The organism is Saccharopolyspora phatthalungensis (genome assembly GCF_014203395.1).
GTDB classification, from domain to species: Bacteria; Actinomycetota; Actinomycetes; order Mycobacteriales; family Pseudonocardiaceae; genus Saccharopolyspora; species Saccharopolyspora phatthalungensis.
In genome coordinates this window covers 57,202-170,793 of sequence record NZ_JACHIW010000002.1, presented here as the reverse complement: position 1 = coordinate 170,793, position 113,592 = coordinate 57,202, and the positions used below count along the sequence as shown (strand labels likewise).

General features: G+C 68.4%; 109 protein-coding genes (1 of these 109 only partly in view). 45 read left to right on the top strand and 64 right to left on the bottom strand.

Annotated features, from left to right (window positions below):
• Positions 1–83: 83 nt before the first annotated feature.
• The 3 genes from BJ970_RS27685 to BJ970_RS27675 all read right to left on the bottom strand — a co-directional run bounded on the left by BJ970_RS27685 (position 84) and on the right by BJ970_RS27675 (position 2,414).
• The gene (locus BJ970_RS27685; RefSeq protein ID WP_184729724.1) at positions 84–527 is read right to left on the bottom strand and encodes an SRPBCC family protein; all 444 of its coding nucleotides are present in this window, start codon (positions 525–527) and stop codon (positions 84–86) included.
• Positions 528–635: 108 nt separating this feature from the next.
• The gene (locus tag BJ970_RS27680) at positions 636–2,024 is read right to left on the bottom strand and encodes an NAD(P)/FAD-dependent oxidoreductase (protein ID WP_184729722.1); all 1,389 of its coding nucleotides are present in this window, start codon (positions 2,022–2,024) and stop codon (positions 636–638) included.
• A 6-nt stretch (positions 2,025–2,030) separates the two neighbouring features.
• Positions 2,031–2,414 (bottom strand): DUF5313 family protein, encoded by a 384-nt coding sequence (locus tag BJ970_RS27675; RefSeq protein WP_184729720.1) that lies wholly within the window; start codon positions 2,412–2,414, stop codon positions 2,031–2,033.
• Between the two features lie 190 nt (positions 2,415–2,604).
• On the opposite strand from BJ970_RS27675, the gene BJ970_RS27670 reads away from it, so the two are divergent.
• The 5 genes from BJ970_RS27670 to BJ970_RS27650 all read left to right on the top strand — a co-directional run bounded on the left by BJ970_RS27670 (position 2,605) and on the right by BJ970_RS27650 (position 6,557).
• Complete coding sequence (locus BJ970_RS27670) at positions 2,605–2,760, top strand: hypothetical protein (RefSeq protein ID WP_184729718.1); 156 nt, start codon at positions 2,605–2,607, stop codon at positions 2,758–2,760.
• Between the two features lie 332 nt (positions 2,761–3,092).
• Complete coding sequence (locus BJ970_RS27665) at positions 3,093–4,061, top strand: formylglycine-generating enzyme family protein (protein WP_376775138.1); 969 nt, start codon at positions 3,093–3,095, stop codon at positions 4,059–4,061.
• Positions 4,062–4,225: 164 nt separating this feature from the next.
• Positions 4,226–4,873 carry a hypothetical protein gene (locus tag BJ970_RS27660; RefSeq protein ID WP_184729716.1) on the top strand — a complete coding sequence of 216 codons (648 nt, stop codon included), beginning with the start codon at positions 4,226–4,228 and terminating at the stop codon, positions 4,871–4,873.
• A 51-nt stretch (positions 4,874–4,924) separates the two neighbouring features.
• Positions 4,925–5,725, top strand: a complete 801-nt coding sequence (locus tag BJ970_RS27655) for an SDR family oxidoreductase (protein WP_184729714.1) — start codon at positions 4,925–4,927, stop codon at positions 5,723–5,725.
• A gap of 67 nt (positions 5,726–5,792) precedes the next feature.
• Positions 5,793–6,557, top strand: a complete 765-nt coding sequence (locus BJ970_RS27650) for a TetR/AcrR family transcriptional regulator (protein ID WP_184729713.1) — start codon at positions 5,793–5,795, stop codon at positions 6,555–6,557.
• Positions 6,558–6,561: 4 nt separating this feature from the next.
• Here the strand turns inward: BJ970_RS27650 and BJ970_RS27645 are convergent, their stop codons facing one another.
• On the bottom strand, positions 6,562–7,566 hold the full coding sequence (locus BJ970_RS27645) for an NADP-dependent oxidoreductase (protein ID WP_184729711.1): 1,005 nt from the start codon (positions 7,564–7,566) through the stop codon (positions 6,562–6,564).
• Between the two features lie 104 nt (positions 7,567–7,670).
• On the opposite strand from BJ970_RS27645, the gene BJ970_RS27640 reads away from it, so the two are divergent.
• Positions 7,671–8,315, top strand: a complete 645-nt coding sequence (locus BJ970_RS27640) for a TetR family transcriptional regulator (RefSeq protein ID WP_246471867.1) — start codon at positions 7,671–7,673, stop codon at positions 8,313–8,315.
• 104 nt (positions 8,316–8,419) lie between these two features.
• Positions 8,420–9,370 carry a threo-3-hydroxy-L-aspartate ammonia-lyase gene (locus BJ970_RS27635; protein WP_446689107.1) on the top strand — a complete coding sequence of 317 codons (951 nt, stop codon included), beginning with the start codon at positions 8,420–8,422 and terminating at the stop codon, positions 9,368–9,370.
• Positions 9,371–9,536: 166 nt separating this feature from the next.
• Here BJ970_RS27635 and BJ970_RS27630 read toward each other — a convergent pair whose 3' ends face one another.
• The 10 genes from BJ970_RS27630 to BJ970_RS27585 form a co-directional block, all read right to left on the bottom strand.
• Entirely contained in the window at positions 9,537–10,922 is a 1,386-nt protein-coding gene (locus tag BJ970_RS27630) for an amidase (protein WP_184729705.1), read from the bottom strand.
• Between the two features lie 131 nt (positions 10,923–11,053).
• On the bottom strand, positions 11,054–12,247 hold the full coding sequence (locus BJ970_RS27625) for a type III PLP-dependent enzyme (RefSeq protein WP_184729702.1): 1,194 nt from the start codon (positions 12,245–12,247) through the stop codon (positions 11,054–11,056).
• Positions 12,240–13,013 carry an HpcH/HpaI aldolase family protein gene (locus tag BJ970_RS27620; RefSeq protein ID WP_184729700.1) on the bottom strand — a complete coding sequence of 258 codons (774 nt, stop codon included), beginning with the start codon at positions 13,011–13,013 and terminating at the stop codon, positions 12,240–12,242. Before BJ970_RS27620 ends, BJ970_RS27625 begins: the two co-directional genes overlap by 8 nt.
• Positions 13,013–14,770 carry an IucA/IucC family protein gene (locus tag BJ970_RS27615; RefSeq protein ID WP_184729698.1) on the bottom strand — a complete coding sequence of 586 codons (1,758 nt, stop codon included), beginning with the start codon at positions 14,768–14,770 and terminating at the stop codon, positions 13,013–13,015. Before BJ970_RS27615 ends, BJ970_RS27620 begins: the two co-directional genes overlap by 1 nt.
• A complete protein-coding gene (locus BJ970_RS27610; RefSeq protein WP_184729696.1) occupies positions 14,767–16,401 on the bottom strand; it encodes an IucA/IucC family protein in 1,635 nt (544 codons plus the stop codon). The genes BJ970_RS27615 and BJ970_RS27610 overlap by 4 nt, the downstream gene beginning before the upstream one ends.
• Positions 16,398–17,603, bottom strand: coding sequence for an MFS transporter (locus tag BJ970_RS27605; RefSeq protein WP_184729694.1), 1,206 nt, complete (start codon positions 17,601–17,603; stop codon positions 16,398–16,400). The genes BJ970_RS27610 and BJ970_RS27605 overlap by 4 nt, the downstream gene beginning before the upstream one ends.
• Positions 17,603–19,324 (bottom strand): IucA/IucC family protein, encoded by a 1,722-nt coding sequence (locus tag BJ970_RS27600; RefSeq protein WP_184729691.1) that lies wholly within the window; start codon positions 19,322–19,324, stop codon positions 17,603–17,605. The genes BJ970_RS27605 and BJ970_RS27600 overlap by 1 nt, the downstream gene beginning before the upstream one ends.
• Positions 19,324–20,343: a 2,3-diaminopropionate biosynthesis protein SbnB gene (sbnB, locus tag BJ970_RS27595; protein WP_312864496.1), complete on the bottom strand. Its 1,020-nt coding sequence runs from the start codon at positions 20,341–20,343 to the stop codon at positions 19,324–19,326. The genes BJ970_RS27600 and sbnB overlap by 1 nt, the downstream gene beginning before the upstream one ends.
• Positions 20,344–20,358: 15 nt before the next feature.
• The gene (sbnA, locus tag BJ970_RS27590; RefSeq protein ID WP_184729688.1) at positions 20,359–21,342 is read right to left on the bottom strand and encodes a 2,3-diaminopropionate biosynthesis protein SbnA; all 984 of its coding nucleotides are present in this window, start codon (positions 21,340–21,342) and stop codon (positions 20,359–20,361) included.
• 489 nt (positions 21,343–21,831) lie between these two features.
• The gene (locus BJ970_RS27585; RefSeq protein WP_312864495.1) at positions 21,832–22,830 is read right to left on the bottom strand and encodes a pirin family protein; all 999 of its coding nucleotides are present in this window, start codon (positions 22,828–22,830) and stop codon (positions 21,832–21,834) included.
• Between BJ970_RS27585 and BJ970_RS27580 the strand changes: the two genes are divergently transcribed.
• The gene (locus BJ970_RS27580; protein ID WP_376775137.1) at positions 22,739–23,224 is read left to right on the top strand and encodes a GNAT family N-acetyltransferase; all 486 of its coding nucleotides are present in this window, start codon (positions 22,739–22,741) and stop codon (positions 23,222–23,224) included. The two genes, BJ970_RS27585 and BJ970_RS27580, sit on opposite strands and share 92 nt — an antisense overlap.
• 121 nt (positions 23,225–23,345) lie before the next feature.
• On the opposite strand, the gene BJ970_RS27575 is transcribed toward BJ970_RS27580, so the two are convergent.
• The 3 genes from BJ970_RS27575 to BJ970_RS27565 form a co-directional block, all read right to left on the bottom strand.
• Positions 23,346–24,386, bottom strand: a complete 1,041-nt coding sequence (locus BJ970_RS27575; protein ID WP_312864494.1) for a VIT1/CCC1 transporter family protein — start codon at positions 24,384–24,386, stop codon at positions 23,346–23,348.
• Between the two features lie 289 nt (positions 24,387–24,675).
• Positions 24,676–25,584: a nitroreductase family protein gene (locus BJ970_RS27570; protein WP_184729680.1), complete on the bottom strand. Its 909-nt coding sequence runs from the start codon at positions 25,582–25,584 to the stop codon at positions 24,676–24,678.
• A gap of 300 nt (positions 25,585–25,884) precedes the next feature.
• Positions 25,885–26,664 carry an enoyl-CoA hydratase-related protein gene (locus tag BJ970_RS27565; protein WP_184729678.1) on the bottom strand — a complete coding sequence of 260 codons (780 nt, stop codon included), beginning with the start codon at positions 26,662–26,664 and terminating at the stop codon, positions 25,885–25,887.
• Between the two features lie 382 nt (positions 26,665–27,046).
• Between BJ970_RS27565 and BJ970_RS27560 the strand changes: the two genes are divergently transcribed.
• Positions 27,047–27,232 (top strand): hypothetical protein, encoded by a 186-nt coding sequence (locus BJ970_RS27560; protein WP_184729676.1) that lies wholly within the window; start codon positions 27,047–27,049, stop codon positions 27,230–27,232.
• Between the two features lie 140 nt (positions 27,233–27,372).
• Here the strand turns inward: BJ970_RS27560 and BJ970_RS27555 are convergent, their stop codons facing one another.
• Entirely contained in the window at positions 27,373–27,816 is a 444-nt protein-coding gene (locus tag BJ970_RS27555; RefSeq protein WP_184729674.1) for a hypothetical protein, read from the bottom strand.
• Positions 27,817–27,850: 34 nt separating this feature from the next.
• Here BJ970_RS27555 and BJ970_RS27550 point away from each other — a divergent pair, with 34 nt between their 5' ends.
• A complete protein-coding gene (locus BJ970_RS27550; RefSeq protein WP_184729671.1) occupies positions 27,851–28,018 on the top strand; it encodes a hypothetical protein in 168 nt (55 codons plus the stop codon).
• A 97-nt stretch (positions 28,019–28,115) separates the two neighbouring features.
• On the top strand, positions 28,116–29,966 hold the full coding sequence (locus tag BJ970_RS27545; RefSeq protein ID WP_312864493.1) for an ABC transporter ATP-binding protein: 1,851 nt from the start codon (positions 28,116–28,118) through the stop codon (positions 29,964–29,966).
• On the opposite strand, the gene BJ970_RS27540 is transcribed toward BJ970_RS27545, so the two are convergent.
• The gene (locus BJ970_RS27540; RefSeq protein WP_184729667.1) at positions 29,963–31,156 is read right to left on the bottom strand and encodes an FAD-dependent monooxygenase; all 1,194 of its coding nucleotides are present in this window, start codon (positions 31,154–31,156) and stop codon (positions 29,963–29,965) included. The genes BJ970_RS27545 and BJ970_RS27540 overlap by 4 nt on opposite strands.
• A gap of 209 nt (positions 31,157–31,365) precedes the next feature.
• On the opposite strand from BJ970_RS27540, the gene BJ970_RS27535 reads away from it, so the two are divergent.
• Genes BJ970_RS27535 through BJ970_RS27505 form a run of 7 tightly spaced genes read left to right on the top strand, consistent with a single transcriptional unit; the run spans position 31,366 to position 38,788 of the window.
• Positions 31,366–32,226, top strand: a complete 861-nt coding sequence (locus BJ970_RS27535; protein ID WP_184729665.1) for an IclR family transcriptional regulator — start codon at positions 31,366–31,368, stop codon at positions 32,224–32,226.
• 2 nt (positions 32,227–32,228) lie between these two features.
• The gene (locus tag BJ970_RS27530; protein ID WP_184729664.1) at positions 32,229–33,407 is read left to right on the top strand and encodes an acetyl-CoA acetyltransferase; all 1,179 of its coding nucleotides are present in this window, start codon (positions 32,229–32,231) and stop codon (positions 33,405–33,407) included.
• Positions 33,404–34,990, top strand: coding sequence for an acyl-CoA synthetase (locus tag BJ970_RS27525; protein WP_312864492.1), 1,587 nt, complete (start codon positions 33,404–33,406; stop codon positions 34,988–34,990). Before BJ970_RS27530 ends, BJ970_RS27525 begins: the two co-directional genes overlap by 4 nt.
• Positions 34,987–35,904 (top strand): PCC domain-containing protein, encoded by a 918-nt coding sequence (locus BJ970_RS27520; protein ID WP_184729662.1) that lies wholly within the window; start codon positions 34,987–34,989, stop codon positions 35,902–35,904. Before BJ970_RS27525 ends, BJ970_RS27520 begins: the two co-directional genes overlap by 4 nt.
• Positions 35,905–35,908: 4 nt before the next feature.
• Positions 35,909–36,715 (top strand): SDR family NAD(P)-dependent oxidoreductase, encoded by an 807-nt coding sequence (locus BJ970_RS27515; protein WP_184729660.1) that lies wholly within the window; start codon positions 35,909–35,911, stop codon positions 36,713–36,715.
• A gap of 55 nt (positions 36,716–36,770) precedes the next feature.
• Positions 36,771–38,057, top strand: a complete 1,287-nt coding sequence (locus tag BJ970_RS27510) for an MFS transporter (RefSeq protein ID WP_184729658.1) — start codon at positions 36,771–36,773, stop codon at positions 38,055–38,057.
• Positions 38,057–38,788 carry an SDR family NAD(P)-dependent oxidoreductase gene (locus tag BJ970_RS27505; RefSeq protein ID WP_184729656.1) on the top strand — a complete coding sequence of 244 codons (732 nt, stop codon included), beginning with the start codon at positions 38,057–38,059 and terminating at the stop codon, positions 38,786–38,788. The genes BJ970_RS27510 and BJ970_RS27505 overlap by 1 nt, the downstream gene beginning before the upstream one ends.
• 331 nt (positions 38,789–39,119) lie before the next feature.
• Here BJ970_RS27505 and BJ970_RS27500 read toward each other — a convergent pair whose 3' ends face one another.
• Together BJ970_RS27500 and BJ970_RS27495 are read right to left on the bottom strand one after the other, a co-directional pair.
• Positions 39,120–39,674, bottom strand: coding sequence for an NUDIX hydrolase (locus BJ970_RS27500; protein WP_184729654.1), 555 nt, complete (start codon positions 39,672–39,674; stop codon positions 39,120–39,122).
• A gap of 3 nt (positions 39,675–39,677) precedes the next feature.
• A complete protein-coding gene (locus BJ970_RS27495) occupies positions 39,678–40,805 on the bottom strand; it encodes an adenosylhomocysteinase (protein WP_221468283.1) in 1,128 nt (375 codons plus the stop codon).
• Between the two features lie 1,647 nt (positions 40,806–42,452).
• Between BJ970_RS27495 and BJ970_RS38260 the strand changes: the two genes are divergently transcribed.
• Positions 42,453–43,826 (top strand): NsdA family TPR-like regulatory protein, encoded by a 1,374-nt coding sequence (locus BJ970_RS38260; RefSeq protein WP_246471865.1) that lies wholly within the window; start codon positions 42,453–42,455, stop codon positions 43,824–43,826.
• Here BJ970_RS38260 and cutA read toward each other — a convergent pair.
• Positions 43,817–44,134 (bottom strand): divalent-cation tolerance protein CutA, encoded by a 318-nt coding sequence (cutA, locus tag BJ970_RS27485; RefSeq protein WP_184729652.1) that lies wholly within the window; start codon positions 44,132–44,134, stop codon positions 43,817–43,819. The genes BJ970_RS38260 and cutA overlap by 10 nt on opposite strands.
• Before the next feature lie 155 nt (positions 44,135–44,289).
• On the opposite strand from cutA, the gene BJ970_RS27480 reads away from it, so the two are divergent.
• The 3 genes from BJ970_RS27480 (at position 44,290) to BJ970_RS27470 (ending at position 47,094) form a co-directional block, all read left to right on the top strand.
• Positions 44,290–45,180 (top strand): PfkB family carbohydrate kinase, encoded by an 891-nt coding sequence (locus BJ970_RS27480; protein ID WP_184729650.1) that lies wholly within the window; start codon positions 44,290–44,292, stop codon positions 45,178–45,180.
• Positions 45,181–45,343: 163 nt separating this feature from the next.
• Positions 45,344–46,444 carry a sensor histidine kinase gene (locus BJ970_RS27475; protein WP_246471864.1) on the top strand — a complete coding sequence of 367 codons (1,101 nt, stop codon included), beginning with the start codon at positions 45,344–45,346 and terminating at the stop codon, positions 46,442–46,444.
• The gene (locus tag BJ970_RS27470; RefSeq protein ID WP_184729646.1) at positions 46,441–47,094 is read left to right on the top strand and encodes a response regulator; all 654 of its coding nucleotides are present in this window, start codon (positions 46,441–46,443) and stop codon (positions 47,092–47,094) included. Before BJ970_RS27475 ends, BJ970_RS27470 begins: the two co-directional genes overlap by 4 nt.
• Here the strand turns inward: BJ970_RS27470 and BJ970_RS27465 are convergent.
• Positions 47,070–47,684 carry a DUF2269 domain-containing protein gene (locus tag BJ970_RS27465; protein WP_184729644.1) on the bottom strand — a complete coding sequence of 205 codons (615 nt, stop codon included), beginning with the start codon at positions 47,682–47,684 and terminating at the stop codon, positions 47,070–47,072. The two genes, BJ970_RS27470 and BJ970_RS27465, sit on opposite strands and share 25 nt — an antisense overlap.
• Before the next feature lie 279 nt (positions 47,685–47,963).
• Positions 47,964–49,451, bottom strand: a complete 1,488-nt coding sequence (locus BJ970_RS27460) for a serine/threonine-protein kinase (protein ID WP_184729642.1) — start codon at positions 49,449–49,451, stop codon at positions 47,964–47,966.
• Between the two features lie 245 nt (positions 49,452–49,696).
• Here BJ970_RS27460 and BJ970_RS27455 point away from each other — a divergent pair, with 245 nt between their 5' ends.
• Positions 49,697–50,890, top strand: coding sequence for a cytochrome P450 (locus BJ970_RS27455; protein WP_184729640.1), 1,194 nt, complete (start codon positions 49,697–49,699; stop codon positions 50,888–50,890).
• Positions 50,891–50,947: 57 nt separating this feature from the next.
• Here BJ970_RS27455 and BJ970_RS27450 read toward each other — a convergent pair whose 3' ends face one another.
• Entirely contained in the window at positions 50,948–52,120 is a 1,173-nt protein-coding gene (locus BJ970_RS27450) for a helix-turn-helix domain-containing protein (RefSeq protein ID WP_184732302.1), read from the bottom strand.
• Positions 52,121–52,225: 105 nt separating this feature from the next.
• Positions 52,226–53,398 carry a helix-turn-helix domain-containing protein gene (locus BJ970_RS27445; RefSeq protein ID WP_184732300.1) on the bottom strand — a complete coding sequence of 391 codons (1,173 nt, stop codon included), beginning with the start codon at positions 53,396–53,398 and terminating at the stop codon, positions 52,226–52,228.
• Between the two features lie 269 nt (positions 53,399–53,667).
• On the opposite strand from BJ970_RS27445, the gene BJ970_RS27440 reads away from it, so the two are divergent.
• Both BJ970_RS27440 and BJ970_RS27435 read left to right on the top strand, forming a co-directional pair.
• On the top strand, positions 53,668–54,105 hold the full coding sequence (locus tag BJ970_RS27440) for a hypothetical protein (RefSeq protein WP_184729638.1): 438 nt from the start codon (positions 53,668–53,670) through the stop codon (positions 54,103–54,105).
• Entirely contained in the window at positions 54,105–54,536 is a 432-nt protein-coding gene (locus tag BJ970_RS27435; RefSeq protein ID WP_184729636.1) for a hypothetical protein, read from the top strand. The genes BJ970_RS27440 and BJ970_RS27435 overlap by 1 nt, the downstream gene beginning before the upstream one ends.
• Positions 54,537–55,254: 718 nt before the next feature.
• On the opposite strand, the gene BJ970_RS27430 is transcribed toward BJ970_RS27435, so the two are convergent.
• From BJ970_RS27430 to BJ970_RS27420, 3 genes are all read right to left on the bottom strand, one after another.
• A complete protein-coding gene (locus BJ970_RS27430; protein ID WP_312864491.1) occupies positions 55,255–55,659 on the bottom strand; it encodes an arsenate reductase ArsC in 405 nt (134 codons plus the stop codon).
• A gap of 70 nt (positions 55,660–55,729) precedes the next feature.
• Positions 55,730–56,827, bottom strand: a complete 1,098-nt coding sequence (arsB, locus tag BJ970_RS27425) for an ACR3 family arsenite efflux transporter (protein ID WP_312864490.1) — start codon at positions 56,825–56,827, stop codon at positions 55,730–55,732.
• Positions 56,824–57,186, bottom strand: a complete 363-nt coding sequence (locus BJ970_RS27420; RefSeq protein WP_184729632.1) for an ArsR/SmtB family transcription factor — start codon at positions 57,184–57,186, stop codon at positions 56,824–56,826. The genes arsB and BJ970_RS27420 overlap by 4 nt, the downstream gene beginning before the upstream one ends.
• A gap of 80 nt (positions 57,187–57,266) precedes the next feature.
• Here BJ970_RS27420 and BJ970_RS27415 point away from each other — a divergent pair, with 80 nt between their 5' ends.
• Positions 57,267–57,701, top strand: coding sequence for an ArsI/CadI family heavy metal resistance metalloenzyme (locus BJ970_RS27415; RefSeq protein ID WP_184729630.1), 435 nt, complete (start codon positions 57,267–57,269; stop codon positions 57,699–57,701).
• 124 nt (positions 57,702–57,825) lie between these two features.
• On the opposite strand, the gene BJ970_RS27410 is transcribed toward BJ970_RS27415, so the two are convergent.
• From BJ970_RS27410 to BJ970_RS27380, 7 genes are all read right to left on the bottom strand, one after another.
• Positions 57,826–59,262: a glycoside hydrolase family 30 protein gene (locus tag BJ970_RS27410; RefSeq protein ID WP_221468281.1), complete on the bottom strand. Its 1,437-nt coding sequence runs from the start codon at positions 59,260–59,262 to the stop codon at positions 57,826–57,828.
• Between the two features lie 178 nt (positions 59,263–59,440).
• Positions 59,441–59,692 (bottom strand): hypothetical protein, encoded by a 252-nt coding sequence (locus BJ970_RS27405; protein ID WP_184729628.1) that lies wholly within the window; start codon positions 59,690–59,692, stop codon positions 59,441–59,443.
• A gap of 12 nt (positions 59,693–59,704) precedes the next feature.
• Positions 59,705–61,378, bottom strand: a complete 1,674-nt coding sequence (locus BJ970_RS27400; RefSeq protein WP_184729091.1) for a sodium:solute symporter family protein — start codon at positions 61,376–61,378, stop codon at positions 59,705–59,707.
• Between the two features lie 243 nt (positions 61,379–61,621).
• A complete protein-coding gene (locus BJ970_RS27395) occupies positions 61,622–62,836 on the bottom strand; it encodes an ROK family transcriptional regulator (RefSeq protein ID WP_246471862.1) in 1,215 nt (404 codons plus the stop codon).
• Between the two features lie 54 nt (positions 62,837–62,890).
• Positions 62,891–64,315 carry a sugar ABC transporter permease gene (locus BJ970_RS27390; RefSeq protein WP_184729626.1) on the bottom strand — a complete coding sequence of 475 codons (1,425 nt, stop codon included), beginning with the start codon at positions 64,313–64,315 and terminating at the stop codon, positions 62,891–62,893.
• 16 nt (positions 64,316–64,331) lie between these two features.
• Positions 64,332–65,099: an ATP-binding cassette domain-containing protein gene (locus BJ970_RS27385; protein WP_184729624.1), complete on the bottom strand. Its 768-nt coding sequence runs from the start codon at positions 65,097–65,099 to the stop codon at positions 64,332–64,334.
• A gap of 27 nt (positions 65,100–65,126) precedes the next feature.
• Positions 65,127–66,245: a sugar ABC transporter substrate-binding protein gene (locus tag BJ970_RS27380; RefSeq protein ID WP_184729622.1), complete on the bottom strand. Its 1,119-nt coding sequence runs from the start codon at positions 66,243–66,245 to the stop codon at positions 65,127–65,129.
• Between the two features lie 305 nt (positions 66,246–66,550).
• On the opposite strand from BJ970_RS27380, the gene BJ970_RS27375 reads away from it, so the two are divergent.
• Positions 66,551–68,389 (top strand): glycoside hydrolase family 3 protein, encoded by a 1,839-nt coding sequence (locus BJ970_RS27375; protein ID WP_184729620.1) that lies wholly within the window; start codon positions 66,551–66,553, stop codon positions 68,387–68,389.
• 69 nt (positions 68,390–68,458) lie between these two features.
• Here BJ970_RS27375 and BJ970_RS27370 read toward each other — a convergent pair whose 3' ends face one another.
• Entirely contained in the window at positions 68,459–69,208 is a 750-nt protein-coding gene (locus BJ970_RS27370) for a DUF899 domain-containing protein (RefSeq protein ID WP_184732292.1), read from the bottom strand.
• 311 nt (positions 69,209–69,519) lie between these two features.
• Here BJ970_RS27370 and BJ970_RS27365 point away from each other — a divergent pair, with 311 nt between their 5' ends.
• Entirely contained in the window at positions 69,520–70,953 is a 1,434-nt protein-coding gene (locus BJ970_RS27365; protein WP_312864619.1) for an NF041680 family putative transposase, read from the top strand.
• A gap of 9 nt (positions 70,954–70,962) precedes the next feature.
• Here BJ970_RS27365 and fahA read toward each other — a convergent pair whose 3' ends face one another.
• The 4 genes from fahA to BJ970_RS27345 all read right to left on the bottom strand — a co-directional run bounded on the left by fahA (position 70,963) and on the right by BJ970_RS27345 (position 74,906).
• Positions 70,963–72,138, bottom strand: a complete 1,176-nt coding sequence (gene fahA, locus BJ970_RS27360) for a fumarylacetoacetase (protein WP_184729616.1) — start codon at positions 72,136–72,138, stop codon at positions 70,963–70,965.
• Between the two features lie 98 nt (positions 72,139–72,236).
• Positions 72,237–73,088: a hypothetical protein gene (locus tag BJ970_RS27355; RefSeq protein ID WP_312864489.1), complete on the bottom strand. Its 852-nt coding sequence runs from the start codon at positions 73,086–73,088 to the stop codon at positions 72,237–72,239.
• Complete coding sequence (locus tag BJ970_RS27350) at positions 73,085–74,284, bottom strand: homogentisate 1,2-dioxygenase (protein ID WP_184729614.1); 1,200 nt, start codon at positions 74,282–74,284, stop codon at positions 73,085–73,087. The genes BJ970_RS27355 and BJ970_RS27350 overlap by 4 nt, the downstream gene beginning before the upstream one ends.
• A gap of 97 nt (positions 74,285–74,381) precedes the next feature.
• Positions 74,382–74,906 carry a MarR family winged helix-turn-helix transcriptional regulator gene (locus BJ970_RS27345; RefSeq protein WP_184729612.1) on the bottom strand — a complete coding sequence of 175 codons (525 nt, stop codon included), beginning with the start codon at positions 74,904–74,906 and terminating at the stop codon, positions 74,382–74,384.
• A gap of 158 nt (positions 74,907–75,064) precedes the next feature.
• Between BJ970_RS27345 and BJ970_RS27340 the strand changes: the two genes are divergently transcribed.
• The 5 genes from BJ970_RS27340 to BJ970_RS27320 all read left to right on the top strand — a co-directional run bounded on the left by BJ970_RS27340 (position 75,065) and on the right by BJ970_RS27320 (position 80,699).
• Positions 75,065–76,111 carry a LolA family protein gene (locus BJ970_RS27340; RefSeq protein ID WP_184729610.1) on the top strand — a complete coding sequence of 349 codons (1,047 nt, stop codon included), beginning with the start codon at positions 75,065–75,067 and terminating at the stop codon, positions 76,109–76,111.
• The gene (locus tag BJ970_RS27335; protein WP_184729608.1) at positions 76,111–77,076 is read left to right on the top strand and encodes an ABC transporter ATP-binding protein; all 966 of its coding nucleotides are present in this window, start codon (positions 76,111–76,113) and stop codon (positions 77,074–77,076) included. The genes BJ970_RS27340 and BJ970_RS27335 overlap by 1 nt, the downstream gene beginning before the upstream one ends.
• Positions 77,073–77,933, top strand: a complete 861-nt coding sequence (locus BJ970_RS27330; protein WP_312864488.1) for an ABC transporter permease — start codon at positions 77,073–77,075, stop codon at positions 77,931–77,933. Before BJ970_RS27335 ends, BJ970_RS27330 begins: the two co-directional genes overlap by 4 nt.
• Positions 77,934–78,696: 763 nt before the next feature.
• Positions 78,697–79,701, top strand: a complete 1,005-nt coding sequence (locus BJ970_RS27325; RefSeq protein ID WP_184729606.1) for an aldo/keto reductase family protein — start codon at positions 78,697–78,699, stop codon at positions 79,699–79,701.
• A gap of 278 nt (positions 79,702–79,979) precedes the next feature.
• A complete protein-coding gene (locus BJ970_RS27320; protein WP_184729604.1) occupies positions 79,980–80,699 on the top strand; it encodes a flavodoxin family protein in 720 nt (239 codons plus the stop codon).
• A gap of 210 nt (positions 80,700–80,909) precedes the next feature.
• Here the strand turns inward: BJ970_RS27320 and BJ970_RS27315 are convergent, their stop codons facing one another.
• Genes BJ970_RS27315 through BJ970_RS27305 form a run of 3 tightly spaced genes read right to left on the bottom strand, consistent with a single transcriptional unit; the run spans position 80,910 to position 82,500 of the window.
• Positions 80,910–81,758 (bottom strand): helix-turn-helix domain-containing protein, encoded by an 849-nt coding sequence (locus BJ970_RS27315; protein ID WP_184729602.1) that lies wholly within the window; start codon positions 81,756–81,758, stop codon positions 80,910–80,912.
• Positions 81,755–82,294: a DUF6879 family protein gene (locus BJ970_RS27310; RefSeq protein ID WP_184729599.1), complete on the bottom strand. Its 540-nt coding sequence runs from the start codon at positions 82,292–82,294 to the stop codon at positions 81,755–81,757. The genes BJ970_RS27315 and BJ970_RS27310 overlap by 4 nt, the downstream gene beginning before the upstream one ends.
• Positions 82,291–82,500, bottom strand: a complete 210-nt coding sequence (locus tag BJ970_RS27305; RefSeq protein ID WP_312864487.1) for a hypothetical protein — start codon at positions 82,498–82,500, stop codon at positions 82,291–82,293. Before BJ970_RS27305 ends, BJ970_RS27310 begins: the two co-directional genes overlap by 4 nt.
• Positions 82,501–82,817: 317 nt before the next feature.
• On the opposite strand from BJ970_RS27305, the gene BJ970_RS27300 reads away from it, so the two are divergent.
• From BJ970_RS27300 to BJ970_RS27260, 9 genes are all read left to right on the top strand, one after another.
• Entirely contained in the window at positions 82,818–83,054 is a 237-nt protein-coding gene (locus tag BJ970_RS27300; RefSeq protein ID WP_312864486.1) for a hypothetical protein, read from the top strand.
• A 307-nt stretch (positions 83,055–83,361) separates the two neighbouring features.
• A complete protein-coding gene (locus BJ970_RS27295; RefSeq protein ID WP_184729596.1) occupies positions 83,362–84,498 on the top strand; it encodes a carboxylate-amine ligase in 1,137 nt (378 codons plus the stop codon).
• A 134-nt stretch (positions 84,499–84,632) separates the two neighbouring features.
• Complete coding sequence (locus tag BJ970_RS27290; RefSeq protein WP_184729594.1) at positions 84,633–85,391, top strand: haloacid dehalogenase type II; 759 nt, start codon at positions 84,633–84,635, stop codon at positions 85,389–85,391.
• Between the two features lie 188 nt (positions 85,392–85,579).
• Positions 85,580–86,905, top strand: coding sequence for an MFS transporter (locus tag BJ970_RS27285; RefSeq protein ID WP_184729591.1), 1,326 nt, complete (start codon positions 85,580–85,582; stop codon positions 86,903–86,905).
• On the top strand, positions 86,902–87,693 hold the full coding sequence (locus BJ970_RS27280) for an SDR family NAD(P)-dependent oxidoreductase (protein ID WP_184729589.1): 792 nt from the start codon (positions 86,902–86,904) through the stop codon (positions 87,691–87,693). Before BJ970_RS27285 ends, BJ970_RS27280 begins: the two co-directional genes overlap by 4 nt.
• Entirely contained in the window at positions 87,690–88,091 is a 402-nt protein-coding gene (locus tag BJ970_RS27275) for a nuclear transport factor 2 family protein (protein ID WP_184729587.1), read from the top strand. The genes BJ970_RS27280 and BJ970_RS27275 overlap by 4 nt, the downstream gene beginning before the upstream one ends.
• A gap of 37 nt (positions 88,092–88,128) precedes the next feature.
• On the top strand, positions 88,129–88,953 hold the full coding sequence (locus BJ970_RS27270) for an SDR family NAD(P)-dependent oxidoreductase (protein WP_184729585.1): 825 nt from the start codon (positions 88,129–88,131) through the stop codon (positions 88,951–88,953).
• A 9-nt stretch (positions 88,954–88,962) separates the two neighbouring features.
• Entirely contained in the window at positions 88,963–90,396 is a 1,434-nt protein-coding gene (locus BJ970_RS27265) for an FAD-dependent oxidoreductase (RefSeq protein WP_184729583.1), read from the top strand.
• Entirely contained in the window at positions 90,393–90,881 is a 489-nt protein-coding gene (locus BJ970_RS27260; RefSeq protein WP_184729581.1) for a nuclear transport factor 2 family protein, read from the top strand. Before BJ970_RS27265 ends, BJ970_RS27260 begins: the two co-directional genes overlap by 4 nt.
• 3 nt (positions 90,882–90,884) lie before the next feature.
• Here the strand turns inward: BJ970_RS27260 and BJ970_RS27255 are convergent, their stop codons facing one another.
• The 13 genes from BJ970_RS27255 to BJ970_RS27195 all read right to left on the bottom strand — a co-directional run bounded on the left by BJ970_RS27255 (position 90,885) and on the right by BJ970_RS27195 (position 104,019).
• Positions 90,885–91,628 (bottom strand): IclR family transcriptional regulator, encoded by a 744-nt coding sequence (locus tag BJ970_RS27255; protein ID WP_184729579.1) that lies wholly within the window; start codon positions 91,626–91,628, stop codon positions 90,885–90,887.
• Between the two features lie 36 nt (positions 91,629–91,664).
• Complete coding sequence (locus tag BJ970_RS27250) at positions 91,665–92,513, bottom strand: NAD(P)H-binding protein (protein ID WP_184729577.1); 849 nt, start codon at positions 92,511–92,513, stop codon at positions 91,665–91,667.
• A gap of 28 nt (positions 92,514–92,541) precedes the next feature.
• The gene (locus tag BJ970_RS27245) at positions 92,542–93,564 is read right to left on the bottom strand and encodes a methyltransferase (protein ID WP_184729574.1); all 1,023 of its coding nucleotides are present in this window, start codon (positions 93,562–93,564) and stop codon (positions 92,542–92,544) included.
• A 15-nt stretch (positions 93,565–93,579) separates the two neighbouring features.
• On the bottom strand, positions 93,580–94,554 hold the full coding sequence (locus BJ970_RS27240; RefSeq protein ID WP_184729572.1) for an aldo/keto reductase: 975 nt from the start codon (positions 94,552–94,554) through the stop codon (positions 93,580–93,582).
• A gap of 124 nt (positions 94,555–94,678) precedes the next feature.
• The gene (locus BJ970_RS27235) at positions 94,679–95,764 is read right to left on the bottom strand and encodes an alkene reductase (RefSeq protein WP_184729570.1); all 1,086 of its coding nucleotides are present in this window, start codon (positions 95,762–95,764) and stop codon (positions 94,679–94,681) included.
• A gap of 253 nt (positions 95,765–96,017) precedes the next feature.
• Positions 96,018–96,473: a cupin domain-containing protein gene (locus BJ970_RS27230; protein WP_184729568.1), complete on the bottom strand. Its 456-nt coding sequence runs from the start codon at positions 96,471–96,473 to the stop codon at positions 96,018–96,020.
• Positions 96,474–96,582: 109 nt separating this feature from the next.
• Positions 96,583–97,356, bottom strand: a complete 774-nt coding sequence (locus BJ970_RS27225; RefSeq protein WP_184729566.1) for a cyclase family protein — start codon at positions 97,354–97,356, stop codon at positions 96,583–96,585.
• Between the two features lie 31 nt (positions 97,357–97,387).
• Complete coding sequence (locus BJ970_RS27220) at positions 97,388–98,608, bottom strand: FAD-dependent monooxygenase (protein WP_184729564.1); 1,221 nt, start codon at positions 98,606–98,608, stop codon at positions 97,388–97,390.
• Between the two features lie 85 nt (positions 98,609–98,693).
• Complete coding sequence (locus tag BJ970_RS27215) at positions 98,694–99,452, bottom strand: SDR family oxidoreductase (RefSeq protein ID WP_184729562.1); 759 nt, start codon at positions 99,450–99,452, stop codon at positions 98,694–98,696.
• Positions 99,453–99,485: 33 nt separating this feature from the next.
• The gene (locus tag BJ970_RS27210; RefSeq protein WP_184729560.1) at positions 99,486–100,226 is read right to left on the bottom strand and encodes an SDR family oxidoreductase; all 741 of its coding nucleotides are present in this window, start codon (positions 100,224–100,226) and stop codon (positions 99,486–99,488) included.
• Positions 100,213–102,030, bottom strand: a complete 1,818-nt coding sequence (locus tag BJ970_RS27205) for an AMP-binding protein (RefSeq protein WP_184729558.1) — start codon at positions 102,028–102,030, stop codon at positions 100,213–100,215. The genes BJ970_RS27210 and BJ970_RS27205 overlap by 14 nt, the downstream gene beginning before the upstream one ends.
• Before the next feature lie 13 nt (positions 102,031–102,043).
• Positions 102,044–103,000, bottom strand: coding sequence for an aromatase/cyclase (locus BJ970_RS27200; RefSeq protein ID WP_312864485.1), 957 nt, complete (start codon positions 102,998–103,000; stop codon positions 102,044–102,046).
• Between the two features lie 239 nt (positions 103,001–103,239).
• Positions 103,240–104,019 carry an SDR family NAD(P)-dependent oxidoreductase gene (locus BJ970_RS27195; protein WP_184729554.1) on the bottom strand — a complete coding sequence of 260 codons (780 nt, stop codon included), beginning with the start codon at positions 104,017–104,019 and terminating at the stop codon, positions 103,240–103,242.
• Between the two features lie 202 nt (positions 104,020–104,221).
• On the opposite strand from BJ970_RS27195, the gene BJ970_RS27190 reads away from it, so the two are divergent.
• Positions 104,222–104,668, top strand: a complete 447-nt coding sequence (locus BJ970_RS27190) for a nuclear transport factor 2 family protein (RefSeq protein ID WP_184729552.1) — start codon at positions 104,222–104,224, stop codon at positions 104,666–104,668.
• A 2-nt stretch (positions 104,669–104,670) separates the two neighbouring features.
• On the opposite strand, the gene BJ970_RS27185 is transcribed toward BJ970_RS27190, so the two are convergent.
• The 5 genes from BJ970_RS27185 to BJ970_RS27165 form a co-directional block, all read right to left on the bottom strand.
• Positions 104,671–105,651, bottom strand: a complete 981-nt coding sequence (locus BJ970_RS27185; RefSeq protein WP_184729550.1) for an amidohydrolase family protein — start codon at positions 105,649–105,651, stop codon at positions 104,671–104,673.
• Complete coding sequence (locus BJ970_RS27180; RefSeq protein ID WP_184729548.1) at positions 105,652–105,909, bottom strand: acyl carrier protein; 258 nt, start codon at positions 105,907–105,909, stop codon at positions 105,652–105,654.
• A 27-nt stretch (positions 105,910–105,936) separates the two neighbouring features.
• On the bottom strand, positions 105,937–107,166 hold the full coding sequence (locus BJ970_RS27175) for a ketosynthase chain-length factor (RefSeq protein WP_184729546.1): 1,230 nt from the start codon (positions 107,164–107,166) through the stop codon (positions 105,937–105,939).
• Positions 107,163–108,449, bottom strand: coding sequence for a beta-ketoacyl-[acyl-carrier-protein] synthase family protein (locus BJ970_RS27170; protein ID WP_184729544.1), 1,287 nt, complete (start codon positions 108,447–108,449; stop codon positions 107,163–107,165). The genes BJ970_RS27175 and BJ970_RS27170 overlap by 4 nt, the downstream gene beginning before the upstream one ends.
• A gap of 183 nt (positions 108,450–108,632) precedes the next feature.
• Entirely contained in the window at positions 108,633–109,076 is a 444-nt protein-coding gene (locus BJ970_RS27165) for a MarR family winged helix-turn-helix transcriptional regulator (RefSeq protein WP_184729542.1), read from the bottom strand.
• Positions 109,077–109,202: 126 nt separating this feature from the next.
• Between BJ970_RS27165 and BJ970_RS27160 the strand changes: the two genes are divergently transcribed.
• Positions 109,203–110,054, top strand: a complete 852-nt coding sequence (locus tag BJ970_RS27160; RefSeq protein WP_184729540.1) for an NAD-dependent epimerase/dehydratase family protein — start codon at positions 109,203–109,205, stop codon at positions 110,052–110,054.
• Positions 110,055–110,075: 21 nt separating this feature from the next.
• Positions 110,076–110,834 (top strand): class I SAM-dependent methyltransferase, encoded by a 759-nt coding sequence (locus BJ970_RS27155; protein WP_184729538.1) that lies wholly within the window; start codon positions 110,076–110,078, stop codon positions 110,832–110,834.
• A 62-nt stretch (positions 110,835–110,896) separates the two neighbouring features.
• On the opposite strand, the gene BJ970_RS27150 is transcribed toward BJ970_RS27155, so the two are convergent.
• Positions 110,897–111,742 carry an AfsR/SARP family transcriptional regulator gene (locus tag BJ970_RS27150; protein ID WP_184729536.1) on the bottom strand — a complete coding sequence of 282 codons (846 nt, stop codon included), beginning with the start codon at positions 111,740–111,742 and terminating at the stop codon, positions 110,897–110,899.
• 478 nt (positions 111,743–112,220) lie between these two features.
• Positions 112,221–113,592: the 3' portion of an FAD-binding oxidoreductase gene (locus tag BJ970_RS27145; protein ID WP_184729534.1), read on the bottom strand. 314 nt of this gene lie beyond the right edge of the window; only the last 1,372 of its 1,686 coding nucleotides appear in the window; its start codon lies off the right edge, out of view; its stop codon occupies positions 112,221–112,223.

The window sequence follows — 113,592 nt, the reverse complement described above, 5'->3', positions numbered from 1 at the left end:
CAGCGCGTTCGCTGACCTGAACCGCGCCTGTGGGTCGTGAGTGGTTAATCTCGTACGAACCGGAATAACCACTCACGAGATCGTCACGACTGCTTGACGAGCGCGTCCAAATTGTCCAGAACCCCCAAGTAGATGCGCTTGAGGCCGCCCGGGGCGAAGGTCCGCTCGAAGAACCCGCCGATTCCGGTCGCGCCGTCCCAAATCGTCTCGATCCGCACGATGGAGCCGCCGTTGGCCTCGCGCACCGTCCAGGTCGTCACCATGCTGGAGTTCGCATCGGTCTCGACGAACGTGCCCGGCTCCGGCTCGGTCACGACCGCCCTGACGTCGCGCACCCGCTTGGACGTCGCCTGGAGCTTCCAGGTCGCCGTTGTGCCCGCCCCGGTGCCGCCTTCGACGACTGCGTAGTCTCGGTAGTGCTCGGTGAAGATCTTCGGCCTGCTCTCCGCGTAGTCGGCGACGATCGTCCGCACCTTCTCCGCGGATGCGTCGATCCGGCGTTCCGCCCTGGCCGTTACCTTGCCCATGCCATCCCTCCAAAAACCGACAGGTCCACTGCACCACCCATCTCACCAGCACGACAGGCCCCATCCGGAACCAGCGCCACCCTTTCGAGGGCCAAGCAGTTGCCCGCGTCAGCTGCCGAGGCCGATTCCGCGACCGTCGAGGTAGCAAAGCCAACGGCCCCGGCGGCCCTGGTTCGCATCGGCGTGCGCGAGGGCTCGGCGGGTGAACTGCACCAGCGGCCAGCGCAGGGGTTCCGGCGGGAACGGCATCGGCTTGTCCCGCACCATGCGCAGCCGGGTTCGTTCGGTGTCCTCGCCCCACAACAGGTCCAGCGCGGTCTGGGCGCCGAAGCGGGATGCCGCCACGCCGAGCCCCGTGTAGCCGACCGCGTAGGCGATCGCCCGGTCGCAACCGAACACCGGCGTGAACCGGGTCGTGGAGTCGATCGGACCACCCCAGCGATAGGCGAAGCGCAGCCCCTCCAACTGGGGAAACGTGCGGAAGAAGTTTCGCGCCAGTCCGTGGTGCGCGGCGTCATTGCGGGCCAGTGCCGGATCGGTGCGCCCGCCAAAGTAGTACACCGCGTCGTAGCCACCCCACAGGATTCGGCCGTCCGGTGTCGGCCGGTAGTAGTGGAAGCGGTTGGCGCCGTCGGTGATGCCCTGCCGGTCCCGCCACCCCAGCGAGCGCCACTGCTGCGCCGACAGCGGCTCGGTGACCAGGACGTAGTCCCAGATCGGCAGCACACGTCGCCGAATCGAGCGCAGCGGCGCCGGGAACGCGTTGGTCCCCAGCACCACCCCGTCGGCCCGCACCGTCCCTTGTGGTGTCTTGAGCAGCACCCCGGAACCGCGGTGCAGCCCGCGTACCGGACTGCCCTCGTGGATGCGCACGCCGAGGCGCTGCGCCGTCGCGGCGAGTCCCCAGGTAAGCCGCGCCGGGTCGACGAGGCCCCCCGCGTCCGGTAGCCGCAAGCCCGCCCGGTACGTCGGCGAATTCAGGTCCGACCGAACGCCGCCTGCGCCCAGGAAGCGCGCCGCCATCCCGTGTCCGCGATACAGCGCGGCTTCGTCGCTGAGCTCGCCGACCTCGTGCGGCTCGGTGGCGACGCTGGTCCTGCCGCACAACCGGAAGTCCGCCTCGATGCCCTCCGCGAGCACGAACTTCTCGATCGCCCGCAGGTTCTCCCGCCCCAACCGCACCAACTGGTCGATCTCCCGCGGCCACGACAACGCGCCGTGGGCGAGGCCGTGCGTCAGGGATTCCGACACGAAACCGCCGTTGCGCCCGCTGCCGCCGTACCCCAACCGGTTCGCTTCGAGCAGCAGCACGTCGTGGTCCGGGCGCTGCTGCTTGGCCAGGAGCGCCGCCCACAGCCCGGTGAAACCGCCACCGACCACCACGAGATCCGCGCGGTCGGCACCGGACAGCGGTTCTCGTGGCGGCGGTCGGTCGGCACGATCCAACCAGTACACGGAGACTTCGGCATCGGCCAGCGACACGTCGACCTGGCTCATCCGGCGCTACTCCCACCACGGCCGATAGCCGACGCCGTGCTTGGCGGCGCGCTGGACGTCGCGGCGCAGTTCTCGCGTGTCTCGCGCGACACCGGGCGGGAAGCCGTGCTTGATGGCGCGGTGCTCGGCGGTCTCGCCCATGTAGCAGACCGAGTAGAACACCCCGACGAACAGGCCCAGCAGGATCGAGGACACCCGGATCCACAGCGGCCCGGGCAACAGCACGAGTGCACAGAACGGCGCCAACTGGGTCAGCGCGCGGGCCAGGTGGCGCAGCACCCAGGTGGGGCAGGTGACGTCGTGCAGGACCCACTCCGCGCACCGGTCCGGCAGCTTGCCCCCGAAGGCGTACCAGACCCATTGCGCCGGATTGGGTCGGTTGGTCGCCATCTCTCCAGGCTAGTCTTCGCGGGTTTCGGTCGGAGCCGCCCATTCGGCCGGACCTCGACGACAACATCATCCTAGGCGCCCGGCGCTGCACCCGTTCCCGACTGAAACATGCGTCACACACCGCACCTGAACGACACCGGTAACGAACGCCGCCGTTGATCGATGTTCTGGACAGAAGGGGTGAGTTAACGTGTTCGTCGTCGTTGTTGCTTTGTTGTTGGTACTGATCCTGGGTGCGGTCATGTTCACCGATGTGCTGGACGGCAAGGATTCGCTGAGTCGCCGCAGCCTGAAGAATGTCGTGGTGCAGTTGCGGCAGGACATCCGCCTGCTCGGTCATCGCTGATCGTCCAGAGTGGACTTCGGCCTCGCCCGCGGGCGAGGCCGTTGCTGTTTCCGGACGACAGGCAGGGGCGAGTTCACTGTCCGTCAGCGTCGGGCGGTGCGGCCGGTCGGCAGCACCCGGCGGCCAGAACGTCCACTTCGGACTGCGCCGCCGGATCGGGCCGTCTGATACTGGCGGCCGAACGCGGCCGGCCGCGCCTCGCCGTGGTACGGGCGGGCCCGACCTCGTCAGGGCGGTCAACCCACCCGGCCAACGTGATGCGGTCGAAGCGGACGCACCGGCTCGGCCGACAGGCCGCACCGGCGCTACCCCGCGCGGTCTACGGTGGTGACGTGACAGTTTTCGAACACTCCGGTTGCTGCGGCGCAAGCCGGGCCGATCTAGGTCCGGCCGATTCCGGCGAATCCGCGCAACCCGCACCGATCGCATCCGGAACCGCACGAACGGCCACCTCGGCCGAGTTCGTGCCATTGCCCGGCGGGGTGTTCGAGATGGGCACCGACGACGCGGACGGCTTCGTCGACGACGGCGAGGGGCCGATCCGGCAGGTCGAGCTGGCACCGTTTCGGGTCGCCGTGCACGCGGTGACCAACTCCGGGTTCGCCGAGTTCGTCGATGCGACCGGATACGTCACCGAGGCGGAGCGGTTCGGTTGGTCCTACGTCTTCGCCGGGTTCTTGCCCGGCAGGGTGCGCAAGATCTCTCCCCGCCCACAGCAGACGCCGTGGTGGTGCGGGGTCGAGGGGGCGTTCTGGCGTGCCCCGGAAGGCCCCGGTTCCACCGTGGCGGACCGGTTGGATCACCCCGCGGTGCACATCTCCTGGCACGACGCGCTGGCCTACTGCCAGTGGTCCGGCACGCGGCTGCCGACCGAGGCCGAGTGGGAGTACGCCGCGCGCGGCGGGCTGGCGCGCAGCCGCTACCCATGGGGCGACGAACTCACGCCGGATGGCCAGCACATGTGCAACATCTGGCAGGGTCAGTTCCCGGTGAAGAACACCGCCGAGGACGGCCATCGCGGCACGGCGCCGGTTGACGCCTTCGAACCCAACGGTTATGGGCTCTACAACGTCGCCGGGAACGTCTGGGAATGGTGCGCCGACTGGTGGACAGCCGAGCACGATCCGGCCCCGGCCGCCAACCCGACCGGCCCCGCCGACGGCAGTGCGAAAGTGATGCGCGGCGGCTCGTACCTGTGCCACCACTCCTACTGCAACCGGTACCGCGTCGGCGCCCGCACCAGCAACACTCCCGACAGCTCCAGCGGCAACCTCGGCTTCCGCATCGTCACCGACGGCTGATCGACTCACCCCCGCTGACCTGTGATGATCTCGCGAGAGGCGACCTCGGGGGGCTGGCGGCCCGAATCGGCCATGGCGTATGGTTCGACCTGCTTCCGTCACTCGTTCGAGTGACGGCGGTGTGTGTTTACGGACCCGAGGGCCAACAGGTGGGGTGAGAAGAAGTGGGCAAGTCGTCGTTGCCGGGAACCCGCACGCGGGGCCGCCACCGGCGGGTGGAACCCAAGACCTGGCAGCACGCCACTCCCCCACGCGTGATCGGCTACGCGGTCGCGATGTTCCTCACCGTCATCGCGGTCAGCAGTGCCTCCCACGGCACCGACACGCTGCCTTCGGCCCCTGGACCGGCCCCACAGGCGGCTGCGCAGCCGGCCGCACAGTTCCTCGCGCCGCAGGTCACGGCGACCGTACCGAACCTGGACGTGCCGGCGTCGGGACCGCGCCTGGTTGCGATCGAAACCCCGGCCCCGACCACCTCCCACGCCAAGCCGACCACCGAACGTCCGGCGGCGACCCAGGCCCCGGAAACCACGAAAGCGTCCAAGCCGACCGAGCGGACCTCGGCTCTTCCGGAACCCTCGCAACCGAAGCCGACCCCGACAGCGCAGCCGACCGAGACGCAGCAGCCTGCCGAACCCGCGCAGCCGACCGAGACACCGCAGCCGTCCGACAAGCCCAGCGACTCCGCTCCCCCGTCGGCGTCCGAGCCGGAGCCCACTGCGCCCAGGAACCCCGGGCCGACGCGTCCGGGCCTGCTGCCCGGGGTCGGCGGTGTCCTCGGCGGCCTCACCGGACCGCTTCTGGAGCAGTAATCATCGCAGTCCCGGCACCCCGGTGGGACAGTTGATCCGGGGGGTGCCGATATGGACACAGTCGCGATCACCGGCGGGACCGGACACCTCGGGCGCGAACTGGTGCGCCTGCTCAAACCCACGCACCGGGTGCGAATCCTGGCGCGCCGCCCCGGCACCGATCCCGGACTGGAATGGGTGCGGGGCGACCTGACCACCGGCGAAGGAGTCGCCGAAACCGTGGCCGACGCACACACCGTGGTGCACGCGGCCACTTACTCCCCGACCGCGCAGCGCGGCTTCATGCATCCGGTCGACTTCTGGCGCAGCCCGCCGGACGTCGACGTCGACGGCACCAGCCGGTTGCTCGAAGCCGCCGCAGCGGCCCGGGTCCGCCACTTCCTGTACGTCTCCATCGTGGGCGTGGACCGGCCGGCCATGCCTTACCTGCGCCTCAAGCACACGGCCGAAGAACTCGTCAGCGTCGCCGACGTGCCGTGGTCCATCGCGCGCGCAACCCAGTTCCACTGGCTGCTCGACCGGATGTTCAACCGGGCCACCCGTCTGCCCGTGCTGCCGCTGCCGGGAGCGCTGCCCACCCAGCCCGTCGACACCCGCGATTTCGCCGAATACCTCGTCGAATGCATCGGCAACGGTGCCGGGCACCGGCGGGAGGACTTCGGCGGCCCGGAGGTGCTGACCCTCCGCGACGCGTTGCGGACCTGGCAGCGCGTCCGTGGTCGCGATCGCCCGGTGCTCAATGTTCCCGCGCCCAAGCGGCTTCGCCGGATCGTCACCGACATGACGTGTCCCGGCGCCAGGCGCGGCAAGACCACCTGGGCGGAGTGGCTGGGTTCCCATCCCGCCGAATGACCGCCGTCCGCTCGTCGCCGACCGCCCTCCTACGATCTAGGGCGTACGGGGTACGGAGGCAGGTGCGATGGCGACCGAGTACAGCGGCGGCGGTGATCCGGCGCGCAGCCTGGCGCTGCTGTGGCGGACCAAGGACGGGCCGAGCAGCGGCCGCAAGGGGCGGTCGGACCTCGGCGTGGACCGCATCGTGCGGGCCGGGATCGAGATCGCCGATGCCGACGGACTGGGTGCGCTGTCGATGCGGCGGGTCGCCGACCACCTGGGCGTCGGCACGATGTCGCTGTACACCTACGTGCCGGGCAAGGCCGAGCTGATCGACGTCATGCTCGACACCGTCTACGGCGAGACCAACCGCGCCGAACCCGCGACCGACTGGCGGACCAGGCTGGCGCAGGTCGCGCACGAGAACTGGGCGCTGTACCACCGGCATCCGTGGATGTTGCAGGTGGCCGCCGGACGAGCGGTGCTCGGTCCGAACGCGATCGCCAAGTACGACTACGAACTGGGCGCGGTCGCGGGCCTGGGGCTCGCCGACGTCGAGATGGACTCGCTGTTGAGCCTGGTGCTGGGCCATGCCGAGGCCACCGCCCGCCGGTCGGTGGAGATGGCGCAGGTCGAGCAGCGCAGCGGGATGACCGACGAGCAGTGGTGGCGCGCGCACGCCCCGCTGCTCGGCCGGCTCCTCGACCCGCAGCGCTTCCCGACCGCCGCCCGCGTCGGCTCCGCCGCCGGCCAGGCCCACGGCTCAGCGCACAACCCCGAGCACGCCTTCGAATTCGGCCTCCAGCGGATCCTGGACGGCATCGAAGCCTTTGTCGCACACCGCCGCTGAGCCGTCAGGCGATTTTCACCAGCATCTTGCCGATGTTGTCGCCGCGCATGAGCCCGAGGAAGGCTTCCGGGGCGTTGCGCAATCCGTCGACAACCGTCTCCCGATAATTGATCTTGCCTTCGCGCAGCCAGCCGCCGACCTCGGCGACGAACTGGTCCTTGAGGTGTGCGCGGTCGCCGACGATGAAGCCCTCCAGCCTCAGGCGCTTGGCGACCAGCATGAACATGTTTCTCGGACCGGGCTCCGGCTCGGCGATGTTGTACTGCGAGATCATGCCGCACTCGGCGACCCGGCCGAAGTCGTTGAGCGCGTCGATCGCGGCCTCCAGGTGCTCGCCGCCGACGTTGTCGAAGTAGACGTCGATGCCATCCGGCGCGGCGGCGTTGAGCTGCTCGGCGACCGGGCCGTCGTGGTAGTTGAACGCGGCGTCGAAGCCCACCTCGTCGAGGAGGTAGCGGACCTTCTCAGCGGATCCGGCGCTGCCGATCACCCTGGACGCCCCGCGCAGCTTGGCGATCTGCCCGGCCAGCGAGCCCACCGCTCCGGCCGCGCCGGAGATGAACACCACGTCGCCCTCCTTCTGCTCGGCGACATCGACCAGTCCGACATAGGCCGTCATGCCGGGCATGCCGAGCACGTAGAGGTAGGTGCTCAGCGGCGCCGCCTGCGGGTCGACCTTGGTGGCCTGTTTCGCGCCGACCACCGCGTAGTCGCGCCAGCCCCGAAGGTGCCGCACGATGTCGCCGGGCTGGAAACCCTCGGCGTTGGAGGCGACCACCTCGCCGACCGCGCCGCCCTCCATCGCCTTGCCGATCTCGTAGGGCGGGGTGTAGGACTTGGCCGCGCTCATTCGGCCCCGCATGTAGGGGTCGACACTCATCAGCAGGTTGCGGACCAGCAGTTCCCCGTCGCCGGGCTGCGGTGCCTCGACCTCGACGATGTCGAAGTTCTCCAGCGTCGGCCAGCCCTTCGGGCGCGACGCGAGCCGGATTTCCAGGCCCTTGCTCATTTTTGCTCCTTCGCAGGTGCGGTCGACGCCGACGATACACAAAGTGTCAGTCACTGCCAAATGACGTTCTGTGACTTATGTCGTTGTCTGGCACAATGGTCGACATGAGTGTCCCCACCGACCACGGTGGCCTACGCGCCCGCAAAAAGCAGCGCACCCGGGCCGCCCTGATCGACGCGGGCCTGGACCTGTTCCTGGCCAAGGGCTACGACGCGACGACCATCGACGAGATCGCGGCCGAGGTGGAGATCTCGCCGCGCACGTTCTTCCGCTACTTCGCCGGTAAGGAGGACGTCGCGCTGGCCAAGGGCGCCGAGCTTGACGACCTGGTGCTCAACGCCCTCGCCGCGCGGCCCGCCGACGAACCACCGCTGGTCGCCCTGCGGGCGGCGGTGCTGGACATGATCCGCAAGTCGGCCTCCGGCGACGGCGTCCGGCGATTCCTCCGCATCCAGCATCTGATCAACAAGACTCCCGCGCTGCTGGCCGGGAACCTGCGGCGGGCGGCGGGCAACGAGGAGCGGCTGACCGTCGAGATCGCCGCCCGGCAGGGGGTCGATCCCGCGCGGGACATGCGGCCCCGCGTGCTGGTCGGGATGATCTGCGCCGCGCTGCGCATCGGCCTGGAGACGATGTGCGCCGACCGGCACCGCGACTTGTCGCGGCTGGTCGAGCTCGTCGAAGAGGCGATCGACCTGGCCACCGCCGGGATTCCGCGGCGCTGGGGCGACGAGCCGCACCAGTGGTGAGATCATCCGATGTGGACGGTCCAGGGAACGCCCCTCCCGTCGCCGGGATCCGCGCAATACCATCGGCATCGACCACCGACCGGAAAGGGATGCCCGTGAGCGAGATCGTGACGGTAGACGATGTGCGGGACGCCGCGAAACGCCTGGACGGCATCGCGCACCGCACCCCGGTGGTCACCTCCAGCACGCTGAACGAGCTTGTCGGCGCCGAAGTCTTCATCAAGTGCGAGAACTTCCAGCGGATGGGGGCGTTCAAGTTCCGCGGCGCCTACAACGCGATTTCCCGGCTGAGCCCGGAACAGTTGCGCCGCGGCGTGGCCGCTTATTCCTCGGGGAACCACGCCCAAGCCGTCGCGCTGGCCTGCCGACTGCTCGGCGCCACCGCCGTGATCCTGATGCCGGCGGACGCTCCGGCGGCGAAGCTGGCCGCGACCCGCGGCTACGGCGCCGAGGTCGTCACCTACGACCGGTACACCGAGAACCGCGAGGAACTTGGCCGGCAGCTGGCCACCGAGCGGGGTCTGACGCTGATCCCGCCGTTCGAGCACCCGCATGTGATGGCCGGACAGGGCACGACGGCGCTGGAACTGCTGGAGGAGACTGGGCCCCTGGACGCGCTGGTCGTCCCGGTCGGCGGCGGCGGGTTGATCGCCGGATGCTCAACGGCGGCCAAGGCCGTCTCCCCGGAGATCCGCGTCGTCGGTGTCGAACCGGAAGCCGCCGACGACACCAGGCGATCGCTCGATGCGGGCGAGCGGGTGAAGATCCCGGTCCCGCGCACCATCGCCGATGGCCTCGCCGCGGACATCCCCGGAGAACTCACCTTCTCGGTCAACCGGCGGCTCGTCGACGACATCGTGCTGGTCAGCGACGACGAGATCCGCTCGGCGATGCGGCTGGCGTTCGAACGCTTGAAGATCGTGGTCGAACCCAGCGGCGCGGTCGGCATCGCAGCGTTGCTTTCCGGCCGTCTCGCCCCGCCGCCGCGTGTCGGCGTGGTGATCTCCGGCGGAAACGTCGGCCTCCAACGCTTCACCGAACTGCTCGCCTACTAAAGAGCGTTTCAAACGTGGTTTGCGTAGCGGTGCGGGTAGCGGAACCTCAGACGCCGCCTGGACTCCGGGATCCCCGACTTATGTATGCCCAGTACGGCGACGGTAACTCCTGCAGGGGGGCGCTACCCACACCGCTACTCGAATTACCTTTGAAACACTCTCCAGGTCACAGAGTCGGCCAGGGGCGTTGTGGGGGGCGGAGCTGCTCGTAGGCTCGGGCCAGGCGGAGGACACCCAGATCGTCGAAGCGCTTGCCCGCGATTTGCAGGCCGATGGGCAGTCCCTCCGGGGTCCAGCCGCAGTTGACCGACACCGCAGGTTGGCCGGACATGTTGTAGGGCAACGTGAACGCGATGTGCTCCATCGGACGCATCGGGTCATTGGTGGGATAGGCCTGCTCGGCGGGGAAGGCCGGGATCGGCGCCACCGGGGACAGCACGTAGTCGAAGTCGCGGGCCACCCGGTTGGCGGCCACCGAGATCGCGTCCATCTGGCTGAAGCCGTGGAAGACCTCGGCGGCCGAGATGTCCTTGGCGTTGGTCGCCCACTGCGCGATGCCCGGCAGGACCTTGGCGCGGCGCTCGGCGGGCAGCGCCGAGATGTCGGTCCAGGAGCGGAACCGCCAGAACCGGTCCATGCCGTCGAGCATCTCGCGGGACAGGAACGGGTCGATCGGCTCCACCACCGCCCCGGCGGATTCGAGCAGTTGCGCCGCGGCGGTCACGGCGGCGATCGTCACGGGCTCGACGGGCAGGCCCACCCGGTGGTCGAGCAGCAGTGCGATGCGCAGGCCGCGAACCTCGCCGTCCAACCGCATCCAGTCGTGGTCGACCGGGGGAAGCGAGGTGTGGTCGCGCTCGTCCGGCGCGGACAGCACAGATGTCAGCAGCGCGGTGTCGGCGACCGTGCGGGTCAGCGGGCCGATGACCCGGCCGGTATACGGCGGGGCGACGGGGATCCGGCCGAAGCTGGGCTTGAGCCCGACCACCCCGCACCACCCGGCGGGCAGCCGCACCGATCCGCCGATATCGGTCCCGACGTGCAGTGGGCCGTACCCGGCCGCGGCGGCCGCGCCCGCTCCGGCGCTGGATCCGCCGGGGGTGCGGGTCAGGTCCCACGGGTTGCGGGCCAGGTGGTGGAAGCTCGACACCCCCGAGGAGAGCATGCCGTAGTCGGGCATGGTCGTCTTGGCGAAGATCACCGCACCGCTCTCGCGCAGCCGTGCGGGTGCGGGAGCGTCCTGCCGGACCGGGACCAGCTCGGTGGCCGCGGTGCCTTGCGGAACCGGCGTTCCCCTGGTGGCGATGTTCTCCTTGACGGTTACCGGCACCCCGTCCACCGGCCCGGCCGGGGCGCCGGCGAGCCAGCGGCGTTCCGAGGAACGGGCAGCGGCCCGGGCCGCTGCGGGATCCAGCGCGTAAAGGGCGCACACCTTGGGCTCGCAGGAATCGACGCGCGCCAGCACGGCATCGATGACCTCGACCGGCGAGGTCTCGCCCGCCCGGTACGCCGCCACCAGATCCACCGCCGAGAGATCAGCCAGCTCCGTCATGCCACGTTCTCCTCGCTCGCGCCCGAAACCCGAGTCTCGACCACACCCCGCCGCAGGAAAAGTTGGCAATGTGTCCGCGCCGGCCGCCCGAACCGAGCACACCGTCCATTGACTTTTCGACGCCGCCCGGTTCAGGCGGCGTCGCCGTAGAAGAGATGCTCCGGATGCGGGTGGCTGAGGAAGTCGTGGTGCGAGATCTCCCAGCCGTAGGCCCCGGCGTGGCTGAAGACCAGCACGTCCCCGGCCCGCACCCGTGCCACGACCGCGTCGCGCGCGAGCACGTCCTTGGGGGTGCACAGCTCGCCGACCACGGTGATCCGGGCATCGCGCAGCTCCGGACGCGTTGCGCTCAACGACCACTGCTCCACCGGAAGCACCGTGAACGGGTGGCTGTGCTGCCAAGACACCGGCAGCCGGAACTGGTGCGTGCCGCCGCGCACCAGGGCGTAGTCCACGCCGTGGTTGCGCTTGACGTCGAGGACCTCGACCGCGTACTGCCCGCACTCGGCGACCAGGTAGCGGCCGCACTCGAAGTCGATTTCCGCCCAGTGGCCGGGGAATTCATCGATCACGGCGGGCAGTTCGCGGGCGAAGTGCACCCAGTCGAACTGGTCGGCCAGGTCCGCGTAGTTCACCCCGATGCCGCCGCCGACGTTAAGCACCTCGCAGCGCACGCCGAATTCCTGCTCCCACGCCGAGACGGTTCGCCGGTAGTGGTCCAGCAGTTCCAGGTGCGCGGTTGCGGAAAGGTTGTTCGACAGCGAGTGCAGGTGGAAACCCACCAACCGCACACCGGGCAACGTCGCCACGGCCGCGACCGCCTCGGGCAGGGCCGCTTCGGAAATCCCGAACTGGGTCGGGCGCCCGGCCATCGCCAGGGTCGCGCTGGGGAACGGACCGGCGAGGTTGACGCGCAGCAACACCTCCGCAGTCCGCCCGATCCGGGTGGCGATCTCGGAGATCCGGTGCAGTTCCAGCACGCTCTCGACGTGCAGCCGCGTGACGTTCTGCGTCAATGCCTGCTCGATCTCCGCCGGTGTCTTGGCCGGGCCGCCGAAGATCACCGGCGTCGTCTCCCCGATGGCCCGCGCCTTGTCCAGCTCGCCGCCCGAAGCGACCTCGAACCCGGCGACCAGCGGTGCCAGCGCCCGCAGCAACCGATCGGCGCTGTTGGCCTTCATCGCATAGAACATCCGGCACCGCGGCGGCAACGATTCCACCACGGTGCGGACGTGTTCGGTGAGCAGATCCAGGTCGTAGGCGAACAGGCAGACCGGCTCGCCACCGGCCCGGTCCTGCACGAGTTTGGCCAGCTGGTCACGCATGGTTCCCCCGGTGGTCGTCGAGATGGGCGCGCAAGGCGCGGGCCGCCAGGCCCCGTTCTTCGCCGAGGACGAACGTGCGCACCCCTGCGGCCTGCCACCGCTCGTGATCCTCGCGGGTCCGCGGAATCGCGCAGAACGGCACCTGCTGCGTCGTGCATTCGGCGTGCACCCGGTCCAGGGCGTCGCGGACCTGCGGGTGCCGGGTCTGCCACGGCACGCCGTAGGACTGCGACAGGTCCGCGGCGCCTTCCAGCACCAGGTCCACTCCCCCGCCCGCGAGGATGGACGGCAGTTCGTCGACGCCCTCGGCATCCTCGATCATCGCGATCACCATGACTTCCTCGTTGGCGCGGCGGATGTAGTCCGCCAGATCGATGCGCCCGAAGCCGGGCACCCGCCCGCCGTTGAGGCTGCGCATGCCTTCCGGTGCATAGCGCGCGGCCCGGACCGCCGATTCGATGTCGGCCCTGGTCCGCACGTGCGGCACGACCACACCCAGCGCACCCGCATCGAGCGCGCGCAGAATCGCACCCGGATCGGCCTCCGGCACGCGGACGAACGCGACGAGGTCGACGGCCTCGGCGGCGCGGATGAGGTTCTCCAGCTGCTGCGGATCGACGAGGGTGTGCTCGGTGTCCAGGATGACGAAGTCGTACCCGGCGCAGCCGATCATCTCCACCAGCGTCGGCGACGGGATGGAGCAGAACAAACCGTAGCTCTCGCCGCCCCGGGCGAGCCGGGCCTTGACGGTGTTGGGACGCAGCATCAGTCCACCTCCGCGAGTGGGTTCGGCACCGTGTGCAGCCGGAGTTCGGTGTCGGGTACCAGGCGGCGAGTGGTCAGCTTCTCCACCTCGATGGTCGGCGTGAACACGTCGAACAGTGCGAAACGATCCGCCAGCTCCGGAAAAGACTGCCGGTAGGCGCGGATCTCGTCGCGCACCAACCGCCAGAACCGCCGCTCGGCGAACGCGTAGCGGTCGGCCAGGAACATGGCGAACTCGCCCAGGTTGATGAAGCAGAACGCGTCCAGCAGGAAATCCGTGACCAGGTCGAGCCGGTCGGTCTCCAGGAACGAATTCCGGTTCTGGTGGTGCGCCGGGGTTCCGGCCAGTTCCGGGCACAGCTCCGGCACCGCCAAGTGCTCGCGGGAGAACCGCACACCGTCGTGGAAGTCCTTCAAGACCACCCGGGTCGGGATGCCGTTGTCGTGCACCAGCGCCATGTTCTGCGCGTGCGACTCCAGCGCGATGCCGTGCTTGCAGAGCAGGTGCACCAGCGGCAGCGCGCTGACCCGCACCAGACGCCGCACCCATTCCTCCACACCCAGGTCGCGCACCCACGGGTCGATCAACGGCGTGCCGTCGACCTGGCACGCGGTCAAGCCGGTGAAGGGCACGGCCTGCTCCCCCGGGGCGAGGTACTGGTGCAGGCTTTCGCGCCAGATGCAGGCCAGCGCGTCGTAGGTGTCGGCTTGCAGGAGCCCGGATTCCGGGGTCACCGCGGTACCGAGCACCTCCCCGAGCAGAATCGGGCGAAGGTCAACGCGCAGAAACTCGTCGCCGGCGACCACTTCTTGCAGCCAGTCGGTGATTCGCGGCGCGTTGCGCACGGTGTGCGCGGCCAAGCCGCGGCCGGTCGAGGTGTTCACGATCGACATGGACAGCTTCAGGTACGGGCGCAGCAGGTCGTCCCGGCAGGTCATGGTGCGGATCGATTGCTGCGGGATGAACTCGTGGGGATCCGCACCGAGCAGGATCAGTTCGCCGCGGCTGAGCTGCTCGGCGAACGCGCGGGCGATCCGCTCCCGCCATTGCCACGGGTGCACGGGAACCAGCGCGTAGTCCTGCGGGTTGCCACCGTTCTGCTCGATCCGTCGACGGAAGGCTTCCGCGGACGCACCGAGTTGGGTGGCCACATACCGCTCGCCGATCGTCGTGGACCGCGAGACTTCGGTGATGCTGCGGTGCGCGGCGAGCCAGAGCGGCCGTACCGGGCTGGCGAACTCGGGGCCGTAGGCGATGTTGTCGGCGGCGTCGAAGCCGATCCGCGACTTGTACGTCGGGTGGTAGCGATGTCCGTCGGTGATCGCCGATTCCAGGGTGTCATAGTCCGCTGTGGACAGATCGGTGCGCCGCTCGGCACGGACGTATTCCGCCAGCGCGTCCTTGAACAGCGTTTCCTCCAACTCCCGGGCGAAGCCGACCAGGTGGTCGGGGTCGGCGTCCAGCGAGCCCCGGACCTCGGCGAGGAATCCGCTGACCGATTCCGCTTCCCGGTCGCCCCGGCGAACCTCCGAGGTGAGACTCACCCGATTGAAGCCGAACCGGCGCACCGCGCGGAATGAGTAGCGGACCTGCCCGCCGGCCGCGTCCACGCCGTCGACGACGTGCTCGTCGCCGTCCTGCCGGGTCTTCAGCGCGTCTTCGTACACCAGCGACGACACCAGTTGGCGGAACACCCGGCGCCGCACGGTTCGGAAGGTCGGCGCGGTCAGCGCGGCCTGCACCAGCTGCGCGGTCATGGGTTCACCTCACACATCGGGTTGCGGACGTCGACATACAGCGGGCGCTCACCACGCTCGGCGAAGCGACTGATCAGGTTCGCCTTCGCGGGCAGCACCGGGGATTCGACCAGCTCGGCGGCGTACCGGCCGGGGCAGGCCCGGAGGAATTTCCGGACCACCGCCCACAGCCGCCGCTCGCCGGCCGGTGTGTACCGGCCCAGCACGTGCACCAGGTGACCGAGGTGGTTGGTGACGAAGTGGTAGCGCAGCCGCATCCAGGCTTCCGCGTCGTCGTAGCGCACCGGGCTGTCCAGCGGCACGCCGGCGAGCCTGGCTCGCTCTCGACTCACGCTGGTGCCCTCCATATCGCGGACGAAGAAGCGCTTCGGCCAACCGTTTTCCGTGTGCAGCAGGGAGTTCTGCACATGGGCCTCGAAGCTGATGCCGTCGTCGGTGAACACCGCGAGCAGCGGACCCAAGGAGATGCCCAGGTAAGCCCGCAGCCACTCGGCGACGTGCTCGAAGGTCAGCGGGCCCGCCTGCGCCACCAGCTCCACCAACGCCGGAGGGCCGCCGTCCAGCCGATCTTCCAGGAGCCCGGCCAGCACCTGCGGGGCCGCGGTGGACTCGACGAACGGATGGCGGCGGAAGAGCACCGAGAAATCCGCTGCCAGCGGGCCGACGACCGCCGGGTCGACGGTGCGGTACCCGGTCTCCAGCAGTACCTCGAACCCGTCGTGCCGCCACCGGCTGGCGGCGCCGGCGACCAGCCGGCTCGCGTCCACGGCCCGGCGTGCGTGCTCCACCGGGTTGTTGCGGACGAAGTTGGTGATGCGGACGTGCAGCGGCAGTTTCCACGCCGTTGCGAAGCCGGGATCGCACACGGTACGCACCGACGACGTCGCATACACCGCCTTCCCGAGTGGCCCCAGCGGTACCAGCCGCCCGGAGTCGATCAGCGCCTCGACTTCGGGCTGCCGCTCGAGGTGGGCGGCCTGCCAGGGGTGCACCGGCAGCAGGACGTGGTCTGCCTGATCGGTGCGCAACGCCGTGCGGGCCTTCTCCTCGACTTCGGCCGGAATCCAGGGTTCGTCGGTGACTCGGTCCTCGACGACCAGGTCGGCGGCGAGCGCCAGGTAGTGCAGCTGGAACCACGCGCCGAGCTCCGGGGCGTAGCAGTCCAGCTCGTGGTCGCTGAACCCCTCGGCGCTCTTCGGCGTCGGGTGGAACGGGTGCCCCAACAGCAACGACTGCTCGGCGAACCGAGTGATGCCAGGCGAGTCGGTCGGCCGGGGGCCGGGGTCGCGGGCGAGGTACCGCGCCGCCCGCTCGACGCTGTTGGCCACCTGTCCCAGGAAGGCCGCCGTTCCGCCCGTGCCGCACCGCTGCGCAAGTTCGTCCGCGATGAGCTTCACGAACTCGTCGTGGCCGACCGGAACGCGGTCGCCGTCGGCGAGTTCCCGGAAAAGTTCGTCGCCGTAGGCGTGATGACCGAACTCGGAGCGGTAGCGCACCCGGACCACCAGCGCGCCATCCGCCGCGTGCAGCGGGATACGCAGCCAGTCGTCGGCGAGCGCCCCGCCGGTTTCCCGCACCAGCGCGTTCAGCAGACGCTGCCGCGCCGCCGCTCGAGCCAGAACCTCATTCACCGGAACACCTTCTCGGAAGTCGCACCCACTCGGAAAGAATGCACATCGGACCTCGTGCGGCTCGCCGCGGCCAGCAAGGCCGCCACGACCAGCAGGGCGCCGATCAGGAAGAACACCGCCGTCGGCGGCAGCAGGACCGCCATCGCCGCGCCCAGCAGTGGGCCCAGCACCTGGCCGAGGTCGAGCAGCCCGGTGCTGAAGCCGAAAGCGGCGCCGCAGCCCCGATCCGGAACCTGCCGGGCGGTCACGTGCAGCACCGACTGCACCAGGGCGGCAAAGCAGAATCCCTGCACGATGCGCAGCGGCAGCAGCATTTCCACGCTCACCAGGGCCTGTAGTGCCACCGCGATGCCACACAGTGCGGCGGCCACGGCGAAGCCCCGTTGGGCCGGGCGGACGTCGTTGCGGCGGCCCCACCACGGGCTGCCCAGCCAGGACGCCGCCCAGGTCGTGGCCTGCAAGGCACCCACCCAGGCCGTCGCGCTGGCCATCGAGCCAGTGAGCCGGTCGACCTGCGGCGCGAAAACCACCACCAGCGCGAAGATCGCGGCCTGCGCGGCGAGCCCGGCGAGCAACATCATGCGGCTTTCCCCGACCCGCCACAGCGTCGCTGCCACGGCCTGCATCGAGTACCGTTCCGGGCCGCAACCCGTCGGCTCGACCAGCAGCGTCGCGGCGAGCACGCTCGACAGCAACAGCAAGCCGGCGACCGCCGCGAACAGCGGAGCGAACCCAAAGCGCCCGGCGAGCAGGCCACCGACCAGCGGGCCGAGCAACGATCCCGCGGCCGTGGCCCCGAACAGGCCGCCCAGCGCACGGCCGCGCCGGTCGGGACCTGCCGCGGAGCTGGTGTAGGTCGCGGTGGCGCTCACCACGCCGCCGAATGCGCCTTGCAACAGCCGACAGGCCAGGAACTGGCCGGGCGTGTCCGCCAGCGCCATCAGCGCGATCGCCAGCCCTAGCCCCGCGAGCGCCCGCACGACCATGGGCTTGCGGCCGAAGCGGTCGCCGATCAGCCCCCACACCGGCCCGCTGATCAGTTGCGTCACCGCCGGCGCGGCCAGCGAAACACCCGTCCACCAAGGTATTTCCGCCGCCGGTGTACCGAGCTGGGCGAGGTAGAACGGCAGCAGGGGAACGACGATGGTGAGCCCGGCGGTCGCGGCGAACTGGCCGAGGCACAGCACGGCGAACGTGCGCATCAGACCACCGATCCGCGCAACAGGGGGTTCGGGACCGCGCCCACCCCGGCGGGCATGCTCACCCCGCCGGAGGGCCCCTGCCGCAACAGCGGCCCGAGCACTGACCGGCTCGGCCACATCTCGGCATGCAGCAACCGGTCCCGCAGGACCTTCGCCACGGCGTTGGGCAGCGGCGCCAGACCGTCGAGCACCGCGGCCCGCAACTCGGCCCACAGCACGCCTTCGTCCAGGCCGAAGTGTCGGCACAGCGCGTCGGCGATGCCGTAGAGGTTGACCTGAAAACCGAGCGTCTGAAGGTAGCCGACGAGCGCTTCGGCCGATTCGAGGTGCAGCGACTGCGGCGCGCCAGGCTTGATCACGTATTCCGGATCCGGCGTTCCGGCGGCACGCATCCACTGCGGATAGAGCCGAAGCGTGTCGTGATCCCGGAGCACGAACCGGTCCACCACCCCATCCCGCAACACGACGACGACGTTCTGGCCGTGCAGTTCCGGCAGCACTCCGTAGCGCAGGAAACCGAACCCGACCTCGCAGAACGCCGCCGCCAGCGCCCGGAAGAAGGTCACCGCATCGAATTGGCCGGATAGCGCGGGCGCCAGCACATCCCACTCATGTGCCGCCAGCGCGGCCATCGGCAGCGCCAGGCCGTCCAGCTCGGGATACACCCTGACCTGTGCGGCGAGCTGGCCGGGCCGGTTGCCGAACTCGTCGGCGGGATCATGCCAGCCGCACCAGATTCGCTCGTCGCACAACGCAATCCGTCGCCGCAGCAACGGATCCCGGTCGATCAGGTCCTGCATGGTCTCCTGCGCGCGCTCGGCGTTGGCCAGGTAGCGCGGCGGCAGCAACCGCGTCGCGCCCAAAGTGGCCACGCCGAGCGGAAGTTTGACGTGCTTCGGCGTTTCCGGCGCCGTGGTGAGCGTGCGGATCGACGCCGTCGGGTGGAACCGGCCGACGCCCCGCACCAGCGGCACCAGCGCGCCGCTGGCGAGTTCCTCGGCGAACTGGGACGGCAGCACGCGGTCGAATTGCCACGGATGAACCGGAACCGGCAGGAAATCTTCGGTGACGGCGCCCGTGCGCTGCTGCGCCTCGGCGAGCTCTTCCCGGTCCGTGGGATCGAGGATCAGCTCGGGTATCCGGTGTGAATCCGCGTCGCCGCCGAAGCGAAGACGCTCCCGGCGCACCGCGACCCAGTCCAGGCCGAGCGGCTGCGCTCGCATCGGCCCGTAGCGCACCAGTTCCGTCGCGGACCAGCCCGCCGCGGCCCGCGCGGTGGGATGGAACGGACGGTTCCGGGTCGCGGCCAGCCGCTCGCCGGACAACAGCTCGCCCGCCTGCGGCTTGAGGACGAGATCCGCCCGCTGGCCGAGCAGTGCAGCGGCATGCGCCCTAGAGGCCCGCACGTCGTCGGCCACCCCGGCGGCACCCGCGAAGTCACCGCACACCAGCAAGACGAGCTCCTCCGGCGTGATCGGTCTCTGCTGCGCGCCCTCGCCGTGGCGGACCGGGCCGCCGGCGTATCGGTAGCGCTGGAGTTCGCCGCCGGGGCGCACCCGGAAGCTCACCCACCCGGTCGGCAACTTCACGCGGCACCAGTGCTGTCCGGCAACCTCCGCGGGCCGGTCGAGTTCGGCCCGCGAACCGAACTCGACCAGGTCTTCTTGCAGCAGCGCGTCGACGAGGTCCCGCATTACCAGCTCGGCCGGTTCGTCTCGCATCAGTACAGATCCAGCCAGGTACCGACGCCCTGGTTCTTCGCCCGCTCGTACACCTCGCCGGCGCAGGCGATGTCCTCCACCGCCATCCCCATCGGGTTGAGCACGATGATCTCGTCGTCGTTTTCCCGCCCCGGCTTCGCGCCGGAGAGAATCTCGCCCAACTCGGCGTGCAGCCGCTCGCGGGAGAAGGAGCCCTCCAGCACCAGCTGGTTGATGATCTTCTTTTCCCGGTTGCTCTGCTCCCAGTCGTCCACCACGACCTTGTCCGCGCCCAGGAACACGTCCTTGTGTACGTCCATGATGGACACGTTGCACAGCAGTGCGCCCCGCTTGAGCCAGGCGAACGGGATGTAGGGCCGACTGGTGACCGTGCACGGCACGACCAGGTCACCGGCGCGCACGGCTTCCTCGGCGGTGCTCGCCACCTGCGCCTTGACGGCCGGGAACTCGCCGCTGATCTGCGCCGCGACATCGTGCGCCGCGCTGGGCTGCTGGTCGTAGAGGTGCACGGTCACGATGTGCTCAAACTGCTGCAACAGCGCGGTGAGCTGCGTCCGGCCGATCACGCCGCAGCCGACGAGCGCGACGTCGGTGAACCCGGCGCGCGCCAGGTGCCGGGCCGCCAGGCAGGTCACCCCGGCGGTGCGCCACGCACTGATCAAGCTGCCTTCGAGGACGGCCACCGGGTAGTTGCTCTCCGGATCGTTGAGCACGATGACGGCGCTGGCCCGCTCCCGGCCGCGCCGGACGGGATTGTCGTGCTTGCTGCCGATCCACTTGATCCCGGACAACCCGGGTTCGCCCACGTGCGCCGGCATCGCGATGATCCGGTCGGCGATGTGTCCGTCCGTCCCCGCCGCCCGCAGGTACGGCTTGAGCGGCTGCACCGTCTTGCCCTCGGCGTGCGCGACCAGCCCGGCGTGCAGGGCTCGCACGTACAGCTCGGCCTCGGCACCGCCCACCGCCGCGATGTCGCTGCGACTCAGGTAGAGCATCTTCGGGGATTCCTCCGTGGACACCAGATCTCCTTCTCGTCAGTTCGTGCAGCGCCGTCGGGCGGCGGCGAACCAGTCGTCGTCGTAAACCAGGTCGAGGTAGCGATCACCGCGGTCCGGGAACACCGCGACGACCCGGCAGGGGCGGGGCAGCTCGGGCAGCGTCTTGCGGATCGCGGCGACCACCGCACCGGTCGACCCGCCGGCGAAGATGCCTTCGGCGGCCAGCAGATCCCGGCAGCCCACCGCCGCCTCGAAGTCGTTGACGTGCACCACGTCGTCGATCTCGCCGGGTTGCAGCAGTTCCGGCACCCGGCTCGCGCCGAGTCCGGGCACGTCGCGCGGGCCCGGCGGGGCCCCGAAGATCACCGAGCCGACCGCGTCCACCGCGATCACCCGCAGGTCCGGGAAGTCCTCCCGCAACCGGCGGGAGCAGCCGAGGATGCTGCCGGTGGTGCTCACCGCGCCGAACAGGTACGAGGGCGGGCGGACCAGCTGCTCGGCGAGTTCGGCACCGGTGCCGTGGTAGTGCGCCTGCCAGTTCCGGTCGTTGGCGTACTGGTTGATCCAGATCGCCTCCGGCGAGTTCGCCACGATCTGCTGCACCCGGCGGATCCGGGTGTGCAGGTAGCCGCCCAGGCCGTCCGGCTCGGTCACCACGTCCACCTCGGCGCCCAGGTGCCGCAGGATGGCGACGTTCGACCGGGCGGCCTTGGGATCCAGCACGCAGGTGAACCGCAGGCCGTGGAGCCGGGCCGCGATGGCCAACGCGATCCCGAAGTTGCCGGAACTGCTTTCCACGAGGTGGCTTCCGGGGCGGATGGAGCCTTCCCGCAGCCCGCACTCGATGATGTAGCGGGCGGAGCGGTCTTTCATGCTGCCACCGGGATTCATCAGCTCCAGCTTGGCGATCACCTCTAGATCGGGTTCGGGGAACAGTCGGGTCAGCGAGACGGCGGGCGTATTGCCCACGCACTCGAAAACCGACTCGGCGACGGATTCGGTCAGCGTGTCGACAGCCACGTTTCTCCTCAGCTCGACGACCGGAACGGGCAGGGCGACGGCCGGAACGCTAGCAAAGGTTAGGCTAACTTAATAGAATGTGATCAAGAGATAACGATCACATCAACGCGACGAGGTTGCCCCGAACAGGGCAGCTCCGGCTCCTGATCGCGGATCAGCAGCCGCATCCCAATGCCGGTGTCTCACAACGACATGGGACACCCGGCACCGATCGCGCCCACTCTCGATGAACCAACGCGACGACCCGGCTCGGCGAAATCAACCGCCAATCGGTCAACCACAAACGATTTTGTTGTGATCAGGAAACCACTGATCAATTCCGCAGTGTCAACAATGCGCTGCGCGACGGGATCGATCCACAGTGCACCAGGGATTTGCGAAATCCATCGGCCCGGCGAGCGGTCAGATCAGCGTGCCGCGGGGCCGCCTCCCGCGCGAGCCGCGGCCGGTGTTCACCAGACAGCGGCAAGATGTCGGCCGATGCACGGCTCAGGTCGACCAGCGGGTTCGGCCACGAGCCCGCAGTTCGACGTTCGGCAGCTCCGGCGCAGGCAACGCCGGGCCGTCGTATCCGTGCACGACCCCGAAGCGTCCGTCCGATTCGCCTGTGCTGCGGCCGTGCTCCCACTCCGCCCGGGCCTGGGCGATCTCGTCGTGCGAACGCCCAACAAAGTTCCACCACATGACCAACTGCTCCTCGAACGGGATACCGCCGAGAAGGACCGCGCGCGCCGGGCGATCGGCCCGCACCGACACCTCGCGGCGGCCGCGCCCCAGGTAGAGCATGTCGCCGCCGGCCAGCGGCCGGTCGCCCACGGCAAGGCCGTCGGACACCGCCAGCACCGCGTGCTCGAACTCGGCCTGCACCGGCAGCCGCAGCGTGCGGCCCGCCGCGATCGACAGCTCCGCCCCCACCAGCGGGGTGTAGGTCCGCGCCGCCGACTTCGCCCCGGCGAGCTCACCCATCAGGACCGTCACGGCACCGTCCGCCGTGGACAGCACGGGCAACTCACCGTGGTGCTCGAAATGCGGGGCCACGTCGCGCCGATCACCGGGCAACGCCACCCACAACTGGACTCCGTGCAGGACCGGGCCATGGCCGACCGGCGACTCCTCCGAGTGCGAGATGCCGAAACCGGCGGTCATCAGGTTCAGCTCACCCGGTCGCACCAGCTGCTCGTTGCCCAGGCTGTCGCGGTGCAGCACCTCGCCGCCGAGCAGCCAGCTCACCGTCTGCAGCCCGGTGTGCGGGTGCGGCGGCACCTGCATGCCCGGCGCACCCGTGATGTCAGCCGGGCCGTAGAAGTCGGCGAAGCACCAGGCCCCCACCATGCGCCGATCGCGGTTCGGCAGCGTGCGCCCCACCAACATCGCCCGTGGGCCGCCCAGCGGTACGGTGCGCGGTCGGAGGAGTTCGTACTCCGGCTCGGCCGCGGTCACCACGCCGCCGCAGCGCAGTTCGGCCGGGTCGCGTTCCACGTTGCTCACCGAGCCAGCCTCCCGCATCCAGCCGTTGCGTGCACAATCGATTGAACACCGCCGCCGACGCACCTGGAGAGGAAACGTGAGCAGCTCCACCCAGCCCGAGGTCGTGGACGACCCCGGCGCCAACCGCTTCGAGATCCGCGCCGACGGGGAACCGGCTGGATTCACCGAGTACCGGCTGCGCCCCAAGTCCATCGCGTTCCTGCACACCGAGATCGACCCCCGGTTCGAGGGTCGCGGGCTGGGCGGCGCGCTGATCCGCTCGGCGCTGGATGCCGCCCGGGAGCGCGGCCTCGCGGTGCTGCCCTACTGTCCATTCGTCCGCGGGTGGATCAGCAAGCACTCGGACTACCTGGACCTCGTGCCGGCCGATAAGCGGGCGGGTTTCCAGCTCTGACGGTCCGCTGCGGCCAGAGATGCTAACCGGGCGGATTGGCCTGGGGGACCGGCGATTTCGCACGAAATCGCCGCCCGCTCCGCGCTACGCACCCGCTGGGTCGGCTGGACCAATGGATGCGTCACCCAACGGTCGCGCCGAAGATCAACCCGAGCAGGTAGGTCACCGCCGCTGCGCCCGCCCCGATGGCGAGTTGCCGCAAGGCGCGAGGCAGCGGCGGCGCGCCGGACAGCACGGCGACGGTGGCGCCGGTCAGCATCAGCGCCAGCCCGACCAGCACGACCGCGATCAGGACGGCGAGGCCACCACTGAGCCCGGCGACGAACGGCAGCACCGGGACCAGCGCACCGGAGGCGAAAAAGACGAAACTGGAGATCGCCGCTTTGAGACCGGTGCCGACGATCTCGTGCTCGTCGGCGGGTTGGTCGGCCGGTGGCACCGGCGGCTTGGGGTCGCGCAGCAGCGCATCGGCGCGGCGCTGGGCCTCCTCGGCGGACATGCCCCTGGCCCGGTAGACCAGGCCGAGTTCGTTGGCGTTGACGTCGAGATAGGGCACCACCGCGCGGGCTTCGGGATTCGGAGCCGCTGCGGCGAGCAGTTCCCGCTGGGAACGCACCGAGATGTACTCGCCGGCCCCCATCGACAATGCACCGGCCAGCAGCCCCGCCAGCCCAGTGAGCAGCACGGTCGAGGTCGGCACGTTCCCGCCGATGACGCCCAGCACCAGCGCCAGGTTGCTGACCAGGCCGTCGTTGGCGCCGAATACCGCCGCGCGGAATGTTCCCGACACCCTGGCGCGCCCGCGTGCGGCGAGTGCCCGCACGACCTCCTCGTGGATGCGTTCGTCGGCGGCCATCGCGGCCGGCGCGTCGCGGTCGAAGCGGTACGGCGAGCGGCTTTCGGCGCGCTGCGCCAGAGCGAGCACGAACACCGAACCGAACCGGCGGGCCAGGAACACGAGCAGCCGCATCCGGAAGTGGCCGCGCCGCTTCGGCCCGACCTCGTCGCCGAGCAGTCCTTCCCAGTAGGCGGCGTGCCGTTCCTCGGCCTCGGCGAGCCCGAGCAGGATCTCCCGTTCCTCACCGGAGCGCCGGGCGGCCAGCTCCCGGTAGACCTTCGCTTCTTCATGCTCGTCCGCCAGCCGACGTCGCCAGCGGCGCACCGACTTCTCATTCGGTCTGCCTGCTCGATACGCGTTGTCCTGCACGCGCCAAGCCTCCCAGCGGCCATCCGGAGTCACCACTCGAACAACTCCGATCATCGGATCGTCGGCGCCCCCAGCCCGCCCCTACCGTTGATCGACTTGACGAAAACCTCTGACAACAAAAGGGAATCCGCACTATGCGATGGCGCCCTCGTGCCGGATCCCTCCGGCCGCCCGGCTGACCTTGCTGGCGACCTCGGCGGCGGCGCAGTCCCGGCACACACCCGGGGACCTCCACCGTAGATGTCTATTGTGGACTGTTGTACTCATTGCGCGGCGGAAGCAGTTCCAGCGATTCGGCCAGCGGACGGCGTGACGTGGTCGGCAGCGCCTCCTCCGGCCCCGGCCAGCCTAGGCGCAGCACCAACTGGGCATACCCGGCGCCGCCGAGCACCGTTTCCTGGACCCGTTCGCGTATCTCGGCGACTTCTCCCAGTTGGTTCAGCGGGCAGGTCGCCAGGCCGTCGCGCACCGCCGCCAGCAGCACGGCGCTGAGCGCCTCCCCCGCCGCCAGCCAGCTGTCAACCCAGTCACCGCGAGTGGCCAGCACCGCGAACACAGCTTCGTCGGTCAGCACCGGGCTCGCCGGTTCGGGGTCGTCCAGATCGGCCACCGCCTTCTGGTACGCGGCGGATTCCCGCAACCACCCGGCTCGCTGCAAGGACTCCACCAAGACGCCGCGGTGCTCGGCGGCCCGAACCAGGGCGCCGTGTTCGGTTTCGGCCGCGGCACGCAGGCCCATCAGCAGCTCGGGCGGAACGGGCTCCGCGCGGTACGGCCCCCGCGCGGCGTGCCGCTGGCCCGCCGCCCCGGCCAGCGCCACCATCGCCGGGGCAAGGCGATCATGCTGGCTGAACTGGATCGACGCCAGGTGATCGGGCTGGGCCGCATTCGGCAGCCGGTGCACCATCGTCCGCCAACCGAGCGCGCCGAACGCGATCCGCGCATGATGCAGCACGGCACCGCAACTGATCACCTGCGCACGTCCCGCCGGGTCGAGCACCTCGGGCAACCGCGATCGGTCCAGGAACAACTGCAACGATCGCTCGGCCAGCAACCACCGCCACGGCTGGCAGTTGTGCACCGAGGGAGCCCGGCACGCCAAGGAAAGCGCCGAACACACGGTGTCGTAAGACGGCGGGGCGACGCGCGTCATCCCAGCGCCAGCAGCCGCCTGACGCGGCGCGGTAAGCGCGGCAGCCACCCGTCATTGAGCCAGCGCCGCGACCCCCGCGGCCGTCTCTCGATGATCGAACCGAACACCAGCACCACGACCTAACGCACTACGGACCAAGACAATAGTTCGCACCGCTTAGCTGATCGGTCCAGAGCAGAAAGTCACGGCGGCCAGAGCAGAAAGCCACGCCAGTCAGTCCCGTGGACCGCGATTTCGGCCGGATTGCGGCAGGTCAGCATCGAGCTCGACATCTCGGTGGTTAGGACTGCCTGATCACCTTCAGGCGCCGAAGGCCGGGGGCCGCTTTTCCAGGAACGCCCGCACGCGTTCGCGCGCATCCGGGGTTTGCGACGTCGCGGCCATCACCTCGGTCGCGATCGCGTAGGCATCGGCCTCCGGCCGGTCGAGCTGGGCGTAGATGGTCTGCTTGCCCACCGCCTTGGCCTGCCTGCTACCGCACGTCGCGCGGGCCAGCAGCGCCTCGACAGCGCCGTCCAGCTCCGCGTCGGGCACCACCTGGTTGACCAGGCCCCACCGCTCGGCGGTCGCGGCATCGATCGGATCTCCGGTGAGCGCCATTTCCAGCAGGCGCTTGCGGCCTATCGAACGGGCCACCGGCACCGCCGGGGTGTGGCAGAACCAGCCCCCCTTGCCGCCCGGTAGCGCGAACCCCGCCGACTCCGCGGCCACCGCCAGGTCGCAGGTGGCCACCAGCTGGCACCCGGCCGCCACCGCCAGCCCGTGCACCCGCGCGATCACGACCTGCGGAACGGCGTGGATCGTGCGCATCAGCGACTCGCACAGCCGCAGCAGTTCGCGCATCCCGGCCAGGTCTCGGTCGGCCATGTCGGTGAAGTCGTGACCGGAGCTGAACACCGGGCCCGCACCGGCCAGCACGATCCCGGTCGCCTTCGTCTCGGCGGCCGCCTCGAAGGCCTGCCGCAGCTCGCCGAGGTGCTCCGCGGACAGCGAGTTGCGACTCTTGGGGCGGTTCATCGTGATCCGGACGGTCGCACCGTCCTGTTCGGTCAGCAGGTGCCGGTATCGCTGGCTGGTCATCGAAGCTCCAGGGACTCGAGTTCGTCGCCGCTTCCCCGAGCCTGGCATAAAACATGGCGCCGGGGCACCCGCCGGGCAGCGGGACCATCCGCCGACCACTGAGCTCTGCCCTGGCACACGGGGCGGCAAGAGCGGGGCCCTGCGGGAGCCCGAGCATTCGGCGGCACCGGCGCGCCCCACCAAGTGGGTGGAGTTGGCGCCGGACACCAGTTTCCCGATCATCCTGCCTCCGACCAGGCACCTGCCCCGGTACCAGCGCGGCAGCCGATCGTAATCGGTCCGACATGATCGGCTTTCCGGCACACAGGTCCAAGGGTGGCGCACGAGAGCCAGGTAGGGTCTCGTCGGCACCGAGGGTGGCCGGACGACGGAGGCTGATCTCATGAACCGCAAGACCGTGATCGCGATCGTGGCGCTCCTGGTCGTCGTCTGCGGCTCACTGCTGGTCCGCGATCCCGTCGGTGCGGCGAGCGCGGTGCGGTCCGGCTGGGACCTGCTGATCGCGGCGCTCACCACCGTGGTCACCTCACTGACGACGTTCTTCCAGCACCTGTTCGCGAGCAGCTGACGGGCTCGGGTCCCGGGCGGCGAAGTGCTGCCCGACGACAATTCATTCACCGATTGCCTTGTACGATACTTTTCAACCTGACCTCGCCGCAGTTGACTGAAAACCGCACCATGATTGCTTTCCCACACTTGAAGAACGAATCAGTGCGCTAAAGAGATCGGGCCCAATACCCACTCTGCCAACACCAGAAACAGGCCTAAGAAGAAACTAGTGACCAAATACCCGGCCGCCGCGCGGACACGGCTGGCGCGCTCCGCGAAAGCGAAAAAATCCGTCCAACCAACACGAAAGTCAGCTTGTCGTCTCCGGGCCGACGGCTTAGGGTAGGAACCGGTCACATCGAGGGAAAAGAGCCGGCCGAGGTCAGGACCAAAATGACATCGGTTACTGGGGAAGACCGACTCACCGGCGAAGTGGCCCGGCGCGAGGGAAATGATTTCCGGCCGGTCCGCATGTCGCAAAGCTCCCACCGGGCGAACGTTCGATCCAGGGCCCAGATCGATCAGCTCGAGATGACCTGCGGGGGACCGGAAATTCCACGCGTTGCGTGCAAGCGCAAGCCGGATCACATTGGTGTCCGGCAAGCGACGTGCATCGACACAGAAAGAGTGATGGGGAATGCAGATCAAGGACACATTCAACTTCAATGGCCGCAATTTCGGTCGCACCGGCTGGGGCTGGGGCAACGGCTGGGGCTGGGGCTGGGGCAACGGCTGGGGCTGGGGCGGCTGGGGCTGCGGCAACGGCTGGGGCTGGGGCGGTTGGGGCGGTTGGGGCTGCTGGTGAGTCCTAACGCCAACCGAACCATTTAGTCGCGTAGCTCCCACTCCCGCGGAGTGGGAGCTACGCCCGTTTCTTGCGGGGTGAGAATTTGCCTGGCTTGGTGAATTGGCTGTTCCGACCGGCCGAAGGGGACACCGAAGGGCTGGTCGAGCATGCGCCGACGATGCGAGTGCGCGCGGTTTTCCGACGCTTCTGGCCGGATGCCCGGCCCTTCCGCGGCTGGCTGCTGCTCAGCTTGCTGCTGGTGCTAATCGCGCCGATGTTGGACACCGCCGCGATCTGGCTGTTCAAGGTGCTCATTGACGATGTGCTCACGCCCCGCAACTTCGCTGCGTTCCCGGCTGTGGCGGCGGCGTACGCGGCGATAACCCTTGTTTCTGGAGCAATCGATTTCTCCGGGCAGTACCTGACGGTGTGGATCGGCGAGAACTTCCTCAACGTGTTGCGCACGAAGGTGTTCGCCCACCTGCACACCCTGTCGATCGGGTTCTTCGACCGCCGGCGCATCGGCGACACGCTCTCCCGGCTGACCGGGGACGTGGGTGCCATCGAGAGCCTCGTGCTGTCCGGGGTCGCCCAAACCTTCTCCTCGTTGGTGAAGGTCCTGCTGTTCACCGGCGTGCTGTTCTACCTCGACTGGTTGCTGGCCTTGGTGTCCCTGGTCGCGGTGCCGATGTTCTGGCTGATCGCCCGGTTCTTCGCGCAGCGGATCAAACTGGCCTCCCGCGAGGTCCGCGGCCGCAGCGGCTCCATCAGCACCGTCGCCGAGGAAAGCCTCGGCAACGCGCCGCTGATCCAGGCCTACGGGCGGGAGAGCGCCGAGGTCGAGCGATTCGCCAAGCAGAGCCGCGGCAACGTCGCCGCCGAGCTGTCCGCCGCGCGGGTCGGCGCCCTGTTCTCGCCGCTCGTGGACCTGCTGGAAGTGTTCGGCGTGATGGTCATCCTCGGCGTGGGCATCTTCGAGCTGTCCGCCGACCGGATCAGCCTCGGCGGGTTGCTGGTGTTCCTGGTGTACCTGTCCCAGCTCTATACCCCGGTGCGCAGCCTCGGCCAGCTGTCCAACACCGTCTTCTCGGCCGCCGCCAGCGCCGAGCGCATCATCGAGCTGCTGGACCAGCGCCCGCTGGTGCAGAGCCCGGCGCATCCGATCCCGCTGCCGCGGCGGGCCACCGGTCGCCTGGAGGTCGACCGCGTCAGCTTCCGCTACCCCGGGACCGTCACCGATGTGCTGCACGGGGTGAGCTTCTGCGCCTTGCCCGGCCAGACCACCGCCGTGGTCGGGGCCAGCGGCGCGGGCAAGTCAACCCTGACCAAGCTGCTGTTGCGCTTCTACGACCCGAGCCATGGCCGGGTCCTGCTCGACGGCATCGACCTGCGGGCCCTGGACATGACCGCGTTACGTGCCAACATCGCGATCGTGCTACAGGAAACCCTGCTGCTGGACGGCACCATCGCGGACAACATCCTGGCCGGACGAGCGGATGCCACCCGCAACCAACTCGTCGAAGCGGCCGAGGCCGCCGACGCACACGAATTCATCCAGCGGCTGCCTGAGGGCTACGAAACCCGGGTCGGGCAGCGCGGCCGCCTGCTTTCGGGCGGGCAGCGGCAGCGCATCGCGATCGCCCGCGCGATGATCCGGGACGCTCCGATCCTGCTGCTGGACGAACCGACCACCAGCCTGGACGCCGACGCCGCGGAACGGATCCTCAGCCCGCTACGGCGCCTGATGGCCGGCCGCACCACCGTCGTCATCTCGCACAACCTGCTCACGGTCCAGGACGCGCAACAGATCATCTACCTGGACCGCGGTTCGATCACCGAGGCCGGTACCCACCACGAGCTGCTGACCAACAACAGCGGGTACGCCCACCTCTACCGGCTGCACCACCCAGAGCGTCCGGCCGGGCCGGGTGCACCGGCCCAGCCGGACGGGCAGCTGCCCAACTAGCGCCAGGCTTCGCCGCGCCGGTGCGCCTGGAACCGGCGGCCGCCAGCGGCCGCCAGCCGTCTTCCTTTGCGCACCAGGAAATTCTGATTCGCGACGTGCCGCAGATACCGCCACGGAGGCTGCCCTCCGTGGCGGCAGGCCATCGCGTAACAGAAGTCCACGACGTTGCGGTCGATGTACCGGTCGATGTGTTCGTACCACGCCATGCTGCTGCGCGCGGTGGCTTGCAGCCGGCGCAGGTTGGTGTGGCCCTCCTCGTCGAACTCCTTCAACGCCGTGGCCAGGTTGTCGTGATCGAACAGCTTGTCCGCGAGCACGATCGCATCCAGCATCGCCAGCCGGGTCCCGGAACCGATGGTGAAGTGCGTGGTGTGCGCGGCGTCGCCGATCAGGATCGCGTTGCCGTGCCGCCAAGTCTGGTTGAAGACCTGGGTGAAGCGCTGCCACGACGCGGGTTTGCCGCGGGACTGGCTGATCAGCGAACCGCCCTCCAGCGGGCGGGCGAAGATCCGCTCCAGCAGCCGCATGCTCTGGCCGGCGTCCAGCCGGTCCAGGCCCAGGCCCCGCCAGGTCGGCTCCTGGCATTCGACGACGAAGGTGCTGACTTCGGTGCTGGACGGATAGGCGTGGAACCAGATCCAGCCCTCCGGGGTCTCTTCGAAATCGTAGGTGAACATGTCGAACACCTTGTCGGTGCCCAACCAGATGTAGGGGTTACGGCCGTGATCCACGCTGGTGCCGAACTCGTCGCTGTAGCGCTGCCGAATCCGGCTGTTGGCGCCGTCGGCGACCACGACCAGATCGGCGTCGGAGAGTTCCGACAGATCCTCCACGGCACGCTCGTAGTCGAGCTTCACACCCATGCCCGTGGCCCGCTCAGCGAGAATCTCCAGCATCGGCGCGCGGTTGATGCTGAAGCCGTATCCCCCGAGATACGCCTTCTCGTCGCCGCGCATCGCGATGACCTGCTCCTGCCACAGCGTCGACTCGGCGCGGATCCGCTCCGCACTCTCCTTGTCGTTGCGGTACAGCGTGTCGAGCAGATTTTCCCCGTAGCCGACGCCCCAACCGTAGGTGGCGCCCGGCGGATCCCGTTCGATGACTGTCACGTCGTGTCCGGCGTCTCGCAGTTTCGCCGAGATGGCGAGGTACAGCCCGGCCGGACCGGCTCCGATGCACACGATCTTCACAGCACGACCTCCTGAGGGAACAGGCGGGCAGCTGCGCAGACGCACCGGGTGGCACGCCGTTGTCCGCGTGACGCCCTCGTTGTACACGTCTGCGCGACTGGTCGCACCCGCACGGCGGTCCACATGTCGGACCCGCGGGTGGCATGCTCCGCGTGTTCCGGACCACGGCGGCGAGCCCGGAACGGCCGACAGCAAGGGAGCTGGTGATCATGCGAAGCGCGGCGGCGACCTCCGAGTCCGTATCGCGGATCAACACCGCGCCCGGCGATCCGTTGCCGGGCACCCAGAGCGCGCATCGGGCGCTGCTACTGCTGCGGCTGCTCGGCAGCGAGGGCGGCGGCACCGATCGCGGTGTCGGGCTTGGCGAGCTGGTCTCGGCGAGCGGGCTGCGCAAGCCGACCGTGCATCGGCTGCTGACCGCCCTGTCGCACAACGGTTTCGTCGAGCAGAATCCGCGCACCCAGCGCTACCACCTCGGGCCGGAGTCGCACGTGCTCGGGGTGCTGGCCGCCGGGCGGTTCGGGATCCACCGGTTGTCGCTGCCGTCGCTGGCGAAGCTGGCCAGGCTCTCCAGCGACGCCGCCTTTCTCACCGTGCGCCGCGACGACTACTCGGTTTGCCTGCACCGCGAGGACGCCTCGGCCCCCATCCGCAACTACGCGCTGCAACCGGGCGACTTCCATCCCCTGGGCGCGGGCGCGGGCAGCTTGGCGATCCTGGCGGCGTTGGACGATGCCGAGGTCGACGCGGTGATCGGGCGCAATTCCGAGGTCCTCGGGCGCGCCTACCGGCTGCTGTCCGAACCCGTGCTGCGCCGGCTCATCGCCCGGACCCGGCAGCGCGGCTACGCCCTCAACGACGGCCGGATTTTCCCCGGCTCCTGGGCGGTCGGTGTGCCGGTGCACGACGCCGACGGGGTCGTCCGGGCCGCGCTGAGCATCGCCACCATCGAGCAGCGCCTGAATCTGGAGCGCCAGCGCGAGCTCGCCGAACTGCTGCTCCGCGAGGCGCACGTCGTGCAGTGCCGGCTGCTGGAAGCAGCCACGGGTGAACCGACTCCGAGGAGGTAAAGGTGACCAGAGCGGTCAAAACACCGCGGATCATCGGCTGGTCGCACACCGGGTTCGGCAAGCGGGCCGAACCGGACACCGAAGCCCTGCTGGCCGCCGTGTCGGCGGACGCGCTGGCGCATGCCGAACTCCCGGTCGAGGATCTGGACGGCATCTTCGTCGGCGTCTACAACAACGGCTTCTCCCGCCAGGACTTCCAGGCGGCGTTGGTGGGCGTGGGCCAGGAGCGGTTGAGCCGGATCCCGGCGACCCGCCTGGAGAACGCCTGCGCCACCGGCTCGGCGGCGCTGTATGCGGCGCTGGACTTCGTCGCCGCCGGCCGCGGCCGGACGGCACTGGTGATCGGCGCGGAGAAGATGACCGGGGTGCCGGGTGACGAGGTTGGTGACATCCTGCTGTCGGCCAGCTACCGCAAGGAGGAAGCCGACTACGGCAGCTTCGCCGCGGTGTTCGGCACCATCGCCGCCGCCTACTTCGAACGTCATGGCGACCACCGCGACGTGCTGGCCCGCATCGCGGCGAAAAACCACCGCAACGGCGTGGCCAACCCGTGGGCGCAGATCCGGAAGGACCTCGGCTTCGAGTTCTGCAACACGGTCTCGGACCGCAACCCGCTCGTGGCCGATCCGCTGCGTCGCACCGACTGCTCGCTGGTCTCCGACGGCGCCGCCGCTGTGGTGGTGGCGAGCCCGGATATCGCCGCTCGCGCGCCCCGCGCGGTCGGGTTCCGCGGTCGTGCCCACGCCAACGACGCGCTGCCGCTGAGCCGCCGCGACCCGCTGGAGTTCGCGGGCGCGCGGGACGCCTTCGGCGCGGCTCTCGCCGAAGCCGGGATCACCCTCGACGATCTGGATCTGATCGAGACCCACGACTGCTTCACCATCGCAGAACTCCTGCAGTACGAGGCGTTCGGGCTCGCCGAGCGCGGCAAGGGGCGACGTGTGGTGGACGAGGGCCTGGCCGAGCGGGACGGCAAGCTCCCGATCAACGTTTCCGGCGGGCTGAAGGCCAAGGGCCATCCGGTCGGCGCCACCGGCGTGTCGATGCACGTGCTGGCCGCGATGCAGCTGACCGGTCAGGCAGCGGACCTGCAACTGCCCCGGGCAGACCTTGCGGCGGTGTTCAATATGGGCGGCGCGGCGGTCGCCAACTACGCGTCGGTCCTGGAGCGTGTCCGGTGAGCGAGCGACTGCCGATCGCGCGGCGCGCGATGAACCTGGGCGAACTGCTGGTCCAAGCCGCGCGACGGCACGGCGACCGCGACGCAGTGGTCAGTGGTGACCGGCGGTGGACCTGGCGCGAGCTGCACGCCGACGTCGGTGCCCTGGCCGCCGAACTCCGCGCGGCGGGTGTGGGGTCCGGGGACGCGGTGCTGGTCCACTCCCCCAACCATGTCGAGCTGATCCAGGCCATGTTCGCGTGCTGGTTCGCCGGTGCGGTGTTAGTGCCGACAAACTTCCGGCTGACGCCGACCGAGGTCGTCGGCCTCGCCGAGGTGTCTCGGCCGGTCGCCTGGATCGGGCACGCCGACTACCCGGAGCACGCGCAGGCTGTCGCCGAGGCGGTGCCGGGGCTGCGGCTCCGGCTGCGCCTCGCCGGCGACGGCGACGATTCGGTCGCCGCTGCGGTCGCGCGGCGTCGTGCCGAAGCGGTCCGGCCGGCGCTGGTCGGGCGGGACGACCCGTGCTGGTACTTCTTCACCTCCGGCACCAGCGGCCGCCCGAAGGCCGCGGTGCTCGGCCACGATCAGATGGGTTTCGTGGTCACCAACCACCTCTGCGACCTGATGCCCGGAACCGACCACCGGGACGCGTCGCTAGCGGTGGCACCGCTGTCGCACGGGGCCGGGATCCACTTCATCACGCAGGTCGCGCGTGCCGCCAAGACCGTGTTGCCCGCCGCCGATCATTTCGACCCGGCGGAGGTCTGGCGGCTGGTGGAAACCGAGCGGGTCTCCAACCTTTTCACCGTCCCGACGATCCTGAAGCGGCTGGTCGAGCATCCGGAAGTGCGGCTGCGCGACCACAGCAGCCTGCGCTACGTCATCTACGCCGGGGCGCCGATGTACCGCTCGGACCAGCTGCGCGCGCTGGAGGAACTCGGCCCGGTGCTGGTGCAGTACTACGGCCTTGGTGAGGTCACCGGCAACATCACCGTGCTGCCGCCGGACCAGCACGACCGCCCACTGCCCGACGGCGTGGACTTCGGCAGTTGCGGTGTGGCACGGGTTGGCATGCAGATCAGCATCCAGGACGACACCGGCCGGGAACTGCCGGCCGGGCAGCAGGGCGAGATCTGCGTGTGCGGACCCGCGGTGTTCCAGGGCTATCTGAACAATCCGGAGGCCAACGCCGCATCGTTCCGCGATGGCTGGTTCCGCACCGGCGACCTCGGCATTCTCGACGCGGAAGGGTTCCTCTACATCACCGGCCGCGTCTCGGAGATGTACATCTCGGGCGGCTCCAACATCCATCCGCGCGAGATCGAGGAGAAGATCCTCGCGCACCCCGACATCACCGAGGCAGCGGTGATCGGCGTGCCGGATCCGGACTGGGGCGAGGTCGGGATCGCGGTGGTCGTGCCGCGACCGGGCGGTGAGCTGACCGCGACGGCGCTGCGCGACTGGCTGGCGCCGAAGTTGTCCCGCTACAAGCTGCCGAAACAGCTGCTCTTCTGGGAGGAACTGCCCAAGTCCGGGTATGGCAAGATCGCCAAGCGAGCCATCAGGGACCGGCTTGCGGCCGAACGGGCGGAGACGACATGAGCCTGCCATTTGCCCGCCCGGAGCTGTTGCGCCACCCGGGCCCGGCGGATGCCCGGCGCGTCGAGGCTCACCGCGCCCACGCCCTGCGCCACGTCCAGCACCTCACCCCGGGTTCGTCCATTTTGGACGCACTGTGGGAACCGCTGGAGCGAACCGGCCGAACGGCGGGCAAAGCCGAACTCGTCGGCGGCACTTTCGGGCGGGTGCGCTACTGCATTCCCGCCCAGTGCCCGGACGGCAGCCGAGTCGCGACGTTCTCCGAACCGTTCGACGTCGGGGCGCCGGTGCGGCTGGTGATGGCTTCGGCGACCATCGGTGTCCGCGACGGCGGCAAGTGGATGCACTGCCACGCGTTGTGGGTGGACGCCGACGGCGTTGTGCGCGCCGGTCATCTGCTACCGGAAACGACGATCGGCGGGCCGCCACCCCGAGCGGTGATCGATGCGTTGTCCGGGGTGCGCTTGGAGTCCGCACCGGACGCCGAGACGAACCTGCCGATCTTCCACCACCGCGCGGAAGGAGCCGCAGCTGTGCAGACCCCTGCCGGGAGGCGAAAAGTACTGGTCGCCCGGATCAAACCGAATGAGGACATCGTGCAGGCGGTGGAAAAGCTGTGCCTGGCCGAGGATTTCCGCGCGGCCCTGGTGCGGGCCAGCGTCGGAAGCCTGGTCGGTGCGCGGCTGCGGGTCGGCGACCGCGTCATCGCGGTGCCGGGCCCGGCGGTGGAGGTGATCGCCCTGATCGGCGAGGTCCGCACCGACGCGCGCGGCGTGCCGACAGCGACCCTGACCGCGACGCTCGTCGGCGAGTCCGGGCAGGTGTACGGGGGCGAGCTGGTCTCCGGCGCGAATCCGGTGGCCATCACCTACGAACTATGCCTGGAGCCGATCCGGGCCGATGATGAGGCGAGGTGAGCCGATGGTCAACAGGCTCGACGCGAAAACGGCGATCGTCTTCGGTGCCGGCGCGAGCGCGGTCAAAGCACCGGAAGGCTGCGTCAGCAACGGATTCGCCACCGCCGTCACCTTCGCCAAGCACGGCGCACGCGTAGTCGCGGTGGACCGCGACGAGGCCGCGCTGCAAGGCACCTCTCAGGTGATCATGGCGGCAGGCGGCGAGTGCAGTCCGGTGGTCGCTGACGTGACCGACGAGGCGCAGGTCGCCGCCGCGATCGACGGTGCGGTCCACATCTACGGCCGCCTGGACATCGTCCACAACAACGTCGGCGTGACGAGACTGGGCGGGCCGACGGAGTTGTCGGAGCAAGACTGGACGAGCGCCTTCGACATCAACGTCACCAGCGTGTTCCGCGCCTGCAAGCACGCCATACCGCACCTGCTGGTGCGCGGTGGCGCGATCATCAACGTCTCGTCGCTGGCGTCGATCCGCTGGACCGGCTATCCGTACCCGGCCTATTCCGCGTCGAAGGCGGCGGTCAACCAACTGACCCAGTCGCTGGCGTTGCAGTACGCCGACAAGGGAATCCGGGTCAACGCGATCCTGCCCGGCCTGATCCACACGCCGCTGATCTACCAGCAGCTGGCCGGGGAACATGGCGACACCGTGACGATGCGCGCGGAGCGCGACGCGAACAGCCCGACCGGCCGGATGGGTTCGGCCTGGGATGTCGCCAATGCCGCGCTGTTCCTCGCCTCCGACGAGGCCGCCTACGTCAACGGTGTGGCCTTGCCGGTGGATGGCGGTCTGCACGCGAAAGCCGCCTGATTCCACGTACCTGAAACCGATCGATCAGCCATCCGCAAGGTGGCAAGGAGGCCGCATGTCCGAAAGTTTTCCCCTAGAAACGAAGTCAGCTGCCGCATCGGTGCCACGGGCGCGCTGGTGGCGGATCGGTCTGCTGCTGTTCCTGATCTACACGGTGGCGTTCGCCGACCGTCAGAACATCAGCGTGGCCGCGCCCGAGATGGTCAAGGAACTTCACCTGTCCTCGACCGTGCTCGGCGTGCTGCTCTCGGCGTTCTTCTGGGGCTATGTGCTGACCCAGGTCCCCGGCGGCATGCTGGCCAACCGCATCGGCCCGAGGTGGGTGATCGTGGGCACGCTGGTGGTGTGGGGCGCCGCGGCGATCGCCACCGGCCTGGTGTCGGGCTACTACCAACTGCTGGCGGTGCGGTTCGCGATGGGCCTGGCCGAGGGCGCGGTGTGGCCGTCGTTCGCGGTGATGTTCATCAACTGGTATCCGGACTCGGAGCGGGGCCGGGCGATCAACTTCTCCGAGATGGCGCTGCCGATTTCGTCGATCATCATGGCGCCCACCGCGGGCTGGCTGATCGCGGCGTACAACTGGGAGACGATGTTCATCGTCTGGGGCATTCCGCCCCTGGTACTGGCCGCGGCGTTCGCCTACTGGGGTGCGGACCACCCCGACCAGGACCGGTTCCTGTCCCAGGAGGAGCGGCGATTCTTGGCCGAGCGGGCCTCCACCGCGTCTCGCGAGCACGGCTCGTTCCTGGAGGTTCTGCGCAGCCCGATGGTGTGGACGTTCTGCCTGATCTACTTCTTGTGGATCACGGGGCTGTACAGCTTCGGCCTGTGGCTGCCGAGCCTGCTGAGCCAGTTGTCGAGCAGCGGCATCGCAGCGGTGGGCGTGCTGTCGGCGATCCCGTTCGTACTGGCGACAGTGGCGATGTACCTGAATGCACGGGCATCGGATGCCAGCCCCCACCAGCGGGCTCGCCACGTCGTGCTGCCGATGTTCCTCGCGGGCGTGACCCTGCTGGTGCAGCACGTCGTGACGTTCGGGCTGCTGGGAAACATGATCTTGCTGATCATCGCGGGCATCGGCCTGTACGCGGCGTTCGGCCCGTTCTGGGCGTGGGCGCTGCAGTACATCCCGCGCAACCAGGCGGGCCCGGCGATGGGTTTGATCAACGTCGCAGGCAATTTCGGCGGCATCGTCGGTCCGCTGATCGTGGGCGCGGCGGCCGCGGGCGGCGCCGTCGCCAACGGTTTCTACGTGCTGGGTTTCTTCCTCTTGGGCGCGGGCCTGCTCGCGGTGGCGACCGCCGTGGTGGCAGGCCGGAACAACGACGCGGAGGTGCACTGATGGGTGCGGTTGTGGTCACCGGAGCGGCGGGCGGCATCGGCCGAGCGATCGCCGACCGGTTCGACGGGGATCGGCTCGCGCTGTTCGACGCGAGCCAGCAGGTGAGCACGGTGGCCGACGAGCTCGACGCGACGCATGCCGAGGTGTTGGACGTAACGGACGGAGCGGTGGTCCGCACGGTCATCGACGAAGTGGCGGAACGCTTCGGCGGAATCGACGTGATGGTCAACTGCGCCGGTACGGCGCACCGCACTTCGTTCGCCGATACCACGGCGGAGGAGTTCATGGCGGATGTCAGCACCAACATGCTCGGCACGTTCCTGTGCTGCCAGGCGGCGGTATTCCCGTACATGGAGAAGGCCCGCTACGGCAGGCTGATCAACATCGCATCGATCTCCGGCAAGACCGGCGGTACGGGTCCGGTGCACGCCGACGGCTCTGGAGGCCGCTCGGGTGTCGCGTACGCCTCGTCGAAGGCGGGCGTCATCAACATGACCCGCTGGATCGCCCGCGAGGTAGGCCGCCTGGGCATCACCAGCAATGTGGTGGCCCCGGGCCCGATCGCCACCCAGATGACCGCCGGACACGCCTACGACACCAGCGAAATCCCGGCGGGCCGCCTGGGCACGCCCGAAGAGGTAGCGGACGCGGTGGCCTGGCTGGCCACCCCAGGAGCCGGCTACGTCAACGGCACGGTGATCGACGTCGACGGTGGCCTCACCAGAGCCTGAAACCCACCCCCGTACGCGCAAGTCGCGTACGGGGATTACCAATTCCTGCCTCGGAAAACGGAGAGAATCGGGCGCGCCCACTGAGGACGGAAGGTGCCCATTTTCCCTTTCGTACCAACGATGTTCGGACATCGGCCAAGACGGCCGAGGCTCGGGACTATGCCGGGCGATTTCGCGCGAATGGGTTAGGGCTGGCTAGTCTGCTGCTGGCACTGCTGGCACTGCTGGCGACGCTGGGCCTAGTCACGCTGCAAGGACATAGCAACGCCCTCGTGTGGTCGCTCAGGCGACCACACGAGGGCTTTGCCTTGTGTCTAGGGCCGGACGTGGTCTAGCTGTTCCGCGATGCCACTGCCGCCCGAACCCGTTCCCGGAGACCTTGCCCCGGCAGCGTGTCCACCGGGAACCAATCCGCCCCGGTCACTTCCGCTTCTTGCAACTCGCCGACCGCGGAAGTCGTGCGGAACAAGAACCGGAAGTCGAAGTGCTGGTGTTCCGGTTCACCCTTTTCCGGGTTTGCGTCGATCGTGTGCACGTCCACGTGAATCGGCACATCGTCGATCACGGTGACCGCTTCCGGCTTAATCCCGGTCTCTTCGTCGAGTTCCCGCAATGCCGCGTCGCACAGCGACTCGTCTCCGTGTTCGAGGTGTCCACCCGGCCGAAGCCACTTGCCCAGCGCACGGTGACGAATGTGCAAGACCTGTCCGGATTCGTTGAGCAGCACAGCGCCCGCCGTCGCGTGCCCCCGGAATTCGGTGCGGGGCGTGATGTCGACACCTTCGGCGATCAGGTCAGCGATCACCTGCACGTCGTCGACATGCTCCGGGTAGTTGGTCAAGTACGCTTTTAGTGCCTGCGAAATGTGCTCAGTCGTGATTGTCATGCTTCACCTATTGAAATAGTCGAGCCACGTAGCGGCGATGGTTGATCGGTCGTGTGCACTTGCTTCGTGCATTCCCGGTTCCAAGTTCTGCCGCGAAAGCAATGCCGACGCGGCAAGAATTTCCGCTTGAACCAGGAAGATAAAGGGTCCGACGCTTGCGCCGTGTAGGAAGTTGACTGCGTTGCCTTTGTTCAGCAAGTAGAAGTAGTGCCCCGTAGTCAGGTATCGCGTGATGTTGTCGCACACGGGGGTGCGGTCGTAAACGTCGGTGAGTCCGTCCAGCTCCAATTCGTCTTCAGACGAAGTGACCGTGGCGACGTATGCGCCGTTACGGACTTGCGGGAAGTCTTCACCCCGCAGGGACAGGCGACCGGTAGCGCAGAGCACGAGTCCAGCATCCCGCAGTGCATGCCGACACTCGCGGGCGACCGCGAACCCCTGCGAAAGTGCCTGTGTACGTCGCACAGGGTCGATATCGTGCACGGTCACGTGCACCCCTTTGGCGTGCAGCAGCCGCGCTATCGAACTACCTAGCTTGCCGAACCCGATCACCAGGGCGTTCCGGCCGTGCAGGATGTCCCCCCGGCTGCGCATGAGTGCTTCCGCGCTGAACACCACGGATTGACCGACTAGGTAATCCTCCGGATCTTTCAGTGGCGACCGTGCAACGGACACGACCGGACACGGCAGTTTCAACTCCGCGTACCGCTGGTGCCCGTTTTCGGTGTCCTCTACGACTCCGAGGATTTGCCCGGAGAACCGTTCGCATATGTCGTTCAAAACGGGTGCAAAATATCCGCCCACGTCCAGCAGAATCGTGCGGCATCCGGCAGCACGGGATTCGAGATAGTCCAATGCCCGCTGCGGATCGCTGAACAGTTCCCGCGTCAGCCGGTCGCACGAGAATCCGTCGCTTTCAATCTGCCGTATCGCCGATTCACTGATTGACTTCGGTTTAGGCAGCACCGCCCGGAGGTCCGTTATCTGCCCCACGCCGCGAACAAAAGCCGGGCGTTCCGGCAGCAGATGCGTTACCAGGAATGCCGCCGCACGCTCGTCCGTCGCGAACTGCCCGGCGATGCGACCAAAGTACGAATCGAGCTGCGCACGTTCGAATACCTCCACGGTCATCCTCTCAACGATTCTTCCCTTAGCGCGGCCGGACGCGACTGCACGCATTCCGGCACCACAGCATCAGCGGTGAACGGCGAATCGGGTGAGTTGAAATACCACCCCGTGCAGCCGCGCCGCCAACAAGAGAACAGCGAGCGTGAACAGCAGTACGCCCCAACCGAACCCCTTCTCGATCGAAAGCTTCGGCATCACGCACCGCGCTTTCCGGTGACTCCGTCCGACGGCAGTCGACACCCCACGCTGCGAACGCGGTAAGCAACGTCCGCAGCGCCACGCGGTACCGCACTGCCAGAATCTTCGTGTGCGTGCCGCTCTCGAAATCCTGCGCCGCGCCGCGTAATCGGTCCACCGAGATCACCGCTCGTTTCCTTTTCGTCATGTTCCATACCTCCGCAGATAGGACCGGCCCGGACTCATCGGGTCGGGGAATCCGAATCGTCCGGGCCGTTTCTCAACGCGGGGAAAGTGGTCGAAAGCCCGCGTCGAGCTTGGATGCCCACCCCGGGGACGGGGGGAAGTGCCCGGGGTGGGCGCGGTCACGTGCCGGGGTGACACAGCACGCAACCGCGTCTAGGACCACCGCCGCAACCCGGCGAGCAATCGTTCGACGAACTCGTCGGGGGGTGGCGGTGGGTAAATCTCGCCCTTTAGCTTCCAGGAAGGCCGGGGGATACGTTGCGGCAACTCCGTCGCGTCTGAAGCTCCGCAATCCGCCGGGTCAACTCGTCCCGAAGTTCGATCGCCTGCGGTTCCGTCAACGTCGCCACATCGGACGGAGGCAGCGCCAACGTCACTTTCTCCCCACTCATCCCAAGGCGCAGACGTTTCCGCATTCGCATCCAATTGGAACACTCCACCCATGTCCACGGCTGTTCTATGACTCCTGAGCTTTCAACCATTCCGGATACCTCTCTTTGACGGATACATAGCTGCCGTCGCCCATTGCCGCCCACTCGAGAATGCAATCCGCGCAAAACTGATGTGTGTTCGCGCCGATGCTTTGGGGCGGTTCCGGCAACAACGTGACCCAATCACCGCACAGCACGGGGAAACGATTTCCAACCCGCCGGACGGCGATGGCTTCCGTAATGCCGTGGCCCCCAACGGAACCACCCAATGCACGTGCAGCATCGAGAACAAAGTTTCGTTCATCGGGAACCCCCGACGTAGATGCGGACACGTGCGCGGTGAGCCGGGGCGGGCGTCCTCGTCAACTCCCGCACCCGACCCACCGACAGGAACCGATCACCGCTCTCGCCGTGCAAAGCGGCGGTGACCGGCTGCCGATTCGTCAGCGGGCGCGACTCCGGGCAACGTGCCCAGATTTTGCGCGTGGTGCGGCGACAATGACGCACCTGCCGGGCATGAAGAATCGGCGAAAGATTACGAATCCAATTCACGGCCGGGAAAGCTGTGATCACGCACGAGAACACCACGAACGCCCATCGATCCACGACCAACCACCCCCACCGCCGCGTTAGTCAGTTCAATTACGGCCCGAACTTTGCGCTTCAGAGGTCAAGGCGCACAATCCCCGCCGGACATAGCCTTATGCCCCAAATATGCCCGGCGGCCATAACGACTGATCACGCGCCGTGCAGTCCGCTACACTCCCTGCACACGGACAACCATTGGGGTGCACGAATGGACGAACGTGACGTGGTCGGCCCCGACGCTGCACCGCAGCCTCCGGCCGGATTCTGGGACCGCGCAGATGTGCGGGCGGCCATCAGCCGACAGGACTTCGGTTGGCTGCTCCGCGCATACCGAACGTCCGTCAACCCACCAATGCCGCAGCTCACGCTTTGCACTCTGATGGACATCGGGCAGTCCCATCTGAGCCGACTGGAAAGCGGTAAGAAGGGCACCAGCCTTGCCCGGATGCAGGCGTGGCTGGACCTGATCCACATGCCGGAGCGGCTGCGGTGGGTCCGCGCCCCCTATGTCCGCGAGGCATCGCCCGCTACCACCAATCGACGTAACCTCACGACCCATGAGCCGCCACCGGATCGAGGGGATGACGTGGACCGACGCGACGCATTGAAACTTGCCGGGGCTGCCTTGGTATCCGGTCCGTGGAACCGCATTTCTGACGCGCTCGATCACCATCGCGCACCGGATGAAATGACCATCCAGCTAATCGAGGACAAGACAACGGGATTCTTCCGGCAGGAAGAGACGACCACCGCACGCACCATGCACGCCTCATTGCTGGAACACGGCAAGGTCATCGCACGCCTACTTGCCAACACCCACCGGGAAAATGACCGGCGAAGGTTGTTGTCGGCAGCCGGCGAAACCGAAGCCCTTACCGGTTGGTTGGCCTATGACCTTGACCGCTTCACGGAAGCGCAAGACCGTTACCGCTCGGCGCTGAAATTCGCGGACGAAGCCGGAGACGGGCCGCTAACGGCATGTGTGCTCAATTACGTGAGCTACCTATTCGCTTCGCAGGACGCCCCGGATAAGGCGGTTCAGATACTCGCCGACGCTGGCCAATTTGTGCGCGGTTCGGCAGCCACGACGCAAACGTGGGTGGCTGCACGCCAGGCGGAAGAGGCAGCAAAAATCGGGGATCGGATCACCGCCGAACGCGCCATTGAACGAGCCGTAACCGCATTCGACTACGCCCGCCCGCACCACGAACGAAGCTGGACCGCGTTCTTCGGCGCGAACCGGCTGGGCAGCCTCACCGTGTCTACCTATGGGCGGCTTTCCCACCCGCAGACTGATGCACTCGCGCAATCGCTGCTACGGGAGATCTCCCCAACAGAGACGAAGGTTCGTGCGCTAGTGGTCGCAGATCTCGCTCTGTCCGCAGCACGCGGCAGCGACGTTGACCGGGCCGATGAATTGGCAACGGCGGCGCTGCCCCTGGCGATTCGCCACGAAGCAAGCTTGGCGCTTGATCGTCTCTGGGAGTTGACGGAAACGCTGCCGCAGTCCAACGGCAAAGGATCAGCCGGGGCTCTGCGGCAGCGCGTCACGAACGAACTGTTGGCCGCGAATCAGTCCTGAGTTTCGTCATCGAGCCACGACAGGTAAGCGGGGTTCCCGCCCACGATGTCCGTCACGATGACTTCGGGAACGTCGTAGGTGTGGTTCGCCCGGATGTGCTCCACTAGAGCATCCTGCCGTCCCTTCGTAGACTTGACCTGAAGTTGCCATTCCGGGTCATCCTGCACGGCCTCTTCCCACCGATAGAAACTCCGGATCGGGACCACCTGCACGCACGCCCCCATGCGGGCGTCAACGATGCTGCGGGCAAGTGTTGCGGCTGCCTCTTCACTGTCGGTCGTAGTGACCACCTGGACGTAGTTCGCCATACCTCGGACCCTATCGACCCACACCGCCGTAGCAGTGCCCCTGCGGCGGTGTGGGGTGTGGTGAGACATACCGAAACTCTACGGCCAGGCGCGACACCACCAGGGAGAAAAGAGGCTACGCACACCACTTCTGAAACGCTCTCTAGACTGCCGGTATGGCTGCACCACCACCTCGGGGCGTGTTCGTCGGCCTGACCACCCTGGACGTCGTGCACCACGTCGATGTCCGCCCGGCTGCCGATCAGAAAACCACCGCGAGCGCCCAGTTCGTCGCGGCCGGTGGACCGGCGGCAAACGCGGCGGTGACCTTCGCCGGGCTGGGCGGTGCGGCGGTATTGGTCACCGCGATCGGACGCGGCGCGCTCGGCACCGTCATCCGGGCCGACCTGGAATCTCACTCGGTCACCATCGTCGACGCAGCCGCCGACCGGACCACCGACGCCCCGGTCTCCGCTGTCGCGGTCACCCGGAGCACCGGCGAGCGCTCGGTCATCGGCATCGACACCACCGCATTGCAGGTGCATCGGGCGCCGGAGCTGGCCGAACACATCGACTTCGCCGACGTGGTCCTGCTCGACGGCCACCACCCGGTGCTCGCTGAAGCCGCTGCGAACGCGGCATCGGCGCCGATCGTGGTGGACGCCGGGCGCTGGAAGCCGACCATGCGGCCGCTGCTGCCGCGTGCCGAGGCGGTCATCGCCTCCGCCGATTTCCGGGTGCCCGGAACGACGAACTCCGAGGAGACCGCCCTGGCCTTGCTCGACCAAGACATCCCGACCGTGATCACCACGCACGGCAGCGGCCCGGTCCGCTGGTGGCACGGCAGCGAGTTCGCAACGGTGTCCCCACCGCGCGTCCAAGCGGTGGACACCCTCGGCGCGGGCGATGTGTTCCACGGCGCTTACTGCTACTTCGCCTGCCAACCCGGATCCGACGTCCCGACCAGCATTGAACGCGCCGCGGCCGTCGCCGCCCTCAAATGTGAAATCCCCGGCCCCCGCGCCTGGCTCCACCGACTGCCCGACCTGGCGAGTCCCCGCCGGTGAATCCCACCGTTCTATTGTGGACGAAAGCCCGCGTGCGCGCCGGTACCTTGAGGGCACGGTGCCGGGGTGGCACCGATGCCTACGTCGAGGAGAGTAGGAGCATGTTCGCTCCCTGGCTGACTTCCGCGGCGCACGCATCGCGGAAACTGCGAGCATGCGCGCGATGAGATCGCTGATCTGGGACGCCGTCCTCGCCGTCGTGGTCACCTTGGTCGGCATCGCCGGCACGGTGGGCGCCGACCACTGGGCGGCGGCCTCGCACCGGCCGCTGGACCCCGGTGGCCTGATCCTGGCGGCGGCCGCCGGTCTGGTCCTGGTGCTGCGGCGGCGCCAACCGGTGCTCACGCTGCTCGTCGGGGCCGCGCTCATCTCGACGTACCTGGTCCTCGGCTACACCTACGGCCCGATCATGCTGGCGTTGGTGATCGCGGTCTACACCGTGGCCAGGCACCGCCCGCTGGCCACCTCGGTGCCGACCGCGTTCGCCGCGCTGGGCTTGCTGCTGATCCGCGTCTTCACCAGCAGCACCACGCTGGCCGACCTGATCGGGGTGATACCGGGATCGGCGTGGGTGGTGGTGCCGTTCGCGGTGGGCGTCGTCGTCCGGCAGCAACGCGAAGCGGCGTCCCGGGCCAGGGCCGAAGTGCTGCGCCAACGCGTCGACGACGAACGGCTGCGGATCGCGCAGGAGGTGCACGACGTCGTGGGGCACGGGCTGGCCGCGATCAAAATGCAGGCGGAAGTCGCCCTGCACGTGCTGCCGAAGAAGCCCGAGCAGGCGGAGGTCGCGCTGGAGGCCATCAGCCGCACCAGCAGCGATGCGCTGGACGAGCTGCGCGCAACGCTTGCCGTGGTGCGCCGCAGCGCCGCGCAATCCCCGGCCCCGGGCCTGGCCAGGCTCGATGACCTGCGGCAACGGATGAGCGAAGCCGGGGTGCAGGTGCAGCTGGCCACGACCGGTGAGCCGCGCGAGTTGCCTGCCGTGGTCGACCTGACCGCTTACCGGATTCTGCAGGAATCATTGACCAACGTGCTGCGCCACAGCAGCGACAAACGCGCCGCGGTGACGATCGACTACGCGGCCGATGCCGTGGTCATCACGGTCGCCAACCCGTTCACCGGCGCCCCGGGCGACAGCGGCGGACTCGGCATTCCCGGCATGCGGCAGCGCATCGCGTCGCTGGGCGGCGAGTTCACCGCCGGTCCCACCGGGGACGGCCGGTTCGAAGTGCACGCCCGCCTGCCCATCGAAGGAAACCCATGATCAGCGTGTTGATCGTTGACGACCAGGACCTGGTTCGCATCGGACTGCGCACCCTCATTGACAACGAGGACGACCTGACCTGCGTCGGCGAAGCCGCGGACGGACTGGCGGCGGTGGCCGCGGCGCGCGAGCACCGGCCCGACGTGATCCTGATGGACGTGCGGATGGCCGGGGTCGACGGGTTGGAGGCGACCCGGCGGATCACCGCGGACCCCGACCTGCCGGACACGAAGGTGATCGTGCTGACGACCTTCGAGGTTGACGAGTACGTCTTCACCGCGCTGCGCGGCGGAGCCAGCGGGTTCCTGCTCAAGGACACCAAGCCGGTCGACCTGCTGCGGGCGATCCGGCTGGTGGCCGGCGGGGACGCGCTGCTGGCGCCGTCGGCGACCAGGCAGCTGGTCCGCGAGTTCGTGTCGATGACGCCGCGATCGCGCCGACCGCACCCGCAGCTGCACACGCTCACCGAACGGGAGCGGGAGGTGCTCGGCCTGGTCGCGGAAGGCTTGAACAACGAGGAGATCGCCGAACGCCTGGTGGTCAGCCCGGCCACGGCGCGCACCCACGTCAGCCGGGCGATGATCAAGCTGGGCGCGCGGGACCGCGCCCAGCTCGTCGTATTCGCCTACCAGTCGGGCTTGGCCGACTGAACATCGTGCGCCGTCTGCTCAGCGGCCGTGGCACTGAGACTGGTCCCGGCTAGTGCACGCCCCGCCCGGCGGGTCTTGCCCCACGGCTTGTACACCGACACCACCGTCGCAACCAGCAGCATGCCCAGGTGGAGCACGGGCAGGGCGAGCAGGAGACCGGCCGACCACGGTTGTGCACCGAAGAACGTGCCGTCGCCGCGCCATTCCAGGGCGGGCACGGCGCGGCGCACGTAGCTGTCCTCAAGCTGGACCGCGGTCACGATCACCGCGACGGTCAGCACCAGCTTCGTCACCACCCAGTAATGCCGCAGCAGGCCCCACTTGGTGCCCAGCGCGAGCGCGATGCCGGAGACGAGCGTGGCGATGGCCAACGGCGGAAACGCGATGTCGATCGCGTCCATGGCCAGATACAGGCTTTGCGCGCGCGGCGGGGCTGCGGTCAGCACGGCGGCCAGGCCGAGAATCAGCTTGCCCGCCGTGACGCCCAGCCACGAACCCGCGACGACGAGATGAATGGTGCTGCACAACTTGTAGGCACCCGGCGAAAGGCGGCGAGTGCCGCGCTTGGTCGCTGCTGGCCGGTTCGACACGATGGCCTCCCGATCGGCTCACGGATCGACGCCGGATCGTCCGTGCGCCGCGGCACCAACGGTCGCCGAGTTCCCCCGATCAGCGCATCGGGCCGCAATCGACTCCGGCCGTACGCAGCTCGGCGTACCTCGGCGCGTGTTTCCTGCGCGTCCGGCCCGCACCATCTCGGTCGGCCAGATCACGCGGCGGGGTTGGCGTTTTCGCGCGAAATCGGCGGTCTCGGTGCGGAGCCGGCGGCGTTTTCGCGCGCGCAACCGACCATTACCCCAGCACTATGACTACTGGCCGATCGGAACGAACTTGGACCAGGCGGTGTCGCTGATCTTGGTCTTCGCGTCCCAAAGCTCGATCTTGAAGTGGACGCGGCCCTTCTCGCTCAGGTCCAGGTTGCAGTCGACCGGTCCGCCTTCGCTGTTGCCGTCCTTGCACTCCTCGACCCGGCCGTAGTCGGTCTCGGCCACGGTCTTGATCCACATGCCGTCCGCCTTGGTGTCCTGCGCGAACAGGTGGTCACCGATCGCCTCGAAACAGCCCGTGCCCCGCTCAGCACCGTCGAAGGTGATCGACTGGCACCACTTGGTCTGCGCGGGCTTGGCGGGTGGTGTCTCCGGGTCTTGGGGCGGTTCCAGGGGTTCGGGCGCCTGCATTGAGGTCTCCCGCACCGGCGGCTGAGCCGGTGTGGTCGACGGTGGCGCGGGCGGGGCCAGCGGCGCGCTGGAAGGCTGCGAAGTCGGTGCCGGCAACACCGAGGTCGTGTCCTCCCGCAGCGGCCCCGAGCCGTCGGCCGGGATCGCTTGCCCCGGCTCGTCGCGCATCGTCGTCGCGAATGCCGTCACCGCGGCCACCGCCGCGACCACGCCGACTCCGGCCAGCAGGTAAACCCAGCGTGCGGGCTTGCCGTTGCGCTTGCGCTCCGTCGGCATCGGCGCGAATCGCGCCGGGATCGCGGTGACGCTGGTCAATGCCTGGCGTGCGGCCCGGGCCAAGTCACCGGCGCTGGAGAAGCGATCGGCGGGGTTCTTCGCCATGCCACGCGCGACGATGTGGTCGAACTCGCGCGGGATGTCGCCGCGCACGGTCGTCGGCACCGGCGGCGGTTGGTTAAGGTGCGCGTTGATCAACGCCGCGGCCGTGTCTCCGCCGAACGGCTTCGCGCCGGTCAGGCACTGGTACAGCACGCAGGCCAGGGAGTACACGTCCACCCGGTGGTCGACCGGACCGTCGTCGAACCGCTCCGGCGCCATGTAGGCGAGCGTGCCGACGGTATAGCCGGTGGAGGTCAGCGACGCGGTGGCCCGCAGCGAAGCAGCGATGCCGAAATCGACGAGGTAGGCGAATCCGCTGTGGCCGACCAGGATGTTGGACGGCTTGACGTCCCGGTGCACCAGACCTTCTTCGTGCGCGGCGTCCAACGCCTGCGCGATCTGTTCCAGCACCGCCACCGCGTCCGCCGGGCTCATCGGGCCGTTGGCGGCGAGCAGGGAGCCGACGTCACTTCCCTCGACCAGCCGCATGTCCAGGTAGAGCCGGCCGTCGATCTCGCCGTAGGCGTGGATCGGGATCACGTGCGGCTCGCGGAGACGTCCGGCCGCGTGCGCCTCGCGCTTGAAGCGGTCCCGGAACTCATCATCGGCGGCCAGGTGCTGGGCCAGCAATTTGAGGGCTACGACGCGGTCGTGGCGGGTGTCGTACGCGCGGAGGATCTCCCCCATCCCACCCCGCGCGATCAATCCTTCCACCAGGTAAGGACCGAACTGCCACTTCACGGTGCGAAACTCCTCAGGACCGACATCGCGGTCATTCTATTAGGTGACTCACAACGGCCCGGCGCGGCCCGAACTCCGCGCATCCGGCCGCCGCTCCCGGTGACCGACGGAAATCCCCCGGTCGCCAGGTGTCGCCGGTGAAGTTTCCGCTACGAACCGATACCGACCGCTGCGCCGCGCGGTCCGGCCTGCTAGAAGAAGTGGATCATGCTCGACCACCACGCCGTGGAAAGGACCGGTCCGCGATGCCGACCGACGGGACGAACGCACGCAAGATAGATCGGGGCGAAGCCGAGGGCGGTTGCCCGGTCAGCCGTGGTTCCGACGGCGTCTGGACGGTCCGCGGCTACGCCGCCGCCCGCACCGCCTTGCGCAGTACCGACACCGTTCAGGCCGGGCTCGGCGTGGAGACGTTCGAGAAGATGCCCGCCAAGTTCCGGCGACCGGTGCTGTACCGGGACGGGCCGGAGCACCGCGAGCACCGGCGGCAGACCGCCAAGTACTTCACCCCGCGCCGGGTGGACGAGAGCTACCGCGGGCTCATGGAACGGGTGGCTGACGCACAGTTGGACAAGCTGCGGGGCGCCGGGCAGGCGGAGCTTTCGGAGCTGAGCTTCACCCTCGCCGTCGAGGTGGCGCGCGCGGTGATCGGGCTGACCGAAAGCCGCCCGGGTCTCGCGCGACGGCTGGAGCGATTCTTCCCCGAAGAATTCGGGGAACCGGGCTTCACCAGCCTCAACGGGCTTTACTGGGTGTGGCGGCAGGCCACCAATTTTTCCGGGATCTACTTCGCCGACGTCCGGCCGGCCGTCCGCGCGCGCCGCGCGCAGCGCCGCGACGACCTGATCTCGCATCTGCTCGATGAGGGCTGCTCGTCCGCCGAGATCCTCGGCGAGTGCGTCACCTTCGCCGCCGCGGGCATGGTCACCACCCGCGAGTTCGTCAACCTCGCCGCGTGGCACCTGTTCACCGACGGCCAGCTGCTGACTCGCTACCGCGCCGCCGAGGAGCGCGACCGTCTCGCGATCCTGCACGAACTGCTGCGGCTGGAACCGGTCGTCGGGCACCTCAAGCGGCGCACCACGGCACCCGTCGAGCTGCCGAACGGAGGCAACGATACGGTCACCGTCCCGCCCGGCGAGCTGATCGACATTCAGGTCAGCGCGACGAACACCGATCCGCAGGCGATGGGCGAAAAGCCGCTTTCCATTTGTCCCGGCCGCCCCCTCAACGACGCCTTCGGCCCAGGACTGTCCTTTGGGGACGGCGCGCACAAGTGCCCGGGCGCGAACGTCGCGATCCTGGAGACCGACGTGTTCCTCCGGAAGCTGTTCGCGATGCCCTACATCCGATTGGTAAAGCCGCCGAAGGTCTCGTTCAACGACGCGATCGGTGGCTACGAACTGCGCGGCATGGTCGTATCGGTGCCGAAGCCCTGACGATGCGAGTGGTTGTGCCGGTATGGGCGGAAGGTTGGTGTTCCCAACCGGGAGCCCCTACAGCCGAAGGCCCAACCACCCGCTGAACGCCGTCAAGCTCTCGGAACGCCGACGCTCCAAACCCGCGATACTCGTCAGCGTTTCCCGCACCGACGGATGCAGGCGCGTCTGCTGCGGCGCCACCTTCCGAGCACGGTTAAGAGCCTCCAGAGCCTTGCCTGCGTTGCCTGCGAGCAACCATGCGCGCGCGGTGTCCTGCCAGTGATGCCCCGCCCTCGGCGGAGCAATCCCAGCAGGAAGACGAAGTTCCGAACCTTCCCGAGCGGCCTTACCGGGATCACCCGCCTCCAACTCCACAGCACAGGCATGAATACCCACGTTGGCCTTGCCGAACAACGTCCCATACGCATCGCTCTCGCCGGTCACACGCTCCGCAAGGTCTCTTGCCTCCGCGATGTGCTCACGCGCGATGTCGGCTTTCCGGGCACGCGCAGCTATGATCGCTCCGCACAGGTGGGCGTCTCCGCGTACCGCGATCGCGGATTCGTCGCCGCCTGAAATCTCGTTGAGTCCCCGCTCCACAAGTGAAAGCCCAACGTCGCTGGCGTCAAAATACATCAGCACGCGAGCGCGCTTTATCTTGGCTTTCGCGACATAAAGCGGGTCATCAGCTTGGTGAGCCACCCATTCCAGCCGATCAACCGCAGGCGTGCACAGGGACAGGTAACCGAACCGTCTACAGAGTTTTTCTGCGGTCCCGTACCCGGATGCCAGCAGCGAATACACCCGGCCCCGCTCAGCATCCGTCATTGCCTCTCTCGCCGCACCGTGCAGTTGACGAAGCAGTGTCGGCAGTCGCACGAGTGCCTGCCTGCCCTCGTCATTGCGATAAGCCAGATCCACGATCTCCAGCTCCGCCGACATCGCTTCGATGGCTTGCGGCCGAACAGGCTCCACGTACTGGGCCTCGGCGAGAATCGCTCGGAGCTCTGGCATCCCCTCAAGCGGGCCGTCTTGCTCGATCGCATCGCGGTAAGGAGTCCCGGTCAGTTCCTCGGGCTCGACCTTCAGCGCTCGCGCCATAGCTGCGGCAAACGCCGGCGACGCCGGCTCACGTCCCTGTTCCACGGCCCGAATGGTCGATAGCGAGTAGTGCGACCGCTCGGCAAGCTGAGCCTGAGTCAGCCCCGCCACCTTCCGATACGCCGCGACCCGAGCGCCAATTCCCATGGTTGTCACAGAGAACCTCCGAGAAATCGGGTACCGCTTAAAGGTACCCGTGTAAGCCGAATGGGTGGCTACGCCATCTGCATGGACTGTCACCTACAGGAGCCCCTACAGCCGAAGGCCCAACCACCCGCTGAACGCCGTCAAGCTCTCGGAACGCCGACGCTCCAATCCCGCAATGCTCGTCAGCGTTTCCCGCACCGACGGATGCAGGCGCGTCTGCTGCGGCGCCACCTTCCGAGCACGGTTAAGAGCCTCCAGAGCCTTGCCTGCGTTGCCTGCGAGCAACCATGCGCGCGCGGTGTCCTGCCAGTGATGCCCCGCCCTCGGCGGAGCAATCCCAGCAGGAAGACGAAGTTCCGAGCCTTCCCGAGCGGCCTTGCCGGGATCACCCGCCTCCAACTCGACGGCGCAGGCATGGATGCCCACGTTGGCCTTGCCGAACAACGTCCCGTAGGCATTACTCTCGCCGGTCACGTGCTCGGCAAGGTCTCTCGCTTCCGCGATGTGCTCACGTGCGATGTCGGCTTTTCGGGCGCGCGCGGCTGCGATCGCTCCGCATAGGTGGGCGTATCCGCGTACCGCGATCGCGGATTCCCCGTCGCCCGAAATCTCGTTAAGTCCTTGCTCCACAAGCGAAAGGCCGACATCGTTGGAATCGAGGTACATTAGGATCCGAGCGCGCTTCACCTTGGCCTGCGCGGTATAAAGCGGGTCATCGGCCTGTTGAGCCACCCATTCCAGCCGATCGACCGCGGGCGTACACAGGGACATATAGCCGAAATGTCTACTGAGCCGGTCGGCTGTCCCGTACCCGGATGCGAGCAGTGAATACACTCGACCGCGCTCAGCATCCGTCGCTGCCGCTCGCGCGGCACCGTGCAGTTGCCGAAGAAGTATTGGCAGTCGCATTAGCGCCTGCCTGCCCTTGTCATTGCGGTAGGCGAAATGGATGTCATTCAGCTCCGCCGACATCGCTTCGATGGCTTCCGGCTGGACAGCCTTCACGTACTGGCCCTCGGCGAGAATCGCTCGGAGTTCTGACATGCCCTCCAGCAGACCGTCTTGCTCGATCGTGTCGCGGTAGGGAGTCCCGGTCAGTTCCTCGGGCTCGACCTTCAGCGCTCGCGCCATAGCCGCGGTAAACGCCGGCGACGCCGGCTCACGTCCCTGTTCCACGGCCCGGATGGTCGAGAGCGAGTAGTGCGACCGATCGGCAAGCTGCGCCTGAGTCAGCCCCGCCAACTTCCGACACGCCGCGACCCGAGTGCCAATTCCCATGGTTGTCACGGAGAACCTCCGAAAAAGTCGGGTACGACTTAAAGCTACCCGAGTAAGCCGAACGGGTCGCTACATCATCCGTATGGACTGTCACCTGCTTGACACTACGAGGATCGCTCAACCCTGTACGGTCATTCCAGGGACGCGACTGACGGCTACCGCGTTCTCATCGCACCGAGTCGCAAGGGCATCCATGGTCCCCGCTACGGGTGCCCGCCCGCGTTGTCATGAAAACAGAGAATGCGAAAGGATGAGACGGTAAAGACAAGATGGCGACCTTGACTGTAAAACTGGTATCGGGCGAAGGATTTTCACTCGGCTTGGATGGACTTCTCACCGAGCTCCGTCGTCGTCAGTGGACGTTGATCCGATGGGGTCCGCAGGATGCCCCGGCGCTCCTCGCGGCCATGTTCAAGTGGGAGACTTGTGCTGATGTCCTGATCCTGCGGAACGAAAATCACGCAACGGCCTACCGTGTTCCGATAACCGGTGACTCGGGTGTCTTCAACCCGCAGGCGGTCAGCTACCAGTACCACCACTCGCCGCTGTGGACGCTCCGGGCGATTCTTGCTCTTCCAGCTCCGGGAAATCCGGGGGCTCCCGGGATGAGCGAGCGGCCGAAGTACCCGGAATGTGCTATCCCGAACGATCTGCCCCGGCCGGTAATGATCCGTCCGCTGTCGCCGTACGCGTGTGGGGGCCTGTGATGACCCGTCGCCGCAGGGTGTTGGCACAAGCGGACACGATCACGCTGGACGAACAGCTCATCGAGACGATGCGTCATGCCGCGCTGACAGGCGATCTGGACCGCGCCGTCACCCTGGCCGACGCGATGGTCGCCGAACACCGCACCGAACGCGCGGGCAGAAACATTCTGGCCAATGCGTGTTTTCACGCAGGACTCAAGTATGGAGGCGCGGGGCAGCAGTCCAGCAGTCCGTATGCGCTGCTCGGCCTCCGATTGGTCGATGACGGATGGTGCACCGATGAGGACATGGCAGCCGACGCTACCAACATTCAAGCCTCCGCCACCCGAATGGCCGACACCGACGCCGACGACACCACCCTCACATCGACACGCGCCGCCACGCTCACTACAGCGGCATTTCCCGCTCCAGGAACCTCGCCGACAGCGTGAATCTCAAGAAGCTTCACCGGGGCCTGGCGCGCGCGATCGCAACGAACGCATCGAGCCCATAAACACGGACAGCAGACACCGAAACCCCATGAAACCACCGGCCAAGAAGCCAGCCCACGGCACCCTCCGCAGATACCAGGGCCACAAGTGCAGGTGTTCGCTATGCAAAGCCGAGCACACCCGGTACCGCAGGAACAGGCGGCTCCGGAACGCCCGGCGCGAAGTCCCGGTAGGCAGACACGGCACCCTTTACGCATATGACGAGTTCGGCTGCCGCTGCGAAGCGTGCCGCCAAGCCAAGAAAGACTACCGAAAGACATGGGCGTCCCGCCCCATACGCGAGCATGGCACCAGGGGGTCTTACTCCCGGGGATGCCGATGCACCCCGTGCCGGAACGCAGACAGCGACTACCAACGACGGCGACGAGCACGGCTCAAGCGACACCACAGGACACCCGGCAGTAGCGCTAAGGACCGAACAGCGCGGATCTAAGACCCGACCCGATGTCTGGTCCTGAACCCAACCTGGCGTCGGTCCAACACGGCCGGTTGGCACTCACAAAGGAGGCCAACCGGCCGCCCCATTACATGAATAAGCACATATCGGAGCAAAATCCCGATCACGAGCAGACCTCCCCGCGCGGGCTTGCACCTGCGGCTAGGCTGCGACCGCGCCCGCCCACCCGGCACTACCATCGGGCGGACGCTCGGGGCTCTATTACGAGGTTTGAATCTCGGCGAGAAGAGCTTGCACTCTCTGATCGATCTCGTCGCAGATCTCTCTCACTTCCTCCACGGTCTTTCCTGCGGGATCGTCAAGTTCCCAGTCGAGGTAACGCTTGCCGGGGAAGACGGGGCAAGCGTCACCGCACCCCATCGTGATGACCACGTCCGCGGCTTCGACGGCGTCGTTGGTCAACTTCTTCGGAATTTCCTGGGAGACATCGAGACCGCGTTCGGCCAGAGCGGTCACCACCGCAAGGTTGATGGTGTCGGCGGGCGCGGACCCGGCAGAGCGAACGCGAATCTTGCCCTGGGCGTGGTGGTACAGCAGGGCGGCGGCCATCTGAGAACGGCCGGCATTGTGCACGCAGACGAAGAGGACTTCAGGGGGTATGGACACGGTCGTTCCTTGGTTCGTCGGGATGCTGGTTGGCTGATCAGGGAGGAGAACGACTGCTAGGCCGACCCGGCTAGGTGGTGCTGTGAGCATGTTCGGCCTCTTGCCCCTTGGGCGCCGGGCGGAACCAGCCTCGGGCGGCCAAGGAGACATACACCAGGGCAACGAGAACCGGCACCTCGATAAGCGGCCCCACGACCCCGGCCAGCGCTTGACCACTGGTGACGCCGAAAGTGGCGATGGCCACCGCGATGGCGAGTTCGAAGTTGTTGCCCGCCGCAGTGAAGGACAGTGTCGTCGTCCGCTGGTAGCTCAGCCCGAGCGCCTTGCCCAGCGCGAAAGATCCCGCCCACATGATCACGAAGTAGGCCACCAGGGGCAGGGCGATACGGGCGACATCGACGGGGTGGCTAGTGATCTGATCACCCTGCAACGCGAACAGGATCACGATGGCGAACAACAGACCATAGAGCGCCAGAGGCCCGATCGTCGGCAGGAATCGGCCTTCGTACCAGTCCCGTCCCTTAGCTCGCTCACCCAGCTTACGGGTCGCATAACCCGCCACCAGCGGCACACTAAGGAAGATCAACACGGATTTGGCGATCTCCCACGCCGATACGTCCAACCCGACCTGCGGTAGCCCGAGCCAGCCCGGCAGAAGCGACAGGTAGAACCAGCCCAGACCAGCAAACGCGACCACCTGAAACACCGAGTTCAGCGCCACCAACACCGCTGCGGCCTCACGGTCACCACCGGCCAGGTCGTTCCAGGTGATCACCATAGCGATGCAGCGCGCCAAACCTACGATGATCAGTCCGGTGCGGTACTCGGACAGGTCCGGCAACAGCAGCCAGGCAAGGGAGAACATCAACGCCGGCCCCAGAAGCCAGTTCAGCACCAGCGACGAGATCATCAGACTCTTGTCCCCGGTCACGGTATCCAGCCGGTCGTAGCGCACTTTGGCCAGAACTGGGTACATCATCACCAGCAGGCCCAGCGCGATCGGTAGCGAAATCCCATCGACAGCGACCGCGTCCAACACAGCCCCGAGCCCGGGAATCCACCGCCCTGCCAGCAGACCGGCCACCATCGCGGCACCGATCCACACCGGCAGCAAGCGATCCAACGTAGACAACCGAGTCACCACGATCGCCTGAGCGCCCCGGTTCACGCGGTCGCCGCCTCAGCGTCGTCGGCAGGCACCAGCACGCCGGACACCGCACGCAGCGTCTCGGGACGCACCCGGTAGTAGATCCACGTACCGCGCCGCTCGCCCTCGATCACCCCTGCTTCTCGCAAGATCTTCAGGTGATGGGAAATCGTCGGACCGGATAGATCAAACGCCCCCGTCAAATCGCACACGCACGCTTCACCGCCCGCATGCGAGGCGATCAAGGACAGCAGGCGCAGCCGCACCGGCTCCCCGATTGCCTTGAACACCCGCGCCAGCTCTGCCGACCGCTCGGCCGTCAGCGGCTCCCGCATCACCGGCGAGCAGCACGGCTCGGCATCCCGCCCTTGTTTCGACATGTCTCTAACTTGACACATGTCGAAACAGGGAGCAAGCTTTCCTTGCCGATGTTTCGATAACTATCTATATAGGAATGGTCATGTCGCGCATACAACTCGCCTTGCGGGTCGGTGACCTGGAAGGATCGATCTCCTTCTACACCAAGCTCTTCGGAACCGAACCGGCCAAGCGGCGATCCGGTTACGCCAACTTCGCCATCACTGAACCGCCGTTCAAGCTGGTCGTGCTGGAAGGCAAACCCGGTCAGGACACGGAGATGGACCACCTCGGCGTCGAGGTCGGCGACACCGAAAGCGTCAACGCCGCCACCCGGCGCCTGTCAGAGTTGGGCCTGCTCACCCAGGTGGAAAACGACACCACCTGTTGCTACGCCCGCCAGGACAAGGTCTGGGTCCACGGCCCCGGACGCGCGCCCTGGGAGGTCTACGTGGTCAAGGCCGACTCCGCGACCGCAGGTCAAGCCCCCGACCTCCGGACCGGGCCCGACGAGAAGCAAGCCATCTGCTGCACCTGACACCAAGCCGCCAGGGTTGGAAGGAAAACCTCCACCGCTTACACGCTCAACCAGCGAAGCTGCTAAACCACATTAAAGCAACAAAGGCTCCTGGCTGAACTGGAACGACCACCCGCGGCCGGGGTCAGTGCGCACCGTTCCAGGTGAAGGTGGCCACCGCGCCCGGGGGCAAGGTGTAGTCGAACGACTGGCCGTTGTGCCGGACCTTGAACGACTTTTCCTGGGTTCCGGCGTTCAGGGCCAGCAGCGCGATCGAACCGTCCGGGTTCTTGAAGGCGACCGACTCGATGTCATTGGGATAACTGCTGGAATCGATGCGCTGGGCACCCTGGCGGACGAACTTGCTTGCGTGGCCGAGCACGTAGTACTCGACGTTGTAGTCGACCTTGCCGCTACCGGTGTCTACCGTCACGACGCCACGGCACTTCGAGCAGCCGCCGTTGGTCGGGCCGTGGTTCTGGTCCAGCGCCATGTTCCAGAACGTCACGCCCTTCGCCCAGTTCCGGGTCGCGCCGATGATCAGGTTCTGGGTCTGCCACTTCAGGTTGTGCGCGAAGTCGGGGGCCCACTGACCGCCCGAGCATTCGGTCAACCAGATTCCCTTGTCCGGATGCGCCTGGTGCACCTGGTTCTGCGCGCCGACGTCGCCGTCGTAGCAGTGGAACGCCGAGCCCGCCACGAACCTCTTCGCGGCCGGGTCGTCGAGCACGTCGACCGGATAGTTCGGCTCGTTCCAGTTGTGGTCCCAGGCGAGGATCCGGGTGTCGATGCCGTTGGCCTTGAACTTCGGCCGAACCTCGTTCTTGATCAGCGCGGCCTGCTCCCCCGGGTCCATCCGCATCGAGGGGTACGCCGCCTCGTGGTGCGGCTCGTTCTGCAGCGTGATCGCGGCGATCGGCAGCCCCTCGGCGGCGTATGCCTGCACGTACCTGACGAGGTAGTCGGCGAACAGGCCGGGGCTTCCGGGGTCCAGCCGACCGCCGTGTAGCGATCCGCCGGTCTTCATCCAGGCCGGCGGGCTCCACGGGGTGCCGATGATCTTCAGTCCCGGGTTGAGCGCCTTGGCCTGCTTCAGGACCGGGAGGAGGTACTTCCGGTCGTGGGCGATGGAAAAATCGTTGAGGTCGCAGCAGGTGTCGTCGTAGGTGTAGTCGCCGTTGACCGTGAAGTCGCTGGCCCCGATCGGCTCGCGCAGCATGCTCAGCCCGATGCCGGTGTCCGGGGCGAACAGCTTCGCCATCAGCTCGTCGCGCCGGGCCGGGTCGAGCTTGTTGGCTACCAGCCATGCCGAGGAATCGGTGAACGCGGCACCGAAGCCGTCCATCGTCTGGTAGGTGGCGTCCTCGTCGACGTCCACAGTGGTCTCCGAACCATGATCCGGGCCGAAATGCACGCTCGGCTGCTGCTGCAAGAGCTTGCTCTGATCGCCAGTGGTCACCCAGACTTGGACCGCCGGCGCGGCGAGCCCCTGCTCCGCGAGCAGACCGCACGCGGTGGCCGCGGCCAGCACAAAGCTGACGACCAGCGCCATTCGCCGCCTCGCCCGGGGTACTCGGCTCATCAACGGGTTCCTTTGCTCATCGCCCTCTTTCGGGGCGGGAGGTGGCAGAAATCACTGCTCGCCCCCCGATCCCCGGCATTCTCCTCGACACGGCGCCGGGAGAGTTCGACCGTTCGGGGTCCGGTGAACTCTCCCGGCGGGTACCGGTCGCCGTGTTCGGGTCCGCATCGGACGCCGGTCAGGACTCGTGCGCCTCGTCCCCGTCGGGGACGGCGATGGGACGCAGCCGGGCCCAGCCGACGAGCGCGGCGGCGAAGACGAGCATACCGATGCCGACCCAGAGGTTGATGTTGATGCCATCTGTCTTGACGACGTCCTCGGCACCTGCCGTCGCGCCGACGGCGATGAGCACCACCGCGTAGATGCCGAACAGCAGCCCGATGATCGTTCGGATGTCGAAGGCACCCGCGGTGCCCGGATTTTTCGCCATGTCGGTTCCTTGTCAGCCGAAGATGATGTTGAGGGCGATGATGAGGACCAGGGCGATCCCGGCCAGCAGGCCCGGACGCCGGTACCAGCCGGCGTCCTCCCCGGTGGTAGCCGCCCGCAGGCTCGCCCGCGGCGTCAGCGCGTAGACCAGCCCCACCAACTCGGTCTCGGCCTTGGGCCGCGTCGCCAGCGACACCAGCACACTGACCACGATATCGACCACGAACGCCACACCCGCGCCCACGAAACTGGCCCCCTGCCCCGGCAGGTCCAGCACCCCGGTCTCCGACATCGCGAACACCACCACCGCCGAGACCGTGCCCAGCACCAGCCCCGACCAGCCCGCATGCGCCGTCATCCGCTTCCAGAACATCCCCAGGATGAACGTCGCGAACAACGGCGCGTTGAAAAACGAGAACAACTGCTGCAGGTAATCCATCAGGTTCGAATACCCCGCCGCGATGAACGCCGTGCCCACCGCCGCCAGCGTCGACCCCACCGTCACCCAGCGACCCATGTTCAAGTAATAGTGATCCGCCCGGTCACGCACCACATAGGACTGCCAGATGTCATAGGTGAACACCGTGTTGAACGACGAGAGGTTCGCCGCCATCCCCGCCATGAACGAGGCCAGCAACCCCGCCAACGCGATGCCCAGAATCCCGTTGGGCAACAGATCCCGCATCAGCAACAAGATCGCGTCGTTGTAATCCACACTGCCCGACCCCGTCTGCTTGAACGCCGCCAACTCCGGGATCAGCACCGCCGCGATCATCCCCGGGATCACCACGATGAACGGGATGAACATCTTCGGAAACGCCCCGATGATCGGCGTGCGCTGCGCCGCCGACATGCTCTTGGAAGCCATCGCCCGCTGCACCTCGACGAAATTCGTCGTCCAGTACCCGAACGAAAGCACGAACCCCAGCCCGAACACCAGCCCCACCACGCTCAGCACACTGTTGCTGAACCCGGTCAACTGAGTGCCCGGCCACGCCGAAAGCTGCTCGGCACCACCCGGACCCGCACTGACCTTGGCCACCAGGCCCTGCACCCCGCCGACCTTGACCAGCCCCACGATCGTCAACGGCAACAACGCCGCCACGATCACGAAGAACTGCAACACCTCGTTGTAAATCGCCGCCGACAACCCGCCCAGCGCCGTGTAGGACAACACGATCGCCGCCGCCAGCAACACCGACAACCACAACGGCCACCCCAGCAACGCGTTGACGATGCTGGCCAGCAAATACAGGTTCACCCCCGCGATCAGGATCTGCGCCACCGCGAAACTGATCCCGTTGACCAGATGCGCCGCCTTGCCGAAACGACGCAACATGAACTCCGGAACGCTGCGCACCTTCGAACCGTAGTAGAACGGCATCATCACCACGCCCAGAAACAGCATGGCCGGCACCGCACCGATCCAGAAGTAGTGCATCGTCGGCATCCCGTACTGGGCGCCGTTGGCCGACATACCGATGATCTCGATCGCACCCAGGTTCGCCGAGATGAACGCCAACCCCGTCACCCACGCCGGCAACGCCCGCCCCGACAGGAAAAAGTCGAGACTGGTGGACACCGCACGCCGCGCCAGATACCCGATACCCAGCACGAAAACGAAATACAACGCCAACAACGCAAAATCGACAGCGTTGGCATCGAGAAGCCGACCCTGGGCCAACACCTGAGTGTCCGCCCCTATTCCAGTGAACACAGTAGTCCCTCTTTTCACAGGACGTCGGCGCAGCGCGCCGGAAGACGCAGGAGCGGCCGGGTCGTCGTCGACGCCGGGTCAATATGTTGTCCGCTGCAACATATCACCCGATGGGGCGACACAGAAGGTTTCTGGATTGATCAAGAGCCTCCGGCGTGATCGCATCGCAATGCGCCCGTTTTCCCATCGCTACGGCGGTTTCGGCCGATCGGCTCAGCCGCTGGCCAGGAACTGCTCGAAGGCGAGTTCGGCGGCGCCGAGCAGTTTGCCGTCGCCGCCGAGTGAGGACGTGACCAGCTTGGTGCCGCCCATCGCGCGGCTGACCAGGCTGCGCTCGGCGACCAGCTTGCCGACGTGGTCGATCAACGTGCTCGGCAGCGCGGTGAACAGATCACCCAGCACCACCAGCTGCGGGCACAACAGGTTGACCACATTGCACAGTCCGATGGCCAGCCACTCGCCGAACTCCCCGAGCCGCTGCAACACTTCGTCCGGTTGCTGTGCCAACGCGTGTAGTTCTGCGACGATGACGCCGCGCGGCGAGTCCTCCGGCAGGTCCAGCACCCGGCTCAGCGCCCGCTCCCCTACCTCGGTTTCCCAGCATCCCCGGCTGCCGCAATAACACTCGTACCCGTTGGGGCGCACCACCATGTGGCCGAGCTCCCCGACGTACCCGCCGCTGCCCCGCAACGGCACGCCGCCGGAGATCACCCCGCCGCCCACGCCGACGTCGGCCCCGACGAAGACCGCGTCGGTCGCGCCCCGCGCAGCGCCGCGCAGGTGCTCGGCGAGCACGCCAAGCTCCGCGTCGTTGCCGACCTCCACCCGCCGGCCCCCCAGCGCGCCGGAAAGCCAGTTCCCGAGCGGCACTTCGGTCCAGTGCAGGTTCGGGGCCTCGCGCACCATCCCGTCCGCGCGGCGCACCACGCCGGGCGCCGACGCCCCGACCGCGACGACGTCGACGCCGGCCTCCTCGATCAGCACCGTGCTGTTGTCGACGATCTTGGTGAAGACCTCGCGCGGGTTCCGGGTGGCCGGGCGCAGGCTCCAGCTGCACCGATTGAGGATCTCGCCGCCAAGCCCGATCAACGCCATCGCGACCTGCTCGACCCGGATGTCCACCGCCAGCGTGACCGCCGCATGCGGCTGCGGCAGTACCAGCAGCGACGGGCGGCCGGCACCGCTGCGCCGGGCGGGCACCCGTTCCACGACGAGACCATCCCTGACCAGTTCGTCGACCAGGGCCTTGATGGTGCTGCGGTTGAGTCCCATCTCGGTGGCCAGCGCCGCCCGGGTACACGGCCCGCCGATGTGCAGCCGACGCAGCAATACCGCCCGGTTGTGCTGGCGCACCTCATCCGGCCGCGCTCCGGCGGTTGGTGTCGTGGTCAACTCGGCCGCATCCTCCGCTTGCTCCCGGCTTCCCATTCGGGAAAAGCTGTAGCACAGTGGCGACTTGCGCTGCGTAACGCGCTCCTCGGCTCAGCCTCCATGCTGCGCCGTCGAACGCCGCCTGGACAACGTGTCCGCCCCCGCGGCGGCAACCAGGACCAGCCCGGTGATGATGTTCACCGGAGCCGCCTGAAATCCGAGCAGGTTCAGCCCATTTTGGACCGTGGCGAGCACGGCGCCGCCGAGGATCGCATCATGCAAGCGGCCCTTCCCGCCGAACAGCGATGTGCCGCCGATGACCGCGGCACCGACCGCGAACAGCACCAGGTTGCCGTTGCCCGCGCTGCCGTCGACCAAGCCGACCTTGGAGCTGTAGACGATGGCGCCGAGTGCGGCGACCGAGGAACTGATGATGAACGCGCTCATCCGGATCTTGGCCACGTTCACCCCGGCCCGGTGCGCGGCGTCGCGGTTGTTGCCGACCGCGTGAACATGTCGGCCGTAGCGGGTTCGGTCCAGCACAAAAGTGCCGATTATCAGCAGCGCCAGGATGATCGGCACCACGAGGGGCACGCCGCGGATCGACGCCAGCTCCGGGTGCGGCGAGCGGTTCAGGGTCAGCAGGTACGTCGCGAGGCCACCGCACCCCAGCACCGCGACCACCTTCGTCGCGACCAGCACCGTGGGCTGCGCGACCAGCCCGTACCGCAGCCTGGTCAGGTGCCGGTAGCCCACCACGGCGGCATATCCGGCTCCGGCGATCAAGAACAGCAGCCAGCTCCCGGTCACGCTGAGGCTTCCGTTGGCGACGGCGAACAGCTCCGGGCTCTGCCGGATCGAGATGGTGCCGCCCGGCCCGACCAGCTGAAGCACCACGCCGGACCAGGTGATGAACAGCCCCAGCGTGACGATGAACGACGGGATCCGGACCTTCGAGACCGCGAAGCCGGTGACGCACCCGATCGCCGCGCCGACGCACACGGCCAGCAGCATCTCCAACCACGGATTCGCGCCCACGCCGGCCAACACCAGCACCATCGCCAGTGCGGAAAGCGCGGCGCCGAGCCAGATCCGCAGCAGCATCGCCAGCAGCGCCGCGACCGCAAGTCCCAGCACGAAGGCGAAATACACCGATCCGCCCATCGCGCCGAGCAGGTTCCCGTCGTTCTGGAAATGCAGCGCGAGCACGGATGCCGATACGCCGGAGGCGGTTCCGGCGGACAGGTCTATCTCGCCGATCAGGAGCACGTAGACGATGCCCATCGCGATGATCGTCTGCCCGGCACCCTGGTGCAGCAGGTTGGCCAGGTTGTTGAGGGTGAGGAAGTCGTCCGACAGCGCGGTGAACAGCACCAGCAACGCGGCCAGCGTCACCAGCGCGGGCAACGCGCCGAGGTCGCCGCGGCGGATCTTGCCGAGGTAGTCGCGCAGGGCCTCACCGGTGGCCTGAGAGGTGGTGTCGATGCCGAAGTCACGCAGCGCGGGTTCGGCCGCGCCGGTCGGGGTGTTCGTCATGCTTGTTCCTCGGCTCTCAGACTGCGGCGGGCCGGGCCAGGCCGAGATCGCCGGAACGCCCGGCGGTCATCAGCTCGACGACCTGGGCGTGGGTCAGTTCGCGGGTGGGCAGTTCGGCGGCCAGCCGCCCCAGGTACAGGGTGGCGATGCGGTCGGCAACCTCGAACACGTCGGTCATGTTGTGGCTGATCAGCACCACGCCAAGGCCCTGCTCGGCTAGCCGCCGGACCAGGTCGAGGACCTGCCGGGTCTGCGCGACGCCCAGCGCGGCGGTGGGTTCGTCGAGGATGACCACCTTGCTGTTCCACAGCACTGCCTTGGCGATGGCCACCGTCTGCCGCTGCCCAGCGGAGAGCGAGCCGACCTTCGCGCGCACCGAACCGACCGTACGCACCGACAACGAGCGCAATGTGCGCCGGGCCGCCAATTCCATTTCGGCCTCGTTGAGCAACATGGCCGGGCCCTGCTCGCGACCGAGGAACATGTTCTGCACGACGTCGAGGTTGTCGCACAGCGCGAGGTCCTGATAGACGATCTCGATGCCCAGCGCCGCGGCGTCGCGGGGCCGCTGGATGTGCACCGGACTCCCCTCGAACACCATCTCGCCGCTGTCGATGCGGTGCATGCCCGCGATGCACTTGACCAATGTCGACTTCCCGGCGCCGTTGTCGCCGATGAGCGCGGTGACCTCACCGGCTCGCACCGTGAAGTCCACCTCCCGCAGGGCGCGGACCGGGCCGAAGCTCTTGCTGACTCGGCGCAGCGCCAGGATCGGTTCGTGCACCGTGGACCTCCCTCGGTTCGGCCGCATTCAGGCGATGCCGAGCCGCCGGCACGCGCCCGCCAGCTCGCCGCCGCAGATCTCCTCGACCCGGACATGACCGGGGCCGAGCACCGACTTGATGTTGTCTCGCGTGATCAGCCGCGGCGCCAGCAGGATCGACTTGACCTCGCGCCCGGCAGCCGGGTCGGGCGTGCGCTGGTCGGCGAGGCCGTCGGCGGCAGCGATGTCGCCGCGGACGAGCGCGGCGGCCAGCTTCGCGGCCACGCCGGCTTCCTGCTGGATCGGCTTGAACACCGTAGACGACTGGTAGCCCTGCAAGATCGCCCGCAGGCCGTCGACGGTCATGTCCTGGCCGGTGACCGGAACCGCGCCCGCCAAGCCGTACTTCTGCAGCACCGTGATCACCGACGCGGCCAGGCCATCGTTGGCGGCCAGGACTCCGTCCACCCGGCCGCCGTTGGCGGTCAGCAGTTGCTCGAAGACCTGGCCACCGGCCTGGTTGTCCCAGCCGTCGACGAACCGGCTGCTCACCAGCCGCAAATCGCCCGCGGCGTAATGCGGGCCGAGCGTCTCGGCCTGACCGCCGTGCACCAGCATGGCGTTGTGGTCGGTCGACGCCCCGCCGATCTCAATCACCTGCGCGCCGGGCTTGTCGCGTAGCGCCGCCGCGAGCGCCTGGGCCTGGAGCTCACCGACCCGCTCGTGGTCGAAGCTGACGTAGTAGTCGGCGCTGCCGCCGACGTTGAGCCGGTCGTAGTCGATCACCGGCACGCCCTGCTGCTCGGCCTTCTGTTCCACCGTGGCTCCGGCATCGCCGCTGGGGGCCGCGATGATCAGCACCTGCACCCGTTGGCTGAGCAGGCCGTCGGCTATCTGGGCGAACTTCTGCGCATCGCCCTGGGCGTTCTGCACGATCGGCGTCAGCCCTTCCTGCCGCAGCGCCGCTTGCAGCATCGGTTGGTCGAAGTGGGCCCAGCGCGCGGAAGTCGCGGTGTCCGGCAGGATCACGCCGACCCGTGGACCGCCCGTCGGCGGCGCGATCTCGCCGGGGGCCGGTCGCCGCAGGCCGTTGTTGCCGCACGCGGTCATCAGCAACAGCCCGATGCCGCAGGCCATCGCGATCAACGCCGCAGGCGTTCTCCCCATTGAGAAGCCTTCCCACTCCTGAACCGAACCGAGCACCCCAAACGTTGCGGCTGACAACATACGACACCACACCGCCGGTCGAAGAATTGACCTGATCGATACAGCGCCGAAACTCGGCCGAATGGGCGCCTTCCGGCAACAAGATCCGATGGTATGTTGCCGTCGCCAACATTTTCGCGACCGGCCTACTCGCACCGCCGGTCGCTGCTCTCCCCACGGCAGCGCACACCCGCGCCCTCGCCCGGGCTGCCGCTTCGCACGCAGTTCCACCCCGTGGTCCGAATCCGGATGCAGAGGAGAACGGCATGACCCGTTGGTTCCCGCGCGCGGCCTACTCCCGACTCGCCCTGGTGCTCGCCGCCGTGGCCTGCACCGCCGCGGTCCCGCCCACCGTGTCCGCGGCGCCGGCCGCCTACCGCGACTCGTCGTTACCGGTCGCCTACCGGGTGGACGATCTGATGAGGCGAATGTCGTTACGGGACAAGATAGGCCAAATGACGCAGGCCGAACGTTCGGCCGCCGACTCGAACGCGGCGGCGGCCGCCGGCATCGGGTCGATCCTCAGCGGTGGCGGCTCAGCACCGTCGCCGAACACGGCGCAAGCCTGGGCCGACATGTACGACACCTACCAGCGTGCCGCCATCGCCACGCCGCTGGGCATTCCGATCATCTATGGCGTCGACGCGGTGCACGGGCACAACAACGTGCACGGCGCGACGATCTTCCCGCACAACATCGGGCTCGGCGCCACCGGCGATCCCGAACTGGTCGAACGCATCGGCCGGGCCACCGCCGAAGAAATCGCCGGTACCGGCATCGACTGGGACTTCGCGCCGTGCCTGTGCGTGGCCCGCGACGACCGCTGGGGGCGCACCTACGAGTCCTTCGGCGAAACCCCGGAGCGGCCCGCGGCGATGGCCTCCGTCGTGAGCGGCCTGCAAGGCACCAGCCTGGACGGTCCGGCATCCGTGCTGGCCACCGCGAAGCATTATGTCGGCGATGGCGGCACGACCGGCGGCGACGACCAGGGCAACACCGAAGTGAGCGAGCAAGAGCTCCGGGCCGTGCACCTGCCGCCCTTCCAAGCCGCGATCGAGCGCGGCGTTGGTTCCGTGATGATCTCCTTCAGCAGTTGGAACGGCGTCAAGATGCACGCCAATGACTACCTGATCAACGGGCTGCTCAAGGGCGAGCTCGGTTTCACCGGATTCGTCGTGTCGGACTGGCAGGCGATCGACCAGCTCGACGGTCAGGAGGGCTTCACCGCCGAGGAGGTGCGCACCTCGATCAACGCCGGTCTCGACATGATCATGGTGCCCTACGACTACCAGAAGTTCATGGACCTGCTGCGCGCCGAGGTCGAGGCCGGCCGGGTGCCGATGGCGCGCATCGACGACGCCAACCGGCGCATCCTGACCAAGAAGTTCGAGCTGGGCTTGTTCGAGCGGCCCTTCGCCGACCGCAGTTTCACCGGGACCATCGGGAGCCCGGAGCACCGCGAGACCGCCCGCGAGGCGGTCCGCGAGTCGCTGGTGCTGCTGAAGAACGACGGAAACGTGCTCCCGTTGGCCAAGGACGGCGGCAAGATCTTCGTCGCGGGCAAGAACGCCGACGATATCGGCAACCAGAGCGGCGGCTGGACGATCAGCTGGCAGGGCAGCAGCGGACCGATCACGCCGGGAACCACCATCCGGCAAGGAATCCAGCAGGCGGTGTCACCGGGTACCGAGGTGACCTACGAGCGCAACGGTTACGGCATCGACAACAGCTATCGCGCCGCGATCGCGGTGGTCGGCGAGACACCCTACGCCGAAGGCGCCGGCGATCGCCCCGGAGGACTCGGCCTGGACGACGAGGACAAGGCGATGCTGGCACGGCTTGAGAAGTCGGGCGTTCCGGTCATCGTGTTGACCGTCGCCGGCCGCCCGCTCGACATCGCGGCCGAACTGCCGGCGTGGAGCGCGCTCGTGGCCGCCTGGCTGCCGGGCACCGAGGGCGCGGGGGTCGCCGACGTCCTCTTCGGCGACCACGGTCCGACCGGCACCCTGCCGATGACCTGGATGGCCGGCACCGACCAACAGCCCATCAACGACGGCGACGGTCAACGGCCGCTCTTCCCGTTCGGCTACGGCCTGTCGTATTGACCACGTCAAGCGCCCCGTCACACGCCCGGCACCCAACTCCTTTTTGCCGACGCCGTCGACGAAGGCGCGTCAGTGGTGGGGGCCGTGCCGGCCGAGGGTCTCCACGGGGGTCGCGCCGGGGCGGGTCCACTGCGGCACGGGGCGGCTGGTCGGGCCCCAGGTGGCGTTCCCGTCCGCGTCCGAGCGCCAGGACCAGCACGAAGGGCGCCCCTCGGGCCAGCCCTCGGGCTTGTCCTCCCACGCCTCGCCGCGGCCGTAAGGCGTCCTGTCGAGCAGGCCCAAGGATCCGTTGACCGGCTCGTTGCCACGGCCCGTCGTGGAGTAGGTGAGGAACACGCGGTCGCCGTCGCGCAGGAAGCTGGTGATGTAACCCATGCTGCCGCCGACCGGCGCGTCCACGTCGCGCACCGAGTACCAGGGCTGGGTGTAGCCCATGAACTCGACGTAGGAGGCCACCTCGTCCCAGCGGCCCGTGGTCAGGATGGCGAACGAGACGCCGCGGGCGTTGAGGTAGACGGCGTCCTTCAGGTGCCAGGCCGTGGTGGTGCAGCCCTCGCACTGCCCCTGGTGCGGCGCGCCGTCGTACCACATGTGCTTGTAGACCACGAGCTCGTCGCGGCCCTGGAACAGGTCCAGGAACGGGACCGGGCCGTCGGGTCCGACGACCTCGACCGTCCCGTCGAGCTCCACCATCGGCAGCCGGCGGCGGGCCGCGGCGAGGGCGTCGCCCTCGCGGGTGTGGGCCTTCTCGCGGACCAGAAGCTCGTCACGGGCGGCCTGCCAGGTGGCCAGGTCAACGACGGGCGGGCGGCCGGGCAGCGTGGTGGTCGGGCAGCGTGGTGGTCGGGTCGTCCGGTGTGGTCGTCATGGTGTCCTCCGGGGTGTCTCGTGCCGGGCAGCGTCGTACGACGCCCTACAACGCCAGAACAGACCCGCGACCCGGCCAAAACTCATCGCGGCCGAGCCTGCACGGACCACGTCGGGCTGACAAAGTCACCGACTCGCTCTCAGCTTGTTGTTTAACCAGGTAGCGCTGGGGTGTGCCCCCGGTTGATCATGGAAGAAGCCCTTGGTTGATCATTCCTCTTGCGACAGAAGGAAGATCACAACCAAGGGCTTCGATGATCAGTGTGCACGACACCGGCCAGGCCGATGCGTTCGGGGAGCTGTCCGGGTTCCGCCGGCGGTTCTACGACGAGTGTCTGACCAGGCGGGGGGATGCGTTGTTCGAGCTGACCGACGCGGTGCTGTGCACTGCGGGGCCGGTGACCAGCCTGGCCGAACTGTCCCTTACCGCAGAGCATCGGCGCGGGCATGGCGCCGGCTACGACGCGATCAACCACGGCCGCATCGAGATCGACCGGTTACGCACCGCCCTGGCCGAGCTCCCCTTACCGCGCGCCGCGGACGGGCGGATCGCCCTGGCCGTGGACATCTCACCCTGGCTGCGTCCGGACGCCGCGTGCAGCCCTGAGCGGTTGTTCTGCCATGTCCATGGCCGCTCCCGTAGCGGCTCGCAGTTCATCCCGGGCTGGCCCTACTCCTTTGTCGCCGCGCTGGAGACCGGGCGTACCTCCTGGACGGCGATCCTCGACGCGGTGCGGCTGGGGCCCGCCGACGATGCCACCGCGGTCACCGCCGCTCAACTGCGTGAGGTCGTGGGCCGGATCATCGACGCCGGACACTGGCAGCCTGGCGATCCACACATCCTGATCGTGGCCGACGCCGGCTACGACGTGACCCGGCTGGCCTTCGTTCTGGCCGATCTGCCCGTCGAGCTGGTGGGCAGAATCCGTTCCGACCGCGTCATGCTGCGGCCCGCACCGCCCCGGCCGCCGGGGACCATCGGGCGTCCGCACAAGCACGGCGGCGTGTTCACCCTGGCCGACCAGAACAGCTGGCATGCCCCCGACCACACCACCGACACCGACACCACCCGCTACGGACACGCCCAGGCGCGGGCCTGGGACCGGCTGCACCCGCGCCTGACCCACCGCGGCCCCTGGCTGGACCATGAGGGCGAGCTGCCCCTCGTCGAGGGCACCGTGATCCGTTTGCAGGTCGAACACCTGCCCGGCGATCGGGACCCCACACCGGTGTGGCTGTGGTCCTCGGTCACCGGCGCCAGCGCCGAGTTGGTTGATCTGCTCTGGCAGGCGTTCCTACGCCGATTCGACCTCGAACACACCTTCCGACTTCTCAAGCAAACCCTCGGATGGACCCGCCCGAAACTGCGGGCACCCGACTCGGCCGATCGCTGGACCTGGCTGATCCTGGTCGCCCACACGCAACTACGCCTCGCCCGCCCCATCACCGAAGACCTTCGACGCCCCTGGGAAAAACCGGTCACCGAGCCCCGCCGGCTGACTCCCGCCCGCGTCCGGCGAGGGTTTCGCAACATCCGCGCGAAGGCCGGTCACCCGGCAGCCGCACCGAAACCCTCCCGACCCGGTCCCGGACGCCCACCCGGCTCCCCCAACACCCACCGCGCCACCCGTCACGATGTCGGCAAGACCATCAAACGCAACCTCACCCTCCAACAACACCAAAACCGCACAGGTTAAACAACAAGCTCAGGTCGTGGCGGGCAGGATTCGTCCGGAGACCTCGCCGAAGCCGATTCGCGTGCCGTCGGTGCCGGGCGCGGTGGCCGTGATGGTGACCTCGTCACCGTCCTGGAGGAAGGTGCGTTCTTCCTCGCCGATGCGGACCGGTTCCTTGCCGCCCCAGGTGAGTTCGATGAACGCGCCGCGCTGGTCCTTCTCCGGTCCCGAGATCGTGCCGGAGGCGTAAAGGTCGCCGGTGCGGCTGGTGGCGCCGTTGACCGTCAGGTGCGCCAGCATCTGGGCCGGGGACCAGTACATCTCCCGGTACGGCGGGCGGGACACCTCGTGGCCGTTCCAGGACACCGCCAGGTCGATGTCCAGGCCCCACGGTTCGCCCTCCTGCAGGTATGGCAGCGGTTTCGGGTCCTGGACCGGCGTCGGCACGCGGGCGGCCTCCAGCGCCGGCAGCGGCACCACCCACGCCGAGATCGAGGTGGCAAAGCTCTTGCCGAGAAACGGGCCCAACGGCACGTACTCCCATGCCTGGATGTCGCGGGCCGACCAGTCGTTGACCAGCACCGCGCCGAAAACCTGGGTGGCGAAGTCCGCCGTGTGAACCGCCGCGCCCAATTCGGAGCCGGTGCCGACGATGAAACCGAGCTCGGCCTCGATGTCCAGGCGGCGGCACGGGCCGAACGTCGGTGCGTCTTCGTCGGGCGCCTTGCGCTGGCCGTTGGGCCGGACGATGTCGGTGCCCGACACCACGACCGTGCCACTACGCCCGTGGTAGCCCACCGGCAGGTGCTTCCAGTTCGGCATCAGCGGTTGGGCATTCGGCCGGAACAGCCGGCCGAGGTTCGACGCGTGATGCTCGGAGGCGTAGAAGTCGACGTAGTCGGCGACCTCGATCGGCAGGTGCATGGTCACCTCGGCGACCGGGTGCACCGCATCGTCGGGCACGTCGCCCGAGACGAGCTCGGTGATCTGCTGCCGCACCCGAACCCACCGGGCATGACCCTGCGCCATGAATTCGTTCAGCCGCGGCTGCGTGAACACGTCGTCGCCCAGCGCTACCGCGAGGTCCACAACGGACTCGCCGACGCGGACACCGACTCGTGGCTTCTTGCCGGGGGTGGAGAACACGCCGTAGGGCAAGTTGGCGAGCCCGAAGAGCGAGTCTTCGGGGATGTCGATCACGGTCACGAAGCGAACTCCTTCTCCGTCCAGGACTGCGTCTTTCAAGCCGCACCGCCACGCGGCCCGCGCACACGACTTGCACCGCCGCGCAAACGACCGCGAGATCAGGCGCTGAGTACGGCGGCCGGCACCAGGCCCAGATCCACCAGCTCGGTCAGCGGCTCGATGATGCTGCAGGTGCCGAAGGACAAGAACCGCTCGCGGGCCGCCGCAACCCGCGAGCCGTCGAGATTCGCGACGCGCTCGGCGATCTTGTGCGCATCACGTTCGGCGAGCAGTGCGGCGATCTCGGATTCGTCCGCGAAGTCCAGCGCCGCATCGGTTGCCAACAGCAGGTTCAGGTAACCGTGCTGCTCGAAACCGGTAGTGGGGTCGGTATTGCGGATCGCGTGGTGCAGTCCCGCAGTGGCTTTGAACGGCACCTGCGCGTCGACGACCGCCCGGATCGCATTGGCCAGTTCGGCCTCACCCGGGTACAGCTCGGCCCGCACCCCGCCGGTGCGGAACTTTGCCTGGTACCCGGTGGATGCGCAGGTGGCGATGACTTCCGCGCGACGCCCGTCGCGCGGCACCTCGACAAACACGGCCACGTCAGCGGCCATCGCGCCCGCCCGGTCGAGCTCGGCGAAAAAATCGGCCGGTGCCTGACCGGCGGGAACCGCGACCTCCAACGCGCGCAACCGGACCGGCAGGGACTCGGCCGCCGCGACCACGGCCGGGAGCTGTTCCGGTCCGTTCGGCGCGGTGACGGAGAGGTCGAACCGGTCACCTGGTCCGAGCAGCGCGGCAAGCTCGGTCAACACTGGTGCCGCGAGCACCAGCGGGCCGACCAGCTCGGCATACGGCGAGGCCGCGTGCCGTTGGTGCGCCGCGACTGCCTCCGGTAGGGGCGCCAGGCCCGGTGGGAACACCGCGGCGTCGTCGCACAACGACTTCGCGAAGGCGGGCACGGTCACTGCTTCGGCCCCCGTCCAGCCCAGGTCCAGGCGTAGCCAGGATCCTCGGCAGCCCGGCCGCCCTCGCCGAGCTCCAGCGGGCGGAAGGTGTCGACCATGACCGCCAGCTCGTCGAAGAACTCGACCCCGATGCTGCGCTCGTAGGCCCCCGGCTGCGGCCCGTGCGAATGCCCGCCCGGGTGCAGCGAGATCGAGCCCTGCCCGATCCCGGATCCCTTGCGTGCCTCATAGTCCCCGCCGCAGTAGAACATCACCTCGTCGGAGTCCACATTGGAGTGATAGTACGGCACCGGGATCGACAACGGGTGGTAATCGACCTTGCGCGGCACGAAGTTGCACACCACGAAGTTGTTGCCCTCGAAGACCTGGTGCACCGGCGGCGGCTGGTGCACGCGACCGGTGATCGGCTCGAAGTCGGCGATGTTGAAGGTGTACGGGTACAGGCACCCGTCCCAGCCGACGACGTCGAACGGGTGCTCCGGGTACACGAACCTGGTGCCCACGATGCCGGCGCTGCCGCGGTGCTTGACCAGCACCTCGACGTCGGAGCCCTCGGCCAGGACCGGTTCGGACGGGCCGTGCAGGTCGCGCTCGCAGTACGGCGAATGCTCCAGCAGCTGCCCGAATTTCGACAGGTATCGGCGCGGCGGCGTGATGTGCGAGTTCGCCTCGATGCAGTACGCCCGCACCGGCTCGTCACCCTGGGGCAGCCAGCGGTGCGTGGTCGCCCGGGGCAGCATCACGTAGTCACCCTGCCGGAAGGGCAACGCACCGAACACGGTCTCCACGACGCCCGAACCGGATTCGATGTACACGCACTCGTCGCCGATTCCGTTGCGGTACAGCGGGGAGGTTTCGCCCGCGACCACGTAGGAGATCCGCACGTCGGCGTTGCCCAGGACCAGCCGACGGCCGGTGACCACGTCGTAGCGTTTCCACTCGGTGCCGCCGAAGAGCTCGTGCAGCTTCAGGTGTCGCGGTCGCAGCGGGTGGTTCGGCTCGGTGCCCAGGTCGGGCAGCTCCCAGACGGACGAGTCGACCAGCGCCGATGGGAGGTTCCGGTGGTAGAGCAGCGACGAGTCGCTGGTGAATCCCTCCTCCCCCATCAGCTCCTCGTAGTACAGGCCCCCCTCCGGCCCGCGGTGCTGGGTGTGGCGCTTCGGCGGCACCTCGCCGACCTGCCGGTAGTACGCCATTGACCTCGCCTCCTCGCAACGGTCCACGGGCCGCCTGCGGCCCCGGGCGCATTTAGTTAATGTATTTACTATCCATCGGTGGCGCAACATCCACGGATCAGTTGCGGCCGCGGATATCGAACTGGTCGCGGTTGGTGATCAGCTTGTCCAGAAACATGATCAAAATGCGCTGCTCGGTCTCGGTCAGCACGCTCGTCCACTCGTATTCCCGCTCATTCTGCGACCGGAACACTTCGACCATTTCCCGGTGTCCGCGTTCGGTCAGCGACAGCAGCACCGAACGCCCGTCGTGCTCGCCCGGCGCCCGGTCCAGCAAGCCGTCGGCGACCAGCGTCTTGGTCAGGTTCGACACCGCGGCCCGGCTCATCCCGGTCAGCTCGGCCGCCTTCTTGGCCTCCAGCGGTCCCGCCAGCCAGGTGACGAACAGCAGCCGGAAGCCCGACCAGGACCGGCCGCGCGGCCGGTGCACCGACGCCTCCAGGTCGTAGGTGACGATGTTGGACGCCCGGTTCAGCGTCAGCAGCACCTCGGTGGCCAGCTGGTGCCGGAATCCGTGCTCCGTCGCCAGCCGGTGGTTCGCCAGCTCGACGAAGGACCAGAAGTCCAGCTCGTCCGAGGCCATCGCCACTCCCGTCGCCAAACTAATCAATGCCTGAACTATTTCAGGTATTGCCGCGAATCACCACCCACCTGAGCCGTTTCTCAGCCGGGAAGCGGTTCTCAGCGTTATCTCAGCTCCCTTCCGACACTCTTGATCGCAGGACTCGACAGGAGGTTCGAATGAAACGCAAGAACGTGGCCTACACGGCGGCCGCCGGCACCGCGGTGGGTGTCCTGGGCCTGACCATGCTCGCGCTGCCCGTCGGCGCGGGTGCTGCCCCGGCCCTGCCCCAGGTGGCGCCGGAGCAGTTGGTGGAGTCGGTCATGCGAGCCACCCCACCGGCGCTGACCGGCACGGTGGAAGTCGACAACAACCTCGGGCTGCCCGCGATCCCGGGGGCCGGCCAGTCCTCCGAAATGCTCGCCAACGGCACCAGCCAATTCCGGGTGTGGGCCGATGGCCAGGGCCGCCACCGCGTCTCGGTTCCCTCGTCCCACGGCGAGATGACCGTCGTCAACGACGGCTCGACGGTGTGGAAGTGGGACTCGGGCGAGCAGAAGGTCACCCGCTCCCCCGAGCGCGCGCCGGAGGCCGCCGACCACAAGGCCCCGGCCGACCCCGCGGCGGCGGCCCGCGAGATCGTCGGCAAGATCCGCCAGACCAGTGATGTCAAGGTGGACGGCACCGCCAGTGTCGCCGGCCGCGACGCCTACGAACTGGTTCTCACCCCGAAGCCGACCGAACGCACGGTGCTGCGTGAGGTGCGGGTCGCGGTGGACGCGGAGAAGCGCATCCCGTTAGAGCTCTCGGTGCTCACCAACGGTTCGAACGACCCGGCATTGCAGGTGGGCTTCAGCAGTGTCGACATGAGCGCCCCGGACCCGGGCCTGTTCAAGTTCACGCCGCCGGCGGGCGCGAAGGTGGAGGACGGCAAGGCCGAGCATGGGCCACAACAGCCCCGTCAACACCCGCAGGGCAAGGTCGTCGGGGACGGCTGGGACAGCGTCCTGGTGACGCAGCTCCCGCAGCAGCAGCCGCAGAAGCCGGAGAAGGGGCAGGACCTGCGGCAGGTCGCCGAGCGGACCGGCAAGCCGGTCAGCGGCCCGTGGGGCAATGGCTGGGTCATCGGCACCGCGGCAGGCAACGCCCTGCTGACCTCCGATGGCCGCGTCGCGGTCGGCGCGGTGCCGGAGCAGGTGCTCACCGCCGCCCTCGGCGAGGCGTGATGACAAGCGCAATCGAAGCGGTGGGGGCGGCTGCGGCCGCCCCCACCGCGGGGGATCTCGCCGCACGCACCGTCGGGCTGCGCAAGACCTACCGCCAGACCGTCGCGGTGGCGGGCGTCGACCTCGCGGTGCCCAGGGGCGGAGTGGTCGGGGTGCTCGGTCCCAACGGTTCGGGCAAGACGACCACGATCCGGATGCTGCTCGGGCTCACCGCCCCCACTTCGGGCACGGTGGAACTGCTGGGCCACCGGTTGCCCGAGCACAGCGGCCGGGTGTTGCCGCGGGTCGGTGCGCTGGTCGAAGGGCCCGGTTTCCACCCGTTCCTGTCGGGCCGCGACAATCTGCTCCGGTGCGCGGCGATGGAACCGGCGCTGCGTGGCCCGGAAATCCGCCGGGTGGTCGAACAATCCCTGGAGCGGGTCGGGTTGGGCGCCGCCGCGGGCCGGAAGTACCGGGGATATTCGCTCGGCATGAAGCAGCGGTTGGGACTGGCCGCGGCGCTGCTGGTGCCGCGCGAACTGGTGGTGCTCGACGAGCCGACGAACGGCCTGGACCCGGCGGGCACCCGGGAGATCCGCCGGATCATCGCCGAACTGCACGCGGCGGGCACGACGGTGCTGGTGTCCTCGCACCTGCTCGCCGAGATCGAGGCGACCTGCACGCATGTCGCGGTGCTGCACCGGGGTTCGCTGGTCGCGCAGGGCGAGCTCGCCACCATGCTGGAGTCCGGCGCGCCGCATCTCCTGGTGTCCACCCCCGATGGTTCCGGTGCGGTCGACACCTTGCGCGGCAACGGCGTGACGGCACGCGAGGAGAACGGGGCGGTCCGCGTCGATTTGTCCGACCTGGATTCCGCGGAGGTCGTCGCGATGCTTGTCCACGCCGGTGTGCCGGTCCAGGAGGCACGCCGGGCCCGGACCGGCCTGGAAGACCTGTTCGCCCGGCTGACCGAGGAGGAAATGTGACGGCGATCGATGCTGCGGTGCCTGCACCGGGGCCGACACGGACCTCCGCCCCGCTCGGCCGCGTCCTGCTCGCCGAACTGCGGTGGGTGCTGCGCCGTCCGCGCAACCTGCTCGCGCTCTTGATGCTGGCGGGCCTACCGGTGCTGCTCGGCACCGCGATCGCTCTCACCGGCGGTCCTGGTGGTCGCGGCGGCGATTCGGTGCTCGCCGCGGTGGCCGGGAACGGCCTGGTACTGCCGGTCGCGGCGCTCGTGCTCGCGCAGACGTTGCTGCTGCCGCTGGTGGTGGCGATGGTCGCGGCGGACGCGCTGGCGGGTGAGTCGGCGCACGGAACCTTGCGCGGCCTGCTGCTCGCGCCGGTCGGCCGGGTGCGGTTGGTCGGTGTCAAGGCATTCGGCGTGCTGGTGCTGGCGGTGCTGGCGGTGACCGTCCTCGCGGTCAGCGGTGTGCTGACCGGATTGATCATCGTCGGTGGCGACGGCCTGGTCACGCTGTCGGGCACCACGCTGCCGATCGGTTCGGCGCTGGGACGGGTGGCGCTGGCGGCCGGGTGGTCCGCGGTGCAAATGGCCGCCATCGGAATGATCGCGCTGGCGATCTCGTCGCTCACCGAACACCCACTGGTGGTCATGGCCGCCACCGTGGGCGGTCTGATCATCTTCGGCGTGCTCGGCACGATCCCGGCTCTGGACTGGCTGCAACCGGTGTTGATCACCACCGACTGGTCGGCCGTGATGGACGTGCTGCGCGACCCGATCAGCAGCGACTCCCTGATGACCGGCCTGCTTCGCGCCGGTTGCTACCTGCTCATCGGCCTGTCGGCCGCCATCACCCGCATGGTCACCAAGGATGCCTGACGGTGCGGAGGCAGCTGGCCTCCGCACCCCGCACCAACGCACCCCGCATCAACGCAGGAGTGCCGCCTGAAGCTCCAGCCACGCGGCCCGGAGTAACAGGCGCGTCGTGCCGGCTCGGTCCCAGGATGCTGTCTTGCCGCCCTGTCGAGGTGATCGTTGCAGCCTGATGTGGCGCACGTCGAACCTTTCATCCCGCCGAGCCGGACGCCATTCACGCCCGTCCCGATCCCCGACGCCTGGCAAGACCCCGTTGTCCCGCCAGGCCACACGTCGTCGCGAGCCGCGCCCGTCCGAATCGTGCGACGGAGACATTGGTGGTTACTCGCCGGTTACGCAAGGAAAATTTTCGCCGCGCGTCCCGGTCCGCCGAGCCCGCAATGCCCCGGCACCGACCGGCTTAGCCTCGCGCGACCAGCGTCGATCTCGTTCCGCTCGGCGCGCACCCGGAGTGGGCGCGGCACAGATCCGGCAAAGTTCCGGATCGACGCACCACCCGAGTGGTTGGCGCCAGACGTCCCGACCGACCGCTCGCCGAGCTTCGTACGACCTCGCCGTGATCGCGCGGAAACAGGGCCACTCTCTGACCGCACGAATAAGCCCCGCCCGATCGGCGCAAGGATTATGAGCGCCCTTCTGCTCTAGTTCCCGTCCTCGGGCGGTGACCCGGACCCGGCCGGGCCCCACCGGGCGGGGTCTCCAATATCCTCGGTTCGGCATACCAGACACCTTTGGGTACCGCCGACGTCTACATAGAAGGGGTGCCATGGAATTCCGCCATCTCGGTCGCAGCGGCCTGGTCGTCAGCGAGATCGCCTACGGCAACTGGCTCACCCACGGATCCCAGGTCGAAGAGGACGCCGCGACCGCGTGCGTCCGAGCGGCACTGGACGAGGGAATCACCACCTTCGACACGGCCGATGTCTACGCGGAAGGCCGCGCCGAGGCCGTGCTGGGCCGCGCGCTGAGCGGTGAACGCCGCGAGGGCCTGGAGATCTTCACCAAGGTCTACTTCCCCACCGGACCGGGCCGCAATGACCGCGGCCTCAGCCGCAAGCACATCATGGAGTCCATCGACGCCTCGCTGCGGCGACTGCGGACCGACTACGTCGACCTTTACCAGGCACACCGCTACGACCCCGAGACCCCGCTGGAAGAGACCCTGGAGGCATTCGCCGATGTGGTCCGCGCCGGGAAGGCGCTCTACATCGGGGTTTCCGAGTGGACCGCCGAGCAGATCCGCGCGGGGCACGAGCTGGCCCGCGAGCTGCACGTGCCGCTGGTGTCCAGCCAACCGCAGTACTCGGCGCTGTGGCGGGTGATCGAGGACGAGGTGGTGCCGACCTCGGAGGAGCTGGGCATCGGGCAGATCGTCTGGTCCCCCATCGCCCAGGGCGTGCTCACCGGCAAGTACCTGCCCGGCGCGCCTGCGCCCGTGGGTTCCCGCGCCACCGACGAGAAGGGCGGCGCCCATTTCGTTACCCGTTTCCTCCGCGATGAGGTGCTGGAACGGGTGCAGCAGCTCAAGCCGCTGGCCGAGCAGGCTGGTCTGTCGCTGGCGCAGCTGGCGGTGTCCTGGGTGCTGCAAAACCGGAACGTCTCGGCAGCCATCATCGGTGCGTCCCGCCCTGAACAGATCGCCGAGAACGCCGCGGCGGCAGGGGTGAAACTGGACGCCGATCTGCTGCAACGCATGGAGGAGATCCTGGCTCCGGTCGCCGAACGCAACCCGGCCAAGACCGCCGAAAACGCGCCGAAGACCCGCAAGTGACCGGGTAAGCGCAATGCCGCACAACGCAACCTGGACGATGCGGTGGGTTGCGCGCCCGAGGTGATCGATACCCCAACCAAGGGAGGACAACTGTCCGAAGTGGACGATCGGGGGGTATTGCTCAGGTATTCCTCGAACTCGTCGGCGATGACCGTCATTGGCTCATCAGGTCGCACGGGCCGCCCGCGAAACGCGGCCCGTCGCGCCCGCCGAAGTTGCCCCGTGCTGCGGTAAGTGCTGCACTTGCCGCTCGGAGACGTTGCCGGGGGGCGAGGGCGATGACCGAGGCGGCCGAACCAGTTTTCGACAACCTGCGCGCGATGTTCATCAACTGCACGCTCAAACGATCACCAGAGCGCAGCAACACCGAGGGCCTGCTCGACCTCAGCGCGGACATCATGCGGCGTAGCGGCGTCGAGGTCGACAGCATCCGGGCGATCGATCACGATATCGCCGTTGGCGTGTGGCCGGACATGACCGAGCACGGCTGGGCCAGCGACGAATGGCCGCAGCTCTACCGGCGGGTGCTGGCCGCGAACATCCTGGTGCTGGCCGGCCCGATCTGGCTCGGCGACAACAGTTCGGTGATGAAGCACGTGATCGAGCGGCTATACGGCTGTTCGTCGCTGCTCAACGATGCCGGTCAGTACGCCTACTACGGTCGCGTGGCGGGCTGCCTGATCACCGGCAACGAAGACGGCGTCAAGCATTGCGCGATGAACGTCCTCTATAGCCTCCAGCACCTTGGCTACACCATCCCGCCGCAGGCCGATGCGGGCTGGATCGGCTCGATCGGCCCGGGACCGTCCTATTTGGATCCCGGCTCCGGGGGCCCGGACAACGACTTCACGAACCGCAACACCACCTTCATGACCTACAACCTCATGCACGTCGCGGCGATACTCGACCGGGCAGGCGGGATTCCCGCCTACGGCAACCAACGCACGGAATGGGATGCGGGCTGTCGTCCACAGTTCGAAAACCCCGAACACCGCTGACCCGATGTCGTGCGCGGCCGTCGCAGTCGCTGGAGCCACACCATTCAGGCTCGGCGGGTACGTCACCGGCTCTGCCGTGACGCGACGGCCGGTCGATTGCGGATGGCGGTGCGGTGTTCTAACAAGTGGAACGAGCTGGCTCGGCCTGGTCGGCTTCGGCTGATCACGAATCCCTGAGCATTCTGAACGTCCGCAGCACGCAAGCCAGACTCAGGAACCTTCGGGTGCCGCGTAGTTGGCGAGAAGCTTCCGCAGCAGGGCGCTGGCCGCAGCGCCCTCCACGGCCGCAGCCAGGAGCGCGTCGAACAGTCGGTGGAATCGCGCCAGATCGTCGGGGTCGGTAACGGTCATTTCCGTGTTGACCGTCTCCACCAACGCGAGGTCGTCGATGATGACGAAGCCATGCAGCGGAACCACGGTCAGCTGCGCGTCCAGCGGCAGGATCGCGAGCCGCGTCGTCGACATGCCGGCGAGGGCAAGCAGCCGGTCCAGCTGCGCCGCCATCACCTGCGGCGGAGCGATGGGGTGCCGCAGCGCGGCCTCCGAACAGAGGACCTCGACCTGGGTCTGCGGCCGGAAAAGCACGGTCTGCCGGGCCATTCGCAGCTCGATCGACTCGGTGACGTCCCGCGGGCTCTGGTGCAGGTCGGCGACCGCTTCGAAGACGTGCCGGGCGTACTCGGCGGTCTGCACCAGCCCAGGCACCAGCGCGATCTCGAACAACCGGATGCGCGCGGCACCGTGCTCCAGTTGCTGCCCGTACTCCTGCCGGGCACGGTTTCCGGTGCGCAGCTGGCGTTTCCAGCTCGCCGCCTCGATGCGGATCTCGCGCAGCTCCTGCCGCAGTTCGGCGGCCAGGCCCTCGGCAGCGTCGGTCAGCCGGCAGTAGGTGACCACGTCCGCGTCGGAGACGGACTGCTTTGCCGTCTCCACCCGCGAGACCTTGGACGGCGTCCACCCGGCTCGGTGCGCGAGCTGCTTCCCGGACAGCCCGGCCGCCAGGCGCAGCTTACGCAGCGCGTCACCGAACGCCAGGCGGCGAGTGTCGAAGTCGGTCACCGGCTCCTCTGGGGCAAGTCGCGTAGGTAAGCCATGAACGGAATCGCATGATCGCATGCGATGTCCCGCCAGGCCCGATATCGGTTCACCTCCTGCGGGCTGGCGATGATCTCGGTGCCCGCGAACCGCTGGTTCTCGAAGTGCATCAACGCGACCCGGCTCTCGTCGAAGAGCCAGAAGTCGCGAGCGGGCAGGCCCAGCGCGTTCGCTTCGGCCTGGGTGAGCACCCGCATGTCCTCACCGGCGGCGATGTTGGCCGGACTGACGTCGAGCTGCCACCGCTGGTACTCGGTCGGCGGCTCCTGGAAGACCCGGACCCGGGAGTAGCGGCGACCCGCGCGGGTCGCCGCCGCCACCTCGTCCAGCCAGGGGCGCAGCCAGGAAAGATCGTCCGGCTCACCGGCCCGCCAACGGCGCCAGGGCTCCGCCTCGGTGGGCTGGCGGTAGGTGCCCTGGCACTCCCACCGCCACGCCCGCTGCCCGAACGAACGCAGAAGCTCATCGAACTCCGCGCCTGGTAATACCCAGGAATTCACGGCGTCGCGTTCGGCACGAAGTTGAGCAACGCGGCCGGAATCTCCACTGCGGTCTCGTGGTCGGGCAGACCGCGCTCCCGAAGTGCGGCAAGAGCTTCCGGATCGGTGACCTTGTAGCCCTGGACGACGTAAGTTCCCTGATCGGTGCTGTAGAGCGTGGGGCAGGTTCCGGCGTGCGACGTCGTTCCCTGGAAGGTCAACTTCACTTGCTCCTCCTTGTTCGGAAGACTCATGCATCGTCTGTGCAATACGTGCATTCGGTCAAGCGGTGGCCGCTCGCGCAACTCAAACAGCCGAACCGGGTGATGCACCCATCGTGATCCACTGGACCGTTCGGGTTGGAATTCCTGAAAGTTGCATGAATTGCTTGAAATGCACCGGGCCGGTTTCACATACTTGCGGTCTCCGATGGGAAACAGGGAGTTCGAAAGGCGGGCGAGCGCGTGAGGATCACTCACTTCCCAGCAGGGATGATCGTCGCCCCACCCGCCGTCCGGCTCGTTGTGCGACAAGGGGGCGTGTCGTGATTGGCGTCCGGCACGCCGAACCGCACTACTGGCTGCCCACCCCGGATCCGGACACGGGCATCTTCGCGCGGCACGCCTTCCAGGGCCGCCGCTGGGAGGGCCAGTCGGTCGACATCACCGTGTGCGGCACCGCGGTGGCGATGGCCAAGCCCAACGAGATGGACTGGCGCACCGCGCCGACCTGCATGTCATGCAACGAGATTCTCAAGAACAGACACGCGACCGCCCCGTAGCCCCTTACCCCGGCGGTCCGGCCGCACAGTCCCCGGCCCCCACAATCCCCGGCCCGGTGTTGAACCCCGACTCACACCGGGCCGGGCCTCATTCCGTCCACAGTGCACTGATCGGGTGCCCGCACCGGTACGGTTCCGCGGGCCACCTGCGGGGACTCGCGCGCACTTCGGATTGCTACCGCCCCCAGGGCCGAAGGGGTGAATACCGCGCGGTGATCAAGCGACTTCCGGGCGAGTGACAAACCCGGCAGCGGGGCCCGAAACTGGCTCCTGCTCGCAATTCACCCGCGCCGGAAAGGGGCGTCCAATGGATCGCGGCTCGTCTTCCCCGACGTTCGGGATCGAGGAGGAGTTCCTGCTGCTTGATCCCGACACCGGTCATCCGGCGCCCCGCGCCGAGGATGTTCTGGGCGACATCACGGCAGCCGACAGCGCCGCGACGGGCCCGTGCACGGCCGCCTTCACGGCGGAATTCACCCGCTTCCAACTGGAAGCGAACACACCCGTCTGCCGCACCGCCGCCGAAGCCCGCGGCCAACTGGGTGCGGCCCGGCGTTCCCTCGCCGCCGCGGTGGACCGGCGCAACCTTCGACTGGTCTCCACCGGATACTCCCCGCTGGGCATCCCCGATCCCGTTCCGATCACCGCCAAGCCGCGCTATCAGAACATCGGGGACCGATTCGGGTTGCTGCTGAACTCGCACGCGACCACCGGTTGCCACATCCACGTCGGCATGCCCGACCTGGCCACCAGTTTGGCGGTGTCCAACCACCTGCGCCCGCACCTGCCGGTGCTGCTCGCGCTCACCGCGAATTCCCCGTTCTGCGGCGGCCGCGACAGCGGGCACGCCAGCTGGCGCACCGTCGTCTGGTCCCGGTTACCCTCGGCCGGGCCGCCGCCGTTGCACCGGAATCCGGCGTCTTACCAGCGCGCCGTCGACCTGCTGCTGTCCAGCGGTGCCGCGCTCGACCGCGCCATGGTCTACTGGTTCGCCCGGCCCGCGCCGCATCTGTCCACATTGGAGGTTAGAGTGGCGGATGCCGCGGCCACGGCGGATGAATCCCTGCTATTAGCCCTCTTGGTGCGCGCGCTGGCCATGACGGCACTGCAAGACATCGCCGAGGGCCGACCCGCACCCGAGTTCCCCGACGAACGCCTGCGCCTGGCGATGTGGCGCGCGGCACACGACGGGCTAGAGGGGCAGGGACTGGACAGCACCGGCGAGCTGGTACCCGCCCGCTTCCTCCTGGACGAGTTGGTCAAGACGGCCCTGCCCGCCCTCGACACCAGCGGCGACACCACGGCGGCGACCGACGTCCTCGACCGACTGCTGCGGCATGGCAGCGGCGCCCATCGCCAGCGGCTGGCGCACGCCCGCCGCGACGACATCACCGACGTCATCGCCCTGCTCTCCGAGCAAACCCGCAGCTCCTTACCGGACTGATCGAACGTCCACATAGGATCATTTTCTCGATCGCGGCGCTGTCGAGCAGGGGTCACCGAGCGGAGCTACATCTCGGTACGCCGTCCTTGCTAGGCTTGTTCGCCGAGGCGTGGCCCGACGCGGGAGGTCCAGCGATGCCGGTGGGACCTGAGTTCTCAGCAGCTACGCAGAAGATCGTCGATGCCGTCCTGTTCGACACCTTCGGCACCGTCGTCGACTGGAAATCCGGCGTGGCCGACGCCGTCGAGGCGATCGCCTTTCGGTACGGATTCGAAGTCGACGCGGCTGAGTTCGCGCTCCGGTGGCGGGCGCGCTACGCGCCCGCCACGGAGTCGGTCCGCACCGGTGTCCGGGAGTTCGTCACACTGGACGAGCTGCACCGGGAGAACCTGATAGCCACGGCGGACGAGATGGGCCTGCCCATCGACCGGATCGAGCCGGCCGACCTGGCGTGGCTCAACCAGGCCTGGCACCGGTTGGACGGCTGGCCCGACAGCGTTGCCGGGCTGACAGAGCTCAAGCGGGACTTCATCATCGGTCCGCTGTCCAACGGGCATGTCGCCCTGCTGACCAACATGGCCAAGCACGCCGGGCTGCCGTGGGACGTCATCATCGGTTCCGACGTGACCCGCGCCTACAAGCCGGATCCGAACGTCTACCTCGGCGCGGCCCGGCTGCTCGACCTGCCACCGCATCGAGTCATGCTGTGCGCGGCACACAACTCGGACCTGGCGGCGGCCCAGCGCGCGGGTCTGCGCACGGCGTTCATCGCGCGCCCCCAGGAGTACGGGCCCAGCCAGCGCACCGACCTGCACGCCACCGGCGCCTGGGACCTCATCGCCCGCGACATCCGGGACCTCGCAACCCAGCTGCGCGACCACCGCACCGCCTGAGCGGTGATTTCAAGGGAAATGATCCCTTGAAATCGCCGGGACCACGTGCGCCGACCCGCTTCGAGCCATTGCCAAGTGACGCGACCGATCCATATACTCCCATTTAATGAACATCTAGCTCACTATTTGAACAATAAGCCTCCGTTCGCACCTGGCGGGGCGGCGAGGACTGCACCGAAGGACATTCAATGGCGAATTCCACCACCGAGGGCGCCACGACAGCCGCCGACCGAGAGGGCGCGCGACCCGCGCAGTCGCACGCCAAGGTCATCCGCGCCGCCATCCTCGGCACCGTCGTCGAGTACTACGACTTCGGCATCTACGGCTACATGGCGACCATGCTCAGCACCCACTTCTTCGTCAAGGGCGACCCGACCACGGCGCTGCTCGGCACCTTCGCCGCGTTCGCCGTGGCCTTCTTCCTGCGCGTGCCGGGCGGGATCTTCTTCGGCCACATCGGCGACAAGTACGGCCGCAAGAAGGCGCTGACCTGGACGATCCTGCTGATGGCGGTGGCCACCGCCCTGATGGGTCTGCTGCCCACCTACGCCACGCTCGGAGTCTGGGCGACGACCCTGCTGACCCTGTCGCGGTGCTTGCAGGGCTTCGCCGCCGGAGGCGAGCTGGGCGGCGCCAACTCGTTCGTCTCCGAACACGCCCCGCCCCGGTGGCGCGCCTTCCAGACGTCGATGGTCAACTCGGGCACCTACATCGGGTCGCTGTGCGCCTCGCTGATGGCGCTCGCACTCACCACGGGCCTGAGCGCCGAGCAGGTCGACGCCTGGGGCTGGCGCATCCCGTTCCTGCTGAGCCTGGTCATCGGCCTGGTCGGGCTGTGGATCCGGAACTCGCTGGACGAGACCGAGCAGTTCGAGGACGTCCAGCAGCGGGACGTGGTCGTCAAGGTCCCGCTGTTCGCCTTGCTTTCGACCGCGTGGCGGCAGATCCTCACGATCATCCTGCTCGGCGCGGTGATCACCGGGGGCTACTACATCGCATCCGTCTACGCCGCGACCTACCTGCAGACCGCCGGGCAGCGCTCGCCCCAGTTCGCCTTCACCGCGACCTGCATCGCCATGGTCGTGGGCGTGATCACCCTGCCGATCTCGGGTTATCTCGGCGACCGCATCGGCCGCAAGCCGGTGTTCATCGGCGGCTCAGCGGCCGGTGCGGTGTTCGGGGTGCCGATGTTCATGCTGATGGCCGACGGTCCCGCGCCGCTGGCGATCCTGGGCCCGACGGTGCTGTTCATCTGCGTCTCCGTCGTCAACGGCGTCTCGTTCGCCACGTATGCCGAGATGCTGCGAGCCCGGTTCCGCTACAGCGGAATCGCGTTGGGCAACAACGTGACCAACATGCTGCTCGGCGGTACGGCGCCGTTCATCGCGACACTGCTGGTGAGTTCGACGGGCAACAAGCTCGCTCCGGCCGGGTACTTCGTCGCCTGCGCACTGATCAGCCTCATCATGTCCTTGTTCATCAAGGAGACCAGGGGGAAGGAGCTCGCGCTATGACCGCACGGTTTCGCGACCGGCGGATCGTGGTGACCGGCGCCGGTAGCGGCATGGGCCGGGCCGAGGCGCTTGGGCTCGCCCGCGAAGGCGCCGAAGTCCTGGTGGCCGACATTGATCTGGACGCCGCCCGCGCCGTCACCGAGGAGATCACCGCCGCCGGCGGAGGCACCGGCCGGGCCCACCATCTCGACGTGGCCGATCCGGCCGCGTGGGAATCTCTTTCGGCGGCGCTCGACGGAAAAGCGTTGCACGGACTCGTGAACAACGCCGGGGTGAGCTTCCGCAAGGGTATCGCCGAGACGTCCGTGGCGGACTGGCACCGCGTCATGGACATCAACCTGTCGAGCGTCTTCTACGGCATGAAGTTCCTCGTCGGCCCGCTTGCCCAGGCCGGTGGCGCCGCGGTGGTCAACGTGTCCTCGATCGCCGGCATGGTCGGCTATTTCTCGGCTTCCTACGGAGCGAGCAAGTGGGGGGTTCGCGGACTGTCCAAAGTGGCCTCACTGGAATTCGCGGCCGCGGGGATCCGGGTCAACTCCGTCCACCCTGGCCTGGTGGATACTCCCCTGCTGAATTCCGGAGACGGCCGGTTCGTCGACGAGAGCCTCCGGTCCGTCCCGGCAGGCCGGGTCGCCTCGCCCGAAGAGGTCGCGCGGACCGTCGCGTTCCTGCTCTCCGACGAAGCGGCCTACATCAACGGCACCGAGATCGTGGTCGACGGCGGCCTGGTATCGGGCGGCATCTACCACCGCATCACCACGGCCCTGGCCCAGGACAACCCGTCATGACGGGTCCGCTGTCTGAAATCCTGAACCTGCTGGGGAAACAGGGGCACGCCATCGACGGCGGCGCGGCGCGGCAGTGGGCCGAGACCTTCACCCCGGACGGCGTGTTCCGCTCCCCCACCTACCCGGCGCCCGTGCGCGGCCGGGAAGCGCTCATCGAATTCGCCGCCGCCTTCGCCGCGAACAACCCCCGAGCCCACCACATCGTCACCAACGTCTGCATCGCCCGCGAGGTCGGCACGAACGAATGCCACGTCAAGGCGAACCTGCTCATCGTGCGGACCACGGAGCAGGACGGCTGCGAGGTCGTGGCGATCGACCGGGTCACCACCATCGAGGACCGCGTCGTCCGCCACGACGGGCGCTGGCGGATCGCCGAGCGGGTCGTCACCCGCGACTGAAACCACCGATTTCCCGCGAAACCCTGGAGAATCCTTCATGACGGCAACCACCGCCAACGACCAGACGAACCCGACGCGCGCGGACGCCAGCCCCATCTCGGCGAGCTACCCCGAACTTCTCGGCACGGTCGCCGTCGTTACCGGTGCGGGACGCGGCATGGGGGCGGTCTTCGCCACCGAGCTCGCCCGGCGCGGCATCAACGTCGTCGCCGGTGACCTCGCCGGTGCGCCCGAAGTCGCCACACAGATCAACGACGAGCTCGCGGGCGCGGGCCGGGTGGCGGGCCGCCGTGCCGACGTCACGAACCCGGCCGACCACGACGCCCTGCTGCGCGCCGGGCTCGACGAATTCGGCCGCGTCGACTTCTGGATCAACAACGCCGGGGTCTTCCCGCAGGCCGAATTCACCGACATCCCGCCGGATCAGCTCACCTCGACCTACCAGGTCAACGTCAACGGCGTCGTCTACGGCGCGCAGACCGCCGCCCGGCACATGCGGGCCAACGGCGGCGGCGCGATCGTCAACATGGCCTCGGTGGCCGGGGTCCGGGTGCGCGCCACCCGGGCGGCCTACAACTCGTCCAAGGCCGCGGTGCGGCACCTGACCGCTTGCATGGCCGTGGAACTGGGCTCGGACAACATCCGGGTGAACGCGATCGCACCCGGCTTCGTCGACACCGAGATGACCCGATGGGTGCGCGAGGACCCGGCGGCGCTCGACCGCGCGCTGCGCACCGTGCCGCTGCACCGGGTCGGCGCGCCCATCGAGGTCTTCGGCGCCCTGTACTTCCTGCTGTCCGACAGCGCGCGGTACATCACCGGTGCGGTGATCCCGGTCGACGGCGGCTCCCAACACGTCTGAGGTAGATCCATGGATTACGACTACCACCTGGTCGTCATCGGCGCCGGCGGTGCCGGACTGGCGGCTGCGGTGTCGGCGGCGCAGCAGGGGCTGCGGGTGCTGGTGCTCGAATCCGAGGCCGAAATCGGCGGTTCCACGCAGCGTTCCGCCGGAATGCTCACCGCCGCGGCCACCAGCGTGCAGCGGGCGCTGGGCGTCGAGGACTCCCCGGCGCGAATGTTCCAGCACTACATGGACCTCAACCAGTGGCGCGTGCTGCCGGGTCCGACGCGGATGTTCTGCGAGCAGTCGAGCACGCTCATTGACTGGCTGGTCGAGCTGGGCGTGGAGATTCCCGCGCAGTTGTCGCGCAACGCCCACATGCCGGGACTCACCCGTGCCGGTGTCGAGGACGTCTGGCGCGGCCACGTGCCCAAGGACCAGGGTTACGGGCTCATCCAGGCGCTGGACCGCGCTCGCCGGCGGCTCAAGGTCGACCTCGCGCTCGGCAGCCGCGCCACCGACCTGCTCCGCGACGGACCGGCGGTGCGCGGGGTGGTCGTCGACGACGCGGAGGTCACCGCCCCTTCGGTCGTCGTCGCCTGCGGCGGGCTGGCGCAGAACCCCGAGTTGGTGCGGGAATACTTCCCGGACGCCCGAATCGCCGGCGACAGCCTGTTCGTGGTCGCTGCCCCCGGCAGCCGGGGCGATCACGTCGCGCTGGCCGAACGGCACGGCCTGTCGCTGTTCGGCCGGGGCTGGGGGCTATTGCTGGTCACCGCCGAATTCCAGCGGTTCCACCACTGGCAGAGCGGATTCCCGCCGCCGGCCCGGATCCACGTCGATTCCGACGGCCGGCGGTGCATGGACGAGGACGCCCCGTATGCGGTCAGTCCCGGAATCCTCAAGCAGCACGGCGGATTCGTCTGGGCGGTCTTCGACGAGACGGCCCGAACCGGCCTGCCGCCCGGATACGCCGACTGGGCCGCGGACCGGGTCCTCGAAGAGGTCGGCAAGGGCATCGTCCGCCGCGCCGACACCCTGCCCGAACTGGCCGCGCGAATCGGTGTCCCGCCAGCCAACCTGGTCCGCAGCATCGAGCGGTTCAACGCGCTGCTGGGCAACGGCCACGACGCGGACTTCCTCCGGCACGAGTCGCTGGCCGCCAAGCAGGTCGATCCGCGGCTGCCCCCGGTGGAAACCGGGCCGTTCTACGCCGTCCGGATGCTCCCGGCGGAGCTGGTGTGCACCCACACCGGCCTGCGCATCGACAGCCTCGCCCGCGTGCTCGACACCGGAGGCCGAGTGGTTCCGGGCCTGTACGCGGCAGGTGAGGCGGCCGGCGGAATCCTGGGCGAACGCTACGTCGGCGGTGGGAATTCCGTGGCCCACGCACTGGTCCTAGGCCGGCTCGCCGGGCAGCAAGCCGCACAACGGGTCCACGAAGCGGGGAGCGCCGCGTGACCACATCGGACGATCGGGTCGCCATCGAGCAGGTGCTCCACCGCTACGCGAGGGCGGTGGACCGGCTCGACTACGACGGCATCCGGGACTGCTACTTCCCCGACGCCATCGACAACCACGGCGGATACCACGGACCCGTGGACGGGCTCATCGAAGACATCCGGCAGCGGCACGCCACCATCGATTCCTCGCAGCACTTCATCAGCAACGTGCTCATCGACTTCACCGGCGAGGGCAGCGCCGAGGTCGAGTCGTACTGCCTGTGCTACCTCAGGCAGGCACCGGAAGACGGGTCGTCCGAACAGGAATTGGCCACCATCCGGTGCCGCTATGTGGACCGGTTCGAGCGGCGCGGCGGCCGGTGGCGCATCGCCGACCGCATCGTGGTCTTCGATGAATACCGCACGCAGCGAGTCACCGACCGCCTGAACCCGGCCTGGGTCCGCTCCCGGCGGGACGCCACCGACCCGGTCTACCGGCGGTGAGGTTCAGCGCACCCGCGAACGCGAGGCGAACAGCTGCGCGCTGAGCTCGCGGGCCGCCTTCACCACCTGCGGCGCTACCTGGTCGACCGCCTCCGGGTCGACCAGGGATACGCCGATGCTCACCTCGGACATGGTCGGCGGGGTCTCGACCGGCACCGAAACCCCGATGACGCCGGGAATCACGTGCCCGGTGGACACGGCGTAGCCCTGTTCGCGGGCCGTCATCACCTCGGCCGGATCGTCGTGGCGAGCCGCGCGGCCCGCCAGGATCGCGATGCCGCCCGAGCCGCGGTCGATCGGGTGGCGCTGCCCGGTCCGGAACGCGATGTGCGCGGCGGCCAGTCGCGGCTCGACCACCAGCACGGCCTGCACCTCGACATCGCTGACCGGCACCATTAGGTGCGCCGTCGCGTCCACCGAGTCGGCCAGCGCCGCCATGATCGGGTAGGCCAGGCCACGCAGATCGCTGTCCACGGCCGAGGCCAGCTCCACGAGCCCGTAGGCGAGGTGGAACCGCTTGTCCTCGGTCCGCCGGACCAGGTTGTGCGCGGCGAGCGCTTCCAGCATCCGGTGCAGCGCATTGCGGTTGAGTCCCAGCGAGCGCGCCATCTCCGTCAGCGTCTCACCGTTCGGCCGCTCGGCCAGGTGCCAGAGGATCCGGATTCCCCGGTCGAGGGTCTGGGCACCCGCGACCGCGGATCCTCGGGAGTCTGCCACGCTCATCCGCCGCCCTGCAGTGCTGGTCATGCTTACCCGGCAATCCTATCCAACGGGCGGTGACGGTCAGCTCCGGAACAGCTCCGCGTGGGTGCCGGCCCACTGCTCGAAGGTGCGGGCCGGGCGGCCGAGGACCTCCGGCACGGTCGGCAGCACCTCGGACAGTCCGCCGGTCGGTGAGGTCAGCATCGCCAGCATCGCGTCGACCACTGCCGGGGGCGCGTGGGAGTGGAGTTGCCGCCGGAAAGCCACGGGCGAGAGCTCTTCGAACCGGATGGGCCGGCCCAGCACTTCGCCCAGCACCCGCACCTGCTCCCGGGGCGAGATCTCCGCCGGGCCGCTCAGCGGGTAAATCCTGCCTTCGTGGCCGTCGGTCAGCAATGCGGTCACACCCACCGCCGCGATGTCGGCCGGATCGGTGGGCGAGGTGGTCAGATCGCCGTACCCGGCCCGGACCATTCCATCGGACCGGATCGAGGCCGCCCAGTCCAGCGCGTTCGACATGAACATGCCGGGGCGCAGGAAGGTCCAGGCGAGCCCGCACTCCCGGACCGCCTGTTCCAGTTCGAGGTGCCGCCGGCCGACCGCGTTCCCGGGCGCGGTCGCCGCGGAGATGGACGACACCAGAACCAGCCGGCGGACACCGGCGTCGACGGCCATCCGCAGGATCGCCGCCAGCCGTTGCGCCGGGAGGTCCACCGTGGCCGCCAGTATCAGGAACACCTCGTCGACTCCGGCGAACGCCGCCGGCAGGGTCTCCGGCCTGGTCAGATCGCCGCCGACGGCCACGATCCCGGGCGGCGGCGCCGCCTTTCCCGGGTAGCGCGTGAGCGCGCGCGCCGGAATCTCCTCGGCGGCCAGCAGGTCGAGCGCTTCGCGCCCGACGTTACCGGTCGCGCCCACGACCAAGATCATCACGGGTCCCCTCGGGTGGGTTCGCGGGTCACTTCACGGCCACGATCATCGAGTGCGGGCCGGTCAGCTCGGTCGTCCAGGTCTTGCGGAAACCGGCTTCCCGCAACCATTGCCGGCAGTCCGCCGCGGTGAAGTCGAATCCACCGGTGGATTCGATCAGCATGTCCAGGCTCATCAACAGGCCGAACAGGTTGTCCCGCCGGTCGTCGTCGATCAGCGTTTCGTGCACGATGAGCGCGCCCTCGTCGGGCAGCGCGGTGTAGGCCTTGGCCAGCAGCTCGCGCTTGCGGTCCAGGTCCCAGTCGTGCAGGACGTGCCCGAAGCACAGCACGTCGGCCTGCGGCAGCGGTCCCGCGAAGAAGTCACCGCCCCAGAACCGCAGTCGATCTCCGAGGTCGTGCTTGCCGACGTACTCGTCGAACGCCGGGCCCACCGGCGGCAGGTCGAAGCCGCCGCCGGTGATGTGCGGATGCGCGGCGGCTACCTGCACCGGCAGGGCGCCCTCGCCGGTGCCGATGTCGATAAAGGTCTGGTAGCGATCGAACGGGAACTTGGCGGCGATCGACCTGGCGCTCGGCAGCGTGATGCCGGTCATCGCGGCGAGCATCGTGCGTAGTCGCGCCGGGTCGGCGTAGGCGGCGTCGAAGCCGTCCGGCTCGCCGTCCTTCTTCTCGCTCTGCGGCCCTCCGGTGCGCAGAGCGGTGGTGAGGTCACCCCAAAAGCCCCACAACCGGGAGGCAGCCATCTCCAAGCTGCCGCCGATGTACTCCTCGTGGCCGCGCACGAGGAAACGCTGCGCATCCGGTGAATTCGAGTACTTCCCGTCCTCCCGGTCGAGGACCCGCATCGCCACCAGCGCGTCCAGGAAGTCCCGAGCCCCACGCGGGTGCAGGCCGATCCTGCTCCGCAGCCGTTCGCCCGTTACGGGTCCGTCCGCGAGTTCGGTGAACACGCCCAGCTCGACGGCGCTGAGCAGAGCGCGCGAACCGAAGAAGGACAATCCCAACTGGAGAATCCGGTCCGGGTCCGGTTCCCATCCCGAGGCCGTCATGCCGATCTCCTCCGCTCAGGCGTCGATGGTCTTCATCAGCGCGGGCTGGTACCGCTGGCCGGCCGCCCCGTGCGGCACCAGTTCGAGCAGTTCGGCCGATTCCTCGACGGCGATCCGCACATCCGCCGCGGCCAGGTTCTCCCGCAGGTAACGGCGGTTCTTGGTGCCGGGGATGGCGATCACGTCAGGCCCCCGGGACAGCACCCAGGCCAGCGCGAGCTGCGCCGCGGTCAGGTTCCGCCGCTCGGCGACCTCGCGCACCACCGACACGATCTCCAGGTTGCGGTCCAGATTCTCGCCTTGCAACCGGGGATCGTTGCGCCGCCAGTCGCCCTGGTCGAGCCGGTCGAGGGCGACCTTGCCGCTGAGGAACCCGCTGCCCAGCGTCCGGTAGGCGACGAGCGCGATGCCCAGTTCCCGCAGCGTGGGCAGGATCTGCTGCTCGACGCCGCGTTCCCACAGCGAGTATTCGGTCTGGAGCGCGGCGATCCGGTGCACCTTGGCGGCTCGGCGCAGCGTTGACGGGGCGGCCTCGCACAGCCCGATGTGCCGGACCTTGCCCGCGGCCACGAGTTCCGCCAGCGCACCCGCGGAATCCTCGATCGGCACCTGCGGGTCGACCCTGGCCAGGTAGTACAGGTCGACGTGGTCCACGCCCAGCCGCCGCAGCGACCCGTCGAGCTGGGCCTTGATGAACTCCGGCGACCCGTCCGGCCGCGGGCCGCCCGGCCCGAACCGCATGCCGGTCTTGGTCGCCACCACCGCTTCGTCCCGGCGACCGGCCACCGCCTTGCCGACCAGTTCCTCGCTGGCGCCCTGACCGTAGAAGTCGGCCGTGTCGATCAGGGTGACTCCGGAATCCAGCGCGAGCCGGAGCGTGGCCAGCGACTCGGCCTTGTCCACCGGCCCGTAGGAGCCGCCCATCCCCATCGTGCCCAGCCCGATCTCGGCCACCACCGGCCCGCCGAAACCCAATGTCCTGGTGCGCATTCCCATCCTCTCGTCCGTCCACATTGCATACGTAAGTCGGGGATCCCGGAGTCCAGGCGGCGACGGTGACTCCCGCAGGGGGCCGCTACCCGCACCACTCCGCAAACCCCTAGTGAAACACTCTTTAGCCTTCGGCTGTCGGGTAGTCCGTATAGCCGCGGTGGTCGCCGCCGTAGAAGGTGCTCGGGTCCGGTTCGGTCAACTCGATCCCGGACCGCAGCCGGTGCGGCAGGTCGGGGTTGGCGATGAAGTTCCGGCCGAAGGAGACCAACTCGGCCAGCCCCTCGTCGATGACCTGCTGCGCCGCCGCCAGGTCCACCGGCGTCCGCCCGGCCGGGTGCGGGTTGAGCACGCACGTCCCTGCCCAGCAGTCCCGTAACGCGCGGACCACCTGCCGGTTGCCGACCTCGTACACGTGCAGGAATGCGATGCCCAGCGGCGCGATCGCGCTCAACAGCGCGGGATACAGCTCCTCGGTGTCCGATTCGGACATGTCGTTGAACCGGTTGCCCGGGGAGATCCGCAACCCGACCCGATCCGGGCCGATCTCCGCGGCGACCGCCTCGGTGACCTCCAGGGTGAAGCGGATCCGGTTGCCGATCGAGCCGCCGTAGCGGTCCGTGCGCCGGTTGGTGCCGTCGGCGAGGAACTGGTGCAGCAGGCAGCCGTTCGCGCCGTGCAGTTCCACGCCGTCGAACCCGGCGGCCATCGCGTTGCGGGCGGCGTCGGCGAAATCCCTTATCGTGTCGGAGATCTCGGCTTCGGTGAGCTGGACCGGTACCGGGAAGTCCGGGGAGCCGTGGCGGGTCCGGGCCTGTCCGGCGTGCCGGATCGGCGACGGCGCCACCGGGTAGCGACCGGTCCCGACCTCGGGTGCCACCAGGTCGGCGTGGCCGATCCGGCCGGCGTGCATCAGCTGCGCGAAGATCCGGCCGCCCGCGGCGTGCACCTCGGCGGTGACCTCGCTCCATGCGGCGATGTGCGCGGCGGTGTGCAGACCGGGTGTGTCGAAGAAGCCCTGCCCGACCGCGCTGGGCTGGCTGCCCTCACCGATGATCAGCCCGGCCGAGGCGCGCTGCGCGTAGTAGGTCGCCGCCAGCTCGCCGGGCACGCCGTCCCGGCCGGCTCGGTTGCGGGTCAGCGGGGCCATCACGATCCGGTTGGGCAGCACCAGATCGCCCAACTTGACCTCGTCGAACAGCGTTGCCATACCCTAGGTCCTCCTCGTCCTGCCCGGCTAGGAAATGTTTTTAAAGTCGCTTGCGTAGCGGTGCGGGTAGCGGCCCCCCTGCGGGAGTTACCGTCGCCGCCTGGGCTCCGGGATCCCCGACTTATGTATGCCCAATACACGGCGCTGTGCTGTCCTCGCCAGGCGACGTCTGAGCCGTTTGGGACCCTGTTTGGGCAGCGGTGCAAGCTGAGTCCCACACCGCAAGCGGCTTACGCCGCTTACAAAACAGGCCCTAGGCGGGTTCCTGGTCGTATCGGTCGAAGATCTCCTTGAGCGCTTCGGCGGTGGGCTCGTGCAGGGCATCGATCTCCCGGAAGTGGTTCTCGTAGCCAGCCGGGTTGATCACGCTGAGCAGCTTGCCCGGCCGGTCGCCGATGTTGCGGAACGCGTGCGGCACGCCCCGTGGCGCGTAGCAGAAGGCTCCCGCCCCCGCTTCGACGATCTCGTCGCCGGTGCGAAGTTCGAAAAGTCCGTCCACCACGTAGAACGACTCGGTGTGGGTGCGGTGCAGGTGCGGCGGCGCGTGGCCGCCCGGGGGAAAGACGGCCTCGATGATGGCCAGCGAGCCGTCGGAGGCGTCCCCGCTGAGCTTCATCGAGAAGGCATTGCCGAAGATGCTCAGCTGCTCCCCCATCTCCGGCGGCAGCAGCACGTAGCTGACTTTCCCGGCCGATGCGAAGTCGGTCATCGCGGATGCTCCTCGGTCGTGGGGAGTGCGGCGGTGGTTTAGGTCGTTCGCCGTGGGGTCAGTCGTTTTCAGTTGTTTCAGTCGTTTTTCAGTTGTTTCAGTCGTTTTTTCAGTCGTCGAGCAGTGCGACCACGCGCGACCAGGCCGCGCCGGCCCGGGCGATCTTCACCGGGAAGCAGCTCACCATGAATCCGGCCGATCTGGGCAACGAGTCGAGGTTGCCCAACCGCTCGATCTGGCAGTATTCGACGGAGCGGCCGGCGAAGTGGGCGGGCCAGAGCACGCTGCGGTCTCCGGTAGCCTGGAACCGCTCGATGATGTTCGGGAAAGGGGCGTCGAGGCTGAACGCGTCGGTGCCGATCACCCGGACCCCGGCGGCGAGCAGGAACTCCACGGCCGAACCGTCCAGCCCGACGAACTGGGTGAAGTAGTCCGGACCGCCCAGCAACCGGTCGGCGCCGGTGTCGAGCAGCACGATGTCCATCGGGGCGAGCTCGTGCCCGGCCCGGTCCAGCGCCCGGCGCAGGTCGTCGGCATCCGCGACCCCGACCGGCCGGTCGCGGAGGTCGAGCACCACGCCGCGGTTGAAGAACCACTCCAGCGGCAGCCGGTCGACCGTCCGCGGTGGACCGTCGGGGCCCCGGGACCCGTAGTGCGCCGGGGCGTCCACGTGCGTGCCGGTGTGCGTGGACAGGTAGAAGAAGTCGTTGTTCAGGAACTCGCCGTCCGGTAGGTCCTCGACGGCCAGCTCAAGGTCGAAGTGCTCGCGCATCTCCGAGACCACGTGCCGGGCCCCGGCGGCGGGGCTGAGTACCTCGTGCTTGATCGGGTCCGGTTCCCAGAACTCGGCGTCGATCGGCGACGACAGGTCGACGATCCGCATTTGCCCTCCTGACTGTGGTCGATGGCCCGGGTCACGCGACGAGCAGTTCCGAGTGGATCCGCACCTGCCGGTCGCCGAAGGCGATCTGGTCCAGGACCTTGCGGTACACCGGGGTGTGGGCCAGCGCCCTGGCCAGCACCGGACGAAGCGCGTTCGTGATCCGCCCGGTCGACAACATCGCCTTGGCCTGCCTGCTCTGCAAGGCGATGACCTTCTCGATGGCCGGGCGGCGTAACCGCTCGAACTCGCCCAACGCCGCGGTGCTCGGATCGCCGGCCCGCAGGGACTTCATCAGCACCGGGTGCGCGCAGACCGCGTCCTGGATCGCGAGGTTGACGCCCTGCGCCCCGATCGGACCGTGGGTGTGCGCGCTGTCGCCGATGAGCACCAGACCGTCTCGGGCCCAGGTCCGCGCCGTGCCGGCGAAAACGTCGAGCAGGGTCATGTCGTTGAGGCTGGTGATCTCCTCGTGCACCAGGTCCGCGTACGGTGGCACCGCACGGGCGATCTGCTCCTTGACGTGCTCGATCCCCCGCGCCGCGAGTTGCCGGTAGCCGCGGTGCGGCAGCGTCCAGCCGATCTGCAACCGGCCCGGGTACGAATCGTGCAGCAGCGCAGGGCTTCCCGCGTCGCGGAAGACCTGCACGTCGTGCACCGCGCGTTCGTGGGCGGGCAGCTTGAACCACAGGACGTCGTGCTCGAATGCCTCGATCCGGTCGTAGGCGATGTCGGCCAGTTTCCGGACCTTGGAGTAACGACCATCGGCGGCCACCACGCAGTGCGCGCGCACCTCACCGGCCCGCTCCCCGCTTCCGCGGATCACCCCGGTGACTCGCGAACCGTCGAAGATCAGCGAGTGGACCGAGGCTCCCTCCAGGACGGAAAGGTTCTCCTGGCCCAGACACGCCTTGTGCAGTTCCTCGATGACATGCCGCTGCGGCACGCTGAACAGGAAGTCGAACGGCGCGGGCAGCGCGCGGTAGTCGATGTTCATCAGTACCCGGCCGCGATCGACCAGCCGGAACCGGGAAAGCTGGTAGCCGCCGCGCTGCCGGATTCCCGGCCACACGCCCAGCTCGTCGAGCAGTGCGAGCGCGCCCGGTTGCAGGATTTCGCCGCGGTACTCGCGGTCCAAGGATTTCGCCTTCTCCACCACCGCCACCCGCGTCCCGGACCGGGCGAGCAGCAGCGCCAGCGTCAGGCCCGCCGGGCCGCCACCCACCACGCAGAAGTCCACTTCGAGCCGATTCATGCCACCTCCCTTAGGGTCTGTTTTCTTGGCGGCGTAAGCCGCTTGCGGTGCGCACCGCTACGCAAACCACTCTTGAGACAGCTTTCTAAGCCCGTAGTCCCAGTCCGCCGTCGACGGTCAGCACCTGCCCGTGGATCCAGTGCGCCTCCGGCGCGCACAGCAGCGCGACCGCGTCGGCTACGTCGGAGGGTCTCGTCAGCCGCCCGGCCGGGGTTCGCGCGGCGAGCATCCGGCGCAGGTCCTCGTCGACCTTGCTGCCCTCGTCGCCCTTGTCGAGCAGCGCGGTGGCGATCACGTTCACCGCGATGCCGCGCCCGGCCAGTTCCGCGGCCAGATAGCGCGCCAAGTTCTCCAGCGCCGCCTTGGCCACCCCGACCGCGACGTAACCGGGGATGACCTTCGCCGCGCCATTGCTGGAGATCACCACGATCCGGCCGTCCGCGGCCACCAGCTCGGTGAGCTGCCCGATGCCGTGCAAAAGGGGGTTGAGCGCCAGCGCTTGCTCGGCGAGAAACGCGGCCGGGTCCGGGGAGATCGCCGACATCGGCCGGAACGTCGCGGCGTTGTGCACGAACACGTCCAGCCGGCCGCTGCGGTCGCGCACCTGGTCGAGCAGCCGGCGGAACTCGTCCGGCTCGCTGACATCTCCCTTGACCGCGATCGCGTTGCCGGGCAACGGTTCGAGCTCGTTCAGCGCGTCCTTGGCTGCCACCTCGGACCTCGAATAATTCAGGTAGACGGTGCCGCCGGACGCGCACATCTTGCGCGCGATGGCGCGGCCGAGGCCCCTGCTCGCCCCGGTGACGAACACGGTTCTCCCGTCGAGACCGAGCCGGTCGGTCATCTGTGACACCTGCTTCCTGTGGGAGATGGACGGTCAGGGCTGGCCGCCGTTGACGACCAGCACCTGTCCCTGGATCGGCGAGCTGCGATCGGAGGCCAGGTACACCGCGGCGTCGGCGACCTGCTGCGCGGTGCTGGGCGCGACACCGGCCGGGAACTCGTGCTCCGCCGATTCGTCGGCGATCACCGGGCCGGGCGCGACCGCGTTCACCGCGACCCCGCGTGGTCCGAGTTCCTTGGCCAGGGCGACGACCAGTCCGGCGATGCCGGCCTTGGCGGCGCACAGGTGCGCCGCGCCCGGTCGGCCGCGGAGTCCCGCAACCGAGGAGAACAGCACCACCCTGGCCCCGGGCCGCTCCACCAGCAGCGGCAGCAGCGATCTGACCAGCAGGAACGATCCGACCAGGTCGACATCGACGACACGGCGGAATTCCACTTCGGACAGTTGGGTGAGTTCGACCGGCCAGCCCGGATACCCGGTGGTGCTGTTCAGCACCGCGCGTAGCGACGCCACACCCCGGGTCACCAGCTCCGCACGCATCCGCGACAGCTGCTCCGCATCGGTGATATCGGCGGTGATCGACACCGCCTGCACGCCGTAGAGGGCCCGCAGCTGGCCGGCCAGCTTGTCGGCCCCCGAGGTTCGGCCGCTGTCGTGCACCACCAGGTTGACGCGCTGCTTGGCCAGGACTTCGGCGACCGCCGTGCCGATCTGGCCGGTGGCCCCGGCCAGGAACACCCAGTCACCGGGCTCCGGCGGCTCAGGCGGCCGCATGCTCGATCACCGGCTGGCACAGGTGCGGCTCCGCTTCGGCGACAGCCGCCAGGTCGGCGATGTGCTGCTGGAAGCCCGACTCCCGGACCACCCGCTGGTGCGATTCGGCGGTCTCCCACTGCGCGATGTTGATGTAGACGTTGCGATCGGTCAGCGAGCGGACCAGCCGGAAGCTGATGAAGCCCGGCTGCGTGCGCATGAACTCCGAGCTGGAGCGCCAGATCTTCTCGAACGCCTCGGGATCTCCGGTGACGACGAACTTGTTGACCAGCGTGACCATCTTGGATCCTCCTGCGGTTGTGGTGGGGAAGAAGCGTTCGCGCAGTTGCGCCCGCGAGATCTTTCCGTTGTTGGCGCGCGGGATCTCCGGTACGACGCGGAAATCCCGAATCCGTTCGTAGTACGCGAGCCGCCCGTTGGCGGTCGCCACGGCGGCCCGCACGTCCTCGACCGGCAGGTCCGGCCGGCTAGGCACGATCAGCGCGGCGGCCACCGCGCCGGAGTCGGCATCCGCCGCGTCGACGACGCAGCAGTCGCCGACCTCGGGCCGCTGCCGCAGTTCACATTCCACCGAAGCGGGCGAGACCAGCCAGTTGTCGCACTTGAAAATGTCCTTGATGCGGTCGACCAGGAACAGGTAGCCGTCGGCGTCGATCCGGCCGACGTCGCCGGTGTCGAACCAGCCGTCCGGGCCGACACCCGGCTGCGCCGGGTCGAGGTAGCCCGTCATCAGTTGTGGGCCGCGCACCTGGATCTCCCCGGTCTCGCCGGTGGCGCGCACCTGCCGAGTCGTGACGTCGACGATCCGGCACTCCGTGTCGGCCACCGGCGGCCCCACCGACCCGGGCTTCGGGGCGTCGAAGACGTCCGAGTGCGTCAGCGGGGAGGTTTCGGCCAGGCCGTAGCCCTGGATCACCGGCACTCCGAAGTGCGCGCCGAGCACTGCCGCCGATTCCGGCGGCAGCGCCGATCCGCCCGAGGCGATGACCCGCAGCGTCGGCAGCCGCAGCGTGGGCAGTCTGGTGTCGCGAGCGAGCTGCGAGAGCCGCACCGGGAGGCTGTAGAAGTGCGTCACGGCGTTGCGGGCGGCCAGTTCCACCGCGGCCGCCGGGTCGGCCGGGCACAGCACCTGGGGCACCCCGGCGAACACCGCCGAGTTCAGGTGCATCGGGTGGTAGGTCGGCAGGTGGTTGGCCGTCACCGAGCCCGGCGCCAGCCGGTGGGCGTCGGCGATTTGCGCGGCGTTGACGACCAGGTTGCGGTGGCTCAGCAGCACCGCTTTGGGTTCTCCGGTGGTGCCGCTGGTGAAGTGCACGCACGCGGTCTCGCCGAGATCGGCCGATGGCCGCTCGTTCGCCGGCTCCGCGTCCGCCATGAGCTCACTCATCGTCGGTTCGCCGCCGCCCGCGTCCTCGATCACGACCCGGCGCAGGCCCGGGACTTCGGGCAGGCCGGCGGCCACCCCGGAACTCAGCAACGCGACCTTCGCATCCACAGTGGACAACAGGCGGGCGGCGACGTGGCCGGGCAGGAAGGGATTGAGCACCGCCACCACGCAACCGGCCCGGAGTGCGCCGAAGTACCCGATGGCGAACCGCGGGTCCAGCACGGCGTTCACGGCGACCACCGAACCGGGCGCCGCGCCCAGGGAGTTCCGGAGCGCGCCCGCCCAACGCGCGGCGGCGGCCTGGAGTTCCGCGAAGGTGATCGGACCGTCCGGCGTCACCACGGCCGGGCGATCCGGCGCCGCGGACGATGACGTCGCCAGCAGGCCGTCGAGACGAATCGATGGGTAGTCGCTCATCGTGCCCCACACCTCAGCGGCCGTCGGATTCGGTGAACGCCTTGGCGCATTGCAGGGTCGTCGTGCTGTTGCGGCCCAGGGCTTTCCGGATGAAGGTGCGCGCGGTCGCCAGCGTCGCGTCCTGCCCCAACACCTTGGTCACCGCCAGCGGCTCGATCACCACGGTGTGCTCCGCCGTGACGACGACTCCGCCGGCGGTCTGCGCCAGCGACCACGAACCGGTGTGCGCGCGCATCAGCTCCGGCGTCTCGATCTGCTTGTAGACGATGCGGTTCGTTGGGAAGCACACTCGCACCGAGCGCGTGGTGTGCGTCGACCCATCCGCCGTCGTCGTGTCCATTTCCATGACCTGCAAGCCGGGCTCCGGTTCGGTGAGATCCAGGCGGCCCACGTGCGGGATGCGCTCCGGCCACTTCTCGGCCTCGTCCAGGTAGGCGAAGACCGCCTCGGCTGGCGCGCCGATGTGCACCGAGTCGGCGAACGACATCGTCAGCTCGTCCTGCAGTTCCCAGTTCTCCGCCAGCCGCTTCATCGCCGCCAGCTCGGCGGTGCTATTGCGGTCCACCGCCGTGCGGAACCACTCCACGTCCTCCGGCCGGTCGCCGGCGACGCTGAAATCGTGGTCGAGCACCGCCCTGGTCTCCTGGTCGGAGATCCGCTCCAACCGCCACTGCCCGCCCATCGAGGCCAGCGGCGCCGGCGAGGACAGCTGCCGGAAGACGATCTTCAGTTCGTCGGGGTCCTTGACGCGCTCGGAAGTCCAGGTCCGAACCGAGTCGTTGGCCGTCGCCCACAGCCGCAGCGTTTCGCGGTCGCCGTGGTCGGCCTCCCGTTCCACGTGCACGGTCGGGCCGAGCAGCACCGGCCACCGCGTGGCGTCGGCGATCAGGGCATAGAGGACGTCCGCGGCCGCCGCGACGACGGTGGTGTGCTGCTGGTGGTGGGTGGTCGGTTTCGCCGATTCCGTCACGTTGCCGCCTTTCTCGCGGTCTAGGCTCTGTTTATAAGCGGCGTAAGCCGCTTGCGGTGTGGGACTCAGCTCGCACCGTGGCGGGTTCTCAGGCGTCGCCTGGCGGGACAGCCCCAGCACCGTGTATTGGGCATACATAAGTCGGGGATCCCGGAGACCAGGCGGCGACGGTAACTCCCGCAGGGGGGCCGCTACCCGCACCGCCACGCAAACCGCTTTTGAAATACTCTCTAGTGGGGTCAGTAGTTGCCGAGCCCGCCGCAGACGTTCAGCGCCTGGGCCGTGATGGGTGCCGCGACCGGCGTCACGAGGTAGCCGACCAGCCCCGCCACTTCCTCCGGTGTCGTGTAGCGGCCGAGCGGGATCTTGGCGTTGAACCGGGCCAGCACGTCTTCCACGTCAGTGCTCCACACCGCGGCGTAGCCCTGCCGGATGCGGGCGGCCATCGGGGTTTCCACGTAGCCGGGGCACACCGCGTTCACGGTGATCCCGGTCTTCGCCAGTTCCAGCCCCAGTGCCTTCGTGAACCCGACGACGCCGTGCTTCGACGCGGAGTACGGTGCGCCGAGCACGACGCCCTGCTTGCCGCCCGTGGAGGCGATGTTGATGATCCGGCCGGTGCCCCGGTCGAGCATCCCTCCCTTGGTGAGCGCCTCCTTGGTGACCAGGAAGACGCTGTTGAGGTTGGTGTTGATGACATCCAGCCAGAGCTCGTCGGGGATCTCCGCGGTCACCCCGCCACCGCTGCGGCCGGCGTTGTTGACCAGGATGTCGATCGGGCCGTACCGATCGACCGCCGCGGCCACCAGGTCGCCAATGTCCGATGTGGACCGCACATCGCACCGGGCGCCGTCGACCTCGCGGCCCTGCGCCCGCAGTTCCTCGACGGTGGCGTCGACCGCGGCCTTGTCGCGGGCGCAGAAGAAAACCCGGCAGCCCTGGTCGGTCAGCGTCCGGGTGACGGCGAGCCCGATCCCGCTCGTCGCGCCGGTCACGAGTGCTACCTGTCCACTGGTCATGTCGCGTTCACCACTCATCCCATCCGTTCGGATCCGCCGACCCGGCGGCGGATCAGGCTGCTCGACCAGCCTGCCCCGCCGCGCTTGGACTGACCTTGAGCCGCGGCATAGCAGCCGCACAGGCCCTTCGCGCGCACTCAGCCGCAGTTCAAGGCGGCGTTGTCAGCCTGGAGACGTAACGAGATCAGCGAGGAGGCATCGCATGACAGCATCGGCTCATACCGGCGGAGCGGTCACGGCCGACCACGACCTGCGGTCCGAACTGACCGAGTTCTACGCCCGCCAGATGCAAGCGCTCGACGCGGGCCAGGCGGAGCAGTGGGCGGCGACGTTCACCGAAGACGGCGTGTTCGCGGCGAACGCGTACCCGCAGCCCACTGTCGGGCGCGCCGCCATCACCGAGGCGGTCAAGGCGGCGGCGGCTCAGCTGGCGGCGGACCAGGTGGTGCACCGGCACTGGCTCGGCATGCTGGCGGTGTACCCGGTCGACGAACACACCGTCCGGACCCGGTTCTACGCCCTGGTCATCCAAACGCCGAAGAACGGCGTGGCGGCTATTCACCGCAGCACGATCGCCGAGGACGAGCTGGTACGCGGCGGCGACGGCTGGCAGGTCCGTCGCCGCGACGTCACCAGGGACGACCTCTGATCTCAGCTGCCTGGGGCTACGCGCGACGCGCGGTAGCCCCAGGCAGCGGTCGTCTGTAGCCGTGGCAACAGCGCCTCGGCGTTGCCGTGCTCGATTCCCGCACGGTCCACATCGGACATCGGATGCGCGTCGAGGAAGCCCGTGTAGTACGGGATCTCCTGGTCCGCGAACGGCCAGTCGGTGCCGAAAAGCACGTGCCCCGGTTCGGCGAAGGCCAGCAGGCTGGGCAGGCTGACCGGGCTCGATGTGAGCGCGGTGTCGAAGTAGAAACCGCGCAACCGCGCCACCACCTCCGCAGTGGTCAAATCGCCCCAGGTCCCGGGCGCGGTGGCCAGCCGGTGCGCCGCGAACGGCAGGAAGCCGCCGCCGTGCGACAGGATGATCTTGAGGTTCGGGAACCGCTCGGTGCGCCCGGTGCGCACCAGGTCGATCGCGGTGCGCACGGTGTCCAGCAGGTAGTCCGCCACGTAGGACGGGATGCCCGGCGCCGGTGGCACGCCGACCGCGGTGGGATGGGTGAAGACGACCGCCGCCCGCCGGTCCAGCTCGGCGAAGACCTCCTCGAAGTCCGGGTCGCCGAGATACCGCCCGTAGGCGTTGGTGGGCACCAGCACCCCGTCCGCGCCGAACTCGTCGTAAGCCACCTCGATCTCCGCCAGCGTCCCGGCCACGTCCGGCAGCGGCAGATTCGCGAAGAACCCGAAGCGATCCGGCCGGTCCCGCACGATCTCCGCGGTGAATTCGTTGATCCGGCGGGCCTGCGGCGCCAGCTCATGCTCGGCCGGCCAGCGCCCGAGCGTCGGCGTCGACAGCACGGCGGTGCGGATGGCGAACTCGTCCAGCTTCCGCAGGGTGTCGCCGAGGCTCCACGGCACCGGGCGCGCGGTGTGCAGTCCGCGCTCGATGAGCCATTGCCGGTAGTGCGGGGGCACGACGTGGTGGTGGGTGTCCACCCGCCCCGCGATTTCGGTCGTCTCGCCCATTCAGCTCACCTCGTCCAGTTTCCGGTTGACGGTGGCGACGAACTCCCCCGGCGTATCGAGCTCGCCGACGACGTCGTCGGGCAGGTCCACACCGAACTCGCGTTTGATCACGCTCGCGGTCTCCAGGAGCGCCAACGAGTCGTATCCGAGGTCGCCGAACGAAAGCAGCGCGATCTCCACGCCGGCTTCGACGGGCTCGCCCTCCCCCGCGCAGGCACGCAGGACCCTAATCAGATCCTCGATGGTGAAATTGGCCATGAACTCCTCCTCCCAGCAATTCGACGATCAACCAGTCCGGTCGACGGTCCGCAGCACCACGGCGGAGTTGAATCCGCCGTAACCGCGGGCCAGCACCAGGACCGAACGCAACTTCGCCGCTCGCGCGGCGCCCAGCACCAGGTCGAGCTGTCCGGCAACGGCCGGGCGCTCGGTGCCGATCGTCGGCGGCAGCACGCCGTCGCGCATGCTCAGCAAGGCGGCGGCGACGTCCAGCGGCGCACCGCCGGAATACAGCCGCCCGGTCATCGTTTTCGGCGCCGTGACCGGCACGCCGCCCGCCCCGAACACCGAACTGATCGCGGCGGCCTCACTGCGGTCCAACTCGGGTACTCCGGCGGCATCGGCGAACACCGCGTCGATCTCCGCCGGGCCCAGCCCGGCGTCCTCTAGCGCGAGCAAGATTGCGCGCCGCAACGCGGATTCTCGGCCGGACCTCGGCGGTGGGTCGAAAGTCGCCGCATATCCGGCGAGTTCGCCGTAGACGCGCGGTGCCCCACGCGCGGCCGCCGACTCGGCGTCCTCCAGCACCAGGATCGCCCCGCCTTCCCCCGGCACGTGCCCGGCGGCCGCCGCGTCGAAAGGCAGATAGGCCCGCGCGGGGTCCTCGGCGGTGCTCAATCGACCGGATGGCAGCTGTGCCACCAAACCCCAAGGGCACAGGCAGGAATCCACGCCGCCGCTGACGATCAGCCTGGTGCCGCGCCGGATCCGCCGACGCGCGTGCCCCAACGCGTCGAGTCCACCGGCCTGTTCGGCCACCAGCACGCCGCTGGGGCCGCGCATCCCGTGCCGGATCGAGATCTGTCCGGTGTTCACCGCGTAGAACCACGCGAACGACTGGTAGGCACTGACGTGCTCCGGCCCGCTGCCCCACAACCGCTCAAGCTCGCGCTGGCCGAACTCGAAACCTCCCGACGCGCTCGCGGTCACCACGCCCATGTCGAATTCCCCCAACGATTCGGCGGTGACCGCCGAATCGCGCAGCGCCCAGGCCGCGGTCACCAGCGCCAGCCGGGTCATGTGGTCGGTCTGCGGAAGCAGTCGGCTCGGCAGGTGCTCGGCCGGGTCGAACCCGGGCACCTCGCCGGCGAGCCGCACCGGATACCCGGCCGGATCGAACCGGGTGATCAGGCCGATGCCGCTGGTCCCGGTGCGGGTGGCGGACCAGTATTCGTCGGTGCCCAGCCCGTTGGGCGCCGCCGCGCTCAGGCCGGTGATCACCACTGCGCCGGTCACCGGAGGGCCCGGTCCGGTCGGCGCAGCACCATCGCGCTCTGGAAGCCGCCGAATCCGCTGCCGACGCTCAACGCGACGTCCACCCGGTGCTCGCGCGCCTGCCGTGGCACGTAGTCCAGATCGCATTCCGGATCCGGGTGGTACAGGTTGGCCGTCGGCGGCACCACGCTGTGCTCGATGGACAGCGCGCACGCGGCGATCTCGATCGCCCCGATGGCGCCCAGCGAATGCGCGATCATCGATTTGATCGAGCTCATCGGGACTTTGCGGGCGTGCTCGCCCAGGCTTGCCTTGATCGCCGCTGTCTCGTGCCGGTCGTTCTGCTTGGTGCCCGAACCGTGCGCGTTGACATAGTCCACGGCGGTCGGATCGAGGCGCGCCTCGTCCAGGGCCGAGCGGACCGCCTCGGCCATTTCCCGGCCGTCGCTGCGCAGCCCGGTCATGTGAAAGGCGTTGCAGCGCGAGGCGAATCCGGCGATCTCGGCGTAGATGTGCGCGCCGCGGCGGCGGGCGCTTTCCAGTTCTTCCAACACGAACACCGCCGCGCCTTCGCCGAGCACGAACCCGTTGCGGGTCCGGTCGAACGGGCGGGAGGCGTGTTCCGGGTCATCGTTGCGCGGCGAGGTCGCCTTGATCGCGTCGAAGCAGGCGACCGTGATGGGCGAGATCGGCGCGTCGGTAGCGCCGGCGACCATGACCTCGGCGCTGCCGTCGCGGATGAGGTCCACGGCGTAGCCGACCGCATCCAGCCCGGAGGTGCAGCCGGCCGACACGACCCCGGCGGGCCCTTCGGCACCGACCGCCCAGGCCACCTCCCGGGCCAGCGAACTGGGCACCAGGTAGTCGTAAAGCGCGGGCACCGCGTAGTCGGGATCCACCAGCCAGCCGCGTCCGCCGTCGCTGACCACCGAGTACTCCCGCTCCAGGCTCATGGTGCAGCCGACGGCGCTGCCGATGCTCACCCCGCAGTGGGCGGCCGGGACCGACTCCGGCTCCAGCCCGCTGTCGGCCACCGCCTCCCGCGCGCTCACGACGGCGAACTGCGCCGCCCGGTCCATCCGGCGGACCTCCTGCGGCGACAGACCGTGCTCGGCCGGGTCGAAGTCGCACTCCGCGGCGATCCGGGACCGGAACGGCGTCGGGTCGAAGAACGAGATCTGCCTGGTGGCGGTGCGGCCGCTGGTGATGAAGGCCCAGAATGCCTTGGTGCCGATACCGCCCGGCGCCACGACGCCGACGCCGGTGATCACGACACGCCGGTTCCTCACGCTACTGCTCGACATGGCACGCAGGCCCCTCCCTGGTGACGGCGGTCGGCGGCGGCACCGGTTGGTGCGCGGTTTCCCGCGCCGCCGCAGAACTCCACGCCGCCAAGCGTGCATTGGTGCGGTTGAGCGGACCTTGGAAGAGCATTGGGCGGGGTGTGATGTCGATCGGCGCGCGTCAGAAGTCCACTGTGGACAGCTTCAGGCGGGGCCCGGGCAAAGCCGTTTCACGAGCTCGTGCAGCGTTTGCAGCTCGGCGGCGGAGAGATTGGCGAGCACCTCGGGCGGGCGGTAGACGTGTTCGAGCAGCTTGGTCCGGAGCTTGACGCCGCGCTCGCTGAGCACCACGACCTTGACCCGGCGATCGGACTCGTGGGCCCGCCGCTCCACGAGGTTGCGTGTCTCCAGCCGGTTCACGACCCAGGTGACGGTGGAGGCGTCGCACCGCCACTTCTCGGCCAGGTCACGCATCCGGTCGGCCCGGCCGGGCTCCAGCGCGATCAGCGTCTTGAGATCGCCCGGCGTGACGTCCAGCTCGGCAGCGGCTTCCAGGTGGCTCTCGTGCTCGGCCATGAAGAGGCCGTAGAGCGCCTGCCAGATGTCAGCCCTCAGCCGTTCGGTCCGGTTGCCGCCGCGCTCTGCCATTGTCCCAGGATACGTCGGGTTCGGACGATCCGAAAAAGTTGGAGCGGCAAAATAGTTTGATCGCTCCAAGTTTGTGCTACGGTGGGTGCAGATCCCAACAACGCATGCCTTCAGGAGGTTCATGTCATGACCATCCTCGTCACCGGAGCCACCGGCCGGGTCGGCAGTCGGTTCGTACCCCGCCTGCTCCGCCAGGGCCGCCCGGTCCGAGTGTTGGCCCGCGACGCCGGCCGCGCGGAAGGTTTGGCCAAACTGGGGGCCGAGGTCGCCATCGGCGACCTCACCGACCGCAGCGACCTGGACACCGCGCTCAACGGTGCCAAGGCCGTGGTACATCTGGGCGCGGCGTTCCGCGGCGTCTCCGACGAAGAGGCCGTCGCGACCAACCACACCGCCACCGTCGAGCTCGCCAAGGCGGCCCTGCAGGCCGGTGTCGAGCGCTTCGTCTACGCCAGCACGTCGCTCGTCTACGGCGCCGGGCCAGGCCGGCCTGCGCGGGAATCCGACGAGATGAGCCCGCCGCAGGGCTTCGGCGCCTACCCGATCAGCAAGGCAGACGGCGAGAAGGCACTGCTGGATCTGCACCGCACCGACGGGCTGCCGCTGCGCGTGGCACGGCTGGCGTTCGTCTACGGCGACGGCGACCCGCACCTGTCGGAATCCCTGATCTGGGCCACCGAATGGCCGCTGCACAAGCGGTTCCACCTGGTGCACCACGCCGACGTCAGCCAGGCCCTGATCCGGCTCACCTGGGCGGCCGGCGTGGACGGCGAGGTGTTCAACGTCGCGGACGACTCGGCGGTCACCGCGCTGGAGTTGCTGGACATCAACGGGCAACCGGCCAGCCCGGACGCCGCGGACCGACCGCTGGACAACCCCTGGGGCGATGTCCTCGACTCCGGCAAGATCCGGCGCGAGCTCGGATTCCGGCCGATCTACCCGACCGTCTACACGGCACGCGACGCCGGGGCGCTCTGACCGCCTTCCATTGGGGAACCCATGGACCAGCAACGCACTTCCAGCGCTTCCGCGACCTCGGCCACCGAACTGACCTCGCTCGACTTCGAGGCGATTTACCAAGGCCGGTCGCCGCTCGAACAATTGATCGGCGAACTCACGCCGTGGGACATCGCCGGACCACAGCCGGTCGTCGTCGACTGGGAACGCTCCGGGCGGATCTCGGGTGCCGTTCTCGACGCGGGCTGCGGCTTGGGGGACAACGCTTTCTTCTTGGCCGATCGCGGCTACCGCGTCACCGGGTTCGACGGATCACCGACCGCGATCCGGCGGGCACGCGAGTGCGCCCGGGCACGCGGCGCGGCGGTCGAGTTCCGCGAGGCCGATGCGACGAACCTGACCGGCCTCGCGGGGCGGTTCGACACGGTGGTGGACAGCGCGCTCTACCACTGCCTTGAGTACGACCAGCGTCTTCGCTACCTCGCCGAGTTGCACGGCGTCTGTGCTCCCGGGGGGCGGCTCTTGCTGGTCTGCTTCTCCGACCGGATGACCGACGCGTTCTCGGCGCTGAACAATATCGGCGAGGACGAACTGCGCGGCTCGATGGCCGCGCACTGGCGGATCACCGACCTGCGCCGCACCGGTTACGCCACCTCGCTCACCCGTCAAGACCTCGAACGCTGCGCGGCGGCCTTCGGCTTCACCGAGCCCGCCGAGCTGATCGAGACCTTCGACGTGGATGAACAAGGGCGTTTTCTGGCACCCGCGTGGGCTGTCGAAGCCGAGCGCCGATCGACGTGATGATCGGGGCCGGCAAGCATCCGGTGCACCACCAGAACGGTGGTGCACCGGAATCGCGCTTGTCATCCGGTCGTCGGTTGTGCCAAGGCGAGCATCAACTCGTCCGTCGACCACGGTTTCCCGTTACCCGGCGGCGAATCCAGCGTCGGGTCGGAGTTCAGGATCGCGTGTTGCAGCCGGATCAGGGTCAGGCTGGGCTCCAATCCCAATTGCTCCACCAGCGAATGCCGGAGTTCCTGGTAGACCGACAGCGCCTTCCAACGCTGCCCGGAGCGGTAGAGCGCGAGCATGAACTTGGCGGCGAGGTTCTCGTTGAACGGCCGATCGGCGGTCAGCGCGGTGAGTTCGGTCAGCAGCGCGTGGTGCCGGCCGAGCCGCAGATCCGCCTCGACCCGCTGTTCCAGCACGCTCATCCGGCACTGCTCCATGGCCGTGACGTGCGTGCTGAGCAGCGGCCCGTGCGGCACGTCGACGAGAGCTGGGCCGCGCCACAGGTCGAGCGCCTCGCGCAACTGGCGCGCCGCACCCTCGTCGTCCCCATCGGCGAGCGCCTGGGCACCCAGTCTGGCACTGGCCATGAACCGCTGGAGGTCCAATGATTCGTTCGGGATCCGCAGCACGTAACCGTTGTGTTCGGTGGACAGGATCCGCTTGGCATCGGCCGGCACCGTCAGGTTCGCGGCGGTCGCGAGCAGCTTCCGGAGTTGTACGACGTAGGACTGGATGGTCGTCACGGCGCTCACCGGAGGCGCTTCGTCCCATACCTCCGCGATGAGCTCGTGCATCGATACGATCGTGTTCGCCCTAATCGTCAACAACGCCAGGATTTGCTTCGGCTTCGCCGCCTTCAGCACGGGACTAGCGAATTCAGACGTCAACACCAATGGCCCGAGCACACTGAACTGCATCAGTCCTCCAGGACATGCATTCGTAGAATCAAAGCGCAGAGAACCGAACAGAATCATTACACCAGAAATGAATCCCCCAGCAGGATTCCCCCAGACGTGCCCCCACGGCAACGACAGCGTCACCGACGCAAGCCCGTAGTGTGTGACCCCATTCGCTGTCGAGGCTAGACTTTTGCACCCCGAGCGTCAAGCATCGCCGACTCGGCCCCGCGAACAGACATCGCACGACGTACCGAACAACGGTGGAATCCGTCAAGCTGCATTCGCCGTAGCTAGCCGGGATAATGGGAGTAAGCCGTACCTGGCGCGCCTGTGCCGGATTTTTCCGGAAAAGCGTGAGGACCGATCAGAATAGCGGTCAACTCCGCACCCTCGACGAAGCCTGGCCGAGACACCGACTCGGTGTCTCGGCCAGGCGTCCGCATTTCTGCCAGGCCGGATCGAACACAGTCAACGGACCGGCCGCCGGCCCAGCGATTCACTCTCCCGCAGGCCGGATCGACTGGCTGTGACGAAAGACACCACGCGGATCCCATTCACGCTTGATCCGCTGCAACCGCGGGTAGTTGCCCTTGTAGTACAGGTCGTGCCAGGGCACCGTCGACCGGTTGAACACCGGATCACCGAGGTCGTCGTCCGGGTAATTGACGTAACAGCCACCGGTGACCGCGTTGGGCACCGGTACTCCGCCGGTGTCGGCATAGGTCTTGTGGTAACTCTTCCGGATCCAGCCCAGGTACTTCGCGTCATCGGCCGGATCGGTCCACATCACCTGCCAGAGCAGCTTGAACGCCGAGTCGCGGTGCGCCGACGCGGTGGCGTTCTCGGGCACCGCGTTGACCTGGCCACCGAAGGAGCTGACCGTCACCGATGCCGAAGGGTTGTTGATGTCCGGGCTGTTCAAGTGTTCGTACAGGGCCGCCACATGGCCGTCCGTGAAGTTGTCCCGCATGTAGCTGGACTTGTAGTCGGCGCGCAACGTCGGATCGTTGAGGAACGAGCTGGCCGTGCCGAGGTATCGGGTGGCCTCCAGCCACGGTAGTTCGCGCGGGGTCGCGAACTGCGGCATCGCGGTGTGCTCGCCCATGTCGGTGGTGATCGCGCCGTGCTCGACCTGGATTCCTGCATTGATCGCGGTCAGGTAGTCCCGCAGGATCCCCTCGGCGTTGGGCGCCGAGGCGTCTACCTGCGTGACCAACCCGATCTGGCCATTGGAGACGTGGTTGAGCAACATCGTGCTGCACAACGCCCGATTCGGGTTCTCCGGCGCGCTGTTGGCGACGTGCCAGGCACCGTAGTTCTTGATCAGTTTCGCGAACTCCTCCCGGCTGAGTTCGTTCCAGGGCCAGGCGATTCCGCTGAGCAGCACCGTTTTCGGCGGCTTCGGCAACAGCGCGGCCGGCGTGCGGCCGGTGGCGCCCGGCGAGCGGAACCAGAACCGCGTCACCACACCGAAGTTGCCGCCGCCGCCTCCGGTGTGGGCCCACCAGAGCTCGCGGTTGGGGTCGTCCGGCTCCCGAGTGGCGACCACGGAGCGAGCGCGGCCGGCCGCGTCGACCACGACCACCTCCACGGCGTAGAGGTGGTCGACGACCAGGCCGAACTGGCGGCAGAGCATGCCCCAGCCGCCCCCGGTGACATGCCCGCCGACCCCGACGGAATAGCAGATCCCGGCCGGGATCGTCACGCCCCAGACCTTGTACAACCGCTCGTACACGCTGTAAAGCGTCGCGCCGGACTCCACCGCCACGGCCCGCCGGACGGCGTCGTAGTACACCCCGTTCAGCCGGGACACGTCGATGACGACCTGGACATCCGGGTGGTAGACGAAGTCCTCCAGGCAGTGCCCG

What these genes read in the sequence shown, in the direction of transcription:
- BJ970_RS27685 (WP_184729724.1), bottom strand. Translation starts at nt 527, where the DNA reads ATGGGCAAGGTAACGGCCAGGGCGGAACGCCGGATCGACGCATCCGCG.
- BJ970_RS27680 (WP_184729722.1), bottom strand. Translation starts at nt 2,024, where the DNA reads ATGAGCCAGGTCGACGTGTCGCTGGCCGATGCCGAAGTCTCCGTGTAC.
- BJ970_RS27675 (WP_184729720.1), bottom strand. Translation starts at nt 2,414, where the DNA reads ATGGCGACCAACCGACCCAATCCGGCGCAATGGGTCTGGTACGCCTTC.
- BJ970_RS27655 (WP_184729714.1), top strand. Translation starts at nt 4,925, where the DNA reads ATGGACACAGTCGCGATCACCGGCGGGACCGGACACCTCGGGCGCGAA.
- BJ970_RS27650 (WP_184729713.1), top strand. Translation starts at nt 5,793, where the DNA reads ATGGCGACCGAGTACAGCGGCGGCGGTGATCCGGCGCGCAGCCTGGCG.
- BJ970_RS27645 (WP_184729711.1), bottom strand. Translation starts at nt 7,566, where the DNA reads ATGAGCAAGGGCCTGGAAATCCGGCTCGCGTCGCGCCCGAAGGGCTGG.
- BJ970_RS27640 (WP_246471867.1), top strand. Translation starts at nt 7,671, where the DNA reads ATGAGTGTCCCCACCGACCACGGTGGCCTACGCGCCCGCAAAAAGCAG.
- BJ970_RS27630 (WP_184729705.1), bottom strand. Translation starts at nt 10,922, where the DNA reads ATGACGGAGCTGGCTGATCTCTCGGCGGTGGATCTGGTGGCGGCGTAC.
- BJ970_RS27625 (WP_184729702.1), bottom strand. Translation starts at nt 12,247, where the DNA reads ATGCGTGACCAGCTGGCCAAACTCGTGCAGGACCGGGCCGGTGGCGAG.
- BJ970_RS27620 (WP_184729700.1), bottom strand. Translation starts at nt 13,013, where the DNA reads ATGCTGCGTCCCAACACCGTCAAGGCCCGGCTCGCCCGGGGCGGCGAG.
- BJ970_RS27615 (WP_184729698.1), bottom strand. Translation starts at nt 14,770, where the DNA reads ATGACCGCGCAGCTGGTGCAGGCCGCGCTGACCGCGCCGACCTTCCGA.
- BJ970_RS27605 (WP_184729694.1), bottom strand. Translation starts at nt 17,603, where the DNA reads ATGCGCACGTTCGCCGTGCTGTGCCTCGGCCAGTTCGCCGCGACCGCC.
- BJ970_RS27600 (WP_184729691.1), bottom strand. Translation starts at nt 19,324, where the DNA reads ATGCGAGACGAACCGGCCGAGCTGGTAATGCGGGACCTCGTCGACGCG.
- BJ970_RS27570 (WP_184729680.1), bottom strand. Translation starts at nt 25,584, where the DNA reads ATGACGCGCGTCGCCCCGCCGTCTTACGACACCGTGTGTTCGGCGCTT.
- BJ970_RS27565 (WP_184729678.1), bottom strand. Translation starts at nt 26,664, where the DNA reads ATGACCAGCCAGCGATACCGGCACCTGCTGACCGAACAGGACGGTGCG.
- BJ970_RS27560 (WP_184729676.1), top strand. Translation starts at nt 27,047, where the DNA reads ATGAACCGCAAGACCGTGATCGCGATCGTGGCGCTCCTGGTCGTCGTC.
- BJ970_RS27550 (WP_184729671.1), top strand. Translation starts at nt 27,851, where the DNA reads ATGCAGATCAAGGACACATTCAACTTCAATGGCCGCAATTTCGGTCGC.
- BJ970_RS27535 (WP_184729665.1), top strand. Translation starts at nt 31,366, where the DNA reads ATGCGAAGCGCGGCGGCGACCTCCGAGTCCGTATCGCGGATCAACACC.
- BJ970_RS27520 (WP_184729662.1), top strand. Translation starts at nt 34,987, where the DNA reads ATGAGCCTGCCATTTGCCCGCCCGGAGCTGTTGCGCCACCCGGGCCCG.
- BJ970_RS27515 (WP_184729660.1), top strand. Translation starts at nt 35,909, where the DNA reads ATGGTCAACAGGCTCGACGCGAAAACGGCGATCGTCTTCGGTGCCGGC.
- BJ970_RS27510 (WP_184729658.1), top strand. Translation starts at nt 36,771, where the DNA reads ATGTCCGAAAGTTTTCCCCTAGAAACGAAGTCAGCTGCCGCATCGGTG.
- BJ970_RS27505 (WP_184729656.1), top strand. Translation starts at nt 38,057, where the DNA reads ATGGGTGCGGTTGTGGTCACCGGAGCGGCGGGCGGCATCGGCCGAGCG.
- BJ970_RS27500 (WP_184729654.1), bottom strand. Translation starts at nt 39,674, where the DNA reads ATGACAATCACGACTGAGCACATTTCGCAGGCACTAAAAGCGTACTTG.
- BJ970_RS27495 (WP_221468283.1), bottom strand. Translation starts at nt 40,805, where the DNA reads ATGACCGTGGAGGTATTCGAACGTGCGCAGCTCGATTCGTACTTTGGT.
- BJ970_RS38260 (WP_246471865.1), top strand. Translation starts at nt 42,453, where the DNA reads ATGGACGAACGTGACGTGGTCGGCCCCGACGCTGCACCGCAGCCTCCG.
- cutA (WP_184729652.1), bottom strand. Translation starts at nt 44,134, where the DNA reads ATGGCGAACTACGTCCAGGTGGTCACTACGACCGACAGTGAAGAGGCA.
- BJ970_RS27480 (WP_184729650.1), top strand. Translation starts at nt 44,290, where the DNA reads ATGGCTGCACCACCACCTCGGGGCGTGTTCGTCGGCCTGACCACCCTG.
- BJ970_RS27475 (WP_246471864.1), top strand. Translation starts at nt 45,344, where the DNA reads ATGAGATCGCTGATCTGGGACGCCGTCCTCGCCGTCGTGGTCACCTTG.
- BJ970_RS27470 (WP_184729646.1), top strand. Translation starts at nt 46,441, where the DNA reads ATGATCAGCGTGTTGATCGTTGACGACCAGGACCTGGTTCGCATCGGA.
- BJ970_RS27455 (WP_184729640.1), top strand. Translation starts at nt 49,697, where the DNA reads ATGCCGACCGACGGGACGAACGCACGCAAGATAGATCGGGGCGAAGCC.
- BJ970_RS27450 (WP_184732302.1), bottom strand. Translation starts at nt 52,120, where the DNA reads ATGGGAATTGGCGCTCGGGTCGCGGCGTATCGGAAGGTGGCGGGGCTG.
- BJ970_RS27445 (WP_184732300.1), bottom strand. Translation starts at nt 53,398, where the DNA reads ATGGGAATTGGCACTCGGGTCGCGGCGTGTCGGAAGTTGGCGGGGCTG.
- BJ970_RS27440 (WP_184729638.1), top strand. Translation starts at nt 53,668, where the DNA reads ATGGCGACCTTGACTGTAAAACTGGTATCGGGCGAAGGATTTTCACTC.
- BJ970_RS27435 (WP_184729636.1), top strand. Translation starts at nt 54,105, where the DNA reads ATGACCCGTCGCCGCAGGGTGTTGGCACAAGCGGACACGATCACGCTG.
- BJ970_RS27420 (WP_184729632.1), bottom strand. Translation starts at nt 57,186, where the DNA reads ATGTCGAAACAAGGGCGGGATGCCGAGCCGTGCTGCTCGCCGGTGATG.
- BJ970_RS27415 (WP_184729630.1), top strand. Translation starts at nt 57,267, where the DNA reads ATGTCGCGCATACAACTCGCCTTGCGGGTCGGTGACCTGGAAGGATCG.
- BJ970_RS27410 (WP_221468281.1), bottom strand. Translation starts at nt 59,262, where the DNA reads ATGAGCCGAGTACCCCGGGCGAGGCGGCGAATGGCGCTGGTCGTCAGC.
- BJ970_RS27405 (WP_184729628.1), bottom strand. Translation starts at nt 59,692, where the DNA reads ATGGCGAAAAATCCGGGCACCGCGGGTGCCTTCGACATCCGAACGATC.
- BJ970_RS27395 (WP_246471862.1), bottom strand. Translation starts at nt 62,836, where the DNA reads ATGGGAAGCCGGGAGCAAGCGGAGGATGCGGCCGAGTTGACCACGACA.
- BJ970_RS27390 (WP_184729626.1), bottom strand. Translation starts at nt 64,315, where the DNA reads ATGACGAACACCCCGACCGGCGCGGCCGAACCCGCGCTGCGTGACTTC.
- BJ970_RS27380 (WP_184729622.1), bottom strand. Translation starts at nt 66,245, where the DNA reads ATGGGGAGAACGCCTGCGGCGTTGATCGCGATGGCCTGCGGCATCGGG.
- BJ970_RS27375 (WP_184729620.1), top strand. Translation starts at nt 66,551, where the DNA reads ATGACCCGTTGGTTCCCGCGCGCGGCCTACTCCCGACTCGCCCTGGTG.
- BJ970_RS27350 (WP_184729614.1), bottom strand. Translation starts at nt 74,284, where the DNA reads ATGGCGTACTACCGGCAGGTCGGCGAGGTGCCGCCGAAGCGCCACACC.
- BJ970_RS27345 (WP_184729612.1), bottom strand. Translation starts at nt 74,906, where the DNA reads ATGGCCTCGGACGAGCTGGACTTCTGGTCCTTCGTCGAGCTGGCGAAC.
- BJ970_RS27340 (WP_184729610.1), top strand. Translation starts at nt 75,065, where the DNA reads ATGAAACGCAAGAACGTGGCCTACACGGCGGCCGCCGGCACCGCGGTG.
- BJ970_RS27335 (WP_184729608.1), top strand. Translation starts at nt 76,111, where the DNA reads ATGACAAGCGCAATCGAAGCGGTGGGGGCGGCTGCGGCCGCCCCCACC.
- BJ970_RS27325 (WP_184729606.1), top strand. Translation starts at nt 78,697, where the DNA reads ATGGAATTCCGCCATCTCGGTCGCAGCGGCCTGGTCGTCAGCGAGATC.
- BJ970_RS27320 (WP_184729604.1), top strand. Translation starts at nt 79,980, where the DNA reads ATGACCGAGGCGGCCGAACCAGTTTTCGACAACCTGCGCGCGATGTTC.
- BJ970_RS27295 (WP_184729596.1), top strand. Translation starts at nt 83,362, where the DNA reads ATGGATCGCGGCTCGTCTTCCCCGACGTTCGGGATCGAGGAGGAGTTC.
- BJ970_RS27290 (WP_184729594.1), top strand. Translation starts at nt 84,633, where the DNA reads ATGCCGGTGGGACCTGAGTTCTCAGCAGCTACGCAGAAGATCGTCGAT.
- BJ970_RS27285 (WP_184729591.1), top strand. Translation starts at nt 85,580, where the DNA reads ATGGCGAATTCCACCACCGAGGGCGCCACGACAGCCGCCGACCGAGAG.
- BJ970_RS27280 (WP_184729589.1), top strand. Translation starts at nt 86,902, where the DNA reads ATGACCGCACGGTTTCGCGACCGGCGGATCGTGGTGACCGGCGCCGGT.
- BJ970_RS27275 (WP_184729587.1), top strand. Translation starts at nt 87,690, where the DNA reads ATGACGGGTCCGCTGTCTGAAATCCTGAACCTGCTGGGGAAACAGGGG.
- BJ970_RS27270 (WP_184729585.1), top strand. Translation starts at nt 88,129, where the DNA reads ATGACGGCAACCACCGCCAACGACCAGACGAACCCGACGCGCGCGGAC.
- BJ970_RS27265 (WP_184729583.1), top strand. Translation starts at nt 88,963, where the DNA reads ATGGATTACGACTACCACCTGGTCGTCATCGGCGCCGGCGGTGCCGGA.
- BJ970_RS27255 (WP_184729579.1), bottom strand. Translation starts at nt 91,628, where the DNA reads ATGACCAGCACTGCAGGGCGGCGGATGAGCGTGGCAGACTCCCGAGGA.
- BJ970_RS27250 (WP_184729577.1), bottom strand. Translation starts at nt 92,513, where the DNA reads ATGATCTTGGTCGTGGGCGCGACCGGTAACGTCGGGCGCGAAGCGCTC.
- BJ970_RS27245 (WP_184729574.1), bottom strand. Translation starts at nt 93,564, where the DNA reads ATGACGGCCTCGGGATGGGAACCGGACCCGGACCGGATTCTCCAGTTG.
- BJ970_RS27240 (WP_184729572.1), bottom strand. Translation starts at nt 94,554, where the DNA reads ATGCGCACCAGGACATTGGGTTTCGGCGGGCCGGTGGTGGCCGAGATC.
- BJ970_RS27235 (WP_184729570.1), bottom strand. Translation starts at nt 95,764, where the DNA reads ATGGCAACGCTGTTCGACGAGGTCAAGTTGGGCGATCTGGTGCTGCCC.
- BJ970_RS27230 (WP_184729568.1), bottom strand. Translation starts at nt 96,473, where the DNA reads ATGACCGACTTCGCATCGGCCGGGAAAGTCAGCTACGTGCTGCTGCCG.
- BJ970_RS27225 (WP_184729566.1), bottom strand. Translation starts at nt 97,356, where the DNA reads ATGCGGATCGTCGACCTGTCGTCGCCGATCGACGCCGAGTTCTGGGAA.
- BJ970_RS27220 (WP_184729564.1), bottom strand. Translation starts at nt 98,608, where the DNA reads ATGAATCGGCTCGAAGTGGACTTCTGCGTGGTGGGTGGCGGCCCGGCG.
- BJ970_RS27215 (WP_184729562.1), bottom strand. Translation starts at nt 99,452, where the DNA reads ATGACCGACCGGCTCGGTCTCGACGGGAGAACCGTGTTCGTCACCGGG.
- BJ970_RS27210 (WP_184729560.1), bottom strand. Translation starts at nt 100,226, where the DNA reads ATGCGGCCGCCTGAGCCGCCGGAGCCCGGTGACTGGGTGTTCCTGGCC.
- BJ970_RS27205 (WP_184729558.1), bottom strand. Translation starts at nt 102,030, where the DNA reads ATGAGCGACTACCCATCGATTCGTCTCGACGGCCTGCTGGCGACGTCA.
- BJ970_RS27195 (WP_184729554.1), bottom strand. Translation starts at nt 104,019, where the DNA reads ATGACCAGTGGACAGGTAGCACTCGTGACCGGCGCGACGAGCGGGATC.
- BJ970_RS27190 (WP_184729552.1), top strand. Translation starts at nt 104,222, where the DNA reads ATGACAGCATCGGCTCATACCGGCGGAGCGGTCACGGCCGACCACGAC.
- BJ970_RS27185 (WP_184729550.1), bottom strand. Translation starts at nt 105,651, where the DNA reads ATGGGCGAGACGACCGAAATCGCGGGGCGGGTGGACACCCACCACCAC.
- BJ970_RS27180 (WP_184729548.1), bottom strand. Translation starts at nt 105,909, where the DNA reads ATGGCCAATTTCACCATCGAGGATCTGATTAGGGTCCTGCGTGCCTGC.
- BJ970_RS27170 (WP_184729544.1), bottom strand. Translation starts at nt 108,449, where the DNA reads ATGTCGAGCAGTAGCGTGAGGAACCGGCGTGTCGTGATCACCGGCGTC.
- BJ970_RS27165 (WP_184729542.1), bottom strand. Translation starts at nt 109,076, where the DNA reads ATGGCAGAGCGCGGCGGCAACCGGACCGAACGGCTGAGGGCTGACATC.
- BJ970_RS27160 (WP_184729540.1), top strand. Translation starts at nt 109,203, where the DNA reads ATGACCATCCTCGTCACCGGAGCCACCGGCCGGGTCGGCAGTCGGTTC.
- BJ970_RS27155 (WP_184729538.1), top strand. Translation starts at nt 110,076, where the DNA reads ATGGACCAGCAACGCACTTCCAGCGCTTCCGCGACCTCGGCCACCGAA.
- BJ970_RS27150 (WP_184729536.1), bottom strand. Translation starts at nt 111,742, where the DNA reads ATGCAGTTCAGTGTGCTCGGGCCATTGGTGTTGACGTCTGAATTCGCT.